Source organism: Flavobacterium degerlachei (assembly GCF_900106645.1).
Classification (GTDB): Bacteria; Bacteroidota; Bacteroidia; order Flavobacteriales; family Flavobacteriaceae; genus Flavobacterium; species Flavobacterium degerlachei.
Genome location: NZ_FNMV01000005.1, coordinates 115,344 through 230,686 on the forward strand (window position 1 = coordinate 115,344; position 115,343 = coordinate 230,686).

At 34.5% G+C, this 115,343-nt stretch carries 100 protein-coding genes (1 of these 100 only partly in view); 45 read left to right on the plus strand and 55 right to left on the minus strand.

The window, feature by feature from the left end; translation table 11 throughout:
• Window positions 1-209 carry the final stretch of a peptidoglycan-binding protein LysM gene (locus BLV91_RS06625; RefSeq protein WP_091431005.1) on the plus strand. 433 nt of this gene lie to the left of the window's left edge, so 209 of the gene's 642 nt are visible here — the last part of the coding sequence; the start codon falls outside the window, past its left edge; it ends in the stop codon at window positions 207-209.
• A gap of 59 nt (window positions 210-268) precedes the next feature.
• Here the strand turns inward: BLV91_RS06625 and BLV91_RS06630 are convergent, their stop codons facing one another.
• The 14 genes from BLV91_RS06630 to dnaA all read right to left on the minus strand — a co-directional run bounded on the left by BLV91_RS06630 (window position 269) and on the right by dnaA (window position 13,260).
• A complete protein-coding gene (locus tag BLV91_RS06630; RefSeq protein WP_091431008.1) occupies window positions 269-805 on the minus strand; it encodes a hypothetical protein in 537 nt (178 codons plus the stop codon).
• 405 nt (window positions 806-1,210) lie between these two features.
• Window positions 1,211-1,747: a phage tail protein gene (locus tag BLV91_RS06635; protein WP_091431011.1), complete on the minus strand. Its 537-nt coding sequence runs from the start codon at window positions 1,745-1,747 to the stop codon at window positions 1,211-1,213.
• Between the two features lie 429 nt (window positions 1,748-2,176).
• On the minus strand, window positions 2,177-4,309 hold the full coding sequence (gene scpA / locus BLV91_RS06640; RefSeq protein ID WP_175513965.1) for a methylmalonyl-CoA mutase: 2,133 nt from the start codon (window positions 4,307-4,309) through the stop codon (window positions 2,177-2,179).
• Window positions 4,310-4,357: 48 nt separating this feature from the next.
• Window positions 4,358-5,722, minus strand: coding sequence for a methylmalonyl-CoA mutase subunit beta (locus tag BLV91_RS06645; RefSeq protein WP_091431237.1), 1,365 nt, complete (start codon window positions 5,720-5,722; stop codon window positions 4,358-4,360).
• 22 nt (window positions 5,723-5,744) lie between these two features.
• A complete protein-coding gene (locus BLV91_RS06650) occupies window positions 5,745-6,077 on the minus strand; it encodes an FtsB family cell division protein (RefSeq protein ID WP_091431013.1) in 333 nt (110 codons plus the stop codon).
• 138 nt (window positions 6,078-6,215) lie between these two features.
• Window positions 6,216-6,824, minus strand: coding sequence for a uridine kinase (udk, locus tag BLV91_RS06655; RefSeq protein ID WP_091431015.1), 609 nt, complete (start codon window positions 6,822-6,824; stop codon window positions 6,216-6,218).
• 329 nt (window positions 6,825-7,153) lie between these two features.
• Complete coding sequence (locus BLV91_RS06660; protein WP_175513966.1) at window positions 7,154-8,035, minus strand: SDR family oxidoreductase; 882 nt, start codon at window positions 8,033-8,035, stop codon at window positions 7,154-7,156.
• A gap of 76 nt (window positions 8,036-8,111) precedes the next feature.
• Entirely contained in the window at window positions 8,112-9,239 is a 1,128-nt protein-coding gene (locus BLV91_RS06665) for a methionine aminotransferase (protein WP_091431017.1), read from the minus strand.
• Between the two features lie 181 nt (window positions 9,240-9,420).
• Window positions 9,421-9,915, minus strand: coding sequence for a YybH family protein (locus tag BLV91_RS06670; protein ID WP_091431019.1), 495 nt, complete (start codon window positions 9,913-9,915; stop codon window positions 9,421-9,423).
• 209 nt (window positions 9,916-10,124) lie between these two features.
• Window positions 10,125-10,280: a hypothetical protein gene (locus tag BLV91_RS16970; RefSeq protein ID WP_175513962.1), complete on the minus strand. Its 156-nt coding sequence runs from the start codon at window positions 10,278-10,280 to the stop codon at window positions 10,125-10,127.
• A 33-nt stretch (window positions 10,281-10,313) separates the two neighbouring features.
• Window positions 10,314-10,529 (minus strand): hypothetical protein, encoded by a 216-nt coding sequence (locus BLV91_RS06675; protein WP_091431020.1) that lies wholly within the window; start codon window positions 10,527-10,529, stop codon window positions 10,314-10,316.
• A 4-nt stretch (window positions 10,530-10,533) separates the two neighbouring features.
• Window positions 10,534-11,256 (minus strand): SAM-dependent methyltransferase, encoded by a 723-nt coding sequence (locus tag BLV91_RS06680; protein WP_091431022.1) that lies wholly within the window; start codon window positions 11,254-11,256, stop codon window positions 10,534-10,536.
• A gap of 101 nt (window positions 11,257-11,357) precedes the next feature.
• Window positions 11,358-11,825 carry a low molecular weight protein-tyrosine-phosphatase gene (locus BLV91_RS06685; protein ID WP_091431024.1) on the minus strand — a complete coding sequence of 156 codons (468 nt, stop codon included), beginning with the start codon at window positions 11,823-11,825 and terminating at the stop codon, window positions 11,358-11,360.
• A gap of 7 nt (window positions 11,826-11,832) precedes the next feature.
• On the minus strand, window positions 11,833-13,260 hold the full coding sequence (dnaA, locus tag BLV91_RS06690) for a chromosomal replication initiator protein DnaA (RefSeq protein WP_007137863.1): 1,428 nt from the start codon (window positions 13,258-13,260) through the stop codon (window positions 11,833-11,835).
• Window positions 13,261-13,455: 195 nt separating this feature from the next.
• Here dnaA and BLV91_RS06695 point away from each other — a divergent pair, with 195 nt between their 5' ends.
• Entirely contained in the window at window positions 13,456-13,857 is a 402-nt protein-coding gene (locus BLV91_RS06695) for an acyl-CoA thioesterase (protein WP_091431026.1), read from the plus strand.
• 21 nt (window positions 13,858-13,878) lie between these two features.
• Here the strand turns inward: BLV91_RS06695 and BLV91_RS06700 are convergent, their stop codons facing one another.
• The 3 genes from BLV91_RS06700 to ribD are packed head-to-tail and all read right to left on the minus strand — an operon-like array spanning window position 13,879 to window position 16,160.
• On the minus strand, window positions 13,879-14,511 hold the full coding sequence (locus tag BLV91_RS06700) for an IMPACT family protein (RefSeq protein WP_091431027.1): 633 nt from the start codon (window positions 14,509-14,511) through the stop codon (window positions 13,879-13,881).
• Between the two features lie 10 nt (window positions 14,512-14,521).
• Window positions 14,522-15,124 carry an HAD family hydrolase gene (locus tag BLV91_RS06705; protein WP_091431029.1) on the minus strand — a complete coding sequence of 201 codons (603 nt, stop codon included), beginning with the start codon at window positions 15,122-15,124 and terminating at the stop codon, window positions 14,522-14,524.
• A complete protein-coding gene (ribD, locus tag BLV91_RS06710; protein WP_091431031.1) occupies window positions 15,117-16,160 on the minus strand; it encodes a bifunctional diaminohydroxyphosphoribosylaminopyrimidine deaminase/5-amino-6-(5-phosphoribosylamino)uracil reductase RibD in 1,044 nt (347 codons plus the stop codon). Before ribD ends, BLV91_RS06705 begins: the two co-directional genes overlap by 8 nt.
• Before the next feature lie 119 nt (window positions 16,161-16,279).
• Between ribD and BLV91_RS06715 the strand changes: the two genes are divergently transcribed.
• Together BLV91_RS06715 and prmC are read left to right on the plus strand one after the other, a co-directional pair.
• Window positions 16,280-16,765 (plus strand): GNAT family N-acetyltransferase, encoded by a 486-nt coding sequence (locus BLV91_RS06715; RefSeq protein WP_091431033.1) that lies wholly within the window; start codon window positions 16,280-16,282, stop codon window positions 16,763-16,765.
• A gap of 37 nt (window positions 16,766-16,802) precedes the next feature.
• Window positions 16,803-17,657 carry a peptide chain release factor N(5)-glutamine methyltransferase gene (gene prmC / locus BLV91_RS06720; protein WP_091431035.1) on the plus strand — a complete coding sequence of 285 codons (855 nt, stop codon included), beginning with the start codon at window positions 16,803-16,805 and terminating at the stop codon, window positions 17,655-17,657.
• Window positions 17,658-17,707: 50 nt separating this feature from the next.
• Here the strand turns inward: prmC and BLV91_RS06725 are convergent, their stop codons facing one another.
• The gene (locus BLV91_RS06725; protein ID WP_175513967.1) at window positions 17,708-18,952 is read right to left on the minus strand and encodes an ABC transporter permease; all 1,245 of its coding nucleotides are present in this window, start codon (window positions 18,950-18,952) and stop codon (window positions 17,708-17,710) included.
• Window positions 18,953-19,154: 202 nt separating this feature from the next.
• Here BLV91_RS06725 and hisS point away from each other — a divergent pair, with 202 nt between their 5' ends.
• The 9 genes from hisS to BLV91_RS06770 all read left to right on the plus strand — a co-directional run bounded on the left by hisS (window position 19,155) and on the right by BLV91_RS06770 (window position 28,229).
• Window positions 19,155-20,525: a histidine--tRNA ligase gene (gene hisS / locus BLV91_RS06730; protein WP_091431245.1), complete on the plus strand. Its 1,371-nt coding sequence runs from the start codon at window positions 19,155-19,157 to the stop codon at window positions 20,523-20,525.
• Window positions 20,526-20,820: 295 nt separating this feature from the next.
• The gene (locus BLV91_RS06735) at window positions 20,821-21,396 is read left to right on the plus strand and encodes a nucleotide exchange factor GrpE (protein ID WP_175513968.1); all 576 of its coding nucleotides are present in this window, start codon (window positions 20,821-20,823) and stop codon (window positions 21,394-21,396) included.
• Window positions 21,397-21,499: 103 nt separating this feature from the next.
• Window positions 21,500-22,621 (plus strand): molecular chaperone DnaJ, encoded by a 1,122-nt coding sequence (gene dnaJ, locus BLV91_RS06740; RefSeq protein WP_091431039.1) that lies wholly within the window; start codon window positions 21,500-21,502, stop codon window positions 22,619-22,621.
• A 129-nt stretch (window positions 22,622-22,750) separates the two neighbouring features.
• Window positions 22,751-23,674, plus strand: a complete 924-nt coding sequence (locus BLV91_RS06745) for an ABC transporter ATP-binding protein (protein WP_091431041.1) — start codon at window positions 22,751-22,753, stop codon at window positions 23,672-23,674.
• A 19-nt stretch (window positions 23,675-23,693) separates the two neighbouring features.
• Window positions 23,694-25,010, plus strand: a complete 1,317-nt coding sequence (locus tag BLV91_RS06750; RefSeq protein ID WP_091431043.1) for an ABC transporter permease — start codon at window positions 23,694-23,696, stop codon at window positions 25,008-25,010.
• Window positions 25,011-25,192: 182 nt separating this feature from the next.
• On the plus strand, window positions 25,193-26,356 hold the full coding sequence (locus BLV91_RS06755; RefSeq protein ID WP_091431045.1) for a sigma-54-dependent transcriptional regulator: 1,164 nt from the start codon (window positions 25,193-25,195) through the stop codon (window positions 26,354-26,356).
• A gap of 86 nt (window positions 26,357-26,442) precedes the next feature.
• Window positions 26,443-27,096 carry a DEAD/DEAH box helicase gene (locus BLV91_RS06760; RefSeq protein WP_091431047.1) on the plus strand — a complete coding sequence of 218 codons (654 nt, stop codon included), beginning with the start codon at window positions 26,443-26,445 and terminating at the stop codon, window positions 27,094-27,096.
• 17 nt (window positions 27,097-27,113) lie between these two features.
• Window positions 27,114-27,332 (plus strand): DUF2007 domain-containing protein, encoded by a 219-nt coding sequence (locus BLV91_RS06765; protein ID WP_091431049.1) that lies wholly within the window; start codon window positions 27,114-27,116, stop codon window positions 27,330-27,332.
• Between the two features lie 99 nt (window positions 27,333-27,431).
• Complete coding sequence (locus BLV91_RS06770) at window positions 27,432-28,229, plus strand: Cof-type HAD-IIB family hydrolase (RefSeq protein ID WP_091431051.1); 798 nt, start codon at window positions 27,432-27,434, stop codon at window positions 28,227-28,229.
• Window positions 28,230-28,485: 256 nt separating this feature from the next.
• On the opposite strand, the gene BLV91_RS06775 is transcribed toward BLV91_RS06770, so the two are convergent.
• The 3 genes from BLV91_RS06775 to BLV91_RS06785 form a co-directional block, all read right to left on the minus strand.
• Complete coding sequence (locus tag BLV91_RS06775; RefSeq protein ID WP_091431053.1) at window positions 28,486-28,782, minus strand: type II toxin-antitoxin system RelE/ParE family toxin; 297 nt, start codon at window positions 28,780-28,782, stop codon at window positions 28,486-28,488.
• On the minus strand, window positions 28,769-29,017 hold the full coding sequence (locus BLV91_RS06780; protein ID WP_091431055.1) for a hypothetical protein: 249 nt from the start codon (window positions 29,015-29,017) through the stop codon (window positions 28,769-28,771). Before BLV91_RS06780 ends, BLV91_RS06775 begins: the two co-directional genes overlap by 14 nt.
• A gap of 113 nt (window positions 29,018-29,130) precedes the next feature.
• Window positions 29,131-30,735, minus strand: a complete 1,605-nt coding sequence (locus BLV91_RS06785; protein WP_091431057.1) for an ABC transporter substrate-binding protein — start codon at window positions 30,733-30,735, stop codon at window positions 29,131-29,133.
• An 87-nt stretch (window positions 30,736-30,822) separates the two neighbouring features.
• Between BLV91_RS06785 and mtaB the strand changes: the two genes are divergently transcribed.
• Window positions 30,823-32,151 (plus strand): tRNA (N(6)-L-threonylcarbamoyladenosine(37)-C(2))-methylthiotransferase MtaB, encoded by a 1,329-nt coding sequence (gene mtaB, locus BLV91_RS06790; protein ID WP_091431059.1) that lies wholly within the window; start codon window positions 30,823-30,825, stop codon window positions 32,149-32,151.
• 227 nt (window positions 32,152-32,378) lie between these two features.
• Here the strand turns inward: mtaB and BLV91_RS06795 are convergent, their stop codons facing one another.
• The 3 genes from BLV91_RS06795 to BLV91_RS06805 all read right to left on the minus strand — a co-directional run bounded on the left by BLV91_RS06795 (window position 32,379) and on the right by BLV91_RS06805 (window position 34,707).
• Window positions 32,379-33,095, minus strand: coding sequence for a 3-ketoacyl-ACP reductase (locus tag BLV91_RS06795; RefSeq protein ID WP_091431062.1), 717 nt, complete (start codon window positions 33,093-33,095; stop codon window positions 32,379-32,381).
• Window positions 33,096-33,178: 83 nt separating this feature from the next.
• A complete protein-coding gene (locus tag BLV91_RS06800) occupies window positions 33,179-33,868 on the minus strand; it encodes a CPBP family intramembrane glutamic endopeptidase (RefSeq protein WP_091431065.1) in 690 nt (229 codons plus the stop codon).
• 2 nt (window positions 33,869-33,870) lie between these two features.
• On the minus strand, window positions 33,871-34,707 hold the full coding sequence (locus BLV91_RS06805) for a DUF6929 family protein (RefSeq protein WP_091431067.1): 837 nt from the start codon (window positions 34,705-34,707) through the stop codon (window positions 33,871-33,873).
• Window positions 34,708-34,903: 196 nt separating this feature from the next.
• Here BLV91_RS06805 and BLV91_RS06810 point away from each other — a divergent pair, with 196 nt between their 5' ends.
• The gene (locus BLV91_RS06810; RefSeq protein ID WP_091431069.1) at window positions 34,904-35,785 is read left to right on the plus strand and encodes a PPK2 family polyphosphate kinase; all 882 of its coding nucleotides are present in this window, start codon (window positions 34,904-34,906) and stop codon (window positions 35,783-35,785) included.
• Between the two features lie 100 nt (window positions 35,786-35,885).
• On the opposite strand, the gene BLV91_RS06815 is transcribed toward BLV91_RS06810, so the two are convergent.
• Window positions 35,886-36,455, minus strand: coding sequence for a hypothetical protein (locus BLV91_RS06815; RefSeq protein WP_091431071.1), 570 nt, complete (start codon window positions 36,453-36,455; stop codon window positions 35,886-35,888).
• A gap of 232 nt (window positions 36,456-36,687) precedes the next feature.
• Between BLV91_RS06815 and BLV91_RS06820 the strand changes: the two genes are divergently transcribed.
• The 3 genes from BLV91_RS06820 to BLV91_RS06830 all read left to right on the plus strand — a co-directional run bounded on the left by BLV91_RS06820 (window position 36,688) and on the right by BLV91_RS06830 (window position 39,365).
• Window positions 36,688-38,070: an MATE family efflux transporter gene (locus tag BLV91_RS06820; RefSeq protein ID WP_091431247.1), complete on the plus strand. Its 1,383-nt coding sequence runs from the start codon at window positions 36,688-36,690 to the stop codon at window positions 38,068-38,070.
• Between the two features lie 72 nt (window positions 38,071-38,142).
• A complete protein-coding gene (locus BLV91_RS06825) occupies window positions 38,143-39,048 on the plus strand; it encodes a prohibitin family protein (RefSeq protein ID WP_091431073.1) in 906 nt (301 codons plus the stop codon).
• Between the two features lie 86 nt (window positions 39,049-39,134).
• Complete coding sequence (locus BLV91_RS06830; RefSeq protein WP_091431075.1) at window positions 39,135-39,365, plus strand: hypothetical protein; 231 nt, start codon at window positions 39,135-39,137, stop codon at window positions 39,363-39,365.
• A gap of 4 nt (window positions 39,366-39,369) precedes the next feature.
• Here BLV91_RS06830 and meaB read toward each other — a convergent pair whose 3' ends face one another.
• Window positions 39,370-40,470 (minus strand): methylmalonyl Co-A mutase-associated GTPase MeaB, encoded by a 1,101-nt coding sequence (gene meaB / locus BLV91_RS06835; protein ID WP_091431077.1) that lies wholly within the window; start codon window positions 40,468-40,470, stop codon window positions 39,370-39,372.
• Between the two features lie 174 nt (window positions 40,471-40,644).
• Here meaB and BLV91_RS06840 point away from each other — a divergent pair, with 174 nt between their 5' ends.
• The 6 genes from BLV91_RS06840 (at window position 40,645) to BLV91_RS06865 (ending at window position 45,667) form a co-directional block, all read left to right on the plus strand.
• The gene (locus BLV91_RS06840; protein WP_091431080.1) at window positions 40,645-41,556 is read left to right on the plus strand and encodes an AEC family transporter; all 912 of its coding nucleotides are present in this window, start codon (window positions 40,645-40,647) and stop codon (window positions 41,554-41,556) included.
• A 31-nt stretch (window positions 41,557-41,587) separates the two neighbouring features.
• Complete coding sequence (locus BLV91_RS06845) at window positions 41,588-42,817, plus strand: MFS transporter (RefSeq protein WP_091431082.1); 1,230 nt, start codon at window positions 41,588-41,590, stop codon at window positions 42,815-42,817.
• A gap of 80 nt (window positions 42,818-42,897) precedes the next feature.
• Window positions 42,898-43,536, plus strand: a complete 639-nt coding sequence (locus BLV91_RS06850) for a peroxiredoxin (protein WP_091431085.1) — start codon at window positions 42,898-42,900, stop codon at window positions 43,534-43,536.
• A 350-nt stretch (window positions 43,537-43,886) separates the two neighbouring features.
• Window positions 43,887-44,525, plus strand: a complete 639-nt coding sequence (locus BLV91_RS06855) for an ATP-binding protein (RefSeq protein WP_091431088.1) — start codon at window positions 43,887-43,889, stop codon at window positions 44,523-44,525.
• Window positions 44,526-44,756: 231 nt separating this feature from the next.
• Window positions 44,757-45,149: a hypothetical protein gene (locus BLV91_RS06860; protein WP_091431090.1), complete on the plus strand. Its 393-nt coding sequence runs from the start codon at window positions 44,757-44,759 to the stop codon at window positions 45,147-45,149.
• A 131-nt stretch (window positions 45,150-45,280) separates the two neighbouring features.
• Complete coding sequence (locus tag BLV91_RS06865) at window positions 45,281-45,667, plus strand: hypothetical protein (protein WP_091431093.1); 387 nt, start codon at window positions 45,281-45,283, stop codon at window positions 45,665-45,667.
• Between the two features lie 289 nt (window positions 45,668-45,956).
• Here the strand turns inward: BLV91_RS06865 and BLV91_RS06870 are convergent, their stop codons facing one another.
• The 8 genes from BLV91_RS06870 to BLV91_RS06905 form a co-directional block, all read right to left on the minus strand.
• Window positions 45,957-46,721, minus strand: a complete 765-nt coding sequence (locus BLV91_RS06870) for a DMT family transporter (RefSeq protein WP_245709623.1) — start codon at window positions 46,719-46,721, stop codon at window positions 45,957-45,959.
• A 26-nt stretch (window positions 46,722-46,747) separates the two neighbouring features.
• Window positions 46,748-47,329, minus strand: a complete 582-nt coding sequence (locus BLV91_RS06875; protein ID WP_091431095.1) for an NUDIX domain-containing protein — start codon at window positions 47,327-47,329, stop codon at window positions 46,748-46,750.
• Window positions 47,330-47,358: 29 nt separating this feature from the next.
• Entirely contained in the window at window positions 47,359-48,387 is a 1,029-nt protein-coding gene (locus BLV91_RS06880; RefSeq protein ID WP_091431098.1) for a cellulase family glycosylhydrolase, read from the minus strand.
• 94 nt (window positions 48,388-48,481) lie between these two features.
• Window positions 48,482-49,753: an adenylosuccinate synthase gene (locus tag BLV91_RS06885; RefSeq protein ID WP_091431100.1), complete on the minus strand. Its 1,272-nt coding sequence runs from the start codon at window positions 49,751-49,753 to the stop codon at window positions 48,482-48,484.
• Window positions 49,754-49,824: 71 nt separating this feature from the next.
• The gene (locus BLV91_RS06890; RefSeq protein WP_091431102.1) at window positions 49,825-50,298 is read right to left on the minus strand and encodes a Fur family transcriptional regulator; all 474 of its coding nucleotides are present in this window, start codon (window positions 50,296-50,298) and stop codon (window positions 49,825-49,827) included.
• Between the two features lie 126 nt (window positions 50,299-50,424).
• Entirely contained in the window at window positions 50,425-52,644 is a 2,220-nt protein-coding gene (locus tag BLV91_RS06895) for a RelA/SpoT family protein (protein ID WP_091431104.1), read from the minus strand.
• 108 nt (window positions 52,645-52,752) lie between these two features.
• A complete protein-coding gene (locus tag BLV91_RS06900) occupies window positions 52,753-54,306 on the minus strand; it encodes a serine hydrolase (protein ID WP_091431106.1) in 1,554 nt (517 codons plus the stop codon).
• Between the two features lie 136 nt (window positions 54,307-54,442).
• Window positions 54,443-55,228 carry a TrmH family RNA methyltransferase gene (locus BLV91_RS06905; RefSeq protein WP_091431107.1) on the minus strand — a complete coding sequence of 262 codons (786 nt, stop codon included), beginning with the start codon at window positions 55,226-55,228 and terminating at the stop codon, window positions 54,443-54,445.
• A gap of 213 nt (window positions 55,229-55,441) precedes the next feature.
• On the opposite strand from BLV91_RS06905, the gene BLV91_RS06910 reads away from it, so the two are divergent.
• From BLV91_RS06910 to BLV91_RS06925, 4 genes are read left to right on the plus strand one after another with little or no spacing between them, the layout of a single operon-like run.
• Window positions 55,442-56,044, plus strand: coding sequence for a trimeric intracellular cation channel family protein (locus tag BLV91_RS06910; RefSeq protein WP_091431109.1), 603 nt, complete (start codon window positions 55,442-55,444; stop codon window positions 56,042-56,044).
• Window positions 56,045-56,080: 36 nt separating this feature from the next.
• Window positions 56,081-57,055: a hypothetical protein gene (locus tag BLV91_RS06915; RefSeq protein ID WP_091431110.1), complete on the plus strand. Its 975-nt coding sequence runs from the start codon at window positions 56,081-56,083 to the stop codon at window positions 57,053-57,055.
• A complete protein-coding gene (locus BLV91_RS06920) occupies window positions 57,052-58,170 on the plus strand; it encodes a DegT/DnrJ/EryC1/StrS family aminotransferase (RefSeq protein WP_091431112.1) in 1,119 nt (372 codons plus the stop codon). Before BLV91_RS06915 ends, BLV91_RS06920 begins: the two co-directional genes overlap by 4 nt.
• Window positions 58,171-58,180: 10 nt before the next feature.
• Window positions 58,181-59,446 carry an O-antigen translocase gene (locus BLV91_RS06925; protein ID WP_245709624.1) on the plus strand — a complete coding sequence of 422 codons (1,266 nt, stop codon included), beginning with the start codon at window positions 58,181-58,183 and terminating at the stop codon, window positions 59,444-59,446.
• Here BLV91_RS06925 and BLV91_RS06930 read toward each other — a convergent pair.
• Window positions 59,443-60,579 carry a glycosyltransferase gene (locus BLV91_RS06930; RefSeq protein WP_091431114.1) on the minus strand — a complete coding sequence of 379 codons (1,137 nt, stop codon included), beginning with the start codon at window positions 60,577-60,579 and terminating at the stop codon, window positions 59,443-59,445. The genes BLV91_RS06925 and BLV91_RS06930 overlap by 4 nt on opposite strands.
• A 41-nt stretch (window positions 60,580-60,620) precedes the next feature.
• Between BLV91_RS06930 and BLV91_RS06935 the strand changes: the two genes are divergently transcribed.
• Both BLV91_RS06935 and BLV91_RS06940 read left to right on the plus strand, forming a co-directional pair.
• Window positions 60,621-61,703, plus strand: a complete 1,083-nt coding sequence (locus BLV91_RS06935) for a glycosyltransferase (RefSeq protein WP_091431117.1) — start codon at window positions 60,621-60,623, stop codon at window positions 61,701-61,703.
• Between the two features lie 4 nt (window positions 61,704-61,707).
• On the plus strand, window positions 61,708-62,115 hold the full coding sequence (locus BLV91_RS06940; RefSeq protein WP_091431120.1) for a sugar 3,4-ketoisomerase: 408 nt from the start codon (window positions 61,708-61,710) through the stop codon (window positions 62,113-62,115).
• On the opposite strand, the gene BLV91_RS06945 is transcribed toward BLV91_RS06940, so the two are convergent.
• From BLV91_RS06945 to BLV91_RS06955, 3 genes are read right to left on the minus strand one after another with little or no spacing between them, the layout of a single operon-like run.
• Window positions 62,098-63,024 (minus strand): glycosyltransferase family 2 protein, encoded by a 927-nt coding sequence (locus BLV91_RS06945; RefSeq protein ID WP_091431122.1) that lies wholly within the window; start codon window positions 63,022-63,024, stop codon window positions 62,098-62,100. The two genes, BLV91_RS06940 and BLV91_RS06945, sit on opposite strands and share 18 nt — an antisense overlap.
• A gap of 13 nt (window positions 63,025-63,037) precedes the next feature.
• Window positions 63,038-63,910, minus strand: coding sequence for a glycosyltransferase family 2 protein (locus BLV91_RS06950; protein WP_091431125.1), 873 nt, complete (start codon window positions 63,908-63,910; stop codon window positions 63,038-63,040).
• Entirely contained in the window at window positions 63,910-64,593 is a 684-nt protein-coding gene (locus BLV91_RS06955) for a cell division ATP-binding protein FtsE (RefSeq protein ID WP_091431127.1), read from the minus strand. Before BLV91_RS06955 ends, BLV91_RS06950 begins: the two co-directional genes overlap by 1 nt.
• A gap of 167 nt (window positions 64,594-64,760) precedes the next feature.
• Between BLV91_RS06955 and BLV91_RS06960 the strand changes: the two genes are divergently transcribed.
• The 3 genes from BLV91_RS06960 (at window position 64,761) to BLV91_RS06970 (ending at window position 70,549) form a co-directional block, all read left to right on the plus strand.
• Entirely contained in the window at window positions 64,761-67,775 is a 3,015-nt protein-coding gene (locus BLV91_RS06960) for a tetratricopeptide repeat protein (RefSeq protein ID WP_091431129.1), read from the plus strand.
• 56 nt (window positions 67,776-67,831) lie between these two features.
• Window positions 67,832-68,698 (plus strand): PhzF family phenazine biosynthesis protein, encoded by an 867-nt coding sequence (locus tag BLV91_RS06965; protein ID WP_091431130.1) that lies wholly within the window; start codon window positions 67,832-67,834, stop codon window positions 68,696-68,698.
• Between the two features lie 96 nt (window positions 68,699-68,794).
• Window positions 68,795-70,549: a TonB-dependent receptor gene (locus BLV91_RS06970; RefSeq protein WP_091431132.1), complete on the plus strand. Its 1,755-nt coding sequence runs from the start codon at window positions 68,795-68,797 to the stop codon at window positions 70,547-70,549.
• 91 nt (window positions 70,550-70,640) lie between these two features.
• Here the strand turns inward: BLV91_RS06970 and BLV91_RS06975 are convergent, their stop codons facing one another.
• Complete coding sequence (locus BLV91_RS06975) at window positions 70,641-71,186, minus strand: DUF2911 domain-containing protein (protein WP_091431135.1); 546 nt, start codon at window positions 71,184-71,186, stop codon at window positions 70,641-70,643.
• A gap of 205 nt (window positions 71,187-71,391) precedes the next feature.
• Between BLV91_RS06975 and BLV91_RS06980 the strand changes: the two genes are divergently transcribed.
• The 9 genes from BLV91_RS06980 to BLV91_RS07020 all read left to right on the plus strand — a co-directional run bounded on the left by BLV91_RS06980 (window position 71,392) and on the right by BLV91_RS07020 (window position 86,878).
• Entirely contained in the window at window positions 71,392-71,841 is a 450-nt protein-coding gene (locus BLV91_RS06980) for a hypothetical protein (protein WP_091431251.1), read from the plus strand.
• Window positions 71,842-72,075: 234 nt separating this feature from the next.
• Window positions 72,076-73,752 (plus strand): asparagine synthase B, encoded by a 1,677-nt coding sequence (asnB, locus tag BLV91_RS06985; protein WP_091431137.1) that lies wholly within the window; start codon window positions 72,076-72,078, stop codon window positions 73,750-73,752.
• A 174-nt stretch (window positions 73,753-73,926) separates the two neighbouring features.
• Window positions 73,927-75,552: an amidohydrolase gene (locus tag BLV91_RS06990; protein ID WP_091431139.1), complete on the plus strand. Its 1,626-nt coding sequence runs from the start codon at window positions 73,927-73,929 to the stop codon at window positions 75,550-75,552.
• A gap of 193 nt (window positions 75,553-75,745) precedes the next feature.
• Window positions 75,746-77,362, plus strand: coding sequence for an asparagine synthase B (gene asnB, locus BLV91_RS06995; protein ID WP_091431141.1), 1,617 nt, complete (start codon window positions 75,746-75,748; stop codon window positions 77,360-77,362).
• A gap of 168 nt (window positions 77,363-77,530) precedes the next feature.
• Window positions 77,531-79,474: a DNA topoisomerase (ATP-hydrolyzing) subunit B gene (gene gyrB, locus BLV91_RS07000; protein WP_091431144.1), complete on the plus strand. Its 1,944-nt coding sequence runs from the start codon at window positions 77,531-77,533 to the stop codon at window positions 79,472-79,474.
• Window positions 79,475-79,523: 49 nt separating this feature from the next.
• Window positions 79,524-80,459 (plus strand): malate dehydrogenase, encoded by a 936-nt coding sequence (gene mdh, locus BLV91_RS07005; RefSeq protein WP_091431146.1) that lies wholly within the window; start codon window positions 79,524-79,526, stop codon window positions 80,457-80,459.
• Window positions 80,460-80,679: 220 nt separating this feature from the next.
• Window positions 80,680-83,649: a protein translocase subunit SecDF gene (gene secDF / locus BLV91_RS07010; protein ID WP_091431148.1), complete on the plus strand. Its 2,970-nt coding sequence runs from the start codon at window positions 80,680-80,682 to the stop codon at window positions 83,647-83,649.
• Window positions 83,650-83,788: 139 nt separating this feature from the next.
• Complete coding sequence (locus BLV91_RS07015) at window positions 83,789-84,403, plus strand: acyloxyacyl hydrolase (protein ID WP_091431151.1); 615 nt, start codon at window positions 83,789-83,791, stop codon at window positions 84,401-84,403.
• 231 nt (window positions 84,404-84,634) lie between these two features.
• Window positions 84,635-86,878 (plus strand): T9SS type B sorting domain-containing protein, encoded by a 2,244-nt coding sequence (locus BLV91_RS07020; protein WP_091431154.1) that lies wholly within the window; start codon window positions 84,635-84,637, stop codon window positions 86,876-86,878.
• Between the two features lie 59 nt (window positions 86,879-86,937).
• On the opposite strand, the gene lgt is transcribed toward BLV91_RS07020, so the two are convergent.
• The 5 genes from lgt to BLV91_RS07045 form a co-directional block, all read right to left on the minus strand.
• On the minus strand, window positions 86,938-87,891 hold the full coding sequence (gene lgt, locus BLV91_RS07025; protein ID WP_091431157.1) for a prolipoprotein diacylglyceryl transferase: 954 nt from the start codon (window positions 87,889-87,891) through the stop codon (window positions 86,938-86,940).
• 100 nt (window positions 87,892-87,991) lie between these two features.
• The gene (gene yidD / locus BLV91_RS07030; RefSeq protein ID WP_091431159.1) at window positions 87,992-88,237 is read right to left on the minus strand and encodes a membrane protein insertion efficiency factor YidD; all 246 of its coding nucleotides are present in this window, start codon (window positions 88,235-88,237) and stop codon (window positions 87,992-87,994) included.
• 33 nt (window positions 88,238-88,270) lie between these two features.
• On the minus strand, window positions 88,271-89,749 hold the full coding sequence (cysS, locus tag BLV91_RS07035) for a cysteine--tRNA ligase (protein WP_091431162.1): 1,479 nt from the start codon (window positions 89,747-89,749) through the stop codon (window positions 88,271-88,273).
• Window positions 89,750-89,869: 120 nt separating this feature from the next.
• A complete protein-coding gene (folE, locus tag BLV91_RS07040; RefSeq protein WP_091431164.1) occupies window positions 89,870-90,541 on the minus strand; it encodes a GTP cyclohydrolase I FolE in 672 nt (223 codons plus the stop codon).
• Window positions 90,542-90,804: 263 nt separating this feature from the next.
• Entirely contained in the window at window positions 90,805-91,998 is a 1,194-nt protein-coding gene (locus tag BLV91_RS07045; RefSeq protein ID WP_091431167.1) for a pyridoxal phosphate-dependent aminotransferase, read from the minus strand.
• Window positions 91,999-92,126: 128 nt separating this feature from the next.
• Between BLV91_RS07045 and BLV91_RS07050 the strand changes: the two genes are divergently transcribed.
• On the plus strand, window positions 92,127-93,455 hold the full coding sequence (locus BLV91_RS07050) for an aspartyl protease family protein (RefSeq protein WP_091431168.1): 1,329 nt from the start codon (window positions 92,127-92,129) through the stop codon (window positions 93,453-93,455).
• A 62-nt stretch (window positions 93,456-93,517) separates the two neighbouring features.
• On the opposite strand, the gene BLV91_RS07055 is transcribed toward BLV91_RS07050, so the two are convergent.
• Window positions 93,518-93,907 (minus strand): DUF1573 domain-containing protein, encoded by a 390-nt coding sequence (locus BLV91_RS07055; RefSeq protein WP_091431170.1) that lies wholly within the window; start codon window positions 93,905-93,907, stop codon window positions 93,518-93,520.
• Window positions 93,908-94,125: 218 nt separating this feature from the next.
• On the opposite strand from BLV91_RS07055, the gene BLV91_RS07060 reads away from it, so the two are divergent.
• A complete protein-coding gene (locus tag BLV91_RS07060; RefSeq protein ID WP_091431172.1) occupies window positions 94,126-96,759 on the plus strand; it encodes a valine--tRNA ligase in 2,634 nt (877 codons plus the stop codon).
• Window positions 96,760-96,830: 71 nt separating this feature from the next.
• Here the strand turns inward: BLV91_RS07060 and BLV91_RS07065 are convergent, their stop codons facing one another.
• The 4 genes from BLV91_RS07065 to BLV91_RS07080 form a co-directional block, all read right to left on the minus strand.
• Window positions 96,831-97,379, minus strand: a complete 549-nt coding sequence (locus tag BLV91_RS07065) for a PepSY-associated TM helix domain-containing protein (protein ID WP_091431174.1) — start codon at window positions 97,377-97,379, stop codon at window positions 96,831-96,833.
• 118 nt (window positions 97,380-97,497) lie between these two features.
• Window positions 97,498-99,900, minus strand: coding sequence for a TonB-dependent siderophore receptor (locus tag BLV91_RS07070; RefSeq protein ID WP_091431176.1), 2,403 nt, complete (start codon window positions 99,898-99,900; stop codon window positions 97,498-97,500).
• A gap of 151 nt (window positions 99,901-100,051) precedes the next feature.
• Window positions 100,052-101,179, minus strand: coding sequence for a PepSY-associated TM helix domain-containing protein (locus BLV91_RS07075; protein ID WP_245709625.1), 1,128 nt, complete (start codon window positions 101,177-101,179; stop codon window positions 100,052-100,054).
• Between the two features lie 74 nt (window positions 101,180-101,253).
• Entirely contained in the window at window positions 101,254-103,629 is a 2,376-nt protein-coding gene (locus BLV91_RS07080; RefSeq protein WP_091431180.1) for a TonB-dependent receptor, read from the minus strand.
• Between the two features lie 397 nt (window positions 103,630-104,026).
• Between BLV91_RS07080 and BLV91_RS07085 the strand changes: the two genes are divergently transcribed.
• Window positions 104,027-105,187 (plus strand): MFS transporter, encoded by a 1,161-nt coding sequence (locus tag BLV91_RS07085; RefSeq protein WP_091431182.1) that lies wholly within the window; start codon window positions 104,027-104,029, stop codon window positions 105,185-105,187.
• Window positions 105,188-105,216: 29 nt separating this feature from the next.
• Here the strand turns inward: BLV91_RS07085 and BLV91_RS07090 are convergent, their stop codons facing one another.
• The 6 genes from BLV91_RS07090 to katG all read right to left on the minus strand — a co-directional run bounded on the left by BLV91_RS07090 (window position 105,217) and on the right by katG (window position 114,871).
• Window positions 105,217-105,711, minus strand: a complete 495-nt coding sequence (locus tag BLV91_RS07090) for a DUF6265 family protein (protein WP_091431184.1) — start codon at window positions 105,709-105,711, stop codon at window positions 105,217-105,219.
• Window positions 105,712-105,914: 203 nt separating this feature from the next.
• Entirely contained in the window at window positions 105,915-108,227 is a 2,313-nt protein-coding gene (locus BLV91_RS07095; protein ID WP_091431186.1) for a type IA DNA topoisomerase, read from the minus strand.
• A 292-nt stretch (window positions 108,228-108,519) separates the two neighbouring features.
• Window positions 108,520-109,341: a hypothetical protein gene (locus BLV91_RS07100; protein ID WP_139262290.1), complete on the minus strand. Its 822-nt coding sequence runs from the start codon at window positions 109,339-109,341 to the stop codon at window positions 108,520-108,522.
• 236 nt (window positions 109,342-109,577) lie between these two features.
• Complete coding sequence (locus tag BLV91_RS07105; protein WP_091431190.1) at window positions 109,578-110,993, minus strand: carbon starvation CstA family protein; 1,416 nt, start codon at window positions 110,991-110,993, stop codon at window positions 109,578-109,580.
• A gap of 623 nt (window positions 110,994-111,616) precedes the next feature.
• On the minus strand, window positions 111,617-112,201 hold the full coding sequence (locus BLV91_RS07110; RefSeq protein WP_175513969.1) for a fasciclin domain-containing protein: 585 nt from the start codon (window positions 112,199-112,201) through the stop codon (window positions 111,617-111,619).
• A gap of 402 nt (window positions 112,202-112,603) precedes the next feature.
• Window positions 112,604-114,871 carry a catalase/peroxidase HPI gene (gene katG, locus BLV91_RS07115; protein ID WP_091431255.1) on the minus strand — a complete coding sequence of 756 codons (2,268 nt, stop codon included), beginning with the start codon at window positions 114,869-114,871 and terminating at the stop codon, window positions 112,604-112,606.
• Window positions 114,872-115,343 lie beyond the last annotated feature (472 nt).

Consider the following 115,343-nt stretch of genomic DNA (forward strand, 5'->3'; position numbering starts at 1 on the left):
TTAACGGTATTTTAGTGACTGAATCTGGAATTTTGGCCGCAGCACATTTGGGTGGTGCAGGATCTGTAAAAAGGTATTTTAAGCACAACGGTAAGGTATTCATCAAAGATGCTTATGGTGCTTCTATAAGAAGTTATATGAAAGCATTTGGAGGTTATGACACTTCACTTATTGTCGCAAATGTAAATGCAGTTGCAAACGTGAATTAGAGGTTAATAGCTAAAAAAATAAAGGCAGTCTAAACATATTTGTTTGACTGCCTTTTTTATTATCTTACTTTTAATATATCGCCATTGGGACGAACTGTCAATCTAAGGGTTTGTTTATCTTTTTTAATTTTAAGATTGTACTGTTTTTTTAAGATATCACCTTCCTCTTGAGTATACAGATATTTGTCGTTTACAATGGTCCAGTCAGGATATGTCCTATAGATGGAATAAATTACCTCATTGGGTAATCTGACATTTTTATAGTTTTCCACAACTCGAATCAGTTTTCCGTTTTCATTGTATGTAGCGGACAAAGAACCATCTTTTGTTTGCATTAGCAATAAGTAGTTCTCAGAACCTTCATAATCTTTTCCAATGTCATACGCGATGAATTTCTCTTCCAATCTTCTGACGTCTTGATCTGGATTGTTGTCTGGAAGATAAATTGAAAAATCAGTTCCAACTCTTTTAATTACAACGGCTGGTAATTCTTCCATTTTAATGATTCCCTCTTCCACATCCTTCTTCGTTTTATCTTGAGAATAAGATGTTGTGGTTAACCCTAATAACAATAAAGCAATAATAAATGATTTCATAATATTTGGTTTTTAATTAATATTCAGTTTTCAATTGACAGAATTCGAATAATTTAATTTGGGGACTTTAAATATATGTATAATAAATTGTAAATCAGAGTGTTGTGTGTTTGTTTAACGAAAATTAATTATCGTAATTTGATTGTTAAATTTCCCTTCTATTGTAAAGTTAGTTTTTTAAATACATTATATCTGTTAATTTTATCTATATATTATGTTAATAAAAGAGGAGTTTCAGTCCGTTTTTTTTATTAAGAAAAGTGCTCATTATTTAATTAATTAAAAACTTTTTATAAATGAAATGATAGATTTAACAGTATGATTTTTGACAAAAATAAAAGCAATAAAAAAGCTGCCCATTGTAATGGACAGCTCAAGATAAAGTACTCATTTCGCATCGTTTTTTTATAATCCAGCTATAATTTCGCCATCTGGATGAACGGTTAATTTTTTGGTCTCTTTTCCTTTTTTAATTTTAAGGTTATATTGTTTTTTTAAAACATCTCCCTCTTTTTGAGTGTACAAGTACTTGTCATTTACGATCTCCCATCCAGGAAATTTTTTATAGATGGAGAAAACGACATCGCCAGGTAGCTTTACATTTTTGTAGTTTTCCACAACAGAAAGCAATTTTCCGTTTTCATTGTATGTAGCTGAAAGAGACCCCCCTTTTATTTCCATAAATACTAAATAGGTTTCAAAACCCTCATAGTTTTTACCAAGGTCATACGCTATGAAACTATCTTCTAGTTTTCTTACCTTTGGATCTGCATTTCTGTCAGGCAAATAGACTGAGAAGTCTGTTCCAGCACTTTTGATGACAACAGCAGGTAAATTTTCCATACTAATATTTCCGTTTTTCGAATCAGTATCCTTTATGTCTTGCGAATAGGATATATTTGTCAGCCCTAGAGCCAGCAAAAAAATTACATAATATTTCATAATAGTGAATTTAAATTAATAGTTAATTAAAATAATTCTAACATATAATAAATTATAAGGCATATTATTTACTTCCCCTTTTCATCATTCAAACCTATTTCATATCAAAATTATTTAACGTAATGTTCATTTGTATATATTTTTTGGGGTCTAACACATTAATTAGTAGTCAAGTAAATTTACAAAATATTATTCCCTTTAACAGTTAACTGTGTTGGAAGGTTTTGTTAATTAACAAAGCAATAGTAGGAATTTTGCATAGCCAGATTAAGAGATGTTGCTGGTGATTCTTTATGCTTCTAATGGAAAATAGGATTGTCATAATTGTTTTTCCGCTTTGGCGCTGTTTGTAAAATAAATAAGATTAAATAAAAAAACATCAACTTTTCAGTTGATGTTTTTCTAGCTTAAAACGATGTGAATTATATATTATTGACCAATTAAAATCTCTAATATTTTTATGGCAGCATCACTGATTTTCGTTCCTGGACCAAAAACAGCAACGGCGCCGGCGTCAAATAAATATTGATAATCTTGTGAGGGAATCACACCGCCCACAACGACCATAATGTCTTCTCGGCCATACTTTTTTAATTCTTCAATTACTTGGGGAACCAATGTTTTGTGACCTGCAGCCAATGAGGAAACTCCTAGAATATGAACGTCATTCTCGATTGCTTGTTTGGCGGCTTCAGCTGGAGTTTGAAAAAGAGGACCTATGTCTACATCAAAACCTACATCAGCATAACCAGTAGCCACTACTTTGGCTCCGCGATCATGTCCGTCTTGCCCCATTTTGGCAATCATAATTCTAGGTCTACGGCCTTCTTGTTTGGCAAAGGCATCCGCTAGTTGTTTCGCTTTCTCAAAACTTTTGTCGTCTTTTATTTCTTTACTATACACACCGCTAAAGGATTTAATTTGTGCTTTATACCTTCCAAAAACTGTTTCCAGAGCGTCGCTGATTTCACCTAACGTAGTTCGGTTTCTTGCTGCGTCTACGGCCAGTTCTAATAAATTTCCTTCTCCAGTTTGGGCACAAAGGATTAGTTTTTTGAGTGATTCTTGTACTTTTTCTGAGTCTCTAGTTGCCTTGATGCGGTCTAGTTGTTCTAGTTGCTGCTTGCGCACCATCTGATTGTCTACATCCAGAATTTGCAAAGGGTCTTCCTTTTCTAATCTATATTTGTTGACTCCTACAATTATATCTTGTGAGCTGTCAATACGTGCTTGTTTTCTGGCAGCTGCTTCTTCAATTCTTAGTTTTGGGATTCCGGCTTCAATGGCTTTCGTCATTCCGCCAAGTTCTTCTACTTCTTCGATCAGCTTCCATGCACTTTCTGCAATTTCATGTGTCAAACTTTCTACATAATAGCTTCCGGCCCAAGGATCAACTGTTTTTGTGATTTTAGTTTCTTCCTGCAGATATATTTGTGTATTTCTTGCAATTCTTGCAGAGAAGTCAGTTGGTAAGGCGATGGCTTCGTCAAGGGCATTAGTATGAAGAGATTGTGTTCCTCCAAATGCTGCTGCTGCCGCTTCAATACAAGTTCGAGCTACATTATTAAACGGGTCTTGCTCTGTTAAACTCCATCCGCTGGTTTGGCAATGGGTTCTTAAAGCCAATGATTTATCGTCTTTCGGGTTAAACTGTTTTACTAATTTGGCCCAAATCATTCTGCCGGCTCTCATTTTGGCAATCTCCATAAAATGGTTCATTCCTATAGCCCAGAAAAAGGAAAGACGTGGCGCAAAATCATCTATTTTCATACCGGTTGATAAACCAGTTTTAATGTATTCTAATCCATCGGCAAGGGTATAGGCCAATTCGATGTCAGCCGTTGCACCTGCTTCTTGCATGTGGTAACCTGATATTGAAATGGAATTGAATTTCGGCATTTTTTTGCTCGTATATTCAAATATATCGGCAATAATCTTCATTGAGGGAGTAGGCGGGTAGATGTAAGTGTTACGCACCATGAATTCCTTAAGGATGTCATTTTGTATGGTTCCTGAAAGCTTTTCTGGTTTAACTCCTTGCTCTTCAGCTGCCACGATATAAAATGCCATTATAGGCAAAACTGCACCGTTCATGGTCATAGATACCGACATTTCGTCTAAGGGAATCTGGTCAAACAATACTTTCATATCCTCTACAGAATCGATTGCTACACCCGCTTTTCCCACATCTCCTACTACACGTTCGTGGTCTGAGTCGTAGCCACGGTGAGTGGGCAAATCAAATGCTATCGAGAGGCCTTTTTGTCCTGCGGCAAGATTGCGTCTGTAAAAGGCATTGCTTTCTTCTGCGGTTGAAAATCCAGCATATTGGCGAATGGTCCAAGGACGGCGAACATACATTGTTGTGTATGGACCACGTAAATTGGGCGCAAAACCAGCGGCAAAATCAAGATGTTTGAGATTCTCAACATCTTTTTCTGAATAGGTTTCTTTGAGTTCAATTCCTTCAGCGGTCAAGTAGTTATCGGCCGATGAATTTGGAGTATCAGTATTGGGCTTTTGAGCTTCTAATTGAATATGTTTAAGGTCGTTTCTTATCATTTCTGACTCTAATTTACAAGATTTGTAATTGATTACTGCGGTTGAAACTTATTCTAAATCGAGACGTTCCTGCTCTATTTTCTCGGCCAGACGTTTTTCGATAATAGGGGTAATCAGGGTTTTTCTTGGTTTTATTTTTACAAAAGGGAACAGTTCTAAATCGTGTTTCATCTTGTCGTCTTTGTTTGGATATTTATTGGTTCCTAACAAAACTTCTTTCCCTGAATCAAAAAGCTCCTGCTCTTTGTCAGCACTTTCCTGTAATTTTCTTTTGATGATTCCTTCGTTCAATTGCTTTAGGAAACCACCAGTCGCCTCAATATCTTTAAACAAGACCAATGCCTTTTCAGCAAGCTGGCTCGTTAGTGTTTCTATATAATAACTTCCGTCAGCCGGGTTATTTACTTTGTCAAAATAACTTTCGTTTTTAAGAACTAACAATTGGTTTCGGGCAATTCTGTCCCCAAACTCATTGTCTTTATGGTATAAGGAATCATAAGGTAAATTAGCAATGGCATCCGCTCCACCTAAAATTGCCGACATGCATTCAGTGGTAGTACGCAACATATTTACGTTGTAATCGTATAATGTTTTGTTACGTTTTGTAGGCGAAACCAACAGATGACATTCTAGATTATGATTGTACTCTTTGGCTATTAAATTAAAAAGTAATCGGAACGCACGCAATTTGGCAATCTCAAAAAAGTAATTGGTTCCTACTGATACTTCAAAGACGATTGGTTTATTGATAATGGGAATTCGATTGAAATATTCATTGGCGTGAGCCATAGCATAGGCAATTTGCTGTACCATATTTGCTCCAGCATTTTGGTATAATCCAGCATCTATACTAATTATAGAATTATCCGGAATTGCAGTAGCTAGGAGGTTAAGCGTATCAAAATTAGTCTTGTCTTCGGTCTTAAACCAATTGCCTTCTTTGGCTAATTGTCCTATGGGATCGAGGTTGTAAAAAGCAATTGCCTTTTTTTGTAAGACTATAACATCAATTTTTTTAACGAAATCGATTGAGATAAAATTAAAGTTAAAATAAACGGCAACGTTTTCCAGAGGTAATTTCTCCAATAGTTTTACCACGTCAACCGTGTCATCCTCAATGGTGAAGCGAAGACTTTCGGCACCACGGGATAATGTATCTAAAGCTCTTTCTACCGATTTCTCGATATCGAAAACAAAAATATTTTGACAAATCTTACATTCCGATGCTTTTGTGGTAACAGGAAAAGATTTAGTGAACTCGTCCTTATGATAAAAAGGCTTTACCTTAATGTCTTCAGGGGAATTCCAAATCAGGGTTTCATTGTAATCCGCGCCCTTGAGTTCAAATTGTATTTTTTGTTTCCATTGCTTGGAGCTAACCGGATCGAAATCTTCGAATAAATTAGTAGCCATTTTAATTGTTGTTTTTAATAATTCAAGATTTAGTGCTGTTTTCAATGCTGTCACCTTCTAATTCTATGATATAAATATCCTCGTTTTCCTTTTTCATATAGTACTTTTCACGAGCGTATTTTTCTATTTGTTCTGGATTTTTTAGTTGTTTTATTTGCTCCTCGTCCTTTTTTATTTCTTCCTTGTAATATTCTTTGTTGTCTTCGAGCTCACTGACTTGGTCGTCTAAAAACCGATGGTCAAAATAAGAATAGTTGTCCAGAAATAGCATCCAAGCCGAAAAAAACAACAATACCCATACATATTTATTGCTCAGAAATTTAAACCAAGGTTTCTCTTTATGTGGATTTGTCATTTGTTTTTTTTAGCCCCGATAGAGCCGATATCCCACGTTTTTTAACGTGGATAAAGGTGAAAGCGGGAAATAGCTCCTTATTCTTACTGTTTTTAGAAAGAGGTCAAGGAGTTTTATTAGGTTAAAATTACAATAAAATTATAGAATTCTTTGATTTATTACGGCTCTAACTACATCTATGGCTACAGTATTGTATTTGTCGTTGGGTATAATAATGTCAGCAAATGCTTTTGTAGGTTCAATAAACTGCTGATGCATTGGTTTTAGTGTGTTTTGATAGCGATTTAACACTTCGTCCATGTCGCGTCCTCGATCTGCAATATCTCGTTTTAATCGACGTATCAATCGTTCATCAGAGTCTGCATGTACGTATATTTTTACATCAAACAAATCCCTTAGTTCTGGATTAGCGAGAATTAAAATTCCTTCTACAATCATTACTTTTCTAGGATGAGTCGTAATTGTATCTTCTGTTCTGTTGTGAGTTACAAAAGAATAAACTGGTTGATGGATTGTTTTTTCGGCTTTAAGTTCCTTGAGGTGAGCGACCAATAATTCAAAATCGATAGCACGAGGGTGATCAAAATTGATAAGGGCCCGTTCGTCAAAACTTAAGTTGTTATTTTCCTTGTAATAGGAATCTTGAGAAATTATTCCTACTTCCTTTTCAGGTAATTCATTCATAATTTGATGAACTACGGTTGTTTTACCGCTTCCTGTTCCGCCTGCAATCCCTATAATGAGCATAAATCGTGGTGTTATTTATTGATAGTGCAAAAATAGCGATTTTATTGGGAGTGAATTTTGTTTTTCGAAATCTTTTAATGAATTAGGGAGTTTTAATTGGGAGCTGATCCAACTGTCCGTTTCAAGTTCTTGCTTGAATTACTTTTTTCTAAAGTCCTGCAAGGAGCTTCCGCTGGTCGCTCTTTCAGGCCTAGAAAAAAATGCAATTCAATCTACGAAGCTTTCCACTTCCATTTGGGCTAATTTTCGCCGTTTCGCATTCGATTTTAGACAAAAAAAGAGTGAACTGAAAAACAGTCCACTCTTTTTAAAAAGAATTCAGATCTTAATTATTTATTCTTTTTTGCTTTTATCATCATTTCTAGTTGGTCCCAAAGCTCTTCAGGAATTGCCTCTAGAATATTAAATTGTCCAGCGCCTTTCAGCCATTCACCACCGTCGATTACCACTACTTCACCATTTATATAGGCTGAGAAATCAGAAACCATATAGGCCGCTAGATTAGCTAGTTCTTGATGATCTCCCACTCGTTTCAAAGGTACTTTTTTAGACATGTCAAATTTTTCGGCAAGGTCTCCAGGTAACAATCTGTCCCAAGCACCTTTTGTAGGGAATGGTCCGGGAGCAATCGCATTAGAGCGGATACCGTATTTAGCCCATTCTACAGCTAGACTTCTTGTCATAGCTAGAACTCCAGCTTTGGCGGTAGCACTTGGCACTACATAGGCTGAACCTGTCCAGGCATAAGTAGTTACAATATTCAAAATTGTGGAAGAAGCTTGCTTAGAATCGATCCAGTGCTTTCCAAAAGCCAGTGTACAGTTTTTTGTTCCTTTTAAAACAATATCAATTACAGTGTCAAATGCATTGGCTGATAACCTTTCTGTTGGCGAGATGAAATTTCCTGCGGCATTGTTTAGCAATACATCTACTTTTCCAAAAGCTTTCAATACTTGTTCTAGCATGTTTTCGACTTGTTCATAATGACGAACGTCACATTGTAAAGGCAAACAAGTACCGCCAGTTTCTGACTCCATTTCTGATGCAGTATTCTTTAGTTTGTCTAAATCTCTCGACGTTATTGCTACTTTAGCTCCAAGTTCTAAGAAATACTTCGTCATCGCTTTTCCTAATCCGCTGCCTCCGCCAGTTACTACTATTACTTTGCCTTTTAAAGCATCGTCACGTAACATTTTATCTGTATAATTCATATCGTATTAATTTTATTGAATTGTAAATATAATAAATAAATAGTATGCATGCATAATAAAATAAATATTGCTGTAATTATATGCTACACAATTTTTTAGCGGCTTGCTCTAAAGTCGAATTGTCTTTTGCAAAACAAAAACGAATCAAGCGCAGGTCTTTTCCATCTGCATAAAAAGTGGAGATTGGGATAGCAGCTACGCCATGTTTAGTAATTAATTTTTTGCAAAAATCGACATCATTTTCATTGGAGATAGCAGAATAGGAGGCTACCTGAAAATAAGTTCCCTCGCAAGGCATAAGCTTGAATCTGCTATTCTTAAGTAAATGACTGAAATAGTCTCTTTTTTCCTGATACATACCGCTGATTTCCTGAACAGAAACAATGTCTAAATATTCGCTTATGGCTACCTGAGATAGACTATTGACGCTAAAAACTAAAAACTGATGTACTTTTTTAATTTCCTTCATTAAATGTTCTGGAGCAACGAGATAGCCCACTTTCCAACCTGTTATATGGAATGTTTTACCAAAAGAAGAAACTACTATACAACGATTTAAAAGCTGGCTGCGTGTGTGGGCCGAAATGTGTTTTTCTTCAAATGTGATGTATTCATACACTTCATCCGAAAGCAAAATTATTTCGGGGAATTTAAGTAATATCTTTTGAAGAGCCTCAAAATCCATTTCGGTTAAAATTTTCCCCGTTGGATTATGTGGATTATTGATGATAATCATTTTAGTTTTTGAAGTACAGACTTTTTCTATCGTTTCCCAATTAGGAGTATAGTCATCATTAAGGGCAATATGAATTGGCTTTGCATTAGATAATAGAACTGGAGCCTCGTAACAATCATAGCTAGGGTCTAGAATAATCACTTCGTCATCAGTATCAACCAAAGCTTGAATTGTTGCAAAGATGGCTTGGGTGGCTCCAGCTGTTACAAGTATTTCTGACTCTGGCTTAAGAATTCTACCATAAGAATCTTGGACTAAAACAGCGATTTTTGATAGCAGAGGAGCGTAACCCGCCATAGGAAGGTATTGATGTACCTCCTTTTTTGCAAGTGTAGCAACAATATCTGTTAGTCTTTCGTCAACTGGGAAGTTAGGGAATCCTTGAGATAGATTTATTGCATTGTATTCGGCTGCCATCTTTGACATGATTGTAAAGATACTAGTACCTATATTTGGAAGCTTTGACATACTTTTCTTTTTAGTGATTTAAAAGTAGGCAAATGGTTTGAGTTGGTAAAGTGTTATTTTTAGATTTATTTGCTCTATGAATTTAAAAACTAAAATTATCATTCTGTTTCGGCAATATTTTTTTTTCAAAAAAGAAAGCACTCCAATTGAAGTGCTTTACTGATAGATTTTTTCTTAAATTTTATTTTTCAGTTTTTGGCATATCGGAGTTTGCCATGTCTCTAATACAGATGTATTTTCCATCTCTTTTTTCAAAAAGACTCATGAAATTTCCACTCATCATTTTTGTGTTTGTAGAATCTACGACAGTATAACCGCCTATCTCCACAACCTGATTTCTGTCATTTGCAACATGGACTTCTTTGGTTTCAAAACTAATTGTTGCGGACTTTGGAAAAGTCATCAAATCTTCTCTCATCGATTCATGAATCGCCGCCTTCCCTTGTAACGGCTTTTTTTCGTTAGAGAAACTAATGGCATCATCCGCATAATAATTTATACCGTCTGCATTTCTTGCGTTGTAGGCAACCGCATAGGCATCCTCCATTGCTTGAATTTCGGTTTTAATGGCGTCTTTATCGACTGTTACTATAGGAACTTCTTTTTTTTCATTGCAGCCTAGGAACATTGACATCATAAGAAGCACTAATCCTTCCTTTAAAATCTTGTTTTTCATAATTAAATTTTTTAAAATTTATAATTGTGATTTTTTTAGATCAGGGGGATGTTAAATTTAGTCATAAAATACTGATTATCAAGCTTAATTGATGTTTATTTTTTAGAGGAAGATTTCTAAAATCATTAAAAGAGTAGTGCAAAAAAAATTGACTATTAAAAAACGAGTTCATTTTTTAATAGTCAATTTTATATTCAGGTTAAGCGAAATTATTTTTTCTCAGTATTGTAATCAGAATTACGACCGTTATGATAAGCTTGCATAAAGGCAGTTTTTGATTCTTTCCAGTTGTAAACACTTTCTATGATGAATATCGCAACCATCGTTAATAGTACTCCTGTGAAGAAATTTTTTATTGTTTTCATTATTTAATCTATAAATGCTTTTTAAAATATTTTTTAGTTGGTTTTAGTTGCAGCTGGATAGTCGTTACCATCATTCCAGCCTCTTAAAAATTCACTTTTGGTTTCTTTCCAACTATAAATGGATTCAATCGCAAAAAAGGCTATCATACCTAATATAAATATCCTAACGTCTCTTTTGGTTATTTTTATTTTGATTAGTTTAAAGGTTTTGTTTAAACTAAGATATGAAAATATTTCTTTTGTAATCAAAAAATTACATTTTATGAATTATAAAGATAGTGGGGCGTTTATGTAAATCGATAGTTTCTTTTTTCCAAGCTGCAATTTTCTTGGTCTTGATATACTCTGTTGGAAGCGTAATATCAGTGGCTATACACAGATGCGTTTCCGGATTTAGAGTCTGTAGCAAATCTTCCAGTAGTTTATTGTTGCGATATGGAGTTTCAATGAAAATTTGAGATTGATTTTGTTCGAATGAAATCCTTTCTAGACTTTTAAAACTGGCTTTCTTTTCGTCTTTTTCAATGGGTAAATAACCATGGAACGTAAAACTTTGGCCGTTCATTCCAGATGCCATCATTGCCAAAAGAATTGACGAAGGACCAACTAATGGAATCACTTGAATTCCCTTTTCATGTGCCAGCTTTACTATAACTGCGCCAGGATCAGCTACACCAGGGCAGCCTGCTTCACTCATTAACCCCATATTTTTACCTTCCAATAAAGGTTTGATGAAATCGAGATGCTCTTTTACTTCAGTTCGTTTGTTTAAAGTAAAGAGAACCAATTCAGATTGTTTTTTATCTGGATTAACCTCTTTTATAGATTTACGAGCTGTTTTGTCGTTTTCAACAATGTAATGGTCAATGAAATCAATGGTTCTTTTTACAGTTTGAGGCAAAACATCCATAGGGTCACAATCGCCCATAGTGGTTGGGATTAGATAGAGTTTTCCTAACAAGGTATTTGGTTTCATTGAAATCGATTTATGTTTGTAATCTAATTTAGAAATGCAAAGAACGGCATTAATAAAGAAATAGATAAGAATTTAGAGTTGAAAAAAACTACCGAAGAAATTTATAGGTGAGTTTTTTTTAATTTGTCGGCTATGATGTCACAAACCTCGTTTAGCATATTGTAAACAATGTCAAATCCATTTGGCATACCAAAATAAGGGTCAGGAACATCCACATTTTCATTTGGATATAGTTCATTCAAAATAATTTGAACTTTGTTTTTTTGCTCCTGCGTTTGGGCTAATTCGATTACATCATCATAATTGGACTTATCCATTACATAGATGTAATCATAAGTGTCAAAATCACTAGTGCTAAATTGTCTGCCTTTTTGTTTAGAAATATCTAGTTTGTTTTTTTTAGCGGTAGCAATAGAACGTGCGTCAGGTGCATGACCAATATGCCATGAACCAGTTCCCGCTGAATCAACGCTGAATTTATCTTTAGGAAGTTTGGTCGCCATAATACCTTCTGCCAAAGGTGATCGACAAATATTACCCAAACAAACCATTAAAATTTTTACGGACATGATGCTATTATAGCGTTAATTTTTTATGGATATCTTCAACAAATTTCTTGAACTGTTTGTCAGTGGCTACTAGGTTATCAACTGTTTTACAAGCGTGCAATACAGTCGCGTGATCACGGTCACCAATTTGTGAACCGATGTTAGCCAAGGATGCTTTCGTGAATTTTTTCGCGAAGAACATAGCCAATTGTCTTGCTTGAACTACGTGTCTTTTTCTTGTTTTTGATTGCAATGTTTCAAGATCCAACTGGAAATAATCAGAAACTGTTTTTTGAATGTAATCGATAGAAATTTCACGTTTTACATTTTTTACAAATTTCTCGACAACACTTTTTGCCAATTCAATTGTAACTTCTTTTTTGTTGAATGAAGATTGTGCAATCAATGAAATAATAGCGCCTTCTAATTCACGGACATTTGATTTGATGTTGCGTGCAACGTATTCAATAATTTCTTCTGGAATTTCAACACCATCACGATACAGAATGTTTTTCAAGATAGAAATTCTAGTTTCATAATCCGGTTGGTGCAATTCAGCTGACAATCCCCATTTGAAACGAGATAACAAGCGTTGCTCAATATCTTGCATATCAACTGGCGCTTTATCTGAAGTCAGAATAACTTGCTTACCATTTTGGTGCAAATAATTGAATATATGGAAAAACACGTCTTGAGTTCCTGATTTACCCGAAAGGAATTGAACATCGTCAATGATGAGGACGTCAATTAATTGGTAAAAATGGATGAAATCATTTCTGTTATTTTTCTTAACCGAATCAATATATTGTTGAGTAAATATTTCGGCAGATATATATAAAACTGTTTTTTCAGGATATTTGTCTTTGATCTCAACTCCAATAGCGTGAGCAAGATGCGTTTTACCTAATCCTACACCTCCAAAAATTAATAAAGGGTTGAAGGACGTTCCACCTGGTTTATTGGCTACAGCCATACCTGCTGAACGTGCTAATCTATTTGAATCTCCTTCTAGGAAATTGTCAAAACTATAGTTGGCATTCAGTTGTGATTCAATTTTTAAATTTCTGATTCCAGGAATTACAAAAGGATTTTTTAATTCCGGATCTAAATTTTTAAAAGGAGCATCAACATTTTGAGGTTTCATAGGGGCGCGGTTCGCACTTGGCAATTGTTCCGTAAACGGTTGTTTATTGCCATAAGTGTTTTCCATTTTGATTTTATAAAGTAACTTTGCGTTTTTACCAAGTTCTTTAGTCAAGGCCACTTTTAAAAGTTTTACATAGTGTTCTTCTAACCATTCGTAGAAGAATTTGCTAGGAACTTGAATGTACAATGCGTTATCGGTAAGCTCAACTGATTTGATCGGTTCAAACCAAGTTTTGAATGCTTGGTCCTGAATATTGTCTTTAATAAAAGACAGGCAGTTTTCCCATACTGATTGAGCAGTTTTGTTCATAAATTCTATGTAAATTATTTTATTTAGTAATCATTGTCTTATTAAAAAATACCAAAAGTACTGGTGTTTTTCGGGGTAACAAATATGTGAACAAATTTCTGTAAAAAAAAATTTATACGGGTTGAATATGTAGAAATATTGTTGTAAGTACTATTTGGAGAGTAAAAAAAAATAAAAAATAACATAAATAAAAGTATGAAAGAACACGAATTTAATGTACGGGTAAGATATTCAGAAACAGACCAAATGGGAGTCGTTTATCATGGTAATTATGCGCAGTATTTTGAGATGGGACGCGTGGAATGGCTTAGAAACCTTGGGATTTCTTATAAATGGATGGAAGAGAATGGAGTTATGCTTCCTGTGGTATCATTGAACATAAATTATAAAAAACCAGCTAGATATGATGATCTATTAACGGTTAAAACTATTTTTAAAAGCCAAACTTCGGTTAAGATTGAATTTGACTACGAGATCTACAATGAGAAAATGGAGTTATTAACAATTGCCAGCTCAACCTTGGTTTTTGTGGACATGAAAACGTCTCGACCAACTGCTCCTCCAGAATACGTCAAAGAGAAATTAGCAAAAATTTAAAATAAGTGGCTTTGAATAAAATTATTCTTTAATTTTAATGTCAATTTCAAATATTGAATTAAAAATGTCGAAGATCATTTCGGCATTTTTTTTTCTAGTTTTCACCTCAATTAAACCAATTGGTAATGCTGTATCTTCATTAATTTCCATTTCTTGAGATACAATATCTAGCTTTTTTTCTTTAATTACTCTCATGACTTTGTTCATGTTTTTGTAATCAAATGATATTTGATAATGAACGTCTATTGTTTTTTCTACTATTTCGCAATTTTCTAGGCTAAGCTGTGCGGCTGTTTTGTAAGCTGATATTAATCCACCGACACCTAGTTTAGTTCCTCCAAAAATACGAACGACAACCACAAGGATATTTGTGACTCCAAAAGATTGGATTTGTCCATAAATTGGCATTCCTGCACTGTTACTAGGCTCTCCATCATCATTAGCTCTATAGGCTATTATATCTGTCCCTATTTGATAGGCATAACAGAAATGGCCTGCATGGGGATGTTTTTTTCTTAAATCGTCAATAATGGGTTTTAGTTCCTCTTCGGATTGTATTGGAAAAGCATAACTAAAAAATTTGCTGCTTTTTTCTTTAAATAAGATCCCTTCCGGAGCGGTTTCAATGGTGTTGTAAGTGTCTTTAATTTTCAATAGTATTCTTCTAAATTATATTTTTGTTAAATAGGTCTACGACGTCTTCTTTTCCTACTTGAAGATTCCATACATGAAGACCAAGTTCAGCTGCGGCATCTGTATTTTCTTTTTTGTCGTCAATGAACAAAGTTCGTTTTGCCTGCAATTCATGCTTGTTTAAAACATAATTATATATTACGGGATTAGGTTTGCGCATTTCTATTTCAAACGAAAAGTAAACTTGTTCGAAACATTGGTAAAAATCACTATAAAAAGTAGTTCCAGATTTTTGTTCAAATCTCTCGATGTGAATTGCATCAGTATTGCTCAATAAGAACAAGCGGTATTTTTTGGAAAGCATTTGAAGAAACTCCAAACGATAAAGAGGGAAGTCTAGTAAAATAGAATTCCAGGCCTCTGAGATTTCTAAGGTGCTTGCCTTGGGAATGTGTTTTTGAATGCCCTGAAGAAAATCATCTCTTGTAATTTTACCAGTTTCAAACTGAATGTTTAGATTGTTGAGGTCTTCATCCCATTCTGTCAATCCTAAATTTTTTAGTCCATCAACAGTGGCTTGTTTGTCTAAATTGATAAAGACATCGCCAAAATCAAAAATAATTGCATTAATCATGGTTCCTTGATATTATAAGTTCATCTTGGCCAATCAATTGCTTTTTACAATTGCTTTTGGGCAGTGCTGGTGCCCTGGTGCCTTTGGCGAAAAGCGTGTTTCCTGAAAAAACGCGCGCTTCATCCCAAAGATTTGCGTCAATAAAAGTTTGTAGTGTTTGTCGGCCGCCTTCAATAATTACGGATTGTATCTGGTGTTTAAACATTAATTCTGTCAGCTGCTGTGCCTTATTTTTATCGAAAGTCACAATTTCAAAGATAAGGTTTTCTTGGTCAACATCCCTTGTGGTTTTTGAAAGAACAATAGTTTTATATTGGTTATCAAATACATGGCTATTGTTTGGGATACGATTATTTAGATCTAATACTACTCTGGTGGGGTTGTTTCCTGTCCAATCGCGAACATCTAATTTGGGGTTGTCGTCTATGACGGTTTGTGTGCCTACTAGGATAGCTTGTTCTTCACTTCGCCATTTATGGACTAATTGTCTTGAATAAGTATTGGTGATCCAAACTGGTTTTTGCTCAGTTTTGCTTTGAGGAGCTATAAATCCATCTTGACTTTCTGCCCATTTCAAAATAATATAGGGTCTCTTCTTTTGATGAAAAGTAAAAAAACGTTTGTTCAGTTCGTTACATTCATCTTCAAGAACACCTACGGTTATCTTTGCGCCGGCTTCAATGAGTTTTTTTATTCCGTTTCCGGCAACTTTTACGTTTGGGTCAACGGTTCCAATTACAACATTCGGAATCTTGTTTTTTATGATTAAGTCACAGCAAGGAGGTGTTTTTCCAAAATGACTGCAAGGTTCTAAGCTGACATAAATAGTTGCTTTTTGTAATAGTGATTTGTCTTTTACTGAATTTATGGCATTCACTTCCGCATGAGGTTCTCCTGCTTTTTTGTGCCAACCTTCGCCAATTATTTTGTTGTCATAAACAATGACACTACCTACCAAAGGATTTGGGTAAGTTGTCCCTAGTCCGTTTTTGGCTAATTGTATGCAACGCTCTATGTATTTCTCATGTATTTTCACAATGCAAAAGTAGGTATTTTTGAGTTTAGGCCCGAAACATTGGGATTAGTTTTGAAACTTTCGAAAATAACAACAAACAATTTCTATTTTTGTGTCATAATAAATAAGCAACTATAATAATGGAAAATTGGGTTATTAGAGAGATTGAAAAAAAAGACAATCCAGCTGTCGCAGAATTGATACGTGCAGTTTTTGATGAAATGAATATTCCAAAGGTGGGAACGGCTTATGAAGACCCTTATTTAGATTTAATGTTTGAGGAATACAGCAAACCCAGATCCGTTTATTACGTTGTTGAAAGCAACGGAAAAATAATGGGAGTGGCCGGTGTGGCGCAGCTTGAAAATGAAGCGGAATCTATTTGTGAATTACAAAAGATGTATTTTCGACCAGAAACCCGTGGTTTGGGTATAGGAGCTCAAATGATGGCCAAATGTTTGCAGAGTGCTAAGGAACTTGGTTTTGAAAAGTGTTATTTGGAAACGATGCCTTTTATGCATGGTGCCCAAAAACTATATAAAAGATCAGGTTTTGTAAATATTGACTCGCCTATGGGATCTACAGGTCATACATCTTGTCCCGTTTGGATGTTGAAGGAACTATAAATTAGGAGTTTCTAAATTGAAACGGAAAATGAATACAATGAAAATTAAACAATACCGAGACTTATTTATTGAAATGCTATCTCCAATTCATGGCGAAGGCGAAGCCGAAAGTTTCTTCTACTTAATATTAGAAGCAAAACATCAGTTGAAGAGAATTGATTTGGCTTTGCGTCCTGATCTGGACTTCTCTGATGCAGAGATTTTGGTTTGGAATACTCTCGTGGATCAGTTGAAATTAGAAATTCCAGTTCAATACCTATTGGGAACAACTAGTTTTTATGGTTTAGATTTCAAAGTAAATTCATCTGTTTTAATTCCAAGGCCAGAAACGGAGGAATTAGTAGAATGGATTATAGAAAGTCAAAAATCAATAGCTGAAAGTCAAAAACTAAGAATTCTGGATATTGGGACTGGAAGTGGTTGTATCGCAATTTCATTGGCAAAAAACATTCCTGACGCAAGTGTTCACGCAATTGATGTTTCTGAAAAAGCTTTGGCTACAGCCAAAAAAAATGCAGAAACAAACAAAGTGGATGTGAATTTTATAATTCAAAACATCCTTCAAACCGAAGATTTGGGCCAGCAATTTGACGTTATCGTTTCAAATCCTCCTTATGTTCGAAATTTAGAAAAACAAGAAATCAAGAAAAACGTTTTGGATAACGAACCACATTTGGCTCTTTTTGTGGAAGACAATGACGCTTTGATTTTTTACAGAAAAATAGCCGAATTGGCTCATAAAAACCTGGTGCCAAACGGACAGTTGTTTTTTGAAATCAATCAGTATTTAGGAAAAGAGACAGTTGCTCTGCTAGCTGAAATGAATTTCAAAAACATCGAATTGCGCAAAGATATTTATGGGAATGACCGAATGATTAAAGCAACGGTTTAGTAGCTAATATTGAGTTTGTATTAGTTTAAGCTAACGCTGCTTGTCGAAAATTATTCATAACGCAAGGCTTCGATTGGATCTAGAAATGCGGCTTTTATCGCTGGATATAAACCAGAAACTATTGCCACAATAAAACTAGTCAGAAAAGCGGCAAAAATAGCAACCCACGGGATAACGAAGTCGAAACTAAAGGCTGTGGCGATTCCAAATCCTATCAATATCCCTAAAATAATACCCACAATACCTCCCAGTTGACCAATTAGTAAGGTTTCTATAAAAAACTGGATGGCAACGGTGGAACGTTTTGCGCCCAAGGCTTTTCTAACTCCTATTTCTCTGGTGCGTTCTGTGACTGAAACGATCATAATATTCATCAAAGCAATGGAAGAGCCCAGGACGGTGATGATTCCTATTAACCAGGATGCGAGACCAAGGTATTTTGTGATTCCAAGGATTCTGTTAATAAGGTCGTCACTTCGCACAACGCCAAAATTATTGTCTTTTACTGGGCTCAATTTACGTACATTACGCATGGTAATGGTAGCATTATCAATGGCTTGGTCTAACAATTCTTTTTTGGTAACCATTACGCTCATGGTATAATTAATATTGGGTGCTGTAAATAAAGATCGAGCCAATTGAATTGGAATTAGAACCCTTAAATCTTGTTTATTGCCAAAAGTAGAGCCTTTTTCTTTCAGTACGCCAATCACTTTAAATCGTGCCCCGCGTATAGAAATGGTTTTACCAATAGGATTAATATCTTTTAGGAGTCCTTTTTCAAAATCAGAACCCACAACGCAAACATAGTTATTGTTGTCTATGTCAAAGCCTGTAAAGTTTCTCCCTAGGCTCGTTTCTAAACCAGAATTAGACATAAACTGTTCATCGACACCCAGAACAGCTATTTCTGGATCGGTTTTGTTAGCTTCATATTTCACTTCTGCAGTAGAAGTTGCTGTAAACGACAGCGAAGTTTCAGAAAAGGGAAAGTTGTATTTGTTTTTGAAAGCCACTGCTTCAGAGTAGGAAATAATAGGGTTTATGATTTCGCGTTCCTCACCGCGTTGTCTTCCTATGATGTTTTCGTATTGTTTGATATTGAATGTGTTAGATCCCATCGATGCGAAATCAGAGGAGATAGTATTTTCTAAGGCAGAAACCACGGTTAGTATTCCAACTAAGGCGGTAATCCCTATGGCGATAATTAAAACGGTAAGAGTGGTTCGTAATAATTGTGTTCTGATCGAACCAACGGCAATCCGTACGTTTTCTTTGAATAAATTTAGCATCATAGTAGTTTGACACGAAAATACAATTTTTGTTACAAGTTTGTTTTGGAAGGAGCATTATTTATTTTAAAAATAAGATATTTGCAGCATGAAATTTAAGATTTAATTCCAGATAGCTATCGGGATGGGTTTTAGATTTTATTAATGAAATATGATTTTAGACATAATAAATCTAAAATCTACAATCTATAATCTACAATTAATAATGGCATCAAAACCGAGTATACCTAAAGGAACAAGAGATTTTTCACCTGCTGAGGTGGCAAAACGACAATATATCATGCAAATTATCAAGAGTAATTTTGAGAAATTTGGTTTCCAACCTATAGAAACACCTTCATTTGAAAACTCTGAAACTCTTATGGGGAAATATGGAGAGGAAGGCGACCGTTTAATTTTCAAGATATTAAATTCAGGTGATTATTTGGCGAAAGCCAATGCAGCCCATTTGGAATCTAAGGATAGTACTAAATTAACTTCTAGTATTTCTGAGAAAGCTTTGCGTTACGATCTGACTGTACCATTTGCAAGATATGTGGTGCAACACCAGAACGATATTGAATTTCCTTTTAAAAGATACCAAATTCAACCAGTTTGGCGTGCTGACAGACCGCAAAAAGGCCGTTTTAGAGAGTTTTTTCAATGTGATGCCGATGTTGTAGGTTCAAAGTCCTTGTGGCAAGAAGTAGAATTGGTTCAGCTTTACGACATGGTTTTTACAGATTTGGGACTGAAAGGGGCTACTATTAAAATCAATAACAGAAAAATTTTATCTGGAATTGCTGAGGTAATTGGCGCATCAGATAAATTGATTGATTTTACTGTAGCTCTTGATAAACTAGACAAAATAGGAGAGGATGGCGTAAAAAAGGAAATGATCGAAAAAGGAATTTCAGAGGAAGCTATAACTAAAGTACAGCCTCTATTTAATTTCACGGGATCTATTTCAGAGAAAATCGAAAAACTATCGCAACTATTAGCTTCTTCAGAGGAAGGAATGAAAGGCGTTGAAGAGTTGCGTTTTATTTGTGATAACACAATGAATTTAGGATTGTCAACAGCAGTTCTGGACCTTGATGTTACTTTGGCTCGAGGCTTGAATTATTATACCGGAGCAATCTTTGAAGTGGCACCGCCAAAAGAAGTAGCTATGGGATCCATAGGTGGTGGTGGACGATATGATGATTTGACAGGTATTTTTGGCTTAAAAAATATGAGTGGTGTCGGGATTTCTTTCGGACTAGACCGTATTTATCTAGTGGTCGAAGAATTGAATCTATTTCCAAAAACAGTTACCGCAACTACAAAAGCATTGTTTATTAATTACGGAGATAACGAAGCTTTTTATGCAATGAAAGCAATCCAGCAATTAAGGACTTCAGGTATAAAAGTAGAATTGTATCCAGACAATGCAAAAGTAGCAAAGCAATTTCAGCATGCTGATAGACGTAATATTCCTTATGCGGTGATTATAGGAGAAAATGAAATGGCATCTGGCAGTTTTGCTCTGAAAAACTTGGAGACTGGAGACCAACTTTCACTTGATTTTGAAGGATTAAAAAAGGCACTTTTGTAAATAAATTTCAGGCATAAAAAAAAGCTTTGTTTAAATAAACGAAGCTTTTTTTAATATGGGGTAATCACGAATTAATAATTATACAGTAACTAACCATATTTTAGATCAGAACCGGTAACAAACTTATAGAAACTAAACCGTAATACTCTTAAAATAATCTTAAAATTTAGGTTCTGTTTAGGGATGGATGTTTAAAGATTAAAATTCAGTAGATAAAGGATAATCAAAAAAGAATGACAATTTGACATTTAGGTAGAATTGGCAGTACTTTTGCAATCCATAGAAAAGTGCAAAAATGATGTTTAAAAATATTTTTAAAAATAAAGGTAATATGACTACTGAAAATACAGAAATCGATAAAGAGATGGATGATGTAACATTAGAAAACAACACGAACGAAGAGGTTGTTGCTGATGAGTTAAGTGTAGAAGAGCAATTGACGCAAGACTTAGCGAAAGAGAAAGATAAATATTTACGATTATTTGCTGAATTTGAAAATTATAAAAGAAGAACTTCAAAAGAGCGTATAGAGTTGTTTAAAACTGCTAACCAAGAAGTTTTGTTGGTTATGCTACCTGTTTTGGACGATTTTGACAGAGCAATGGTCGAAATAAGTAAGTCTGATGATAAATTACTTTTAAAAGGAGTGGAGTTAATCCATGAAAAATTAAAAGGTACTTTAGTTTCAAAAGGGCTAGAGCAAGTTGAGATTAAGAATGGTGACACATTTGATGCTGATTTTGCTGAGGCAATCACGCAAATTCCAGCTCCATCTCCAAAGATGAAAGGGAAAATTGTTGATGTGATTGAAAAAGGATACAAATTAGGCGATAAAATTATTCGTTTTCCAAAAGTTGTTATTGGGCAATAGTGGAGTTGCGATTCGTCGCATCCAATTAATATAAAAGGCGCAATAAGTAACGTCTGTACCAGTAATGCGATTGGTCGCAGTTGTGCCATTCAAAAATATAAAAATGAAAAAAGATTTTTACGAGATATTAGGTATTTCAAAAAGTGCAGATGCTGCAGCAATAAAGAAAGCCTACAGAAAAAAAGCATTAGAGCATCATCCTGACAAGAACCCTGACGACAAATCGGCAGAAGAAAAGTTTAAATTAGCTGCTGAGGCTTATGAGGTTTTAAGTGACCCAAACAAAAAAGCGAAATACGATCAATATGGTCATCAAGCTTTTGACGGTTCCGGCGGTTTTGGCGGAGGCGGTCACGGCGGAATGAATATGGATGACATTTTCAGCCAGTTTGGAGATATTTTCGGTAGTGCCTTTGGTGGTGGTGGCGGATTTGGTGGCGGTGGCGGAGGTCAACGTAGAACCAAAGGAAGCAATCTTCGCATCAAAGTGAAATTGACGCTTGAGGAAATTGCAAATGGAGTTGAGAAGAAAGTAAAAGTAAAACGTAAAGTGCAAGCACCAGGCGTTTCTTATAGAACTTGTTCTACCTGTAATGGGCAAGGTCAAGTAATGAGAGTAACTAATACGATATTGGGAAGAATGCAATCAGCTTCTACTTGTCCTACTTGTGCAGGTTCAGGCCAGATTTTGGACAAAAAACCAGCTGAAGCAGACTCACAAGGGATGATTACTGAGGACGATACCGTTTCTATAAAAATTCCTGCAGGTGTAGTTGACGGAATGCAATTGAAAGTTTCTAATAAAGGGAACGATGCTCCAGGGAACAGTGTTCCAGGAGATTTAATTGTAGCTATTGAAGAGTTGGAGCACCAATTCTTGAAACGCGAAGGTGAGAATTTACATTATGATTTATATATCAGTTTTTCTGAAGCGGTTCTTGGTATATCAAAAGATATCGAAGCTATAAACGGAAAAGTGAGAATTAAACTGGAAGAAGGAATTCAATCAGGTAAAATTCTGAGATTAAAAGGAAAAGGAATTCCTAGTATCAACGGTTACGGAAATGGTGATTTGTTAGTACATGTGAATGTATGGACGCCAAAAACCTTAAACAAGGACCAAAAACAATTTTTCGAGAAGAATTTGACAGATGAAAATTTCATCCCAAATCCTGAAAAATCAGATAAATCATTTTTTGAGAAAGTAAAAGATATGTTTTCGTAATTTTTAGAAAGCTTAAAAATTCAAAATAAGTTTCCCCACCCTTGTGAAAATAAGGGTGGGTTTTTTTATGTAACAATTAGACCTATTTCGATACTAATTATTTACTTTTACACAAATTCAAAATTCAGCATGAGTACCTTACTTGAAGTTAATAAAGTAGTGAAGCAATACGGTGATTACGTGGCGCTTAACGAAGTTTCGTTATCCGTTCCTAAGGGCAGTATTTATGGACTGTTAGGTCCAAATGGTGCCGGAAAAACATCACTGATCCGAATAATAAATCAAATTACTTTACCAGATAGCGGCGAAATCATCCTTGACGGTGAAAAGTTGCAGCCCAAGCATGTTCAATATATTGGATATCTTCCTGAAGAAAGAGGATTGTACAATAGTATGAAAGTGGGAGAGCAATGTTTGTATTTGGCTCAAATGAAAGGCTTGTCTAAAGCCGAAGCTAAAAAACAATTGAACTATTGGTTTGAAAGATTAGAAATTCAAGGCTGGTGGAACAAGAAAGTACAAGAGCTATCTAAAGGAATGGCCCAAAAAATCCAGTTTGTCGTTTGTGTGCTGCACAAGCCTAAATTGTTGATTTTTGATGAGCCTTTTTCTGGTTTTGATCCCGTGAATGCCAACATTATAAAAGATGAAATACTTGCTTTGAGAGAAGAGGGAGCTACTATAATTTTCTCTACACACCGTATGGAAAGTGTGGAAGAGTTATGTGACCATATCGCTTTAATTCATAAATCGAATAAGCTCATAGAGGGGAAGTTAGATGACGTTAAAAGAAACTTTAAGACAAATAGTTTCGAAGTTGGAATTTTATCTGACAATGTAGAAGGTCTAATGTATGATATTACGCAAAAATTTACTGTTGGTCCCGCAAATTTCAAATCGCTTAGCAATGAGTTGAAACTCGAAATTCAACTAGGAAATGCCATGCCAAATGAATTACTGAATGTCTTGACACAACGCGGACAGGTAACCCATTTTGTGGAGAAAATACCTAGCGTAAATGATATTTTTATCCAAACTGTAAGCGAAAAGTAAATTATAATTTAGAACTCCTATGAGTATTATTTCATTAATCATAAAAAGAGAATTTGTTGCCAAAGTGCGTAATAAATCTTTTATTGTTATGACCTTTTTAAGTCCGTTACTTTTTGTTGGAATTGCCGCATTTGTGGGCTATTTAAGTTCTATGAAAGCGGAAACTAAACGGATCGCGATTCATGACGAATCAGGTTTATTTGTCAATGAGTTTGTTTCTAAAAACAGTGATAAAAGCGGATATAAATATGTTGATTTATCGCTGATTGATGCAAAGTTTCTCAAGGATAGCATTACAAATGAAAGCTACGAGGGATTACTTTTGATTCCTAAAACGACTAATGTAGCTGATCTAGAAAGCAAGATCCAATTCATATCAAATGATAGTCCCAGCATTTCATTTATTGAAAATGTACAAAGTATCGTTGCTAATAAAATAACCAATATTAACCTTTTAGAGGCAAAATTGGATACAGAAGCAATTAAAAATGCACAGTCAAAAGTAAATATTAGTCTTGCCAAAGCCTCAGGAGAACAAAGTGTAAAAGGACTCAACGAAATTAAAATTGCCATTGGTGGCGGATTTGGTTATTTGATTATGATGTTCATCATTATCTACGGAAACATGGTGATGCGTTCAGTGATTGAAGAAAAAACCAATCGAATTATAGAGATAATTATTTCTTCGGTAAAACCATTCCAATTAATGATTGGTAAAATCATAGGGACATCGTTAGCCGGAATCCTACAGTTCTTTATTTGGGCTGTAATAGGACTTTCCTTGATGTTTGCCGCTTCAGTGTTTTTTGGTGTAAACGTTGGGCCAACTGCTAAAGTTTCACCAGAAATGATGCAGCAAGCGCAGAATGAATTTGCTGGTCCTGCCCAAATGTATATCAAAGAGTTGTGGAACTTGCCTATCGCAAGCATTCTCATCGGTTTTGTCGTTTATTTCATAGGTGGTTATTTCTTATACAGTTCGTTTTACGCAGCAATTGGTGCAGCTGTAGATAATCAAACAGACTCTCAGCAATTTTTGTTGCCTATCATTATGCCATTAATGTTGAGTGTTTATGTTGGTTTTTTCAGCGTAATGAGTGATCCGCATGGAACTTTAGCAGTCGTTTTTTCAATGATTCCGCTTACATCACCCATTGTGATGTTGATGCGAATCCCGTTTGGTGTACCTTTGTGGCAAATTGCAATATCGGTAACGCTATTATTTGCTACTTTCTTTTCAGTGGTTTGGTTTGCTGCTAAAATATACCGCGTTGGAATATTGATGTACGGTAAAAAGCCCACATGGAAAGAGTTGTATAAATGGTTAAAATATTAAAATAATTTGGAGCTATTTCCCGCTTTTCGCTGCAATCTTTTTACTTCGCCAAAAAGGCGAATCTAAAAAGGATTTTCACTACAATCGGGGCTACAAAATCAGGTTAAAAATAATCAAGTGAACTTCAGTGATCACGATAGCTATCGGGATTGCGAACTTTGCGGTAAAACCACAAAATAATTATGCCAAAAATATTAATTATAGAAGACGAAGCTGCTATTAGAAGAGTACTTTCCAAAATACTTTCTGAAGAAAGTGATACCTATCAGGTGGAAGATGCAGAAGATGGTGTTGCAGGTTATGAAAAAATAAAAAACAACGACTACGATTTAGTTTTGTGCGATATAAAAATGCCAAAAATGGATGGTGTTGAATTGCTTGAAGCAGTCAAAAAAATAAAACCTGAAATTCCTATCGTTATGATTTCTGGTCATGGGGATATGGAAACGGCTATAAATACGATGCGTATGGGCGCTTTCGATTATATTTCGAAACCACCAGATTTAAACCGTTTATTGAATACGGTCAGAAACGCATTGGACAAAAAACAATTGGTTTTAGAAAATAAGATTTTAAAGAAAAAAGTCAGTAAAAACTACGAGATGATCGGGGAAAGCGACGCGATTAATCACATTAAAGTGATGATCGACAAAGTAGCCCAAACTGAAGCTCGAGTTCTGATCACAGGACCTAATGGAACCGGAAAAGAATTGGTCGCGCATCAATTGCATGAAAGAAGTGAACGCGCTAGTTTCCCTTTAATCGAAGTGAACTGTGCTGCAATTCCAAGCGAATTGATAGAAAGCGAATTATTTGGTCACGTTAAAGGAGCATTTACCTCTGCGGTGAAAGACCGAGCAGGTAAATTTGAAGCTGCAGATAAAGGAACTATTTTTCTGGACGAAATTGGCGATATGAGTCTTTCGGCTCAAGCCAAAGTGTTGCGTGCGCTACAAGAGAGTATGATCACCAGAGTAGGAGCAGATAAAGATATAAAAGTGGATGTTCGTGTAGTTGCGGCTACCAATAAAGATTTGAAAACGGAGATTGCCGAAGGGCGTTTCCGTGAGGATTTGTACCATCGTTTGGCTGTTATATTGATTAAAGTTCCTTCATTAAATGAAAGACGAGACGATATACCATTATTGATTTCTCATTTCACAAATAAAATTGCTTCAGAGCAAGGAAATGCAGTGAAGAAATTTTCTAAAGATGCTGTCAAATTATTACAAGAATACGATTGGACAGGAAATATTCGTGAATTACGAAATGTAGTGGAGCGTTTGATTATCCTTGGCGGAAGCGAAATTTCCGAGAATGATGTGAAGTTATTTGCATCAAAATGATTAAATAATTTAAAGATTAAATAATTTAAAAATTGAGAGTGTAATCTTTTAATTTTTTAATGTTTAAATCTTTCAATCTAAAGTAAATGAAATTAAAAAAATTAAACGAAAAGCTACAAGAAGCATTAATTGAAAACGGCTTAACGGAAGCTAATCAAATGCAAAAAGAAACTTTTTCGACTTTAAAAAGCGGTGCAGATTGTATTATTGTAGCGCCAAAAGGAAGTGGAAAAACAACTACTATCGTAATCAACGTGATTCAGCAACTAGTTTGTGAAGGAGAGCAATCTCCACGTGCTTTGATTATTGTGGAAGACAAAGCCAAGGTATTGGAGATGGAAGCGCTTTTTGAAAAGTATGGTAGATACACTAATATGACTGTTTATGGAGTACATGACAGAGGGGATATGGAATACGATAAAAATTTCATTTCAGGTGGAATTGATGTTTTGATTGGAACTCCTAATAAGTTAAACGAGATGTTTACTATGGCCGGTTTTAACGTGAACCGACTTAAAATGTTTATTCTTGATGATGCTGATCCAATATTGAGATTGCGCCATGAAACTAAAATCATGCGTATTTCGAACAGTATTACTAGAACGCAACGCATCATTTTCTCGGAGCAAATGACAGACCGAATTGATATACTTGCTGAAAAAATGTTGGTAGAGCCTTTCTTGTTTGAAATTGACGAAGACGAAGACGAAGAAGAGGATAGTGAAGAAGATGAAAAATAACATAAAATAAAATAAAGATGGGATTAATGAAAGTATTTTCGGGAAGCGAAATTTTAGCATTGGCTTTAAAAGAAAAAATTGAAGCAATTGGCGTAGATGTAGTGAAGAAAGACAATATCCAGTCGGCAAGATTGGCAGGTTTTGGAAGTTCAGGATCAGCTGTTGAACTTTTTGTTCAGGAAACGGAGTATGGCAAGGTTAGCCCTGTGATTGAAGAATTTAGACTTAGTATTTAATATGCTGCCGTCACTTTAGATATAGAACCCTTGATGCTTTTCTTTGCATCAGGGTTTTCTTTTTAAAACCGGATTTGAATAATAATTTAAATAGAAGACATGAAATACAAAATGTTGGTTTTAGACATGGATGATACCTTGTTGAATGATGACCATGAAGTTTCGATTGAGAATAAGGAAATGCTTGCAAGAGCTCAGGAAATGGGTGTTCATGTAGTTTTGGCGTCTGGTAGGCCAACGCCGGCAATGACAGAATATGCCAAAGAGTTAAACTTGCATAATTCCTATATGATATCTTATAACGGAGCTGTGATTTCTGATTTAAAAGAGGATAAAATCATTTTTGAGCAGACTTTAACTCAAGAACAAATTCATGAATTATATGACTATAGCCTAAAAAGTAAAACGCATATTATTACCTATTTAGACGGAAAAGTGGTCAGTGAAACGAGTTCTGAATATATAGATATTGAGCTAAATATTACAGGCTTGATTCATAATAAAGTATTGGATTTTAAAGCTGCCGTTCAGTCGCCTGCTGTGAAATGTATTTTGCTGGAAGAACCAAGTTATTTGAAAGAAGTGGAAAAAGACCTGAAAAAAGCGATGCCTCATCTGAGTGTAAGTATGTCAAAACCTTTCTTTTTAGAAGTAGCTCAAAACGGGATTGATAAAGGAGCTAGTATTAAAATTTTGGCAGAAAAATTAGGCATTCTTCAATCAGAAATCATTTCTGTTGGTAACGCAGGGAATGATTTAACGATGATTGAATATGCAGGTTTAGGTGTTTGGGTTGATAATGTAACACCGGAACTTCGCGATAAAGGAGATGTAATTGTTGCATCTAATAATAACCATGGCGTTGCTGAGGTAGTGAAAAGGTTTATCTTGAATTAGATTTTTGAAAATTATATTGAACCATTAAGAAATTAAGGTAATTTAAGATCAGTTCTTAATAAACTTAATTTTTCAATGGTTTTTTAGTTTTTGATTAATATAATGAGGAGCCATTTTCCAAGATTTTACGGTGTCTAAAAAGTCGGATGCTTCTAATAGAAGGCTTTTTATCATTTCAAATAATTAGCTTAGAGTTGCTGAAGTGCTACCAATTAATATTGGACCTTACCGTAAGTAACTTTTCGGAAAAAAGTGACTATCTTAATTTTTTACTTGGATCTCTGCTGGTATGAAAAACAGATAAAATAATAATAGTATTTTTATTTTCGATTGAATAAATTACTAAGTAGGGGTATTTTTTAATAGGTACTTGTCGAAAATGTGTCTTAAATACTTGAAAAATAGTTGGGTTTTTATTTATAGAGTTGAAACAATTATATAATTGAATTAAAAAATTGTCAGCTACTTTATCAGAGATTAAATTATAGTTTAAAAAAACTTCTTCAATTTGATTTTCAGCTTTTCTAGAAATAATTAATTTAAATTCTTTCATCTCTTTTTTTAAGCAAGCTGCTTTTTACCTCATCCCAGGTTTTTCCTTTATCCTCTCCTGATAAGTATTTTGAACGACTTTCTTGAATAATATTAATTTGTTCTTCTGAAAGTTGGTATTCATTTTTATCTTCCAATAAAATAGCATTCAAATATTTAATTAGATTTTCATCTTCTATATGAATTATTTTTTCAATCAAGTTTAGTTTTTCTATTTGTAATTGAGTTGATTGCATGATATTAGTATAAATTATAGGTACTACAAATATAAATAATTATCAGCTTTAAATTACAGAATACTGATTGTGAATTTACGCAACCAATTTAATCGACAGCGATTCCTTTTAAATTAATTCTTTTTCACCTTTTTTAAACTCAATAAGTTCAAGGGGTTCATGCCTAAACCGCTTACGCTTTTTCTGGTAAAACGGGCTACTTTGTCATAAAATAAAGCAATTACAGGCGCTTCGTTTATGATGATTTTATCCATCTTTTGATACAAAACATAGCGTTTTTGATCATCAGTTTCCTTAAAAGCCTGTTCGTATAATTTATCGAATTCGACACTTTTAAAATGGGTGTAGTTTGGACCGTTTGGTGAAAAATTACCACTATAAAACAGTGATAAATAGTTCTCGGCATCAGGATAGTCAGCAATCCAACTCGCTCTAAAAAAGGACACTTTACCGGTAGATATTGATTGTCGCAAAGTAGAAGGCGGACTAATATCAACTTGCACATCTAAACCTATTTTTTGCCATTCCCTTTGCAAAAACTCCCCAATATCAACATAAGATGCATTCGTGCTCAATTGAATAACTGGGTTTTTATCTCCTGTTGTTTTTTTGTAGTCGTTAACTAATTCTTTTGCTTTTTCAATATCGTAATCATAGCCTTTTGCATTGTTGAAACTTGGTAAACCCATTGGGATCATTCCGTTTACGGCTGGTGTACCCATGTTGTTTCGCAAATAGGTAACTAGTTTTTGTCGGTCAAAGCCATAATTCATTGCTTTTCGGATGCGTGAGTCCAAAACAGTTTTGTTATCACCGTCCATTCGAAACCCCAAATATTCAGTATTAAGGTACGGACCTGTTATCAGGTTTACGTCATTTACGTAATTAGGTTGTAGTTCTCCCTTTTGGGTAAGAATTTCGTCTTTATAGGAAGGATCCAATCCAGAAGTAAAATCTAATTTTCCTTGTATGAATTGCAGAAAACCACTTTGCTTGTCGGGCAAAAAAGTAATTGCAACAGCTTCAAGATAAGGAAGAGCGTTTCCTTTTTCGTCTTTTTCATGATACAGCGGGTTTTTTCGCAAAACCAGTTTTACATTTTCTTCCCATAATTTGAATTGGAAGGGTCCTGTGCCTATTGGATGTGAACGAAAATCACTTCCGTAATGTTCTACAACTTCTTTGGGTACAACAGAGGCATATTTCATGGTCATTAGGCCAAGGAAAGCAGGGAATGGTTTGATCAATTTAATCTCAAAAACACTGTCATTTTTGGCTTTGAAACTTTCTACATTTTGCAATACCCATCCACCAGGTGATGCTACTTTTTCATCCAATAAACGACCTAAACTGTATTCGAAATCTTGGGCTTTTACCGTTCGGGTACTATCCTTACCAAAAAGGATATGTTTCTGGAAAAGGACATCATTGCGTAAGGTAAATGTGTAGGTTTTTGCATCTGGCGCAATAGTCCAGGATTTCGCAATATCAGGCTTTATATGCAGGCTGTCATCCAATTGTAGCAAACCATTGAAAATGTGGTTACAAGCCCAAATATTTGACTGTACTTTTGAAAAGGCCGGATCCAAAGAGGTGATATTAGAACTTTCATTGTATCTAAAAACAAGCTGGTCTTTGTTTTCTTTGCTCTCTTTTCCGCAAGAAACAAATGTTAATACAATACAAATTACTGATATATAAGGGATTATTGATTTCATTTTAAAGAATATTGTACGTAAATTTGCAAACTCTTTTTACAAAGATGTAAATATAATAAGTTACTACTTAAAACGTAGTTTATCCCTATGGAAAACAGAAAAAAAGTTGCCTTTTATACGCTTGGATGCAAACTGAATTTTTCAGAAACATCAACAATTGCTCGAAATTTTCAAGATGAAGGTTTTGATCGTGTTGATTTTGAAGAAGTCGCTGATATGTATGTTATTAATACCTGTTCAGTGACGGAGAACGCAGATAAGCAGTTCAAGCAGGTCGTAAAGAAAGCGATGAAACTCAATGACAAAGCTTTTGTTGCAGCGGTGGGTTGTTATGCTCAATTGAAACCAGAAGAACTAGCAGCTGTTGATGGTGTAGATTTGGTACTTGGTGCTACGGAAAAATTCAAAATCTTGGATTACATCAATGATTTGAGTAAAAATGATATGGGAGAAGTGCACTCTTGTGAGATATCAGAAGCTGATTTCTATGTAGGAAGTTATTCTATTGGTGACAGAACCCGTGCTTTCTTGAAAGTGCAGGATGGTTGTGATTACAAATGTACTTATTGTACTATTCCACTAGCAAGAGGGATTTCTAGAAGTGATGAATTGGAAAATGTGTTGAAAAACGCAAAAGACATTTCAGCTCAAGACATCAAGGAAATTGTATTGACTGGAGTAAATATTGGAGATTACGGAAAGGGAGAATTTGGAAATAAAAAACACGAACATACATTCTTGGAATTGGTTCAAGAACTTGATAAAGTAGAAGGAATCGAAAGATTGCGAATCTCATCTATTGAGCCGAATTTATTGAAAAACGAGACAATAGAATTTGTATCGAAAAGTAGGACTTTTGTACCGCACTTTCATATTCCTTTACAATCAGGAAGTAATGATATATTGAAATTAATGAAGCGTCGTTACCAACGGGAAGTATATACGGAACGTGTAAACAAAATTCGTGAAGTAATGCCACACGCTTGTATTGGTGTGGATGTGATTGTAGGTTTTCCAGGAGAAACAGATGAGCACTTTTTAGAAACCTATCATTTCTTGAATGATATGGATATCTCGTATTTACATGTTTTTACTTATTCAGAACGTGATAATACGGAAGCTGCTGATATGCCTGGAGTTGTTGCTGCTAATGTTCGTTCGAAACGTAGTAAAATGATGCGTGGATTGTCAGTTAAAAAACGTCGTGCGTTTTACGAAAGCCAGTTGGGAACCAATAGAACGGTACTGTTTGAAAGTGAAAATAAAGAAGGATATATTCATGGGTTTACGGAGAACTACGTAAAAGTAAAAACACCTTGGAATCCTGAGTTAGTAAACACTTTACATGAAATCAACCTGACTAAAATTGATGATGACGGAAGCGTAAGAATGGAATTTGTTTCTGCTCTCGTTTAGTTTTTTTTACCATATAAGTCATGTAAGTTTTTTTAATTATTGGTAAACTAAGTTATAAGACTTCTTATACATATAAGTTTTTTAAGCCATTAAGGGATTAAGTTCATTAAGTTTTACGCTTAATTTCCTTAATCCCTTAATGGTTTTTATTAGTTAAGAGTGGCCGTTCGACTTTAAGACTTTCGACCTTTGACTAATTTTTATTTTTACTTACATGTTTTAAATAACTACGGGTTAGTAGACCAGATACTACTGTTCTTAATGAAAACGCGTCGGTTTAGTTTTAACTGTGCGATTATCAATTCAGCCATATCTTCTGCTTGCATCACTTTATCAGGATTTCCGTCAGTCAGATTTAAGTCTTTAGCCATTTCTGTGGCAACAGTACTTGGAGTCAACGCAGTCACACGGATGTTGTGCTTACGAACTTCTTGCATTAAAGAATCAGTCAATCCCAAAACGGCAAATTTAGAAGCACTATATGCACTTGTTAAAGCGTTTCCAGCTAATCCTGCAGTTGAAGAAATATTGATAATATCGCCAGTTTGTCTTTCGATCATATTAGGCAAAATGGCGCGGGTCATATAATAAGTTCCCATTAAGTTTACTTGGATGATGCGTTCCCACGCTGCAGGTTCCAATTCTAAGAATTTACCAAAAGCGGCAATTCCGGCATTATTGATTAATATATCGATGGTTCCAAATTCAGCTAATGCTTTTTCAGCAGCTGCGTTTACCGAGTTGATATCAGCAACATCAGCAGTGATTGCAAGTGCTTTTACTCTCAAAGAGCGAGCTTTTGCCGCTACGTTGTCAATTTCTTCTTGTGTTCTGGCAACCAAAATCACATTCACTCCTTCTTTGGCTAATGCCAAAGCAATCGCTTTTCCTATTCCTTTTCCGGCACCAGTGATAAGTGCATTTTTATTTTTTAAGTCAGTCATTTCATTCAATTTTAGATGTTGTTAGCAAAGTTAAACCATTCCCTTTTTTTAAATGGAAGTACAATGTGAAAAAATCCTTAAAGTTATACCATGTTGGAAGTCTTGTTAAGTAGTACGATTAAATCCCATAAGAAATGGCAGATTATGATAATCGTAATGGATCTGTATTTTTGATAGTGTAAGGCCAAAACAAGTCCTATAATAAACGGAGCTATTATTTGTATTAAAGTTCCATAACTATAATGGATAAGCCCAAAAATAATACTTGATATAAGGATTGCCCAATGTGTGTTTTTAAGCAATATTTCTAGTCTGGGAATTAGATAACCTCTAAAGAAAAACTCTTCAGTAACTCCTGCGGTTATTGATGTAAATAGTATTAAAGGCAGGTTGTTGTTGAAGTATTTCAGGACTTCTTCCATCTTTTTGCTTTCGATATTGGAGCCGGTTAATTTAAATAAAAGTCCAACTACAAACATTGCTAATAGTAGCGTTCCCATTACTTTAAAAATAGATTTGATATAAAACGAAATAGAATATTTTTTCTCCTTCCAAAGCAGGAAGTTTTGTTTTTCTATATAAACGGAATACATATAAACTAATAACAGGCAGAACCAAATAATTAATCGGGAGATATAGAATGTAGTTTCGTATTTAAAATTAAGTTGTTTTAAAGACGGAAATGCTAATGCAGTAGCAATCAAAAGCAATAATAAAAATGTAATTCCGCCAATGAGGGTTGACTTCTTTGTTGTTTTTAAATAGTTGGTCATTTTTATTTTAAGTCTAAGGTCAGTTTGTAAATTTGGGTTTCCAGAACGTCGGTGTCCTTATCTTCGCAAAGCAAGAATTCGATTTTATTAGTTGAATTTTTGAAAACCGTTATCCCTTCAAATTTATGACTGTCACTAATTTTTTTAGTAAACTCAATTTTCATGGTCTCGAGATTGATACAGCCAATGTGACTTCCTAGAATCTCGCCATCTGTGTAGGTTGATTTTGTGTTTTCGGCTGTGGCCAAAAAATAAATTTTCCCATCGACCAAAACAGCATCTGTAAAAGTAGAGCGGACTCCTTTTATTTTAGGGAGTTTGTAGTCGTTTGACATTAGACTGAATTCGTCGCTTAGTTTTTTTGCATGAAGGCTAAAGAGGACATTTCTTTGTGAAATTCCGTTGCCACGGTTAAATAGATACCAGTTCTCACCATCATAAATAGCGCCTTCGAGATTGAAATCTTCGGGTTTGAGGTTTCCAAAACTTTGCATAACGGTGTATAAATCGACCATATTGTTAGTGGCGATTTTCTTTTTTTGGTTTAAATCAAATTCGACCAGAGAGTTTCTTTTGGCGGTAGAACCTGAGCCAAATACATATACGGTGTCTTGGTATTGAGTTAAGGATTCAAAGTCGGGTTTATTGCTTTTTGCGATGTTTTCGGTTGGGTTTTCAATAAGCGGATAGCTTTTTAAATTGCTGCTGTCTATATTGTATTCATAAAGGAAGCCGCTGTTGTCGCCAATCAAAAGCAAGGTATTGTCATTGTATAAGAGTCCTGAGGCGGAACCTATTCCGATAATTTTAAATAGTAATTCGAGTGTAAATTTTTTCATTAATGTTATGGTGAAAATGGGTTCCCTAGCCCGGATAGCAGCGAAAATCCTTTCTAGCCCTGAACTTGTTTCAGGATCCTGAAACAAGTTCAGGACTAGAAAGATTGTAGCGAATAGCCGGAAATAGCTCCTGAAATTGATCAGGAATCACCCAATTATTTGTTATATTTGAGATTATAAAGATAAAATATTTCTTATGAAGTCTATTAATCCCGATGATTTTAAAGTGACAGGCAAAATTGATTTGTCTCAAATTCCTACCAACTTGTTTAATAAAGCCAGTGATGATGATAAGGAGGAGAAATTAGATAAGGTTCAAGAGAAGTTGAGTGCATTGCAGGATGTGATGTATGCGCATAATCGCTATGGCGTTTTGATTTGTTTGCAAGGAATGGATACTTCAGGAAAGGATAGTTTGATTCGGGAAGTTTTTAAGGAATTCAATCCGCGTGGGGTTGAGGTTTATAGTTTTAAAACACCAAATTCGACAGAGCTGGAACACGATTATTTGTGGAGACATTATCTGGCTTTACCTGAAAAAGGGAAATTTGCCGTTTTTAACAGAACGCATTATGAGAATGTTTTGGTTACTCGTGTGCATCCTGAATATATATTGAGTGAAAATTTGCCAGGTATTGAGAAGGTAGAAGATATTACGCCTCAGTTTTGGGAAAACAGAATGGAGCAAATCAATAATTTTGAAAAGCATATTACTCAAAACGGAACAATTGTGATGAAATTTTATTTTCATATGAGTAAAGAAGAGCAGCGCCAACGCTTGTTGCGAAGACTAGAAGAAGAGGAGCACCACTGGAAATTTTCGCCAGGGGATTTGAAAGAGCGTGAACACTGGGATGAATATATGCAATATTATCAGGAGGCAATTAATAAAACGGCTACTGAAAATGCGCCTTGGTATATAATTCCTTCTGACGATAAGGATATGGCTCGCTATATAGTTGCCAAAATTATCTGGGAAGAAATGCAGAAACATACCGATATAAAAGAACCGGAATTAGATGATAAGGTAAAAGCTAATTTCCAGATTTATAAAGATATGCTGAAAAAAGAAAAGTGATTTGGTAGTTTGTTTTATCGTTGGATTATACATCAAAATCTAAAACAAAAAAAATGCGCTGAAATTCAGCGCATTTTTTTTACTAATCGAAATAATGGTTTTATAGTTCAAACCCGTAAGCTAAACGTACACCAATTTGTCCAACACCTTTTCCTGTAGTTCCATTGTTATTCACTTTTCTAAAGTCAGAATAGTGCTCGTAACGTAATGAAACGTCAATGTATTTAGATGCATAACCAATACTTGGCGCTAAGATTAAAGATGTTTGGTCAAAACCGTTAGTAACTGCAAATGCAGCACCAGCTTCTCCCATTACATAAAATTCGTCATTCCAAACGAATGCTTTGAAACCTGCTTTAGCTGGAATGAATCCTAAATCTTTTCCAGTAGCTTCACCTGGAAATGCATCAGCTTCACTTACAAAAAGATTTGTAAATCCAGTAGTTAAAGTTAAAGAGTATCTTTTTGTTAAATCATATTGTAATCTTGCATCAGCACCCAAAGCTAATTTATATGGGTCTTGAGTAGCATATCCGCCACTAACACCAAATCCTAATTTGAAACCTTGATCGTAATTTTTTACTGCTGTGTCTTGTGCTTGTGCATTATTTGCAAACATCATTGATACTGCAAATACAAATAACATTTTAATTTTTCCTGTAACTTTCATAATCGTATTAATTGGGTTATATAATTTGTCTTTTTTGAGATGCTTAATTACACTCCTTTCGACAGGTACAAATGTATATATGCACATAGGCTGAAATGTTATAGAATTATTTGATTTTGTTACATAATAATATAAAATGCAAAAAAACACCATAAATTGTAGTGTATATTAATTGAATATTGCAGGAACATTAAAATGGTTCTAATTATATTTGCCATCAAAAAAAGAGAAATTGAATTTAGCTACCTACACAAAAGAGTTTTCGTATAATTTAAGATTAGCCTATCCTATAATTTTAGGTATGTTAGGACATACCGTTGTTGGTATTGTAGATAATATTATGGTGGGTAAGTTAGGCCCGACAGAGTTAGCCGCGGTTTCTCTTGGAAATAGCTTTGTTTTTATTGCAATGTCACTGGGAATTGGGTTCTCAACAGCAATTACGCCATTGGCTGCACAAGCTGACGGACGAAAAAACATTGAAGAAGGGCGAAGTGCCTTTCATCATGGATTGTATTTATGCACCATTTTAGGAGCGATCCTTTTTGGTTTGATTTTTTTCTCAAAACCAATAATAGGTTTTATGGGGCAGCCAGATAATGTGGTTGAACTAGCTAAACCTTATTTAGACATTGTAGCTTTTTCATTGATTCCGTTAATCATTTTTCAAGGTTATAAACAATTTGCCGATGGAATGAGTGAGACCAAGTATTCTATGTGGGCAACCATTTTAGGAAACGTAGTAAATGTCGTTTTAAATTATTTGTTTATTTATGGTATTTGGATTTTTCCAGAGTTAGGAATTATAGGTGCAGGAATAGGAACTATTGTATCCCGTTTTGTAATGCTAGGTTATATGCATTATATGATGCAAAAAAAGGAAAAATTTCATCCTTTTTTCGAGAAGTTTTCTCTGAAAAACATCAAAAAAGAGATGAATATGAAAATTATTCATATAGGTGCACCTTCTGCCATGCAAATGTTTTTTGAAGTGGGTTTATTCACTGGAGCAATTTGGCTTTCGGGTCTTTTAGGAATAGTGAACCAGGCAGCAAATCAAATTGCATTAAGTTTGGCTAGTTTTACGTTTATGTTCGCCATGGGTTTAAGTGTTGCAGCTTCCATTAGAGTGGGGAATCAAAAAGGCTTAGGTGATTACAAGCAGCTGCGTATCGTTGCCTTTTCTATATTTTTATTGGTTATCGTAGTAGAAACTTTTTTTGCACTAATATTTGTACTGTTCCATACACAGTTACCCGCTTTGTTTGTTGATATGAATAATGCACACGATTTAGCTGTAAATACGGAGGTAGTTACTATCGCGGCACAATTGTTATTAGTTGCAGCGGTTTTTCAAATTTCAGATGGGATTCAGGTAGTTTTCTTAGGTGCGTTAAGAGGATTACAAGACGTAAAAGTGCCAATGTACATCACTTTTGTAGCCTATTGGGTAGTTGGTTTTCCAATATCAATTTATTTAGGTCTTTATACTGAGCTAAAAGGGGCAGGGATTTGGATAGGTCTCCTTGCAGGATTATCTATTGCCGCTTTATTTTTGTATATTCGCTTTGTGAGATTGACAAATAGGTTGCTTGTAGAAAAAACCTCAAAATAAGTTTGTCCTCACGTATTCTTCTAATTTGTTTTTCTGTTCACTTGACAGATATAACATTCTAAAATAAAATACATGATATTACTTATTATTCTAGGCATAATCTTATTGGTTATGAGCTTTACTTTGAAACAAGATCAAAATCCATTCTCAAAATTCTCCAGTTTAGCTCGGATTATTGGGATATTATTAATCATAGTTGGTATTTTTTCTGCAGCGTTTAAACAGATAGATGCCGGAAAAGTGGGAGTCAAATCGTTATACGGAAATGTTGAATCAGGGGTTTTAGACCCGGGATTGCATGTTATCAACCCTCTTTTAGATGTAACTATTTTTGATATTCAAACTCAAAATTATACGATGTCGTCTGCTCCAACTGAAGGGGATCAACAAGGAGATGATGCTATTAGGGTATTGTCAAATGACGGACTTGAGGTAGTGATTGACTTGACGGTATTATATCGTGTGTCTTCTACGGATGCTCCAACAATTTTTAAAGAAATTGGAGTGAACTATATTGATAAAATTGTTCGTCCAGTTACAAGAACACGTATCCGTGATAATGCTGTTTTTTATGACGCTGTTGCTTTGTATTCAACCAAAAGGAATGAATTCCAAGATGGTATTTTTAAGAGCATTGAAGCCGATTTTAAATCAAGAGGACTAGTACTCGAGTCATTGCTGATTAGAAACATCAATCTTCCAACGTCTGTGAAAAAGACAATTGAGAGTAAAATTAATGCCGAGCAAGATGCTCAAAAGATGGTTTTTGTTCTACAAAAAGAGAAACAAGAAGCAGAACGTAAAAGAGTGGAAGCACAAGGTATTGCTGATTATCAAAAAATCATCTCTACTGGTCTGACGGACAAACAACTGCAGTACGAAACAATTAAAGCACAAAAAGAATTAGCTGCATCACCAAACACCAAGATCATTTTCATGGGAAAAGCTGGAGCTCCAATAATTCTTTCCGATAAATAGATTTTTTAAAACTTTATTCGGTTATTTGTCTAGTCGTTGGGTCAATAAGCCAGTGATACTATAAAAACATTAAATATAAATTACAAATGGAATTACCAAAGTTTTTACTGGGTGACAATACTGATTTTCCTGAAGATATTTTCATCATACATTTAGATTATCCAAGATTTATAATCAATCTTAAAGATGATGAGGTTGAGTTTATGGAAGAAGCAGAAGACCTTGATGAAGGAGAGTTAAATGCTGAAATGGAAGGCTTAGTCGAGCAAGCAAATGCTTTTTACGACAAAGAAATGGAACGTTACGAGAAAGAGTAAATAGTTACTTAAAATACTCTTTCAACAATAATTGAGCGGCTGCAAATGGTGAAATTTCATCATTATGCACCGCTTTTTTTGTGGAATCTAATATGCTTTGAATTGTAGGATGGTTATAAAAACGCAGTTTTATTTGTTCATTGATGGTTTCCATTAACCAATATTCATTTTGCTCTGATCGTTTTTGATAAAAATAGTCGTTGCCTTTAGTAAGTTCTATAAACTTTTTGATAGTTTCCCATACTTCTGGGATTCCATCTTGATTAATGGCACTACAGGTTGCAGTAGTAGGTATCCAGCCCGATTTTTTAGCTGGAAAAAGATGTAGAGCTCTGTTGAATTCGCTTTTTGCCAGTTTTGCTTTTCTGATATTATCTCCATCTGCTTTGTTAATGACAATAGCATCCGCCATTTCCATAATTCCGCGTTTGATTCCTTGCAGTTCATCTCCTGCTCCCGCAATTTTCAATAGCAGAAAGAAATCGACCATACTATGCACAGCAGTTTCGCTTTGGCCTACGCCAACGGTTTCTATAATAATGGTGTCGAAACCACAGGCTTCACATAAACTGATTGATTCTCTGGTTTTTCTAGCCACACCACCTAATGTTTCTCCTGAAGCTGATGGACGGATGTAAGCATTCTTGTCCTTCACTAATTCTTCCATACGGGTTTTGTCTCCTAAGATACTTCCATGTGAAATGGTGCTACTGGGATCAACTGCCAATACGGCCACTTTTTTGCCTAAGCCAGTTAAGTGTTTTCCAAAAGCTTCTATAAAAGTACTTTTTCCTACTCCGGGAACACCGGTGATTCCTATTCTTACTGATTTATTGGCATGAGGTAAACAAGCTTTTATTACCTCGTTGGCTTTCGCCAAATGATCAGGATTGGTGCTTTCGACCAAAGTAATAGCACGGCTTAAAGCGGTTATGCTACCAGATAAAATTCCATTAACTAACTCTTCGGGAGAGGGTTGTATTCTCCTGAATTTCTGAATAGTTTTTACTACCGAAGGGCTGAATATTTCTGGTGCAGGAATACCCGCTTTCTCTTGAAGGGCAGAAGAATGTTTTATTTTATCGTTTTCCAAAATTGAAATCATTTTTAGTAAAATTAGCACTTAAACATGAATTATTGTGATTAAATGACATTTTTATGATAAAATAGGCGGCAAAAGCATCTTAGATATGACAGCTTTAAAATTATAGGAACTTCTTTAATATTTTTGTTCTTTTATCCTATGTGCTATTAATTTAGTGGATATATTTGTTGTGCTATGATCAATATTATTCTAATTTTTCTTTATCTTTTTGTCGGACTGGCTTTCCAGAAAATTAAATGGTTTCCTACAGATAGCTATAAGTTATTAAACAAGATTGTAATTTACATTTGCCTTCCCGCTTTGGCATTGTATTTTATTCCAAAAGTGCATTGGAACAACCAATTGCTATTTCCTATTGGAGTAACCTGGATTGGTTTTATACTCGCTTATTTTTTCTTTGGATTTTTAGGAAGAAAGTTCAATTGGTCTAAAAAGCTCACGGGTTGTTTAATTTTAACAGCTGGTCTTGGTAACACTTCCTTTTTAGGATTCCCAATAATTCAAGCTTTATATGGCGCTGATGGTATGAAAACGGCTATTTTAGTCGATCAGCCGGGTACTTTTGTGGTATTGTCCACATTGGGAATTCTTGTAGCAACATTATATTCTAGTGGAGAGCAAAACGGAGTTCAAATTGTGAAGAAAATCATGTTTTTCCCGCCGTTTGTCACTTTTGTTTTGGCTTGTGTCATGAATGTACTTGGTTTCGATTTTCACGAGTGGATTCAATTTGTATTACAAAAAATAGGAAGTGGAGTTACTCCCTTAGCATTGGTTTCAGTAGGATTGCAATTGCGCTTTGAAAGTAGAAGTCAGCATTGGAAATTCTTAGGACTGGGTCTTTTGTATAAATTGATATTGACTCCAGCCGTAATTTATTTCTTGTACGTTATCGTTTTGAATCAACATTCAAAAATGATTGAAGTTTCTATAATGGAAGCAGCAATGGCCCCCATGATTACAGCAAGTATTTTGGCAAGCACACATGGATTAAAACCTAGACTGAGCAGCATGATGATAGGATATGGAATTCCTCTTTCTTTTATCACATTAACTGTTTGGTATTTTATCCTTCGATTTATTTAATTTCTTTGACACCTCTTTTCAACCTTAGATTATGCAGACTCTTTCCAATACAGAAAAAACAATATCCAATCCAGTATTAGCCCAAAAAACGGTTTATTCCATTTTATTCTCCATTGCATTTGCTCATTTGTTGAACGATTTAATGCAGTCCGTTATTCCGGCGACTTATCCCATATTAAAAGATAATTTTCAGCTTAATTTCACCCAAATTGGACTGATTACTTTTGTGTACCAACTGACAGCTTCTTTATTGCAACCATTTATAGGTTTTTATACGGACAAAAAACCAAAGCCGTATTCATTAGTTATAGGAATGCTTTTTACAATATCTGGCTTGGCATTATTATCGTTTGCTACTGAGTTTTGGATGATTTTGGCAGCAGTGTCATTAGTAGGGGTTGGTTCATCTATATTTCACCCGGAAGCTTCCAGAGTCGCCTTTTTAGGTTCTGGCGGAAAAAGAGGATTGGCGCAATCTATTTTCCAGTTAGGAGGAAATACAGGGAGTGCAATAGGTCCGCTTATGGTAGCTGTTATTGTTGCGCCTTATGGACAATTTTATATCATTTGGTTTATTCTTGCCGGTTTCATCGGAATCTGGGTATTATCTAGAATTGCTGTTTGGTATCAAAATCATTTGTCGTTACGCGCTTCTAAAAAGGTAGTAATTGAAGAGGATTTTGTTCCATTGTCAAAAAAGAAAATCAAAATTTCTATTGCGATTTTATTGTTGCTGATATTTTCTAAGTTCTTCTACATGACAAGTATGTCAAGCTATTTTACCTTTTATTTGATGCATAAATTCGGACTTTCTATTCAAGACTCCCAGTTTCATTTGTTTGTGTTTCTAGCTTCAGTAGCTGCAGGAACTTTAATTGGAGGGCCTTTAGGAGATCGTTTTGGAAGAAAATATATTATTTGGATATCCATTTTAGGGGCAGCGCCTTTTACTTTGCTATTGCCTTATGCTAATTTGTTTTGGACAGGTGTTTTATCAGTAATTATTGGGGTTGTAATTGCTTCAGCTTTTTCAGCAATTTTAGTTTTTGCCCAGGAATTGATGCCTGGAAAAGTAGGAATGATTTCGGGATTATTCTTTGGTTTTGCTTTTGGAATGGGTGGTTTAGGCTCAGCGTTCTTGGGTTATCTTGCAGATCAAACTAGTATTGAATATGTTTATCAAATAAGTTCCTATCTTCCTCTTATTGGTATATTTACTTACTTTTTGCCCAATATTAAAAAGAAAGTTGTTGCTAGTTAAATTTGGTTTTATTTATGAGTATTAGTGATTCATTTCGTGATTTTTTGATTAATTTTAGATGAATTTAAAAACAAAAAGTCATGGCAACATTGCGATTAGGAGATACAGCTCCAGATTTTGAAGCGGAAACTACATTAGGGAAAATAAAATTTCATGAATGGTTAGGAGATTCTTGGGGCGTTTTGTTTTCACATCCTGCTGATTTTACACCTGTTTGTACTACAGAGTTAGGAACCGTTGCTAATTATTACCCTGAATTTGTTAAACGCAATACAAAAGTCATTGCACTAAGTGTTGATGGGCTTGAGTCGCACTTGAAGTGGATAAAAGACATTGAAGAAGTTCAAAATGTGACTTTACAATACCCTATTATAGCTGATGAAAGTAAAGAAGTAGCTAATTTGTATGATATGATTCATCCTAATGCAAATGAAACCTTCACTGTTCGTTCCGTTTTTATAATCGGGCCTGATAAAAAGATAAAATTGACACTTACTTATCCTGCTTCTACAGGAAGAAATTTTGATGAAATCCTTCGTGTTATTGACAGTCTGCAATTAACGGCAGATTATAAAGTGGCAACTCCGGCAAACTGGAAAGATGGTGATGATGTGGTTATTTCGCCATCTATAAAAGACGAAGACATTCCAGCTAAATTCCCAAAAGGCTTTAAAAAAATAAAATATTATTTAAGGATGACACCGCAACCTAATAAATAGGAATAAATAAGATTTATAAAGAAGGGAATTCAACGCTAGTTGAGTTTCCTTTTTTTTATGCTTTGTGTTTTTAGGAGCAGTAGGATTTGTTTTCAAAATAACTTTCAGTCCTGCTGTACATTACAATCCTCGCTCTTTAGCAAGAGCTCGGGATTTTCATTTCCATCAGGGCTATTGAGAACGTTTTTGTTTCTATAATATCGTTATAAGTTTTGTGAAGAATTAGTTCTATATTTGAGAGTGTATACTATGAGTTCTAGTAGCGACAATCTATCCAGTTTTTGGTGTATAGGCGCTATTTTGTAGCGGGTGTACTTTTTGGTGGCAATAGAAACATAAAACCTTTAAAAATGACAGAAATACTAACTGATGAATGGTTAAATGAGTTCTTTGCAGTTGCTGATGTAGACAATATCATTAAAAGAAGAGAATCATATTGTATTGAATTTAAAAGCAATTTTGATTGGCAAACTGAGTCATCCCGAGCTACTTATTGTAAATCTTTAGCAGCTTTTGCAAATAATAACGGTGGTGCATTATTTTTCGGAATTGAAAACAAACCTCATAAAATCATCGGAATAAGTAATTTTGAAGATATTGACGATGCAGACATTACAAATTATATTAATGAAGTTTTCACACCTCACATTCAATTCGAAAGAAGAACGTTCGAATATAAAAGTTTAACTATTGGGATACTTTATTCTGTAAAAAGTAAAGCGAGACCTATTATTTGTACTAAAGACACTTCGAAAACAAACTCTTCAGATATCTATTTCCGTTACAGTGCGAAATCTACTAAAATAAAAGCTGGAGATTTAATAAAACTAATTCAAGACGTAAAAGATGATGAGTCAAATAAGTGGTTAAAATTACTTGGCAATATTGGGAAAATTGGTATAGAAAATACGCATTTATTAAATTCACAAAATGGCGAAATTATAAGTGATAATAATACTTTTCTATTAGATGAAGAGTTATTAAAATAAATTAAAATTATCGATAGATACTCTATTCAAGAAGATGGACAACCAGCTGTAAAAATAATTGGTCATATTCCAGAATTAGCTAGAGTTATAAAAAAGTCAACTGTTCTATACGAAGAAGATTTATATAAAGAATTTTTACTAAACAAACAGGATTTTAGAGCTGAAGAACTATTGAGATTTGCTTGTCAAAGAAATACTTCTTCATATCCGTTTTATTTCTTATTCAAACGAATGAATTTTAATTATGAACAAAGCAAGCATTTTTTAGAAAACACAAAAATTGCTGGAGCAGTAAGAAAGTCATATATTGAGAGAATCGTTAATGACGTGAAACAAATTAAAAATAAAAATAAATTTTCATTAGGTAGTTTAAGCAAAAATGGACCATCAAGAGCTCAATCTTTAAATTTTTTACAAAACAAAATACCTTTCGAAATTGGCGATGAAGAAAATGCTAAAAGAATATTAGAATCTGTGTTTTCACTTGAAAAAGGACAATATGATAAAGATTATGTTAAACAAAAACAGTTCGAAATTTTTGAAAAGTATTATCCATTTGGAAAAGGAAATGGTAATTACTTATTTAGAGATTCTATTGCATATATAGATTATATTGAACGATAAACGCGATGACTATGACTTTTTATTTGTCTGATTCATAGTAGTCTGGAAAGCATTAGAACGTTTTATGCCACTTTTAGGAAAGGAAAACCAGTCAACAAATCAAGAAATAAAACTAATATTTATTTGAGAGAATGAAAAAATTTACTCTAGGCATATTGATAATTTTTGTTCTAACCATTGGGATTTATTTTATATGGTGGAAATTACCTTTGACAATCAATAGAAGTTCAGACATAAAACTTGGTGAAAAAATAATCAAGAATATTGAAAATTATAAGACAACGAACGAGCTTCCTGATAATGACGATTGGAAAACATTAAGAGGATTTGGCTTTAGAGACAAAATCGACTTTCTTCAACCAGAATACAGAAGAGTTGACAAAGAAACATTTGAGTTGATTTACATTGAAGGTTTTGATGGGCCATATTTAATGTGGAATTCAATTGAAAGAAAATGGAAAGAAGGCTATCCAACATTTCCTAAAACAACAGAAAAACAACAGAAAAGCGACATATAACAGATAAGGATTTGTTGGCCTCGAAAAGCCATCAACGAAACCTATGTTGAACTAACCGCTCTACATCTTCTCGTGCTTGATGACAACGAGTACTTACTTAAATAAGAAGAATAAGCGTAGTGTTTATAATAAGACTACTAGAAATAAATTAGTTTCTCTAAACCTAAAAATCAGTCCTTTTTATTAGTCAACAACAAACCCGTAATAATAATTCCCATGCTTATAATTTGAGTTAAAACAATGTCTTGGTTTAAAAAAAAGTAGGCTAATATTCCGCTGAAAATCGGAATTAATAATAGATCAATGCCGTTTTATTAGTTCCTATTAGACTAATTGCTTCATTCCATAAATAGTATGAAATTAGTGATGCACATATTCCAACATATGTTGTGGCATAAATTGTTGTGGAGTCAAAAATGACTTGTTTGTAATACAAGTGCTCTAAAATATAAAAAGGCATCAGCAGAATCGTTCCTATAATAAAGAGGGCAAACAAAAATACATTTGATGGAATTTCTTTAGGCTTAAGCCGTACCAAAATGGTATAGCCCGCAAAGAAAAGACAAGCAATCAGCATTAATAGGTCGCCAATTGCAAACTGTATTTGAAGCAAAGACTGTAAAGAGCCTTTGGTAATTAGTATTAGAACGCCTAGTATGATTGTTAGGATGCCAACAATTTTGAAGTTACTTATTTTTTCCTTAAAAGCAATTCGGGATAGCGCCACAATAAATAAAGGAATGGAAATAGCAATTAAAGACAAGTTCACTGCAGAGGTTGTTTTGCCAGCAAAATAAATCAACGTGTTAAATATGGTGATTCCAAGCACTGCTGTGATGGCAAGAAAACGAATATTTTTCTTTACGTCACCCCAACTTTTAATAGTGCTTTTTATTGCAAAAGGAGCTAAGACTACACAAGCGATTGTCCACCTCCAAAATGCTAACCCTACTGGCGGAATATGGCCTTTTATACCGCTTGCAATCACGAAATTCACTGACCAAAGTAAGGTAGCAAACAATGCGAATAAAACACCTTTTGTCTGGTTATTCATATTCTAAATTCTCAAGAGGTAGTTTTTTAAACGAGCTGATTAATTTTAGCATGCTGCAATAAGAGGATTGTCTTCGCATCTTTAATTTTCCCAGACGCAATCATCGCATAAGCTTCGTCATAAGACATTTCCATCACATCAATGTTTTCCTCTTCATGTGCTACTCCGCCGCCTTCATTTACCTTCATAGATTCGTCATATTCACCTACGAATAAGTATAAAATTTCAGTTACAGCACCAGGAGACATATAAGTTTCCATAACCTTGTGAACTGTTGTAAGGCGATATCCAGTTTCTTCTTCAGTTTCTCTTATGATGCATTGTTCTGGATTGTCTTGGTCTAACATACCCGCGCAAACCTCAATCATCATCCCTGTTTTGTTTCCGTTGAGATAAGTTGGTAAACGAAACTGACGAGTTAAAATGACTGTTTTTTGTTTTGTGTTGTAAAGCAGTATAGCAGATCCATTTCCTCTGTCATAGACTTCTCTTTTTTGGGTAATCCAAGAATTGTCATTTTTTTGATAATCGAAAGTTACTTTGTTTAAAACGTACCAGTTATCAGAAAGTAGTTCGGTTTGCTTAATCTTTATTTCAGGGTTTTGCATTCGTTTTATTTTGATTTGTTAGCGTAAAATTAAGGGTTTCTAGGACTTAAACTAAGGTTTTTAAATGTAGTTCCCCAATTATTATTGTTATTGTCATTTGGAAGACCTGAAGTGGTTAGTAATGCATCTTGATCAGTCGCGTCTTTTTTCCATACCCAAGCACAAACTGAAAGTCCACGGGTAGAAAGAATATCCAAAAACGGTTTTGGATTCATTAGAAGCCCCGCATTCATTGGGGCGGTTTCTCCAAAAATAATTGGTATTTTTTTATTTTGTAATTGGCTTAATCGGGAGTCAATTGATGATGGCTTATCCAAAAGCCATTTTTCATACCCATGAATATCAAATAAAATATTTGATTTGTTAGCTAAGAATTCATTTGCTTTATTTAATAGAACACTCTCGTCTTGGCCTTGTTCTGCACAAGGAATTAGGATGATGTTTTTATTGCCTGTGCCTCGTATAATTGTAGATAGTTCAGTCATATCGTTGATCCATTGCGCATCGGTATATCCATCAGCTCTATCGTATCGATAAGGTTCATTCCAGACTTCAATCCAAACATCTGGTTGGTTTTTGAATTGGACGGCCCATTGTGCTAGGATTACTTTATAAGCATTCCACCAAGAAGTTTGTGTTGGACTTTTACCAGTAAATTCGGTTTCGCTGTTACCATCCCAGCCAAAGGCGCATAGAATAGTTATTCTGTTGTTTCTTCGATTGTCATCAACGATGCTTTGCAAGGAATAGAGATAGGAACCACTTGAAGATTGGATTGGACCATCTGTGAGTGGCGTTTCTTTACTATTTCCAATGAATTCTCTTGCAATATCAAGGTTCCAACCATTCATGTCGCTACTACCAACGCTAAATACATGAAAAGCATTTGCTCCGATCAGTTGAATGGGTTTATCCTTGTACATAATAGCCGAACCTGAAATCATATATTCTAAATCATTCTCATTGGCAATTGGTAAATCTTCTTTTTTACAAGATGAAAAAAGTACCAAATATAAAAAGAGGAATAGGAAAAGGCTATATTTTTTAGGCAGATTCATTGAGGTTATACTTTTTACAAATTGAATTTGTGAATTGTAAAAATACTATTTTTATAAAAAAAAACGTCCCGATTCATCGGGACGTTAGTTAACCTTATTTAAGGATAGTTTGTTTTCTATCTGGTCCTACAGAAACAATTTTTATAGGAACTTCAATTTCTTGCTCGATATATTCGATATACTCTTTTAGTTCGATAGGTAATTCCTCGTATGTTGTCATACCAGTTAAATCAGCTTTCCAACCTTTGAATTCTTTGTAAACTGGAGTTACATTTTCTGGCTCAATGTTGTAAGGGAAATGAGCGATTTTTTCACCTTTATAGTTGTAATCGGTACACACTTTCAAAGTTTCGAATCCAGAAAGTACATCACCTTTCATCATCATCAATTGTGTCACACCATTTACTTGTACAGCATATTTTAATGCTACTAAGTCTAACCATCCACAACGTCTTTGTCTTCCTGTAACAGATCCAAATTCATTTCCTACGCGCGCCATTGTAGTTCCATCTTCGTCAAAAAGTTCAGTAGGGAATGGTCCGCTACCTACACGAGTTACGTATGCTTTGAAAATCCCGTATACTTCTTTGATTTTGTTAGGAGCAATTCCTAATCCTGTACAGGCACCTGCAGCAGTAGTGTTAGATGAAGTTACAAATGGATATGTTCCAAAATCAACATCAAGTAATGAACCTTGAGCTCCTTCACATAAAATTGATTTACCTGCTTTTTGAGCTTGGTGTAAATATTCTTCACTATCAATAAAATCTAATTTTTTCAAATCTTCAATAGATTCAAAAAATTCTTTTTCAAGTTCGTCTAGATTGTATTGAATGTTTACGTCATAAAACGCAATCATTGCTTCATGCTTGTCAGCAAGAGCTCTATATCTTTCTTTGAAATCTTCTAATTCGATATCTCCAACACGAATTCCGTTTCTACCCGTTTTGTCCATGTAAGTTGGCCCAATACCTTTAAGAGTAGAACCAATTTTTGCTTTCCCTTTTGATGCTTCCGAAGCAGCATCTAATAAACGGTGAGTTGGTAAAATTAAATGTGCTTTTCTTGAAATGATTAATTTACTTTTAATGTCTAAATTAAATTTCTCAAGACCTTCGATTTCTTTTTGAAAAACTACAGGATCGATAACTACCCCGTTACCAATTACATTTACAGCTGTTTTATGAAAAATTCCAGAAGGAATGGTTCTAAGTACATGTTTTATTCCGTCAAATTCTAAAGTATGTCCAGCATTTGGCCCACCTTGAAAACGAGCAATAATATCATAATTTGAGGTAAGTACATCAACGATTTTTCCTTTTCCTTCATCTCCCCATTGTAATCCTAGTAATAAATCTACGGCCATTCTGTTTATTGTTTGTAGTTAAGTTTTTATTCGATGAACACTTTGCAAGTTGTTCGTGTATTTATTATTTCCTAAATATCAGTTTCTGATTTCGGAACTTTTTTAACTCCATAAAAATATAAGGAGTGATTAGTTATTTCAATATCGAATATTTCTTCGATTGTACTTTTGATTGATTGTATCCTTGGATCACAAAATTCGATTACCTCTCCAGTATCGGTCATGATAATATGATCGTGCTGTTTGTCGAAATACGATTTTTCGTAATGCGCTTGATTTTGGCCAAACTGATGTTTACGAACTAAAGCACAGTCCAATAATAATTCGATTGTATTGTATAATGTAGCTCTACTGACACGATAGTTTTTGTTTTTCATTTTGATATAAAGATTTTCTATATCAAAATGTTCTTCACTTTCATAAATTTCCTGAAGGATAGAGTAACGTTCAGGAGTTTTTCGATGCCCTTTTTTTTCAAGATACATTGTAAAAACATTTTTTACAATTTCTTGGTTTTTGTTGTTATCTGTGGAAATGAGTGTCATATCTGGCAAAGATAATAAAAAATTTTAGCCACTTGACTCCCAAAGTGGGAATAAAAGGTGGATTAAATATTTTTTTGATTAATTAATTTGTTTTGCATGTAGTATTGCTCGCTGTGGGTCATGCTGCTAATTTTTATAGATCCGTGTCACTTTATCAACTCCATCAATTTTCTTGATGTTATCTATCAGTTTTTTCAAAATAGTGATGTTTTGGACAACAACAACCACTTGTCCCTTAAAGAGACCTGCTTCACCATTAAGTGCAATGCTTTGGATGTTGACGTGCATGTTATTCGAAATCACTTTGGTCAACTCATTCGTAAGTCCTAAAGTATCCATTCCCGTAATATTAAGAATAGCTTTAAACTCTTGTTGTGAAGAGTCGATCCATTTTGCCTGCATTATGCGATAGGCATAATTAGACTGCATGGAAATGGCATTCGGGCAATCTCTTTTATGTACCTTGATTCCTTCGTTGATAGTTACAAATCCAAAAACGGGATCTCCAGGAATGGGATTGCAACAGGCAGATAATTTATAATCTAATTTATCCTGTGCTTTACCAAATACTAGCATATCGTAATTGCTGTTCAACACCTGTTTGTGGATGTCGACATCTGCAGTTTGCTCCGTACGTTTGATCTTGCTTTTAAAGAAATTCATTAAAGTATTGCTTCTCTGAGCAGCAAAATCTTTAAGTTGTTGATTTTCAATCGAGCCTACACCAACTCTGTAAAATAAATCCAAACTGGTTTTTAACTTGAAGAAATTAACCAAGTCATTAACAACTGACTCGTTTAGCGTGACTTTAAGATGTTTAAGTTTACGTGTAAGTACTTCTTTTCCATCTTCGGCAATCTTTTTGGTATTTTCGTTCAGTACGTTTCTAATCTTATTTTTGGCACGCGAGGTGGTAACATAATCAAGCCAGTTCATTGTTGGCTTTTGATTTGCAGAGGTAATTATTTCAACCTGGTCACCATTTTTTAATTCATAATTAAGCGGCACCAGTTTTCCGTTAACTCTTGTTCCGCGAGTTTTAATTCCTATTTCGGAGTGTATGCTAAAAGCAAAATCAAGTGATGTTGCGCCCTTTGGTAACGATTTTATATCTCCTTTTGGAGTAAAAACATAGATTTCCTTAGAGTAAAGATTCATTTTGAAATCCTCGACAAAATCTACCGCACTAGTTTCTGAGTTTTCAAGTGCTTCTTTTAATAGGTTTAACCAATTATCTAAACCACCTTCTTCAGACACTCCATTTTTGTATTTGTAGTGTGCTGCATAGCCTTTCTCAGCAATTTCATCCATTCGTTCACTTCGAACTTGTACTTCAACCCATCTTCCTTTTGGCCCCATAACGGTTATGTGCAAGGCTTCATATCCGGTGGATTTTGGTGATGAAATCCAATCGCGCAAACGACTCGGACTTGGTCTGTAATGATCAGTTACTATAGAATAGATTTTCCACGCTAGAAATTTTTCCTCAGGTGGAGCTGATCTGTAAACAATACGAAGGGCAAATTTGTCATAAACTTCATCAAAGCTTACGTTTTGAGCCTTCATTTTTCGTCGAATTGAATAGATGGATTTTGGGCGTCCTTTTATTACATATTCTATTCCTTCAGCATCTAATGATGTTTTAATGATATCTGAAATATCCTTAATATAAGCATCTTGTTGCTCTTTCGTTTCTTTTATTTTACTTACAATTTCATTGTAAACGGTGGGTTCTGTATATTTTAAACCTAAGTCTTCTAGTTTGTTTTTGATATTATATAAACCCAAACGATGTGCTAAGGGAGCATAAATATATAATGTTTCTGATGCAATTTTAACTTGCTTATGGTCATCCATTGACTCCATAGTTTGCATATTATGCAATCTATCGGCGATCTTGATAAGGATTACACGTACATCATCATTAAGTGTCAAAAGCATTTTACGGAAATTTTCCGCTTGCATAGACACATTCATGTCTTTTTGAACTAATGATATTTTAGTCAAACCTTCAACAAGTTGTGCCACTTTTGGATTAAAAATACGCTCTATGTCTTTTACGGTAGTGGGTGTATCTTCAACAACATCGTGAAGTAATGCAGCAGCAATGGATGTAGCTCCCAAACCTATTTCAGAAGCGACAATTTTTGCCACAGCAATAGGATGGAAGATATAGGCTTCACCTGATTTTCTTCTCTGTTCTTTATGGGCTTCTACCGCAACATCAAAAGCTTTACGGATCAATTTCTTGTCTTCGGGAGTCAAGGTTTGGTAACTGATACGTAGTAATTCTTTGTATTCTTGAGCGATTGCTTTATTTTCTTTTTCTATATCAATTTCTGTCATAACGGCATGGTTCATTTTCTAAAAATAACTATAAGTTTACATATATGCAAGAGATAAATCAATGCTGAAAAATAAAACACTAAATTCTATTTTAAAGTTGGTTTTCGTCTAATTAGTAACTGCCTTTGTGAAGTCCAAATCCTGAAAATCATAACTAAAATCAGTTAAATCAGAAATGGGTTTCATTTTTAAAGCGGTTGCTTTTCCGGCTTTGTCATATTGAAAAAATAAATGAGCGTCAGCATGTAAATAGGCATTGTCCCATTTTACAACATAATTACCTTCTTTATAGAAAAACACTTCCCCTTTTAGTTGAGAAGAACGTTTAGATTCAAAGTATAATTTTCCTTTTTTCTCAGTGATTATGACATCTCCAAACCAACTGTCAGTGTAAGTTCCTGTAATAGTTTTGTAGTCAGTTTTGATTTTGGCAGCCTTGTTCTTTGCTACAGTAGCCCAAACTTCATCCGTAACTTTATCGGCAGAATCTTCGTTAGCTTTGATGCGACTGCTGTAAAGTGCAACATAGTCCTCCGATTTTATATCAAGATAGCTGTCTTTTATAGTATTTGTGATTGCACGAAATGCAGCACCTGATTGTTGGTTCGTCAGTACAATAATTCCCAATTGCAATTCAGGGAAATAAGTAGTTTGCGTTACAATTCCTTCTAGTCCACCAGTATGTGTTACCTCTTTGTATCCTTTTACATCACTCAAAAACCAACCTAATCCGTAGGCTTTAAAATGAGAGTTATATGGCGCTACAGTGCTAATTGGTATTATAGTTTGTGGTGTCCACATTTCAGCATGTTCTTTTTCAGAGAATAACTGTTTGTTGTCAGCTCCGTATTTTCCATTATTCATTTGCATAATGGCCCATTTGCTCAAATCATTGACGCTAGAATATATTCCGGCTGCAGCATCAAAAAGTTGATTTTTATACCTTGTTATCACCTTCAGTTTTCCATCGATAGGCACATGAGGAGCAATTATATTAGTGCTGTCTTTCAATCGTACAAAAGAAGCTGCGCTATTATTCATTTCTAATGGCTTCATGATACGATCTTCGACAAAATCGGCCCAGCTTTTTCCACTTACCACATGAACAACCTCTCCAGCTACTATATATAATAAATTGTCATAATCATATTTTGTTCTGAAAGCAGAAACAGGCTTTAAATATTGCAAGTTTTGAATGATGTCTTGGGCAGTAAAATTACTTCCGTCAGGCCAAATCATTAAATCTCCTGCACCTAGACCAAGTCCGCTTCTATGACTTAATAAATCACGGATTGTAAATTCCTGGGTCACGTAGTCATTATACATTCTAAAATTCGGAAGGTATTTGATAACTTTATCGTCCCATTTTATTTTTCCTTCATCAACAAGTATTGCTAGAGCAGCACTTGTAAACGCTTTACTATTAGATGCAATTCCAAAAAGAGTGTTTGCATCTACCCTTTCTTTTGTGTCAATTGATTTTACACCATAACCTTCAGCCAAAACTACTTTTCCATCTTTAACGATTGCCACTGCAATTCCCGGAACATTAAAAGTTTTGATAGTACGATTGACTAATTCGTCCACTTGAGTTGGACTGATTTGAGCCAAAGAAAGCGTAGTTGAAATTAACGTTATTGCTACAAATAAGTTGTTTTTCATATTTTTAATGTAAGATATGTTATTTTTTTAGCTAGAGATTTTCTTTTATCGAAATGATAGAATCACAGCAACTTTTTATTTTTAAATCTAAAATCTAAAATCTAAAATCTAAAATCTAAAATCTGCAATCTAAAACTTAAAAACCTCTTTGTCTTTTAGCTTCAAAGATTAAAATTGCAGCTGCTACCGAAACGTTCATGCTATCAATTTCGCCTTGCATCGGGATAATGATATTTTTAGTAGCGGCATCACGCCATTCCTGTGTTAAACCAGTTGCTTCTGTACCTACTACCAAAGCTGATGGAGTGGTGTAATCTTGAGTATGGTAGGATGTCGAGTTTTGTAAAGTGGCACAATAGAAATTGATTTTTCGTTCTTTCAAAAAAGCAATGATTTCATCCGTTGTCCCAGTGGCAATTTGGTTGGTAAAAAGACAGCCAACGCTTGAGCGCACTATATTTGGATTGTATAAATCACTTTTTGGATTGGCAATTATCACGGCGTCCAGATTAGCGGCATCAGCAGTTCGCAATAAAGCACCAATGTTTCCTGGTTTTTCGGGCGCTTCTGCAACTAAAATTAACGGGTTGTCTGATAATTTTAAGTCGGCTAACTGCATGGATTTTGTTTTGGCAATAGCCAAAATACCTTCAGTAGTTTCTCGATATGCCAGTTTTTGAAAAACATCCTTGTTGATTTCTATCAGCTCAGCAGTTTTATCTATTTTTTTTGCTTCAATTTCAGTACAAATTTCAGGATAAAACAATATTGTTTCCACTTCATAACCACCTTTGATAGCTATTTCAATTTCTCTTTTGCCCTCAATTATAAAAGTACCCGTTTGCTTGCGGTTTTTTGCTTTTTCCTGCAATAATACCAATGATTTTATGAATGGATTTTGAACTGAAGTGATTTGTTTCAAGATATTCTAAAATTTAATTATTATTTTTTAACAAAGATACATAGAGAACATGCAGTTTTATAAATTTAGAATGGAATATTTATGAATCTGAAATGAGATTGAATAGATAAGTTTGTCAGAACACTTTTACGCAACTATTTTTCTTTAATTTTGCCACAATTGTCGTTTTATTACAATAAAAATTAAGGTCTCAATCTTAACTCACCAAAATTCATGTTTCATTTATTAGATATCATAGGAACAATTGCTTTTGCAATGTCAGGCGCATTGACTGCCATGAGCAAAAAAATGGATGCCTTTGGGGTATTTATAATTGCTTTTGTGACTGCTGTGGGAGGAGGAACTTTGCGAGATGTTATGATTGGGCGAACACCAGTGGGATGGATGCTTGACTTAGAGTATGTATATGTAATATGTATCGCTTGTGTTTTTGCCGTGTTGTTCAGAAAGAAATTTGATCGATTGCGAACTTCACTGTTTCTATTTGATACTATCGGATTAGGGGTTTTTACTTTAATTGGTCTTGAAAAAGGAATTAATATTGGTTTGCATCCTATTGTATGTATCGCATTGGGTACTATGACAGCCTGTTTTGGAGGTGTGATCCGTGATATTTTATGTGCCGAAATCCCAGTGATTTTCAGAAAGGAAATATATGCCACGATCTGTATACTTGGAGGTGTCGTGTTTTTTATCTTAAAAAGTTTTGATTTTGATGATGACCTATTATACTTAACAACCTCTTTAGTGATTATTTCTGTTCGTTTAATGGCAGTCAAATTCAAATGGTATTTGCCAACTTTCGAAAATAAATAAAAAAAAGGTTACTTTCACGAGGTCTAAAATTAAACAGTGAAAAATTATTCCGTCCAAAAATATCAGGAAAGTGATTATGCTAATTGGAATGCCTTTATTGGTCAAGCCAAAAATTCTACGTTTCTATTCCATCGTGATTTTATGGAATACCATAAGGACCGATTTGAGGATTTTTCTTTAATGGTTTTTGAGGGAAAAGAATTAGTTGCTGTTTTACCAGCGAACAAAGTGGGGAATGAACTTTATTCTCATCAAGGATTGAGTTATGGTACGATTGTTATCCAGAATAATATTAGAATAAAAAATTATTTGAACATTGTTAGGGAATTGATGTTCTATTTATCTCAATTAAATATCGAATTCCTTTATTTGAAATTGCCACCTAAGATTTACAATAGAGTTTTATCGGATGAATTAGATTATGTTTCTTTCTTGATGCAGGCTGTAGTGTATCGCTCAGATATATATATGGTTGTTGATAATAGTGAGAGTTATATTCCCAATAGAAATAGGAAAAGGGCTTTAAAAATGGCCAGTCAAATCGAGATTGAAGTCCGAGAAGACCATAATTATGTGGGTTTTTGGGAAGAGGTTTTGGTTCCTAATTTAAAAACAAGATTTGGAGTATTGCCGGTTCATTCTTTAGAAGAAATAAAGCAGTTAGCGAAATGTTTTCCTGACCAAATTAAATTGTTTAGTGCGTACATTAATGGTGTTTTGAATGCAGGGGCTGTTCTTTTTGTTATGGATAATCTGGTTCATTTTCAGTACAGTTCTGGTATTGAAGATAGAAATAGCACAGCGGCTTTGGACGTGCTTTTTGATTTCGTGATGCGAAAATATTTAGATAAAAAGTACATAAGTTTAGGAAGTTCATCTGATAAAAATGGACTTGTTATAAATGAAGGTTTGGCCTATTGGAAAGAAAGTTTTGGAGCCAAAGCGTCTGTTCAGAATTATATCAAATTAAAAACGGAGAATTATAGCAATTTAGAAAACGTTGTACTATGATACCATTTCTAAATTTAAAAAAAATAAATGAACCTTACGAAACTGCTTTTCAAGAAAAATTGAAAGTAGTTTTAGATTCTGGTTGGTATATTTTGGGTAATGAAGTTAAGGAGTTTGAAACTCGTTTTGCCAGTTATTGTGGGACAAAATATTGCATAGGAACGGGAAACGGTTTTGACGCGATGGTTTTAATTTTTAAGGGCTACATTCAGTTAGGGAAATTGCAAAAAGGCGATGAAGTTATCGTTCCCGCCAATACCTATATTGCCAGTATTCTGGCTATTTTACAAGCTGATTTAGTTCCTGTTTTGGCTGAGCCAAAGTTGGAAACCTACAATATAGATGCTGATTTAATAACAGAAAAAATCACCTCAAAAACCAAAGCAATTCTCGCAGTTCATTTGTATGGTCAATTAGCCGAAATGGATGCAATAAATGAAATTGCTGTTGAAAATAATTTATTGGTAATTGAAGATGCAGCCCAATCTCATGGCGCAGAGATTGATTTTAGATTGCAGAATTCAGGAAGAATTAAAGCAGGGAATTTATCAGATGCTGCGGCCTACAGTTTTTATCCAGGTAAGAATCTTGGTGCTTTAGGTGATGGAGGAGCTGTTGTTACAAATGATGAAGAACTTTCAAAAGTAGTTTCAGCTCTTAGAAATTATGGTTCAGAAACCAAATACCATAATAATCACAAAGGAATGAATTCAAGGCTGGATGAACTCCAAGCGGCTTTTTTGAATGTAAAACTGGGTCATTTGGACTCAGATAATGAACTCAGAAGGGTAATTGCGCAACGATATTTGGCTGAAATAAATAATGATAAAATAGTGTTGCCGCACTGGGATTTATCTAATAATCATGTTTTTCATTTGTTTGTTATTCGAACAAAAAACCGAACAGAACTGCAAGAATATTTGCATCAAAACGGAATACAAACGGTAATCCATTATCCGATTCCGCCACATAAGCAAAAAGCCTTATTTGAATGGAATGATTTGTCTTTTCCAATTACAGAAAAAATTCATGACGAGGTTTTGAGTCTACCTATAAGTCCAGTTTTAACTGCGGAAGAAGTTGATTACATTATTTCTGTTTTAAATAAATACTGATTTGGAAGTTTTGAAAAAAATATACAAATCACAACTGTTTAAAATTAGTTCTTTAAACAGTTTGAGTATAATCCTGAAAATAGGGATAGGACTAGTGACCTCTAAATTATTGGCCGTTTTTGTTGGGCCAAGCGGAATGGCATTGGTAGGAAACCTTAGAAACTTCATGTCTTCATTAGAAACGGTATCAACATTGGGATTTCAAAACGGAATCGTCAAGTATGTGGCCGAAATCGAGAAGGACAAGCTACAGCTGCAGAAATTTATTTCAACTGTTTTTATGAGTTTGCTACTTGTCGCTTTACTCTTAAGTGGATTTCTATATTTCTTTGCTGCTTTTTGGAACTACAGGATTTTCGGAAGTCATTTTGAATATGATTTTGTTTTCAAGGCTTTGTCTCTGGCATTACCTTGGTATGCAGTTTCCATTTTATTGGTTTCCGTACTGAATGGTTTGGGGAATTTCAAAAAGGTAATTTGGATTAATAGTATAGGGAATGCTATAGGGTTGTTAGTTTCAGTTGTTTTGATTTTGGAGTATAGAACTTTTGGGGCTTTATTGTCCATCGTTATTTCACCGGCTTTATTGTTCTTTGTCGCATTCTATTTTGTCAACAAGGAAATTGCGGTTTTTAAAATAATCAGCAGTGCGGCTTTTGATTTTAGTTTTATCAAGAAATTGTCGTCTTATTCGTTGATGGCATTGGTTTCCTCTGTTTTGGGGCCTCTGGTTTTTTTAATGGTACGTAATAATATCATTCAAACGCTTGACATCGATCAAGCAGGTTATTGGGAAACGATGACAAGAATATCTACTTATTATATGTTGTTTGTAAGTACTATTTTGACTGTTTATTTTTTGCCTAAACTCTCTGCTTCAAAGGATAGTCAGGAAACAAAAAGTATATTTTGGAGCTTCTACAAAGGAATTTTACCAGTCTTTATTTTTGGAGTAACAATAATTTATTTTGCCCGTTTTTTTATCATCAAGTTGCTGTTTACTAATGAGTTTTTGCAAGTTGAATCTTTGTTTTTCTGGCAATTGTTTGGTGATGTTTTAAAAGCAGCTTCTCTGATTTTAGGGTATCAATTTTTTGCCAAAAGACTTACTATCGCATTTATTGTATCAGAATTAGTATCGCTTGGTTTGTTCTACTTTTTAAGTGATTATTTGATGGGATTATTCGGGATTCAAGGGGTAGTGATGGCTCAAGCGCTAGATAACTTTGTTTATTTGCTTATTTTGCTACTCTATTTCAGAAAGAGTTTGTTTTAGTATCTGTTCCAAATTTCTAAATATTTACTCGCTATTTTTATATAATCGTGTTCTCTTTCTATAAAGTCTCCCGCACGTTTTCCAATGGTTATTATTTCAGCAGGATTTTCAATCAGGTGAGATAATTCTGTCACCAAATAATCGACATCTGCAATTGCATTTATTGCCACTCGTTCCGGTAGATTATACAGTTCCGAAAACTCTTTTTCAGCACCTGTAAACACCACTTTTCCTTTTGCCATGGCTTCAAGTGCATTATAACCTTGGTCATTGGCGTAAGCTTGATCGAGTAAAATATGCGCTTTGTTATACGAGTTAATATAGATCGAGTAAGGAACATTTCGAGTTGTAATTATTTCAACTTTGTCTCCGTATTTTTGTGCGATACAATCCAATGCTTTTTCAAAATAGTCGTTTCCTTTTTTATAATAATTAGCCTCATTTATTCCGTGAAATATCACAATCTTGTCTGAAATAGTCGTTGGTTGAAAGTCAATTTTAGCGCTATTAATTGGATTTGGAATAAGTCCTAAATATTTAGGGTTATTATGTAGCGGAATATGGTAGTCGAGATCAGTAGCAATAATTCCCTTTATGTTTGAATAAATAAATTGATGCAGTTTTTCAAACGATTTGGTTTTGAATTTCAATACGTTCTCGAAGTTTTTGGTGCTTATTCTTCCTGATAAATAAGGCTGAATCGCCGATTTGAAATCCGGATTGTCAAAACCGTATTTTACATTCAAAAAATCGTAACCGGAAGATAATAAGAATACTTTAGTGTTATTTTTAAACAGAAACTCAAGGATTTTTCTTTCGTAATAGTATTGACAGTAAAAACTGTTTTCATTGATGAGTTGCACTACATCAAAATTGGTAAAATGAATCTTGTTTTTCTTGAATTGGCGATAAGTTAAATAAGAGCTAATGTCAAAGCGGAAGAGCGAGTGAATACCTACTTTTAGTTTTTTTAAAATACCATTATCCCATTTTTTTACAATGGGAAAGTCAATAGGGTAGTTTTTAAATCCATCCTGATGGCCTACAATATAAACGTCATGCCCCAATTCCTGTAAGCCTTCTTTGAGCGAGTTATGTAAACGGCTGAATTCGCCAACAAGTAAAACTTTCATTTATGTGTATATTTGGTAAATATATTTACTTTTAGACAAGAATGATAAAAAACAGAAACAAAGTAGCGATAATTTCGACATCCTTAGGACGCGGTGGAGCCGAAAAATTTGCTTCGATGTTGAGTTATATACTGGATAATTGCGATGTTGAAATTCATAACATCATTGTGAACGACGATATTAATTATAAATATGCTGGCGAGTTGCTTAATTTGGGAAGCCATAGTCTAGGCTATAATTCAGTATTCAAAAAAATTAAAAAGGGTTTTTTATTACATCAGTATTTAAAGGAAAAGGAAATAGATTTAATCATTGATAACCGACCTAGAAATAATTTGACACGGGAATTATTGACGCATTGGATTTATGGAAAAAGAAGATTATGGTTTGTAGTTCATAGTTCTAAGCTGGATAATTACTTTCCAAAATCTATTTTTTGGTCTAAATTTCTTTATCAGAAAACGGAAAAAATTATTTGTGTTTCGAAGGCTATCGAGCTGGAATTAAAACAAAAATTTGATTTCGAAAATACGACAACCATCTACAATCCGTATGATTTATCGAAAACTGAAATAAAAAATGATGAAGTCTTTGACGGTAAATACATCTTGTATTTTGGTAGGTTTGATGAAAAAGTAAAGAACTTTAGTTTAATGCTTGAAGCCTTTTCAATTTCTAAAATTTTTATGAAAGGGTATAAGCTTTACCTTATGGGTGAAGGACCTGATTTAACCTTTATTCAGGATAAAATCAAAGAATTAAAATTGGATTCTTTTGTTGAAACTCTACCTTTTAATAATAATCCATTTCCTTATGTGCAACAAGCTAAATTCACCATTTTAACGAGCCGACATGAAGGGTTTCCTCTATCAATAGTCGAATCATTAGCTTTGGGAATTCCTGTAATTTCAGTAGACTGCAAGTCAGGACCTAATGAAATAATAAAAAACGAATACAATGGTTTGTTGGTCGAGAATAACAATCCAAATAGTTTGGCATCGGCCATGAATCGATTTATTGACGATTCAGATTTATATGATTTTTGTAAAAAAAATGCTTCAAGCAGTGTACAACATTTATCTTTAAAATCTATTTCAAAACAATGGGAATCCATTTTATTCTAAGAACATGATAAGCAGTAACGAAGTGCGGTTAATTGAAATTCCTAAAGTTCAGGATAGGCGAGGCAATCTTTCTGTAATAGAAGGCGAGACCATTCCGTTTGTGTCTAAAAGAGTGTACTATTTATATGATGTTCCTGGAGGAAGTAAAAGGGGAGGACATGCACATAAAGAACAAAAAGAGTTTTTAATTGCCTTGAGCGGTAGTTTTGATGTTGTCGTTAAAGACGGAAATTCTGAAAAAACAATCACGCTGAATAAACCTAATTATGGCTTATTGATTGAAAAAGAAATTTGGAGAGAACTAGAGAATTTTTCTTCAGGATCCGTTTGTTTGGTGTTGGCTTCGGATGAGTTTGATGAAGAAGATTACATTCGAAACTTTAAAGATTTTACGTTATTTAAAAACCGATGAACCAAAGCCAGAATCGGCTAAAACAGTTTTAAATCGGATTAATTCATGTAGTAAAGTAGCGGGCAGCAAAAGTAGCGTCCGTTTTTTTATACCCAAATTATTTAACTCGATAGCTGCATAATAGTTATCAAAAGCGACTTTGTTTCCTGATAATTTGAATTTTATAGCCATTGAAAATCGGTTCAAGTCCAAGAATTTTTTCAACTGAGGATTGGTTTTCTCTAATTCTTTAAATTTACTAAAATCCACTTTTGAGTTGAGATGGCTTATGTTTTTTGAAAGACTATTTTCATCATAAACATACCTAGTCAAAATTTCCCACGAAAATACAACGGGATGTACTAATCCTATTCGGATCCAAAGATCAGTGTCTTGTCCGCTTTTTATTTGAGTATCGAAATTGCCTATTTCTTCAAAAATACTTTTATTAAAAACAGCACAGGAAGTGCATATAACAGTCTCTTTTGAACTGGCTGAAAAATAATTCACTATCTCACAATCACTCGTTTTGGTAATAGAATATTGTGCAGGGAAAACACTTTTTGAAGTTTCTATTTCAATTGCTGCCGAAAACACTTTTTGTTCGGGGTATTTTTTAATGTTTTGAAACATTTCTTCTAAAAAACCAGGATACCAGTAATCATCAGCATCTATGAAAGCAATGAATTCGCCTTGTACTTTATCTATTCCAAAATTTCTGGCCGCAGATACTCCCTCGTTTTCTTTTGAAAAATAACGGATTCTGGGGTCATTGAATTTTTTGATTATTTCAGCACTTGAGTCCGTCGATCCATCATTGATAATCAGAATTTCAAAGTCAGTAAAAGACTGCTCAAGGACGCTTCGTAGCGTGGCTTCAATAAATTTTTCTTTGTTATACAGTGGAATTATTACTGAAAAATAGATCATGTCATTATGGTTTTTATTTACAGATGTAGCCCACTCTGAAAATATTAAAGATAAATAGACTTGGGTTTTTTCCTTTAAGATTTTTTAATATTAGTTTTTCAAAAAGGGGAAATAATTTCGAAATGGGAATACTTAATTTCGTTTTGCTTAAAAAATGATAAAGTTGAACCATTCGTATAAATTTAATGTCAATTTGGTTCAATCGGTACAAATTCATAAGGTTCTCTAGAGCATCTTTTGTTTTTTGTAAAAAGACCTCGTTCGTGTCTATATCCGTATGTTCGACAGGGTTTTCGATATGATTTACTTTTAAATTAAATTTACTTAATTTATAGGATAGAAAAGAATCTTCATGACCATAGGTAGTAATTTCTTCTTTAAATTTCACTTTGTCAAAACAGTTCTTTTTAATCAAAGTGTTATTAAAAAGTAACGATTTATAAGGGCTTTGTTTTCTGTTTAATGCTATTTGATCTTCAACAATTCGTCCGTATTTCCATCGTAGCTGTTGACTGTTTGAGGGACATTCTTTTGGATGCAATCGTCCTCCATAAAGAATGTCAAATCCTTCCAGATTAAGGATGTATTTGCTAATATAATTTTGGGTGAGGATTATGGAATCGCAATCTAGAAACAAAAGCCAGTCATAATTAGACCTTGAAGCCAGTAAATTTCTGATTTTGCTTCTGCCAATGTTTTTAGGTAATTCGGTTAGCGAACAATTACTTAGCAACAAAATCGAATTATTCTGTGACTTAAACTGGGTAGAGGCATCATCCATACAGATGATTTCAAAATCAATTTTAGATTCCAAGCATTGTTTGTGCAATTCCTGAACTAATGGATATGCATTGTAATTGTATATTGGAAGGAGGACAGAAAGCATTACACTGTTCTCTGAACCACCTCGAAGATTTTAGAGTCTTCACATTTCAATGTTTTTGAAGGGAATTTCATCAATAAAGCATAATCGTGCGTTGCCATTATTATCGTTTTTCCATTGGCGTTGATGGTTCTTAAAACTTCAAGAACTTCAGCACTTGTCTGTGGGTCTAGATTTCCAGTTGGCTCATCGGCAAGGATAAGTTCAGGATCATTTAGCAAAGCTCTAGCAATAGCAACACGCTGCTGTTCACCACCAGAGATTTGATGTGGCATTTTGTGTGCATATTCTTTCATGCCCACTTTGTCCAAAACTTCATCAATCTTACGATCCATTTCATTTTTGTCTACCCAGCCTGTCGCTTTTAGCACAAATAACATATTGTCTTTTATCGTACGGTCTGGCAATAGTTTGAAATCTTGGAATACAATACCAATTTTTCTTCTCAAAAACGGAATGTCATCTTCTTTCAAACCTACTAAGTCAAAATCAACAATGTGTCCTTCGCCTTCTGTTAAAGGCAAATCAGCATAAAGCGTCTTCATTAAGCTACTTTTTCCTGATCCTGTTTTTCCAATGATGTATAAGAATTCACCATGGTTTACTTCCAAATTTATGTTTGATAAAATAACATTCTTTTCTTGATAAATGGATGCGTTTTTTAAAGACAGTACTGCTTGAGACATAATTGGCGTTTGTTTATTGGGTAAAAGTAATTATCAATTATCAATTTTCAATTATCAATTATGATTTTTTTTATTTTTTGTTAAAACATTTGTTCATAATAAAACCGAATTACAATTCGTTATAGTGGTTAGTTATAATACATTTGAATATTAAAAAAAAAATCAAAATGCGTATATTTTCCTGGCTCTTCTTTTTATTGACTTTTGCTGCACCTTTTACGGTTTCAGCGCAAAAATCAACAATCTACACCCATGATTTAGCAGATTTCAATAAAGCGCTTTCGTTGTTCAACGATATGCAATATGCCTCTGCACAAATTATTTTCGAAAAAGTAAAATTAGAAACGACTGACGAAGAATTAAAATCAGATTGTGCTTACTATGATGCCAATTGTGCTATTCGTTTGAATCGTGCCAATGCTGATGTTTTGATGGAAAATTTCGTTGCAGACTATCCTACCAGTGCTAAGAGCAATCAGGCATTTATAGAAGTAGCACATTTTTACTTTGAGCAAGGTAATTATCCACAAGCACTTCAATGGTTTGAAAGAGTTGACGAAAGCCAATTGAATAATAGAGACAGAGATAAATTTAATTTCCAAAAAGGCTATGCTTTTTTTAGTTCCAAGAATAAAAAGGAAGCTACAAGCTATTTTAACAAAGTGGTGAACTCAGAGGAATACGGTTCGCAAGCTAAGTATTATTTAGGGTTTATTGCCTATGAAGGGGATGACTACAAGGAGGCTACGAAATATTTTGATGAAGTTTCAGGGGAAGAGAAATACAAAGAAAAATTGTCATACTATCAAGCTGACATGAATTTTAAGCTTGGTAATTTTCAAAAAGCAATTGAGCTAGGCGAAAAAGCAATGGCTAAGTCAAACGCTATTGAAAAATCAGAATTGAGTAAAATAATTGGTGAAAGCTATTTTAATTTAAAACAATATGACAAAGCAGTTCCTTATTTAGCTGCTTATAAAGGGAAAAAAGGAAGATGGAATAATACTGACTTTTACCAATTGGGATATGCCTATTACAAACAAAACGATTTTGAAAATGCTATTTCGCAATTCAATAAAATCATAAACGGAAAAGATTTTGTAGCTCAAAATGCCTATTACCATTTGGGCGAAAGTTATTTAAAATTAGATAAAAAACAAGAGGCTTTGAATGCATTCAAGAATGCTTCTGAAATGGCATTTGACACATCTATACAAGAAGATGCTAGTTTGAATTATGCTAAATTAAGTTATGAAATTGGGAATTCGTACCAAAGTGTGCCTGCAGTTTTATTGGATTTCATGAAAAAATATCCAAATAACGCCAACCGTTCCGTAATTGAAAAATTATTGATTGATTCTTATATCTCTTCTAAGAATTATAAAGAAGCATTGGTTTTATTGGAAAAAAACAAAAGCCCAGGAAACAAGTTAGCATATCAAAAAGTTACTTTTTATAGAGGTATGGAGTTATATGCTGATAGAAACTACTCTGAGGCTGCAACTATGTTCAAGAAATCTATTGATGGACAAATAGATGCTGATTTTACGGCCAGAGCTACTTTTTGGAAAGGAGAAACAGAATATGTTTTAGATGATTATAAAAATGCTTTGTTGAGTTATAAGCAATTCGCAAGTTCAGCGCGTGCTCATAGTACTGTGGAGTATAAAAATATCAATTACAATATAGCATATGCTTATTTCAAATTGAAGGAATATGATCAAGCTGGAGAATATTTTCAAAATCAGATTGAAGCAGTAAAAGACGACAAAGTAAGATTAAATGATAGCTATTTAAGATTAGGTGATTGCCGATTTGTAACTTCGAAATATTGGCCAGCAATGGAAGCTTACAATAAAGTAATCGAATCTAGAGGTGTCGATGCTGATTACGCTTATTATCAAAAAGCATTGTGTTACGGTTTTATTGCTAAAAACGATAAGAAAATTGAGGAGCTGAATTTATTCTTGCAATTGTACCCCAAATCAAGTTACCGTGACGATGCGATGTATGAATTGGCTAATACTTATGTAGCCAGTAAGCAGCAAGATCTTGCCTTGAAAACTTTTGATCGATTAATAGGGGAGTATAAAAGCGGTTCTTACACGGCAAAATCTATTTTAAGACAAGGATTAATTTATTACAATTCAGATAGAAATAATGAGGCTTTAAGCAAATTTAAAAAAGTAGCAGCTGATTTTCCTAAAACCCCAGAAGCCCTAGAAGCAGTATCGACAGCAAGGTTGATTTATGTTGACGGAGGTAGGGTAAATGAATATGCGACTTGGGTACGAACGTTAGATTTCGTTACTGTTACAGATGTAGAATTAGATAATGATTCTTATGAATCTGCAGCAAAGCAATTCGAACAAAATAATAATAAGCAAGCGATTTCAGGATTCAATGCTTACATATCGAGTTTTCCAAGAGGAATGCATTCACTGCAGGCTAATTTTTATTTGGCGCAAGCCTATTATTCTGAAGGACAAAAAGACAAGTCAATTTCGAATTACCAATATGTTATTGACCAACCGAGAAGTGAATTCACGGAGCAATCTCTAGCTAGATTGTCACAAGTACTTTTAGATAATAACGAAAAAGAGAAAGCAATTCCCGTATTAATTCGTTTAGAAAGCGAAGCTGATTTTCCTCAAAATAAGGTGTTCGCACAGTCTAATTTGATGAAATGTTATTATGATAAAAAAGACTATTCTAATTCAATTGTCTATGCTGATAAGGTGCTAAATAATGCCAAAACGGATGATAATGTAAGAAGTGATGCTCAGATTATCATTGCTCGTTCAGCAATGCAAACTGGGGATGAAGCAAAAGCCAGATCAGGATATGCTAAATTGCTAACCATTGCAAAGGGAGAATTAGCAGCCGAGGCTTTGTATTATGACGCTTATTTCAAAAATAAAGACGGGAAATTTGAATCTTCAAATGTAGCGGTTCAAAAGCTTGCGAAAAATTATTCCAGTTACCGCTATTTTGGTGCAAAGGGATTGATTCTTATGGCTAAAAATTTCTATGGACTAAAAGATGGTTTTCAAGCGACTTATATTCTAGATAATGTCATTCAAAATTTTACTGATTTTCCAGATGTTATTTCTGAAGCGCAAAAAGAATTAAATATGATCAAAGCCGAGGAGTCAAAAACAAATTCATCGATAACGAATTAGGAATATTTAAAACAACTGGAATAATCCGGTTGTTGTGAATTTAAAATTAATTAAAAATGACTATTCCTTTTTATATAATAGATGTATTTACAGAAAAAAAATATGCTGGAAATCAGCTGGCTGTTTTTTTAAATGCGGCTGACTTAACGACGGATCAGATGCAGCAAATAGCACGAGAAATTAATTTTGCCGAAAGTACTTTTGTTACCGATAGCGCTGCTGAAGATAACAAGGCAACGATTAGAATTTTTACTCCTGCACACGAAATGCAATTTGCAGGACATCCTATAATAGGGACATCCTGGGTTCTGATGAATAAAGTATTCAAACATCAGCCTAATGAAATTGAATTAAAAGTTCCAATAGGAGAAATTCAGGTTCGTCAATCCAAGGATTTAGTTTGGTTAAAAGCGGCGCAACCAGATTTTCTGGATGTTTTTATGAAGGAAGACTTTGCTTCTTTTAGTAATTTGAGTGTGACTGATTTTGATAATCGTTTTGAAGTTCAGGAAGTAACTACAGGAAGTGCTTTTGTCATTGTACCACTAAAAAATAGAGAGACCTTAAATGCGGTCAAACTGGATAAAGATAAAACAGCAGAATGGCTAAAAGCAAAATGTAAAACAGAACACAAAGCTTTATATTTTTTTAGTTTAGAAAATGAAATTCTTAACACTAGAATGTTGTGCATTGAAAATAATCAGCTTATAGAAGATGCAGCAACAGGAAGTGCTAGTACATGTTTACAAGCTTTTTTATTGAAATATCACTCAACTGAAATAAAAATGGTGAATAATCAGGGAGAATACATTAATAGAAAGTCTCAAATATTTTTTGAAGGGAAAAGAGAAGAGAACCTGTTTGATATAAATATAGGTGGCGAATCTCAGTTTGTGGCCCAAGGAGAATGGGAAGTAGGTTAAAATAATAGACTAAAATAAAAAAATAAGAAATGTATAAAATGCAGGAAGCAAGAAAACAGTCTTGTAAATGCCTTTTTTATAATAAAACAAAAAAATATGAAATTCAATTTCCAAAATAAAGTTACCATTGGCTTATTCCTAGTTGCCTTCCAGTTTTCGTTTGCTCAGAAGAAGGAAGAAAATATTGGGTCTGAAGTCGTTAATGTGGTTAAGCCTTATACGCCGACACTATCTGACGCATTTAAAGTGCAGGAAACGCCTGTGCTTGATGATGAAGGAAATGCCAAAAAAGAAAAGATTAATTATTCTATTTTTTCTTTTCCTGTTGCTTCTACTTTTACACCTTCTAAAGGAAAGGCGGAAGGAGTTGACAAAACGAAACAAGCGCATTTGTATGATAACTATGCGACCTTAGGATTTGGGAATTACAGAACATTAAATGCTGAATTGTTTGTGAACCAAGATTTGGGGAATAACGATTATGTGGGCGGAATGTTTCGTCATCTTTCTTCACAAGGAGGAATAAAAGATGTTGAACTTGATGATCGTTTTTATAATTCATCGATAGATTTAACTTATGGAGCAAATACTAATGCTTTGTCTTGGAACTTGGACTTGGGTTATAGAAACCAGATATACAATTGGTACGGTTTACCTTCAGAGTTTGGTAGCAACTTATCTTCAAATGACCGCGTTTTTATAGTAGACGGAATTAATGCTCAACATGTGTATAATACTTATTCTATTGGAGGGAAAATTGATTTTAATGATGGGATTTTGAATGATGCCAACATGAAGTTTAGTCATTTTACCGATACTTATGGATCGGCTGAAAATAGATTTTATGTCAAGCCGTCTTTGCAATTTGACATAATGGATGAGTCTATTAAAACTAATATAATTGTAGATTATGTAGCTGGAAGTTTCGAGAATAATTATTTAAAAACAAATTCAGAACCTTTAAAATATGGTTATACTAATTTTGGAATCACACCTACTTTTGTAATGCAAGAGGATGATTGGACCATAAATATTGGTGCTGCCGTTTTTTATAGTATGGACAACGAAAACAGCAATAACAAGTTTTTTGTTTATCCGCAAGTGAATGCAAGCTACAAAGTGGTTGGGGATTTAATGATTTTTTATGCTGGAGCAGAAGGAAGTTTAGAACAAAATTCTTATTTGGATTTTGTTAATGAAAATCCGTTTTTATCGCCAACCTTAAACATTACTCCAACGGACAAACAATATGATGTTTTTGCTGGTTTGAAAGGGAAATTGAGTAATAGTGTGAGTTATAACATTAAAGGTTCGTATGTAAACGAAAGAAATAAAGCTTTGTTTAGAAGCAATGACTACAATGAAAATACTTCCAATGAAAATTATGCTTTTGGAAATTCAATGCAGGTTGTTTACGACGACATGAAAACATTGAGTTTTTCAGGAGATTTAAAAGCTAATTTTTCAGATTTTGTGACTTTTGGAATCAGCGGAACTTTTAATAATTACTCTAATTATATTGAGCAAGAAGCATGGAATTTGCCAGAATTAAAATTGAATTCGAATATTGATTTTAATATTACCCAAAAATGGTTTGCAGGAGCTGCTGTTTACTTTGTTGGCGAACGTAAGGATATGAAATTGAACACCAATTTCACCGTTGATGCTACGCCAATGACTTTAGATAGTTATTTTGATGTAAATGCACATCTAGGATATAAATACAACGATCGTTTGACTGGTTTTATAAGAGCTAACAATATTACGAACCAAGCCTATGAGAAATGGTTGGACTACCAAGTTCAAGGTTTTCAGGTTATTGTAGGTGCAAATTATAAATTTGATTTCTAATTTGGCGCAAGCAATTGAATGTTTGTCAAAACAAGATGAAAAAAAAGGCTTCCACAATGTGGAAGCCTTTTTTTTTATGTTTGTAAAAATATTATTCAGTAAAAGGAACAGCAATTCTCATTTTGTCCCAACCCATATTCAGCATAATGCCATTGTCAGCCTTGGTGAAAACCATTGAAAAGTTTTCAAGTGATTCGGTTCCTTCAGTTACAGGAACGCTTAGTCTTGCTACATCATTTTCTTGTTTATAAAAATATGATCCCCAAACGTTCAGGTCTTTGTTTATAATTACTGTGTAAGAAGCTTTTTCAGGAATGGTATATATAGTGTATGTGCCAGCCTTAACGTTGTTTTGACCTAGCTTCATATCCTTGTAGAAAGTGATTTCAGCTGCTTCATTAGCACCAGTTCTCCAAACTTTTCCAGATGGCGCCAATTCATCAATACTACGGCCTTTCAGCTGAGGTCTGCTATAAGTTACCTTTGCAATCTTAGCTGCATCTTTATAATCGTTAGGATATGCTGCTACATCCATTGGGCTTTTGTCAAGATCAGGAAATTTTTGAGCATTTGCATTCGAAGATAAAAGCATTGTAAAAGCAAAAGCTACTGTGGCTACTACTGTTGATTTTTTCATAGTGTATATTAAATGATTAGAATGTTAAAATTATCAATTGTGTTTTTATAAAGATAATAATTCATGTTAAAATTTTGAAAACAAATTGAAATAGGTTTAAAAAAAGACATGGCATTTTTAGAATATTACTCTAACTTTGGTGGCGTAGAGCAAGCTTTAATAGTTTATTGATTTTTGCCTGTTGTCTTCCAAAATGAAAAAAAATATGACTTTTAAACAAAAAATATATCAATACTATTTGCAGCTCGTTCAGGACAGAATTGATGTTTTTAGAGATATGATAGCGGCACTGACCGAAGATTCAAAAAATGATGCCAAAGGATCAGCTGGTGATAAACACGAAACGGCTTTGTCTATGATGCATCTAGAACAAGAAAAACTCAATACTAAATTGAGAGAGGTGGTAACCCAAAAAGCGATTTTGGATAAAATTGACGCCAGTAAAATAGCCCAAACAATAATTGTGGGGAGCTTAGTAAAAGCCAATGGAATCTTTCTGTACATGAGTTTGGCGCTGCCAAAAATAAATATTGAAGGAACTAATATTATCGCATTGTCACCGCAGTCGCCTTTGGGAAACAAATTAATGGGGAACGTAGTGGGCTTTACTTTTGAGATTAATGGAACGACTTACATAATAGAAGAGATTTTATAGTCTGTGATTTTAAAAAAGCTGTTTTGTTGGGATCTACACTATAGATCTGTAAGGAATAATATTACTATTCTTAAGTATAAAACTGTTTTTTTTAATTTTTCAATTACTTATTTTGTGTAAAAAAGCAATTTGTGTTATAAATTATAACCATATGTGTTGTATGTGTTTTTCAATTGTAACTACAATCGCATCTTTGCCTTATCAAATTAAATAAACAAATAAAAATATATAGTTATGTGTGGAATAGTATGTGCCTTTGACCTAAAACAAAAAGCAGAAGTTTTAAGACCACAAGTGTTGGAAATGTCAAAAATCATCCGTCACCGTGGACCAGACTGGAGCGGAATTTACAGTGATGAAAAAGTGATTATGTCTCATGAGCGTTTGGCAATTGTTGATCCAGCTTCGGGTAAACAACCATTGTTAAGTGAAGACGGAAAATTGATTTTGGCTGCTAATGGTGAAATCTACAACCACAGAGAATTACGTAAACAATTTGAAGGGAAATATAACTTTCAAACTGAAAGTGACTGTGAAGTTATTCTAGCACTTTACAAAGAGAAAGGACCTCATTTTGTTGATGAAATGAACGGAATTTTTGGATTTGCGATTTATGATGTTGATAAAGATGAATATTTTGTCGCTCGTGATCACATGGGAATTATTCCATTGTACATAGGTTGGGACCAACATGGAACTTTTTATGTAGCTTCTGAATTGAAAGCTTTAGAAGGATATTGTACAAAAATTCAATTGTTTCCTCCAGGACATTATATGACAAGTAAAGACGGTGAATTTGTACAATGGTACAAAAGAGACTGGACTGAATTTGATGCGGTAAAAGACAACGAAACAAACATTCAAGATATTAAAGTAGCTTTAGAAGCTGCGGTTCACAGACAATTGATGAGTGATGTGCCTTACGGAGTATTACTTTCAGGAGGATTAGATTCTTCTATTACTTCGGCTGTCGCCAAAAAGTATGCACAAAAACGTATTGAGTCAGGAGATACTGCTGATGCTTGGTACCCACAATTGCACTCGTTCTCTGTAGGACTAGAAGGTTCTCCAGATTTAGCTGCAGCTCAAATTGTAGCAGATCATATCGGAACGATTCACCACGAAATTAAATTTACAATTCAAGAAGGATTAGATGCCGTTAAAGATGTGATCTATAACTTAGAAACGTATGACGTGACCACCATTAGAGCGTCGACTCCAATGTGGTTAATGGCGAGAGTTATTAAGTCAATGGGAATCAAAATGGTACTATCTGGTGAAGGTGCTGATGAGTTATTTGGAGGATACTTATATTTCCACAAAGCGCCAAATGCACAAGAATTTCATGAAGAAAACGTACGTAAATTAGGAAAACTACACATGTACGATTGTTTAAGAGCTAACAAAAGTTTAGCTGCATGGGGAATTGAAGGTCGTGTGCCATTCTTAGATAAAGAGTTTATGGATGTGGCTATGAGAATCAACCCACAAGATAAAATGATCAACAAAGAACACCCAATGGAGAAATGGGTAGTTCGTAAAGCTTTTGAAGACATGTTGCCACCAAGTGTTGCTTGGAGACAAAAAGAACAATTTAGCGATGGAGTTGGATATGGTTGGATTGATAAGTTAAAAGAAGTTGTAGCTGTTGAAGTATCTGATGAGCAATTAGCAAATGCTAAATACAAGTTCCCTTTGCAAACACCAACATCTAAAGAGGAATATTATTACCGTTCTATATTTACAGAACATTTCCCAAGTGATGCAGCCGCTTTATGTGTGCCACAAGAAGCAAGTGTTGCTTGTAGTACTAAAATTGCTCTAGAATGGGATGAGGCTTTCAAAAACATGAACGATCCATCAGGAAGAGCAGTGGCTAATGTCCATTCAGATTCTTATGTGAAAGGATAAAATAATTGCTTTGCATTTTAAAAATAATAAGGCGCTTTCCATCTCGGAGGCGCCTTTTTTGTGTTAACCAAAATATAGATTTGTAATAATATTCAGCTATTTTATTAAATAATTAGGTCTAGCTTCTTTTATATTAGGCTTCTTTTTTATATTAGCGTATCTAAACACCACATTATGAAACGCTGTATTTTAATTTTCAGTTTACTGGCACTTACTTCTTGCTTAAAAAAGAACAAGACTGCCGTAGATACCATTGTTACGAATGCCACTATTTACACTGTAGATAAAGATTTCGGAACGGCAACTGCGATGGCTGTCAGTGACGGTAAAATTGTAGCTGTGGGCAGCGATGATGAAATTAGAAACAACTTTGAATCAAGTAATGTAATAGAAGGAAAAGGGAAGTTTATTTACCCAGGACTAATAGATGCACATTGTCATTTTTATGGTTTTGGACTTAGTCTTCAGGAAGTCGATTTGCGAGGGACTAAAAGTATGGCGGAAGTAGTAAAGCGGATTCAAGCTTTTCAAAAAGAAAAAAAATCAAATTTTATTGTTGGAAACGGATGGGATCAAAACGATTGGAATGTAAAAGAATTTCCTTCCAAAGCTATTTTGGATAAATATTTTCCAAATATACCCGTGGTGCTGAATAGAGTAGATGGTCACGCCATTGTTGTCAATAGTAAAGCATTGGCGTTAGCGGGAATTACTAAAGATACAAAGGCAGATGGTGGTCAGATCGAAATTAAAAATGGAGAGCCAACGGGGATTTTAATAGATAATCCTATGGGATTGGTTTTTAATATAATTCCAAAACCAAGCCGAAAAACGCAAATAGCCGCGTTATTAGATGCTGAAAAAGTAATGTTTGATTACGGTTTGACAACGGTAAATGATGCGGGACTAGATCCAGATGTTATTGACTTGATAGATAGTTTGCAAAAAGCGAAAGCGATGAAGTTAAATGTTTACGCGATGGTCTCAGCCAGCCCAAAGAACATCGATATGTACCTTAAAAAAGGAATTTATAAAACGGATAATTTAAATGTGCGTTCTTTTAAAATGTATGGTGACGGAGCCTTAGGTTCTCGTGGGGCCTGCATGCATAAGCCATATTCAGATAGTCCTGAACATCATGGTGCATTAATTACTCCTGTTATTGATATGAAAGTGACTGCAAATAGAATTGCGGCTTCTTCTTTTCAGCTAAATACACATGCAATTGGAGATTCTGCAAATACAGTAATATTGAAAGTGTATAAAGAAGCCTTGACTGGAAAGAAAGACAGAAGGTGGAAAATTGAGCATGCACAAGTTTTACGTGAGCAAGATTTTGATTATTTTAAGTTTGGAATAATTCCTTCCGTACAGCCTACACATGCTACCTCAGATATGTATTGGGCCGGAGATCGATTAGGAAAAGACCGTTTGAAAAATGCTTATGCTTATAAAAAATTACTTCAGAAAGCAGGTGTCATTGCTTTAGGAACTGATTTTCCAGTAGAGGAAGTGAATCCAATGTTGACTTTTCATGCTGCAGTAGCCAGAAAAGATAGCAAAGGTTATCCAAGAGGTGGTTTCCAAATTGAAAATGCATTGTCTAGAGAGGAAACTTTAAAAGGAATGACTATCTGGGCTGCCTATTCTAATTTTGAAGAAGAAGAAAAAGGAAGTCTTGAAGTTGGAAAATGGGCAGATTTTGTAATCTACGATAAAGATATCATGAAAATAATGGAAAGTGAAATTCTTGAAATGAAGCCCGCTAATGTCTATTTAAAAGGGGCTAAGGTTAAATAAGTAGAGTTGTTCACAAAGAAAAATTTACAATTTATTACATAACACTTTCGTCTTTTGATGTGTGAGTTACACTTTTTACGTAAATAGCATTTTTTGGTTGTTAATTTAAACTAAAATATTTATTTGTGTTTTGTGTTTGTAACTGTTGACGCATCTTTGTGCTGTTAAATTAGAAAAAATACAATTATTAATTATGTGTGGAATATTAGCCATTATTGGGAAGGGGAAAGACAGAGAACTTGTAAAAGAGCTTTCAAAAAGAATGTCACATCGTGGTCCAGACGAAAGCGATTTGCATGTAACTGAAAATGGACATATTTTGAGTCATGAACGCTTGTCAATTATTGATTTGCATTCAGGGAAGCAACCGATACAAGGTACAAAATCGGCTTATATGATTCATAATGGAGAAATATACAATCACCAGGAATTAAGAGATGGAATTTTAAAAAATCATACTTTTAGAACTAAATCTGACTCGGAAGTTATCGTTCATTTGTATGAAGAGTTTGGTTTTGACTTTTGCAATATGCTTGATGGAGATTGGGCTTTTGTAATTGTTGATGGTGATAATTATATGGCTGGTAGAGATCCAATGGGTGTAAAGCCATTATATTACGGTTTAGACGAAAGAGGAAGAATTTATTTTTCATCTGAAATGAAATCTATTGCAGATCAATGTAGAACATTTGCGACATTTCCTCCCGGACATTATTATACTGCAAAAACGGGGTTTGTGAAATACTACCAACCAGAATATGAGGACTATTTAAAAGCCGACCAAGACCTAGATTTAGATGCAATACGGGAAACTTTGACAGAGGCAACTCGTAAGCGATTGATGAGCGATGTGCCTATTGGTGTGTTGCTTTCTGGTGGACTGGATTCATCATTAACTTCGGCAATAGCTGCAAGACTGTTGGCAGAAAAAGGTGAAAAGTTACATTCATTTTCGATAGGATTGGATATTGATGCTCCAGATGCAATTGCAGCAAGAAAAGTGGCAGCATTCATCGGGACGAACCATCACGAAGTGTATTTCACTGTTGAAGAAGGAATAGAAATAATAGAAAAGTTAATCTGGAATCTAGAAACCTATGACTTGACTTCAATTAGAGCGAGTGTTCCAATGTATTTCTTGTCGAAAGCAATAACTGATTTAGGTGTAAAGGTGGTTCTTTCGGGAGAAGGAGCTGATGAGGTTTTTGGTGGGTATTTGTATTTTAGAAATGCTCCGTCAAGCGAAGATTTTCAAAAAGAGACAATTGAAAGAGTTCAGAAATTATTTACAGCTGATTTACTAAGAGCTGATAAATCAACAATGGCGCATGGATTAGAGACTAGGGTTCCTTTTTTGGATAAAGCATTTTTAGATGTTGCTATTCGAATTAAAGCCAAAGAAAAAATGCCGAAATCATATGATGAAAAAGAAAAATATGTTTTAAGAAAAGCATTTGATACTCCCGATGATCCATATCTTCCAGACGAAGTTTTATGGAGGCAAAAAGAGCAGTTCTCTGATGGTGTGGGTTATAGTTGGATTGATGGCCTAATCAAATATTGTTCTTCTCAAGTTACTGATGAACAGTTGGCAGGAGCGATTGCTGAATTTCCTTTTAATTCTCCAACCACGAAAGAAGCTTATTTTTACAGATCAATATTTCATAAGTATTATCCTCAAGTAAGTGCCGCTCAAACGGTTAGAAAGTGGATTCCAAAATGGCAAGAAAATGAGGACCCAAGTGGAAGGGCAAATGCAGCTCACGTTAAGGCGGATACAGAAATGGCTAAAACAAGAATAGTTGTATAGCATGGCTTAGGATAATGAAACGTTCTCGATTTTGAGAGCGTTTTTTTATGCTTTAAATCGATAAAATGTTAATAACTTAACACCTTAAAAAGGTATTTTAACGGTTAAATAGGTTACGTTTTTATATATTTGCGTGTTAGACGAAATTACATTTTTAGAATAAATCATATGAGCGAAGAAATCAAGAAGGACAATTATTCAGCAGATAGTATTCAGGCATTAGAAGGAATGGAGCATGTAAGAATGCGTCCGTCAATGTATATTGGAGATGTGGGGGTTCGAGGACTTCATCATTTAGTTTATGAAGTAGTAGATAACTCTATCGATGAGGCAATGGGAGGCCATTGTGATACGATAATAGTTGATATAAATGAAGACGGATCTATTTCTGTTGAGGACAATGGACGTGGTATTCCTGTTGGTATCCATAAAAAAGAAGGTGTTTCAGCGCTAGAGGTTGTAATGACTAAAATTGGTGCTGGAGGTAAATTCGATAAAGATTCTTATAAAGTTTCTGGGGGACTTCACGGTGTTGGGGTTTCTGTTGTAAATGCATTGTCAAATCATCTTAGAGCTACGGTTCATAGTAGTGATGGAAAAGTGTATGAGCAGGAATATGAAAAAGGGAAAGCATTATATCCAGTAAAACAAATTGGGGAAACAACAAAAAGAGGTACTATCGTAACTTTTTATCCTGACCCTAGTATTTTTACTCAAACTATCGAGTTTTCATATGATACTTTGTCGGCACGTATGCGTGAATTGTCTTACCTGAATAAGGGAATTACAATCACTTTTACTGATAAAAGAGAATTAGATAAAGATGGAAAATTTGTATCTGAAGTTTTTCATTCTGATGAAGGTTTAAAAGAGTATATCCGTTACTTAGATGGAAATCGCGAACCAATCATTGCCCACGTTATTTCGATGGATAATGATAAAGGGGAAATTCCAGTTGAAGTTGCCTTGATTTATAATACAAGTTACACAGAGAATATTTTTTCTTACGTAAATAATATCAATACACACGAAGGAGGAACGCACTTGCAAGGTTTCAGAACTGGTCTAACAAGATCACTAAAGAAATATGCAGATGCATCTGGGATGTTAGACAAATTGAAGTTTGATATTTCAGGGGATGATTTCCGTGAAGGTTTAACTGCAATTATTTCTGTAAAAGTTGCTGAACCACAATTTGAGGGACAAACTAAAACTAAACTTGGAAACAGGGAAGTAGTTTCACCAGTAAGTCAGGCAGTGAGTGAAATGATTGAGAACTATTTGGAAGAAAATCCAAATGATGCTCGTATCATTGTTCAAAAGGTAATTTTGGCAGCACAGGCACGTCATGCTGCTAAGAAAGCGCGTGAAATGGTACAACGCAAAACCGTAATGGGTGGTGGTGGATTACCAGGGAAATTGTCTGATTGTTCAGAACAGGATCCTGCAAAATGTGAAGTATATCTTGTCGAGGGAGATTCGGCAGGGGGAACGGCAAAACAAGGTCGTGACCGTGCTTTTCAAGCGATTTTACCATTACGTGGTAAGATTTTGAACGTAGAGAAAGCAATGCATCATAAAGTTTTTGAAAACGAAGAGATTAGAAATATTTTTACAGCACTTGGAGTTACTGTTGGTACTGAAGAGGATAGTAAAGCATTGAATATTTCTAAGTTGCGTTACCATAAAGTAATTATTATGTGTGATGCCGATGTCGATGGTAGTCATATTTCTACTTTGATCTTGACATTTTTCTTTAGATTTATGAAAGAACTAATTGAAGAAGGGCACGTATATATTGCTGCTCCGCCTTTATATTTAGTTAAAAAAGGGAATAAAAAAGAATATGCTTGGAATGATTTACAGAGAGATCAGGCTAATGAAAGAATGGGTGGAAGCGCAGGAATTCAAAGGTATAAAGGTCTTGGGGAGATGAATGCGGAACAATTATGGGAAACCACAATGGATCCGAGTTTTAGAACCTTGCGTCAGGTAAATATTGACAGTCTTGCAGAAGCGGATAGAGTTTTCTCGATGTTAATGGGTGACGAAGTTCCTCCAAGAAGAGAATTTATCGAAAAAAATGCAGTTTATGCTAATATAGATGCCTAATAGGGTGTCTAAACACTGATTAACTAACCAAAAAATACACACATATAATATGAAAGTTACTATTGTAGGAGCAGGAAATGTAGGAGCAACATGCGCAGACGTAATTTCTTATAGAGGAATTGCAAGTGAAGTTGTGTTGTTAGATATTAAAGAAGGATTTGCTGAGGGTAAAGCGTTGGATATAATGCAATGTGCTACCAATACAGGATTTAATACGAAGGTGTCAGGTGTTACTAATGATTATTCAAAAACTGCAAATAGTAGTGTTGTGGTAATTACATCTGGAATTCCAAGAAAACCAGGAATGACTCGTGAAGAATTAATTGGAATCAATGCGGGAATTGTAAAAACTGTTGTTGAAAGCGTTTTGGTACATTCGCCAGAAGCAATTATCGTAGTAGTTTCAAATCCAATGGATACAATGACTTATTTAGCATTGAAATCTACAGGATTGCCAAAAAACAGAATAATAGGAATGGGTGGAGCTCTTGATAGTTCTCGTTTTAGAACGTACTTGTCAATGGCTTTAGATAAACCAGCAAATGATATCTCTGCGATGGTTATTGGAGGACATGGTGATACGACAATGATTCCTTTGACGCGTTTAGCATCATACAATGGTATTCCAGTATCGCAATTTCTATCTGAAGAAGCTTTACAGAAAGTGGCTGCCGATACTATGGTAGGAGGAGCAACACTAACAGGGCTTTTAGGAACTTCAGCTTGGTATGCGCCAGGAGCATCAGTTGCTTATTTGGTAGATAGTATTTTGAATGACCAAAAGAAAATGATTGCTTGTTCTGTTTTTGTTGAAGGCGAATATGAGCAAAATGACATCTGTATAGGTGTACCTTGTATAATAGGTAAAAATGGAGTGGAAGAAATTATAGAAATTGAGTTAAACGATAGTGAAAAAGCTAAGTTTGCTAAAAGTGCTGAAGCAGTTAGGCAAATGAATGATGCCTTGAAATCAATTTTAGCTTAATCCAATTGTTATATATTAATGAAGACTGCAGTTATGCAGTCTTTTTTTTGAGATTAATCAATAAATAAATTGGTTAATGTTAACGTTAATTATATATTTGCTCGGTTAAAAAAAAATAATATAATGCCTACTTTTGGTTTTTTAGATTTAAATCATTGTCAGGTTGAATGTTACGGGTTGGAAAAATAAATAAATATTAAATAATTAATTTTTAGTAATAATGCAGAATAAAGGACTTATTAAATTTTTCGCAATTCTATTTGCATTGGTAAGTATTTACCAGCTTTCTTTCACATTTGTGTCAAGCAAAATAAAAGATGACGCTAAATCTTTCTCCGGAGGAAATCCAGAAAAAGAAGCGAGATATTTAGATTCTATTGGTAAAGAAAAAGTGTATAACTTAGGATTTACAGATTTTACTTTTGATGAAGTAACAGACAAGCAAATTAATAAAGGTCTTGACTTGGAAGGTGGTATCAATGTGATATTACAAATTTCAGTAAAGGACATATTAAAAGGATTATCTAATAATTCTAAAAACCCTGTTTTTAATAAGTCTTTAGCGGATGCAACTGCAAATCAAAAAGGAAATCAAACTTATATAGATGCTTTCTTTGAAGCTTTTGAAGCTAATTCTAAAGGAACCGTTAAATTGGCATCTCCTGATATTTTTGCTAACAGAAGTTTGCAAGGCGAAGGTGGAGTTGATTTTCAAATGACTGACTCGCAAGTTCAAAAAGTTATCAAAAGAAAAGTTGATGAATCTGTGGAAAGTGCATTTGGCGTTTTGAGAAAACGTATTGACAAATTTGGTGTAGCTCAACCTAATATTCAAAAACTAGGGGAATCTGGACAAATCCTTGTTGAACTTCCTGGTGCTAAAGATGTAGATAGAATAAAAAAATTATTACAAAGTACTGCTCAGTTAGAGTTTTGGGAAACGTATAAGATTGATGAAATGGGTAGCTTTTTAGTAGCCGCAAATGAATCATTGAAAAAAACTGTAGTAAATACAGTAGAATCTAAGCCAGTAGTGAAAGACTCATTGAGTGCTTTATTAACTGACGGAAAGGATTCTTCTGCAACTAAAAAAGGTAATAATCCTTTATTTGACAAAATTCTTGCTCAAGGTGGTGGACCAGTTCTAGGACTTTTCTCTCCAAAAGATACAGCTACAATAAATGGATACCTAAAAAGATCTGATATTAGAGTTTTATTGCCTGCAGAGCAGCGTTATGCTAAATTTGTTTGGGGTAAACTAACCACAATACAAGATGATAAAGCAAAAGATATTGAAGCTGTTGAATTATATGCTTTAAAAGGGAATAGAGATAATGTACCTGCAATGGGTGGTGGTGTAGTTAGTGATGCTAAAGATACTTTTGACCAATTAGGTAAGCCAGCCGTTTCTATGCAAATGGATGGACAAGGTGCAAAAGCTTGGGAAGAATTGACTGGAAAAGCATATACTCAAAAAAGTAACATTGCTATCGTTCTTGATAATATTGTTTACTCTGCTCCAGGAGTTTCAACTGGGCCCATTTCAGGAGGAAGATCTGAAATTTCAGGATCGTTTGACGTAACAGAAACTAAAGATTTAGCTAACGTTTTAAGAGCTGGTAAACTTCCTGCTTCTGCTGATATTATTCAGTCTGAAGTTGTAGGACCATCCTTAGGTCAAGAAGCGATTGACAATGGTACAACTTCTGCAATTGTTGGAATGCTATTAGTATCTCTTTGGATGATGGTTTACTACGGTAAAGCGGGTTGGTATGCTAACGTAGCTTTAGCGGTTAACTTATTATTCTTATTTGGTATTTTAGCAAGTTTAGGTGCTGTTCTTACTTTGCCTGGTATTGCCGGTATTGTGTTAACAATGGGTACTGCGGTCGATGCGAATATTATTATCTATGAAAGAGCAAAGGAAGAATTGCGTGAAGGTAAAACGCTAGAAGAAGCTGTTAAAGCATCTTATAGTTGGACTGGAGCTATGCGTTCAATCGTAGATGCTAACGTTACACACATATTGACTGGAGCTGTATTGTTCATTTTTGGTTCTGGACCAATTAAAGGATTTGCTACTACTTTATTAATTGGTATCATAACCTCTTTATTTACTTCTATTTTTATCGCAAGAATATTTATTGATTGGAGTATAAGAAAAAATAGTAATATGTCATTTGTGACAGGATTTTCTAAAAACTTCTTTACAAACTTTAATTTTGATTTCTTACGTTTTAAAAAATGGGCATATTTATTCTCTGCAATTGTAGTTGTAATAAGTATTGTGTCATTGGCAACTAATAAACTAGATCAAGGTGTTGATTTTGTTGGAGGAAGAACTTTTCAAGTTCGTTTTGAAAAACCAGTTGAAGCAGAAGTAGTGAAAGAAGAATTGACAAAAGTCTTTGGAAGCGCAGAAGCTAAAATATTTGGTGATGATAATCAACTTAAGATTACTACTAAATATAAAGTAGAAGAACACGGAATTGAAGCTGATCAAGAAGTGAATAAGTTGATGTTCGAAAGTTTAAAAAATCATTTTTCTGCTGGATTGACATATGAAAAATTTGTAAATCCTTATGAAGGTAAGAAATTCGGAATTGTGCAAGCCTCAAAAGTAGGACCTACAGTTGCTGAAGATATCAAAACTAACGCTTACTGGGCTGTACTTGGAGCTATGGCGATTGTATTTTTATACCTAATGATTAGTTTTAGAAAATGGCAATATAGTTTAGGTGCGATTGCTGCGGTAGCGCATGACGTAATATTTGTTTTGGGAATTTATTCTTTATGTTACAAGTTTATGCCATTCGGAATGGAAATCGATCAACATTTTATTGCTGCAATTCTTACTGTAATAGGTTATTCTATGAATGATACAGTAATTGTATTTGATAGAGTTCGTGAATTCTTAGATGGTAAAACAAAAGGTACATTTTCTGAAATTGTAAATAAATCGATTAATTCAACTATGTCAAGAACAATTAATACTTCAGCGACAATGATCGTTGTGTTATTGATCATGTTCATTTTTGGAGGGGAGTCAATTAGAGGATTTATATTTGCGATGCTTATAGGTATTATTGTTGGAACTTACTCTTCATTATTTATTGCTACACCAGTATTGGTTGACACAATTTCTAGAGAAGATAAAAAGTTAATCGAGAAGCAACATCAAGAAAGCTAAGATATACTTAACATATTTTAAAAGGCCCGACGTAAGTTGGGCCTTTTTTTTGTTTTGGCTTTTTGTTTCTATCAATTTTAAATTGACTAATTTTAATAGAAGTATTTGGTTACCTACTTTTTCTAAAATAAGTCTAATCATGAGTACAAATACACGCTTTACTTTATTCTTATTGCTTATCATTTCTGCTGTTCATGCGCAGGATGTAGAGCATAGTAATTCGGTTGGTGTGTATTATGGCTTTGGGAATGATATCAAAAACAAAGATTACAGCTATAATAGTCATTATTTTAAATTACAATTTTGTACAGTACTAAAAGAATCTAAAAAAATGAAATATGAATTGCTGGTCCAGCCGCAAGTTGACTTTGTGGAGCATCAGCTTTTAAATTTGTATTATATTAAGGAAGATGTTGCAAATTACCAGGAAAAAAGGTTAGAATATGGCAGGTTGAAAAACATTAAAAATTATAGTTTAAATTTCGGATTGGTTGCTTCTAGGTCTTTGAGTGAAAGATTTAGTGTTTTTATGTTGGCGAGCATAGGACCTATGGTGACTGATACGGAGACGGAAAGACTTTCTAAAGGATTTGCCTTTTCGACTGTGTTGTCTTTAGGATTTTCGTTTAAAATTCACACTTCAATTTTCGAATTTAGACCTAATTTTGGGCATTTATCGAATGCTGGACTGCAACAGTTGAATAATGGGTTTAATTCGGTAAACTTAGAACTTGGTTTGAATGTGCCGTTGTAGTTATTTCTTTTAGGTAATTTTGGTCGTTAGTTTTTGGCATTAATGTAACGAGAAGTTTATTGTAAGGAGCGCAGTTTTAGGAAGTGTATGGCTTTTTTTTTGGGATATATAATTCTTGAATAGTTCAACAATATCTAATTTTTTAGTTTATAAAGTTGTGTAATTTTATATATTTACTGGAATTGATTTAATGAGCTTTTTATGTTTGCTCAAATTTAAAATTAACGAATAATGAAAAAAAGAATCAGGTCATTAGCTTATTTGTTTTTAATTGCGTTTTTATCCCATATTTCTATCTTCGCGCATACGACAATCGGTAGATTAAGGCTTGAATCAAATATTAAAGATAAGGATTGTTTGATGTTGCTTTCTACAGATAAATCTGCTACTGAGAATAAAGATTTTGCTCCGCTAGCACCTACTGTCATTTCTCCAATCTATTTATGTCAAAATAGTGTCGCAACTGCATTAACTGCTACGGCGTCAACTGGTGCCACTTTAATTTGGTATGGAATTGCTGCAACTGTGGGTACTGGAAGCCCAATAGCGCCTATTCCGTCAACAACTAATATTGGTCAAACGAAATACTATGTAAGTCAGTCTGACGGCACTGGCGAGAGTGCTAGAGCTGAAATCGTGGTTAATGTGGTTGCTGATAATGGAAGTGCTATTCTTAATTTGAGATGTGATCCCACTCAAATTGCTGCTGCAGATAAAAATAGTAGTGTTTTTTTTGATTGGTCAAATACTCCTGGTTTGCCTAATCAATATACCTATAGTTATTCTGTTGAAGGTGGACCCGCAGTAACCGGTACAACTGGCCCTACTAATTTACAGGTTTTTAGTTTATTACCAGGTCAATCAGTTACCTTGACGGTTTGGCATACGACATATCCTTGTGATCGTTCTGAATTTACTTGTGTTGTTCCTTGTGGGACTGCTACTGTAACGCCTAATTTTGCTGCTATAGCTGCAATTTGTGCTGGTTCAATTCCTCCAGTATTAGGTCCAATGTCTCCCAATAATATTTCTGGAACTTGGTCACCTGCAATAGTAAGTAATACAGCGACTGGAAATTATATTTTTACGCCAAATTCTGTTTTGTTTCCTTGTGCTACGACACAAACATTAACAGTTACTGTGATGCCGTTAGCAACTCCTGTTTTTGCGACTGTTCCATCAACTATATGTCAGAATGCAACAGCACCCATTTTACCAATAAGTTCTACGAATGCTACTCCTATAAGTGGTACTTGGAGTCCAGCCACGGTTAATACTAGTACTTCAGGACCTGCAAATTATGTTTTTACTGCTAATCCTGGCCAATGTGTGGCAAGTCCAACTACAACATTTACTATAACTGTTAATCAAAATGTAATACCAACTTTTACCGCTGTGCCTGCTATTTGTTCTGGAGCTACTTTGTCACCTTTGCCAACAACATCTACCAATGGTATTACGGGTAACTGGAGTCCTTCATTAAACAATACCGCCACTACAACTTATACTTTTAGCCCTACTGTAGGACAATGTGCAACGACGACAACGATGACTATTACGGTTAGACCAAATGGTACGCCAACATTTACAGCGGTTGCTGCAATTTGTACAGGTGCTCCTTTGTTGCCTTTACCTACGACTTCTAATAATGGATATACAGGTACTTGGTCACCAGCGTTAGATAATACGAACACAACAACTTATACTTTTACACCTGATTCAGGTCAATGTGCAGCAACATCTGTATTAACAATTACAGTTAATCAATTAAGGACACCGATTTTTTCGAGTATTCCCACAACCGTTTGTGAGAATTCAGTAGCTCCAACCTTACCTTTAAGTTCCTCAAATACGTCGGCGATTACTGGAACTTGGAGTCCCGCAATTGTAAACACTGCTGTTGTAGGTACAGCTGATTATATTTTTACTCCGGACAACGGACAATGTAGTGATGAATTAACAGTGTCCATTAGGGTTGATCCATCCAATACTTTAGTTGATTTTTCTTGGACGGTTACCGAAGCTTTTTCCGAAAATCAAGTGATTACTGTTGCGGCAACGGGAGCTGGAGATTATTTATATCAACTAGATGATGGCCCTTTTCAGCAGAGTCCTATTTTTGAGTATTTGTCTCCGGGCTATCATTCAGTTACTGTGCAAGATATAACAGGCTGTAGTGCTTCGATAACCAAAAATGATGTTCTAGTAATAGGTTACCCTAAATTTTTTACCCCAAATAATGATGGATATAATGATTATTGGAATGTCTCTACTTTAGTTGATAAATTAGGTTCCAAGATTCAAATATTTGATCGTTACGGTAAGCTTTTAAAAGAGATTGACCCAAACAGTAATGGTTGGAACGGAACTTATAATGGACGACCTCTACCCGCAACTGATTATTGGTTTGTGGTTGACTATCCTGAAGATGGTATAATTAAAAAGTTTAGATCGCACTTTTCATTAAAAAGATAACACAAAAAAAGCTCCCGTCATTACGGGAGCTTTTTTGTGTGTAATAAAATCTAAAATACTTATATTTTAACTGGTTTTTCGGCTGTAAAAACAAAATAAAGACCAATTAATATGAAAGGGATACTAAGCCATTGTCCTGTGGAAAGTAGACCGAGTGCGCTTTCAAAACCACCTTGGCTTTCTTTGACAAATTCTACAACGATACGCACAGAGAATAACATTACTAGAAAAAGTCCAAATAAGAATCCTGATTTTTGTCTTGCTTCTGTTTTCCAATACAAGAAAAATAATATGGTAAACACAAAAACATAACAAAATGCCTCATACAATTGAGCGGGATGTTTTGCAGGGACCTGTGCTAATAAGTTAGCAAACTGTGGATTGGTAGCAATGGCATTGTAGGCCTCTTGTGGGTTAGGTATTTGGGTAGCGTTTACAGCGTCATTAGGACTAAAATGATCGCGAATGAATTTTATTCCGAAAGCTGAACTAGTCTCTTTTCCTACTATTTCGGAATTAAAAAAGTTACCTAATCTTACAAAGATAGCACCACTTGCTACAGCGATTACTACGCGATCCAAAATCCATAACAACGGTCTTTTTAATACTTTTTTACTGTAGTAGTACATGGCTATTATGATCGAAATTGCAGCGCCATGACTTGCTAATCCTTGAAATCCAGTAAACTCCCAACCTGAAATAAATCCAAATAAAGTACCGTTAATATTTTCTCTGATTGGTAAGAATATTTCTAATAAGTGATTGCGAAAGTATTCCCAGTCATAAAAAAGAACATGTCCCAAGCGGGCTCCAAGCAATGTAGCAAGGACGGTCCAGATAAATAGTGAATCTAACTTTTCGATAGATTCATTTTCGCGTTCATATATGTTTTTCATTATATACCAACCCAATCCAAAAGAAACTACAAACATAAGGCTGTAGAATCTAATTATAAAAAAACCTAAATCAAATCCTTCTGAAGGGTTCCAAACTATATTTAAAGCGTGTGTCATTATTTTTTATTTGATGTAAAAATACATTTTTTGTTAAGAATTTCGGTATGAAATTTCTGTTAAAGAATAGTAACAGCATCTAACACTATTGTGAATGTCACTAATTATGGCTGCATTTCTTTTTAGGAACAGGATCGTAGCCTGTTTTTCCCCAAGGATTACAACTCACTATTCTTTTTAAACCTAAAAATCCGCCATAAAATAAACCGTGAACTTTTAGTGCTTCGACCATATAGGAAGAGCAAGTAGGTTCAAATCGGCAAGAGGCGGGTGTCAATGGCGATATAATAAGCTGATAGATACGAACCAGTACTAAAAAAGGAAATATCAGTATTTTATTCAGCATTTAATCTTTTTTTTAATTTGTCCTAAAGAGTAGTTATACACTAAAAGTGGTTCCCTCTTTACCGTCTTTCAATTGTATTCCAAAAGAGATTAATTGGTCTCTGATTTGGTCAGAAAGAGCAAAATTCTTGTCGGCTCTCGCTTGATTTCGCATACTAATAAGCATATTTACCACACCTTCTAACTTATCATTCGAGCTATCTGAAGTCTTTTCGTCTTCCAGTCCTAATACATCAAACGCAAAAGCATTCATTGCTTGAGAGAAAATTTCCAAATCCTCAGAAGTCAAGTTTTCCTTTCCGTCATTTATTAAGTTGATATAACGAACACCTTCAAATAGTTGTGCTATTAAAATGGGTGTGTTGAAATCGTCGTTCATAGCATCATAGCAAGATTGTTTCCAAGCTGCGATATCAAGCGTGCTCTTTGAAGCTGTAGGTAGTTGTTTAAGAACTTCCAGTGCTTCCATCAATCGTTTGTATCCTTTTTCTGCTGCAACAATTGCATCATCTGAGAAGTCAAGAATACTTCTGTAATGTGCCTGAAGCATGAAAAATCGAGCTACAGAAGCTGAAAATGCTTTGCTTAATATTGAATTTTCACCTGTTAAGATTTCTCTAGGTAAAATGTTGTTCCCAGTAGATTTAGCCATTTTCTTGCCATTCAATGTCAGCATGTTGGCATGCATCCAGTAATTAACTGGTGTTTGCCCGGTACAAGCTTCATTTTGTGCAATTTCACATTCGTGATGAGGAAATTTTAAATCCATTCCGCCACCATGAATATCAAAATGGTTGCCCAAATATTTTGTGCTCATTGCCGTACATTCTAAATGCCAACCAGGGAAACCGTCGCTCCAAGGCGAAGGCCAACGCATAATATGCTGTGGCTCTGCCTTTTTCCACAGGGCAAAATCTTGCGGGTTTCTTTTGTCAGATTGACCGTCAAGATCTCGAGTATTGGCAAGCATGTCTTCGATGTTTCGACCGCTTAATCTTCCGTAATGGTTTGTTTCATTAAATTTAACCACATCAAAATAGATAGAGCCGTTGGCTTCGTACCCAATTCCGCTTGCAATTATTTTTTTTATAATCTCAATTTGCTCAATAATGTGTCCTGTGGCTGTAGGTTCAATACTTGGAGGCAAAAAATTAAAAGCTTTCAAAATTTCGTGAAAATCAACGGTGTACCTTTGTACAACTTCCATTGGTTCCAATTGTTCTAAACGTGCTTTTTTGGCAATTTTATCCTCACCATCCTCAGCATCATCCACAATATGTCCCACATCAGTAATATTCCTTACATAACGTACTTTATATTCTAAGTGCAGGAGATATCTGAAAATAATATCAAAAGACATGAAAGTCCTAACATTTCCAAGGTGTACATTGCTGTAAACTGTAGGTCCACAAACATACATACCAATATTCCCTTCATGAATAGGTTTAAATGTTTCTTTTTCTCCTGAAAGAGAGTTGTATATTTTTAGAGTCTGAGTATTATATAGAGGCATTTAATTTTTTTTTTAGGAGCTAGTTCCTGCTTTTCGCTGCAATCTTTTTGTTTAAAAAAAACAAAAAGGATTTTTACTTCAATCAGGGCTATGGAGTTGTTTATTAGTAAAACAACCTTTCTAGAATTTTGTTTCTAATTTGATGTAATCCAAAAATTCTCTACGAGCTTGAGGGTCTTTAAATTTTCCGCCAAATTCAGAGGTTACCGTACTGCTTTCTATATCGCTAATTCCTCTTGAATTTACGCAAAGGTGTTTTGCATCAATTACACAAGCCACATCTTCTGTACCTAATGCTTCTTGTAATTCTTGAACTATTTGCATTGTCAGTCTCTCTTGAACCTGAGGTCTTTTAGAATAGTATTCTACGATACGATTCATTTTTGAAAGACCAATTACTCTACCATTAGAGATATAAGCTACATGAGCTCTTCCTATAATAGGTAAAAGGTGGTGCTCGCAAGTAGAGTAAACGATGATGTTTTTTTCAACTAACATTTCGCCATACTTATAGTTATTGTCGAACGTTGAAGCTTTTGGCTTTCTAGCTGGGTTTAACCCTCCAAAAATTTCTTTTACAAACATTTTGGCGACACGATTTGGTGTGCCTTTCATGCTGTCATCTGTCAAGTCCATTCCTAATGTCAATAGGATGTTCTCAACATCTTTTTTTATTTTTTCAATTTTTTCGTCATCACTAATTGCAAAAGCATCGTCTCTTACAGGGTTTGTTGCACATGAACCAATATGATTTTCTCCTATTTCGTCATGAATTTCTTCATTGTGTTTCATTAAAAGCTACTATTATATAAGTGTATATTTTTAGGCTGTAAAGATAATTAATAAAAACTAAAGATTTTCTATACCTTTTAATAATTAATCAAGGTCATTTTTGGCGTGACCATCAATATAAAACGTGTACGACCAAATAAAAAAAAGGCAATAACAAATAGTGTTATTACCTTTTCTATTATTGTCATTTAACCTTATAACTGTAAGTCGACTTGTGTTAATACGAGTGCCACTGACTGTTTGTTATATTTTGACTGGTTAAATTATTTAGCGTTATAAGTTGTAATCGCTGCTTTAAGAATGTATACTGCCTGAACTAAATCTTCTTTCTTTAAGACATACGCTATTCTAACTTGATTCATTCCTACTCCTGGAGTAGAATAAAATCCAGCTGCAGGAGCTACCATTACTGTTTCTCCATCAAGATCATAGCTTTCTAATAACCAACGTGCAAAATCATCTGCATTTTCAATAGGTAGTTCTGCGATGCAGTAAAATGCCCCTTTTGGAGTAGCAACTTTTACACCTTCGATCTTATTTAATTCAGTTATCAAGGTGTCTCTACGCTCTCTGTATTCAGAGATTACGTCATCAAAATAACTTTGAGGCGTGTCAAGCGCTGCTTCACTTGCTACTTGTGCAAATGTAGGAGGACTTAATCGGGCTTGAGCAAATTTCATTGCTGTAGCCATTAGCTCTTTGTTTTTTGAAACAATACATCCAATTCTAGCACCACACATACTGTATCTTTTAGATACAGAGTCAATCATGATTGCATTTTCTTCTAATCCAGGGATATTCATTACTGAATAATGAACGTCTCCATCATAGGTGAACTCTCTGTAAACCTCATCAGCAATTAAGAACAAATCATGTTTCTTTACTAATTCAGCAAGTTGCATGATTTCCTCTTTTGAATACAAATAACCTGTTGGGTTTCCTGGATTACAAATAAGTATTGCTTTCGTTTTTGGAGTAATTAATTTCTCGAAATCTGCTATTGGAGGCAATGCAAATCCAGTATCTATAGAGGAGATAACAGGAACAACTGTAACTCCAGATGCAGTAGAGAAGCCATTGTAATTAGCATAAAATGGTTCAGGAATGATAATTTCATCTTCATGATCCATTGTACTTCCCATGGCAAAAAGCAATGCTTCAGATCCACCGGTGCTAATGATTATGTCTTCAACCTCAATAGGTAATCCTTGATTTTTATAAAATTGGGATAATTTTGTTCTGTAACTCTCGAAACCGGCTGAATGGCTGTATTCCAATACTTCAATATCGAAATTTTTTACTGCATTCATTGCGACTTCAGGTGTTTTTATATCCGGTTGACCAATGTTTAGATGGTACACTTTATTGCCTTTTTTCTTGGCTATTTCAGAGTAGGGAACTAATTTACGTATTGGAGATTCAGGCATCTTTTGACCTTTGTTCGATATTTTTGGCATGATAGTTTTATTGTTGAATTGCAAATTTGCGATTTTTTTTTCGAATTTAATACCGCTTAGGTCCCTATTTATTGTTAAATGTGCAATGTTCTTTGATATTTTTAGTAAATTTATGCAAATGATTTCCTATGAGTAAAGTCGCTTTTTTCCTTTTTCTACTCATTTATAGCTTTCCCACTTTTGCACAGGACGGGTTTCAATTTAAAAATGGGGCTAACAAAGTGAGTATTCCATTTCAGCTTATTAATAATTTGGTGTTCATCCCCTTAAATGTTAATGGAGTTGAGCTGACATTTCTATTGGATTCCGGTGTCGAAGAGACTGTGTTGTTCAGTCTGGAAGATAAAAAGGAAGTCAGTCTTAAAAATATTGAAAAAGTACGTTTAATGGGTTTGGGAAGTGAGGAAGCTATTGAAGGACTCAAATCTGAAGGTAACATACTAGATGTAAAAGGAATGAGGTCAATTAAGCATCTGTTATATATTATTTTAGACCAAGATTTTAATATGTCATCTCATGTAGGGATTCCTGTAAACGGAATTATTGGCTATCCTTTTTTTAAAGATAATTTGGTTGAAATTAATTACGATAAAAAAAAGGTGTTTTTTTATAAAGACACTAAGAAAAACAGAAAAAGGATAGAAAGAAAATATAATAAAGTTGCCATTTCTATCGAAAGAGCAAAACCTTATTTAACGAGCATGGTTGTTATAGACTCTGTAAAAGTTGCTGCTAAGTTATTAGTTGACGTAGGAAATAGTGATGCGATATGGCTTTTTGAGAATACCTCTAAGCATATATATGTACCCGAAAAGAATTTTGAGGATTATCTAGGTAAAGGATTTAGTGGTGATGTGATGGGAAACAGGGCACGAATTAATGAATTTGGAATTTCTGAGTTTAAGTTTTCTAATCCTATTGCTGCCTTTCCGGATTCCAGTTCATTGAGGCATGTCAAAATGGTTTCGGATAGAGTAGGATCTGTAGGGGGTGATATTTTAAAGCGATTTTCTGTTGTTTTCGACTATAGAAATGAGAATATGTTTTTAAGGAAAAATAAAAATTTTGATGATCCTTTTCATTATAATAGAAGTGGAATCGAAATTAGTCATATAGGGGAGGAGTGGGTACAGGAAACAGTACATCTTCAAGCTATTCCTGTTGTAGTTGATCATATGATGACAAGAAAGGATAAAACAGTTTCCAACCTTAAGTATAAATTTCAGTTAAAACCCATCTATGAAATAGCGCATCTTAGGAAAAATTCACCAGCAAAAAATAGTGGTTTGCAAAAAGGAGATATAATTAAAACAGTTAATGGTATGCAAGCCTATAAATATACATTGCAAAAATTAAATTCTCTTTTACGCTCAGAGTATGAAAAATGGATTACTATCGAGGTGGAAAGAAAAAGCCAAATTCTTAAATTTAAATTTCAACTGAAAGACATATTATGATAAAAAAAAACGCTCCTTGAAATAATTATCAAGGAGCGTCTTATATTTTACATTTTTTTAATCTAATTAGCAATTACCTCACCTTTAATTTTCAAAGGGACTCTACCATAATCATAATTAACTGCATTTGATTCTACAGTAATTGTTTTTCTAATAGGACCTGGAACTAAATTATACTTAACTTCAATCTTAGCTGTTTTACCAGGTAGAACGGAATCTTTAGGTTTAGAGATAATTGTGACGTTGCTAGTAGACTGAATCGAGAATATAACTAAGGGAGCGTCACCAGTATTTGTGAATTCAAATACACGAATGCCATTATCTTTTCCTTTTGTTATGGTCCCGAAATCAATGGTGTTGTTTTCAGCCTTGAAATCTATTTTTGCTCCGTTTTGGGCAAATCCAATACTGCTAAACAATACGACCACTATTAATGTTACGATTTTTTTCATCAGAATTTTTTTATGTTTATAAAAGTAAAGTTACTTTCTTTTAATTAAGGCACAAATTTTTATTTCGCTTTTTATAGTGTACTTAATTATTTACTTTTGTTCCCAGTATGAATTACAAAAATCAGACCAAAGTTTAAAATGGTTATTTGTGGTTTGACTATTCATATAACTGACACAACAAACAATCGAATTTAAAGATTAATTGAATCCACTATAACATGACAATTCCAGCACAATTTGACGCTAAGACTATTGAGAATAAATGGTATGAATACTGGATGGAAAATAATTACTTCCATTCTGAACCAGACCATAGAACACCATATACTATTGTAATACCTCCGCCTAATGTCACAGGAGTATTGCATATGGGGCATATGCTGAACAATACGATTCAAGATGTCTTGATTAGAAGAGCACGTCTAAAAGGATTTAATGCTTGCTGGGTTCCTGGTACAGATCACGCGTCTATTGCTACGGAAGCCAAAGTCGTAGCTAAATTAAAGGCCGAAGGAATCAATAAAAACGACTTGTCTCGAGAGGAGTTTCTTTCTCATGCTTGGGACTGGACGGATAAGTATGGAGGTGTTATCCTTGAACAGCTTAAAAAACTAGGTGCTTCTTGCGACTGGGAACGAACTAAATTTACTATGGATCCAGATATGTCTGCTTCTGTAATTCGTTCTTTTGTTGATTTATACAACAAAGGATTGATTTACCGTGGATATCGAATGGTAAACTGGGATCCAGAAGCTAAAACTACTTTGTCAGATGAAGAAGTGATTTTTGAAGAGAGACAAGGGAAATTATATTTCATTCAATATAAAATAGAAGGAAGTGAAGACTTCCTGACAATTGCAACGACACGTCCAGAAACTATTTTTGGTGATTCGGCTATTTGTATTAATCCAAATGATGAACGTTTTGCTCATTTGAAAGGTAAAAAAGCGATTGTACCTATTTGCGGAAGAGTAATTCCTATTATTGAAGACGAATATGTAGATATCGAATTTGGTACAGGATGTTTGAAAGTGACTCCTGCGCATGATATGAATGATAAAACTCTTGGAGAGAAACACAATCTTGAAATTATTGACATCTTCAATGAAGATGCAACAATGAATAGTTTTGGTTTACATTACCAAGGGAAAGACCGTTTTGTAGTTCGTGAAGAAATTGCAAAAGAACTAGAGACTATTGGCGCTTTATCTAAAACAGAAACACACTTGAATAAAGTAGGAACTTCTGAAAGAACTAAGGCAGTTATCGAACCAAGGTTATCAGATCAATGGTTCTTGAAAATGGAAGATTTGGTTAAACCAGCAATCCAATCGGTATTGGTTGATGGTGATATTAAATTACATCCAAAACGTTTTGAAAACACATACGCGCATTGGTTAAACAATATTCGTGACTGGAATATCTCTCGTCAATTGTGGTGGGGACAACAAATTCCTGCTTATTTCTACGGAGATGGTAAGGAAGATTTCGTTGTAGCTGAATCTATCGAAGAAGCATTAGTTTTAGCTAAAGTAAGAACTAATAACCAAAACCTAACAACCCAAAACCTAACTCAAGATGTTGATGCCTTAGATACTTGGTTTTCTTCTTGGCTATGGCCAATGTCCGTTTTTGGAGGTATTATGGATCCAGAAAGCGAAGATTTTAAATACTATTATCCAACTAATGATTTAGTAACGGGTCCAGATATTTTGTTTTTCTGGGTGGCGAGAATGATTATTGCAGGATATGAATACACAGGAAAAAAACCATTTACAAATGTATATTTGACTGGTTTAGTTCGTGACAAACAAAGACGTAAAATGTCTAAATCACTGGGGAATTCACCAGATCCTTTGGATTTGATAGAAAAATTCGGTGCTGATGGTGTTCGTGTAGGCTTACTTTTGAGTGCTTCTGCAGGAAATGATATTATGTTTGACGAAGAATTATGTAACCAAGGAAAAGGCTTTACTAACAAAATTTGGAATGCCTTCAAATTGATTAAAGGATGGGAAGTTTCAGATACAATTCCACAACCAGAATCTTCTAAAGTGGCGATTGAGTGGTACGAAGCGAAGTTGCAACAAACACTTTTGGAAATCGAAGATAACTTTGAAAAATATAGAATTTCAGAAGCTTTAATGGGAACTTACAAACTAGTTTGGGATGATTTCTGTTCTTGGTTCCTTGAAATGATAAAACCGGCATACCAACAGCCAATTGACAGTGTAACTTTTGCGAAAGCGATAGAAATGCTAGAAAATAATCTAAAAGTATTGCACCCGTTTATGCCGTTCTTAACAGAAGAGATTTGGCAAATATTGGCTCCAAGAACGAAAGAAGAAGCTTTAATCGTTGCAACATGGCCAGAGATGAAACCATTTAGTGCTAGTTTAATTTCTGATTTCGAAAGCACAATGGAAGTGATTTCTGGAATTCGTACCATCCGTAAGGACAAGAATATTCCTTTTAAAGATGCAATCGAATTAAAAGCCATTAATAACGACAATACTTCAACTTATTTTGACTCAGTGCTGACTAAATTAGGTAACCTGACATCACTAGAATATGTTACTGAAAAGGTGGATGGCGCATTGTCTTACCGTGTGAACTCGAATGAATATTTTATTCCAATTTCAGGAAATATAAATGTTGAAGAAGAAATTGCAAAACTGACAACGGAATTGAATTATACCAAAGGTTTCTTGAAATCAGTACAAGGGAAGCTGTCTAATGAGAAGTTTGTTAACGGAGCGCCAGAGAAAGTTTTGGCAAATGAAAGACAAAAAGAAGCAGATGCTTTAGCAAAAATTGAAACAATCGAGCAAAGTTTAGCTGGATTGAAATAAAATTAAAATTGCTTTTCAATAAAAAAATCCCATTCGCCGCGGCGAATGGGATTTTTTATGTTTATAAATTACTATGCAAATAAAAACAAGAAGATCAACGGAAATATAACTCCAGCGACTGCCAGTTTCCAACCTCGTTCTTTAAAACTGAATTTACCCGCCTTAACCATTATAGTTCCTGTTAATGCAATAACGATTAAGCTAATTGCAAAAATATCAGAATAGTAAATCCAAAAGTTAGAAGTGTTTTTGTGCAATGACATAGATTGACTAATAATGGGTGTTTTAAAGAAAGAAACAATTTCTCCTTTACCAGTTTTCATATCAATTTCGACATCATGTTTCTCAAATGAAATGGTAAATTGATTTTTCTTTATTCTTTGACGTCTAAATTTATCTTCAATTCCCAGTTTTTTACCTAAATCTTTGGCGAAATCTTCATTGATTTCACTTTCTTCAGGAAGTTGTACTTCAATGGCTTTTGTTTCGGAGGTGTACTTTTCCGGATGCCAGGCTTCTCTATGATTCATCATAAGGCCAGAAAAGGCGAAGGATACAATTAGTCCGATATAGAAATAGCCTAAGTCTCTATGTAAGTTGCGTAACGTTTTCTTCTTCATTGAATGTGTCGGTTTTGTGTTTGCAAAAATAATGTGTAATAGTATAAAAAAGAAAAAACTTTTTTCAGTTATTTATTAAGTCAGAAAAAACTTTTTGAATTTATTTTGACAGAGGACTTTAGAATTTATATTTCAATGAAGTCATCACTTGACGAGGTCCAATAGGATTCACACTATAGTTTTCATGTACTGTATAGGCCAGAACATTTGCAACATTCGATAATTTACATAAGATAGAAAACTTTTCCCATTCGTAACCTGCTGATACATCTAAAGTAGTGTAATCACCTAGTGGAATTTGTCGGTCTCTAAGAGTTTGTTCTTGGGTATCGGCATCAATAAGAATTTGGTTATTCCATCCACCAACGCGTTTACCAATATAATTTCCTATCGCTCCTATTGAAACGCCTTTTAATAATCCTGATTGTAAGGTATAGAAGAAGCTCATATTAGCGGTGTTAGCTGGTGTTCTTGCTAAACGATCTCCTTCAATAAAACTTCCGTTAAGTCCAGATGTTTTAGTATAACGCATGTCATTATAGCTGTAACCTGCATTGATATTAAGTCCGTCGGCTGGTCTTGCAGTAATATCTATTTCGATTCCTTTACTGGTTGTTTCACCGCTTAATACTTTTATAGTGGAATCTATATTTAATGAACCATCCGCTTTGAATTCAGCCGTTTGTGCTAAATTGCTATTGGTAATTTGATATACAGTTACATTAGTACTCAATAAACCTTTCCAAAAATCTTTTTTAATTCCCGCTTCATATTGATCAATCAAAGAGGGTTTTATTACTTTTCCATCAACGGTAGTTCCTGAATTAGGTGTGAATGAATTCGAATAGCTCGCAAATAAAGACATGTCTTTCGTTGGTTGAAATACTAAACCTAATTTTGGAGTAAAGGCTTGGTCAACACGTATTTGGTCCTCTGAAATAGTTATAGGTGTAGTAGTATAATCATGAGTGGTTGCTTGTGACTCTTGCCATGACCAACGCAGTCCTGCTAATACTTTGAATTTATCAGTAAGTGAAATTAAATCTTGTGCATAAACTCCAAAACTATTTGTGTTTGTTTTTACGATTCGTGTAATATCGGCATTAGGGATAGCACCACCTTGATCAAAATTTTCAAAATCAAAAATATTTCCAGATCCATAAGTAGATGGTGAGAAGCTAAAGCGATATGCTTGTGCAAATGAGTTTTCAAAATCAACTCCAGTAAATAGTTGATGTTTTACACTTCCCGTATTAAAATCACCTTGCAGATTGATTTGTTGACCAATATTTTGTTCTAGGTTTTTATTTTGTCCAAGAGGCCTGCTCCAATCTCCATTATCACTAGGTTGAATACGTTCTGTTCCTTTTGAAGTCCTATTATAATCTTGGAAAGAAGTATTGAAATTTAATTTCCAATCTTTGTTGAATTCATGTTTTACCAGTCCAGACACACTAGATTGTCTTGTTTGACCATTTGACCATGTTGCACCTAAATAAGTATTTCGTGCTACATCAGCAACTTCTTTTCCAATTATACCTGTACCAAAATCGGGCGTCCAATTGTCATGTAGATAATCTCCTTGTAATACTATTTCGGTTTTGTCGCTTACTTTAAAAAGGAAGGACGGGTTAATATAGTACCTTTCTTTTTTTACCACATCTCTAAAACTTTCTGAGTTTTCGTAAGAGCCTGTAAATCGGTAAGCAATATAGCTGTTTAAGGGACCGTAAATATCAATAGAAGGTTTATAGAATGCAAAACTACCTGCTTGCATGCTTAATTCTTCTCCTTTTTCAAATGATGGTTTTTTTGTAACCATATTTAAAACACCACCTGGAGCTACATTTCCAAATAATAATGCAGCACTTCCTTTTAAAACCTCTACTTTTTCTAGTGAAGATACTTCAGGAACGGATCCACCACTAAAACGGAACCCATTTTTAAACATATTGTTTGCCGTCATATCATATCCTCTGGACCAGATTGATTCTTGAGCACCACCTCGAGCCGAACCTACATAAGCTCCATTTACATTTTTTATTACCTCACTTAATCGGATGGCTTGTTGTTGAGTAATAATTTCTTTCCCTATTATCTGTATGCTTTGTGGGATATCTAACGGTTTTAATGATAAACCTGAAAGTACATTTTCTTTTTTCTTATTGGTACTCCCTTTAAAGACAATGACAATTTCTTGTAAAGATTCTATATTTTCATGTAATTTGAATTCTACATAGGATACTTTGTCTGCTGATACTTTTATTTCTTTGGATTGTTTTTTTAGTCCAATTCCCTCAATTATTAAGGTATGCATACCTACTGGGAAATTATCAAATCTAAATGTACCATCATTATTGGTCTCACTGGTATAAGTTCCTTTTGCTAGTTTTATTACAATTTCTTTCAATGGATATCCGTCAGCAGAAACTATTTTTCCTTGTATGCTTCCTTTTTCTTGTGCATTTACAAAAAGGCTTACAAATAATAATAACGCTACGATGCTAATCTGGGTTTTCATCTTATTTAGATTTAATTAAAATAACAGTGCAAATATATAATCTGATTTTGAACTAACAAAGCTTATTTAGATTAAATACTAATAATTATTTTAAGAGTTTGTTTATCAATTTTTTAGGTATTTTTTCGGGGTCTAAAACGGCTGTATTTTGTCAAATCCGAAGCTTTTTTTTCTTTTTTCTTCCCCACCAAATCATGAATCCACTGACTGGAAGGCTCGCTATAAGCAGACTAATTAGGAAAGCAAATATTTTTCCGGCTAAACCAAAGATGCCCCCTGTATGAATATCATAATTCATTTTCATAAGTTTATCGGCAATTTTAGCATCCTTATTTCTTCCCCACAAATGGTTGACTTTTATTTCTTCTAATGAATATTGGTCAAAATAGCGGTAGTCTATCTTACTATAGGTTTCTTTATCAACATTGGCATTTGCGGCTATAGTACAACTATCAGTTTCGGGAGGATGTACTTCAATAGATTCTGCTTCTGGATATTCCTTGACCATCTGTAGCCAGATTGCGTCCAAGGGCTCTATTTGGGTAGTTTGTAGGTCTATAGTAGACTTTGAATTTGGCTCTACATATACTAAGGATTTTTCTCCTCCCAATACTTTGTAGTAGGAAAAGGCAAACCATTGAAATCCCCATACTAATCCTGTGACAGCAAATATGAAGGCAATTAGTAGCACATAAAAACCAGTGATATTATGTAAGTCGTAGTTTTTTCTTTTCCATTTCATTCCCTTTTTCCATTTGAAAATGAAACGTTGTTTGGCGGCATTTTTATTTTTAGGATACCAAAGGATGAATCCTGAAATAATCAGAATCAGGAAAATTAAGGTTGCTAAGGCTACTACAATTTGGCCAATTTCATCAGGTAGCCATAAATAGAAATGCCCATCTAAAATGAAATGGAAAAAACCAGTTTCATTATCTACCGTTTTTAATACTTTGCCTGAATAAGGATTTAAGTAAGTAGTGTAATGATAAGTAGGTTTATAATGAAAGAAGATGGCCTCTGCTGCATCCGTTTTTTTATTGTATTGTAAAGCGTGAATCGATTTTCTAGGAAGTTGTTCTTGTGCAATTTTGAGCAATTGCGATGGAGGTAAAAAAGGGGCTTGTTGCTCTGGTACAAAACGGTAGTCTTCGGTCCAATTTTGGATTTCTGCCTGAAAAGCATACAAACAGCCCGTAATGGCAATGATAAAAACAATTATTCCTGAGGACAATCCTAACCATAAATGAAGTACTCCGATTGTTTTTTTAAAACTCATTTTCATGTGGTAAAAGAATTAAAATAACTCCGCTTATTTCAAGCGGAGTTATAGGTTATTGATACTACTACGTATTAGAACTTATAGGCAACAGTTACTCTTGCATTAGTACCTGCTTCTGCTTGCCAGTAATACATATCACTATAGGTATAATATCCTCCTGAATACAAATACTTGTTTAGGATATTGTTGACGACTAGATTTACTGAAACTTTGTTTTTTTGGTACGAAATCCCACCGTCTAATCTGAAATAGTCAGGAAGCATAGTTGTATTATCAGTAGATATAAACCATGGAGCTCTGTTTACCTGATATTGGTATCCTAATGAAAAACCTACACCGTTCAATGTTCCTCTGTCTATTTTGTAATTTAACCACGCATTTTGGATGTGTTTTGTTGTTCCGGCAACTTGCTTTCCTATTATTGACTCATCAGTATCTTTTGTTGTTTTTCCCTCTGTAAAGGCATAGTTTAATATAAGATCTAAGTTTTTGAAAATTTCACCTCTAATGTCAACTTCAAACCCTTTTGTTCTTTGTTGTCCACTTTCTCTGCTGTATTGCATTACTGATGTAGAATGTTCTGGATCTGCGGTAAGCACATTGTTTTTGGTAATTTGATATAGAGAAAAGACCGAATTCCATTTTCCGTTCAGCCAGTCTCTTTTTAGACCTAGTTCTATATTTCCTCCTGTTTCAGGTTTGAATGAGTTTCCTTGCCAGTCAGCTCCGTAGTTTTCATTGAACGATTGGTCGTTTACAAAATAGGCTGCCGTATTTTTATCAATTGAATAACTTAAACCAACTCTAGGTGTAAATCTTGAATTTTTAGTATCTCCTGAATAGTAGTTCCCTGACTTTAACACGGTATATCTTCCTGCTAGTGTTAGTCGCAGTTTGTAATCTAAAAATCCTAGCTCGTCTTGTACATACAATGCTTTGTAATTATTTTGGTATTTTACACCTCTGTCTTCCAGACTTTGACTTCTGTCAAAAGTAGGTGAGGCAGCAAGTGTCCCGTGTACTGGATTGTAGATGTCTAAATCAGGCATTGTAAAGTATTGCATCCAATCATGATAAAAAGTTTTATCGCTTAGGTCAATTCCTGATAAAATTTTATGAGATACAGCCCCAGTTTGAGCTTCACCATTTACATAAGCTTGACCTACATATATTTTTCCTAAAATATCCCAAATACCTCCAGCACGTTTAAGAATGGCGTCATTAGTAGTATCAAATCCAGAAGGCCATAAGGACATTCCTTCTTGCTGGTAGTTTAAGTAAGAAGACTGTGCTGTGAATTTCCAGTTATCATTAATTTTGTGTTCCACAATGGCAAGAATATTTCGTTCTGTCATTTTTGTAGGATCTAGATTCGCTTCAGATGTAGTAGCAGTTCGTGGTAAATCAGCGTAACCTCTGTGCGAAAATAAATAATTAGCACCTACAGCATTTACTTTAGAAAACTGTTGGGTGTATTCAAGTGTGACGGCTGTTTTATCACTAATAAGGTATTTTAAGACAGGTGCAAAGCTGTATCGATCATTGAAATCAAAGTCACGGTAACTGCCTTTCTTTTCTCCCATTACATTAATACGATATAGTAGTTTTCCATTATTAGTTAATTTACCATCAAAATCTAATGTACCTCGGTACATATCAAAACTTCCGAAAGTAAAAGTAGCTTCTCCTTTACTACGTCCACTAGGCTTTTTAGTAACAACATTATAAAAACCACTTGGATTCCCGTTAGCTAACATGAAGCCGGCAGGACCTTTAACAAATTCAATACGTTCTACCATACTCATATCTTCCGTAAGTGGACCCCAAGTAGAACTGATATTCATACCGTTTCTAAAAGCGGCAACTTGACTTCCCCTCATCGTGATATTAGCATAGTTATCCCAGTGTTCTACTCTAGTAGCGCCACTTACATTACGGGTAACTCCTTCCAACATGTTAAAAATTTGTTGATCGTTGATTAGTTTTCCTGTAATGACCTGTATGTTTTGCGGGATCTCAATAATAGGAGATTGCAAACGCAGAGAGGAGGAAACTCGGTTGGTTTTAAAAGCACTTTTATTACTTAGAATAACAACTTGGTTCAGTTCATTGTTTGATAAAGTAAGTGTAATGTCTACTATAGTAGTTTCATTATTTTTTATTGTCACTTCTTTTTGAACATCGTTATTACCAATAAGGCTTACTATTAAAGTAAAATTTCCGTCCATTATATTATTTAGTTCAAAGGCACCGTCATTATCCGTGATAGTGGTTTTGTTTTTTCCTTTTAAAGTAATGGTTACACCTTCCGCCGCTTTATTGCCACTGGTATAAACGGTTCCTTTTATTGCTGCCGTTTTTTGCTGACCAAAAGCAGGATTTACTGAAATTAATGCCAAACAGAGTATCAATAGGTATGCTGGCAATTTTTTATTAAAATGGTACATGGTAAAAATTATTAAGGTTATTAAATTATTCTTATTTAGAATTAATAAGAATAGTACAAATCTATATTTTAATTTTTATTTAACAATAACTATTTAGATTAAATAAAAATAAAATTTTTACAGAATTGGTTTACAGTACTCTAAGGAAGTGAAAGCAGTTATTTTTTTAGAAGTTATGTTAGAACGGCTATTCTATTTTCTGCAAAAGGTATTTTGGGAGATTATTTTTTTCGAAATAAATACTGGAAGTTTCAGCTTTTGATCTGACTTTTTAAATTTTAGCATAAAAGCAAAACAGGATATAAATTTGGTTTTGAAAACACCTAAATTTGCATCATCCAATTATTGCAGATCAATTTTTAGAAATTGTAATGATATTTGAAACCAATTATAATAAATGATTTTATCCTATTTAAAAAAAGTACAGAATTCACCTAAAGGATTTAGAATTGCAAATACCGTTTTCTTTTTTATTTCAGGATTTGGATATTCCTCTTGGGCATCTCGTATTCCCGCCATTAAAGCACAATTGCATTTAAATGAAGCTCAGTTTGGAGCTGTTTTATTTGCATTACCTATAGGTTTGATGGTAACGATGCCATTTACCGGAAGATTATTAAATAAGTACAGCAGTCGCTATTGTATGCTATTAGGTGCTGTTTTGTTTAATATTGTTTTGGCATTACCTGGTTTTTCTGCTTTTGTTTGGCAGCTAGTTATTATCCTTTTGCTATTTGGCTCCTCTCGGAACATTCTTAATTTGTCTATAAATACACAAGCATTAGAAGTTCAAAAATTGTATCCAAAATCGATAATGACAACTTTCCATGCCGTGTGGAGTTTGGCAGGATTTATTGGTGCAGGATTAGGGTACGTGATGGTTACTCAACACATAGCACCTTCTTATCATCTGCTTGGGATAAGTGTTGCTCTTATGGCAATTACAGTATGGTTCTATCCGCTAACCATTCTTACAGAGCCTCTAAAGGAAAAGAAGAAATTCTTTTCGATGCCCGATAAAACGCTGACAAAGTTTGCTGTAATTTGTTTTGTGTCGATGGCATGCGAAAACACCATGTACGACTGGAGTGGCATCTATTTCCAAAATATATTGCATGCATCCGCAAAATGGACTACTGCCGCTTTTGTTTTTTTTATGACTGCAGTTACCTTGGGACGATTCTTTGGGGACTATGCAGTAAGTAAATATGGGATAAAACAAATCTTATTTTATAGCGGTATTTTTATCAGTGTAGGTTTTTTGACTTGTTTTCTATTTCCTTTTATTTCAACCACCTTATTGGGTTATGTCTTGATAGGGATAGGGGTTTCTTGCGTAGTTCCGCTAGTGTTTAGCATCGCTGGAAAATCAAAAAATTTAAGTAATGGCAGTGCATTAACTTCTATTTCAACCATTGGATATCTTGGTTTCCTTGTTGTGCCACCAATGGTTGGCCTCATTTCTGAGCTGTTAAGCATGAAATGGGCCTTTTTAATAATGGCTTTACTAGGAGTCGTTATGATTTTTATGGTCAATAAAATTACAGCCGAAGATTGATTTTTTTAATCCAATAGTCGAAAATAATTCTATTTGACTTTTTTCATTAGGTATTTTTCCGAGCTTGGTTTTCCTGATTGAAGACCTGAAATTTCAGCTACTAAACTATCTTTAGAAACGTTTTTATAACTTATTTTTTGAGGGTAATCGTGCTTTGGATTTTCAAAAATTAATTCTTTGTCATTAACATTTGTCAATTGAAAAGCAACTGGTTTATCATCGTTTTGTCCTCTCACTGTTGGAGAATACGTTAGTTCTTCTCCTTTTTGTTGAAGTTGAATCTTTTCAAAGTGAATGGTGTCTTTTCCTTTAATGAAATATGATTGTCCTTCATAAGTACTGTCATTTACCTTATTCCAAATTTCCTTTAGATTTCCTTCTGCCGATTTGTTTTCCCAAGTTCCTATAAGCCAGCGTGCGGTTTTTATTTTCGCTTTTTCAGTATCTTCAGGTGAATTTGAATCTGATTTCTTGCAAGAAATGAAAGTAATAATTAGTAGTATAAAAAGTATTTTTTGGAACATATTGTTTGAGATTATTGTTTGTTTAACAGGTACAAAATTATGAAAAATATAAACAACTAACCGAGATAAAAGTGATATCGCCCGATTTTGAAAAGGAAGGCTTTTCGGCCATAGTTTTTCGGTATCTAAAATAGTATAGTTAGTTGCACATGGAACAATAGAACTCAGCTAGCGGATTAATCCTAAAAATGGTATGAACAGTATTAAATGTCTTCTTTTAAAATAGAATAAACCAGTTCTTTGGTAGGTTTCTGCTCTTTTAGTTTCGCTCGAACAACATCAAAAGACACTTTAAAATCACAGCCTGATTTGTAGTCGCTGCAACCGTAAGCAGTATTCCCTTTCATAACGGTTCCTTTTTGACATTTTGGGCAGGCTAATGCATCCGAAGCTGCTTTCTTTTCTACTGATGGGGTAGGAGTCGCTGTTTTTTTAGCTTCTAATTTTAGCTTGAAATTTTCATCAAAACGCAGCAAACCTTCCACGGTTCCAGCTTCGGTTTTAAAGTCTTTTAGGTTTACTGTAGACCCTTTTTGAAGCAATCGGAGGTATTGGTTCTCTGATATTTTTTTATCTGCAAAAGTAAAGGGTAAAACAAAGTCACAACCTGCTTTGTAATCAGCGCAACCATAGGCTGATTTCCCTTTTAGTAGCGTTGCTTTTTTACATTTCGGACAAGTTTCTGCTGAGATTCCTGCGGCTTTCTTTTTTACAACAGTAGCGACTTGTTTTTGTACAGTACCTTCATGCGAAATGTTCGCGCGTTTGGTTTCACTTCGCACTTCGTACACTAAAGCATCTACCATACGTTTCATGTTATTGATGAAAGCGGCGGCAGTAAAAGTTCCTTTTTCAATATCTTTCAACTGCTTTTCCCAGGAACCAGTCAATTCAGCCGACTTTACCATTTCATTTTGAATAGTGTCAATTAATTGAATTCCTGTAGGTGTTGGTAATACTTGCTTTTTGTTTCTTACGATGTATTGGCGCTTAAACAGCGTTTCTATAATATTGGCTCGTGTTGATGGACGTCCAATACCGTTTTCTTTCATTAATTCACGTAAATCTTCGTCATCGACCTGTTTACCAGCAGTTTCCATAGCACGCAATAAGGTTGCCTCAGTAAACTGATTGGGTGGTTTGGTTTCCTTTTCTAAAAAGGAGGGTTGATGAGGTCCTTTTTCGCCTTTAACAAAACTTGGTAATATATCGGCTTCTTTTTCCTTGGCGTTTGGGTTCTCAAAAACGATGCGCCATCCTTTTTTCAGGATTTCTTTTCCCGTAGTTTTAAAGGCGACATCAGCTGCTTTTCCTATTACTGTAGTATTGGCAACCAAACAATCATCATAAAATACTGCAATAAATCGCTTTGTAATGATGTCATAGACTTGCTGCTGATTGTGTTGTAAGTTACTTTGTATTCCTGTTGGGATAATAGCGTGGTGATCGGTTACTTTTTTATCATTAAAAACCTTAGTCGATTTTTTAATCTTTTTGCCTAAAAGCGGTTCAGTCAGCGTAGCATAATTGGTAAGATTTTGAAGAATCCCAGGTACTTTTGGATAAATGTCATTTGGTAAAAAAGTGGTATCTACTCTAGGGTAGGTCACTACTTTTTGTTCATATAAGGTTTGGACAATTTTAAGTGTTTCATCTGCTGAAAACCCAAACTTGGTATTGCAATATACTTGCAAGCCTGTTAAGTCAAACAACTTTGGAGCAAACTCATTGCCGTTTTTTCTTTCAATAGAAACAATTTCGAAATCACTTTCTTGGACTTTATTGGCCAAAAGTTCTCCGTCTTCTTTTTTCAAAAAGCGGCCTTCTTCATAGCTAAAAAGTGTTTCTCTATATAAAGTTTGCAGCTCCCAATAAGGCTGCGGTTTAAAATTTTCAATTTCTTTAAAACGATCGACCACCATCGCTAAAGTAGGTGTTTGCACGCGCCCGATAGACAATACTTGTTTGTAACCACCATGTTTTACGGTGTACAAACGGGTGGCATTCATACCCAATAACCAGTCACCAATGGCTCTGGAAAATCCGGCGTAGTATAAATTATCGTAGTTAGCAGATGGTTTTAAGTTATCAAAACCTTCTCTGATGGCTTCGGTGGTTAAGGAAGAAATCCATAATCGTTGTACCTCACCTTTATAGTTGGCTTCATTCATGACCCAGCGCTGAATGAGTTCTCCTTCTTGTCCAGCATCCCCGCAGTTGATGACCAAAGTGGCTTGGTCAAATAAACCTTTTATAATTTTGAACTGCTTTTGAATACCCGAATTCTCCACGACTTTAGTTTCAAATTTTTCGGGAAGCATAGGTAGATTGTTCAAATCCCAGCTTTTCCAGTAGGGTTTGTAATCGTTAGGTTCTTTTAAGGTACATAAATGCCCGAAGGTGTAGGTTACAGCATAGCCGTTGCCTTCATAATACCCATCCCGTTTGGTATTGGCTCCTAAAACGGATGCGATTTCACGTGCTACACTTGGTTTCTCGGCAATACAGACCTTCATTTTATGCTTTTGATTTGAAGCCGCAAATTAGGAATTTAGAAGTTGGTATTAAAAATAAATCTTCAGGAGTTATGAACGACCACCAGAAAGTGGAATAAGTCGTTGCAAGGAACTGGCTGGTCGAAGGGACGAAAGCAATTACATCGAGTTTGTTTATTTGTCATTTCGACGAAGGAGAAATCACATTAGTTACTTTCTTTACGTGATTTCTTCCCATGGTCGAAATGACAAAGTCAGTATTATTTAGCGCAAACATAATTACGTTGTACTCGCAACGGCTTGCAGTTATGCTTTAAAGTTCATAACTCCACTTATTTGTTTTTGTATCATAGTTGACCCATATACTCTTTAAGTAAGCAACATTTACTTTTGTCTGGTTATGTTTTTTAATTTCCCATTTTTTCACCTGACTTATTAGTTCAATTGCATCTTTTTCAAAGTCAGTGATAGGTATGTAATTTGTATATGTAAGCTCTTTTCTTAAACCATAAATGGAATCATATAATGACATTAATTCTTTAGTAATATTTACAGATTTTAGGTTTCCATCAGAGCCAATGTGAAGAATCAAACTTGTGAATGGTTTTATATAAACTTTTATTTTTCCTTTCTCTAAAACAGCGTTAATGTCTGTGATATTTTTACAATAATTGAAATCATTTTCAAATTGATAAATGTAATCTTCAATTTTAAATGAATTCCCATTGTCTAACATTTTCTGTTCTTGAAATTGAATTGGTAAATTAGTAATAGCTCTAGAATTAGAACACATACCACTAAAAGTTAGTTGCCCATTATTTTCATATGCATATACAATCCATCTTTCATTTTTTTTAGCTGTCCAATCGCAAGAAGACCAACGTTTACTAAATTCTGCTTCGGATTTTAAATCAAATGACAGTGTTTTAGGTGTATCTCCATTTTTATAATGTTTCGAAATGTCAAATGTTACTTTATACGTTAGGCTGTCTGCAGCATAAACTTTGGAAACTATTTTTCCTTCAAAAACATATTTCGAAGAATAAAATTCAAGGGCATTGTTAACCGTACTACAATCACAAGAAAAGCCTTTAAAACTAGTAAGCAACAATAATATTAATGTTATTCTTTTCAAGTGTTTTATCATTTGGAGAAAAATATATTTTGAGACTAAGTTAATGATTTTTTTAATTAGGGATTATTTAATATCGATTATGTATTTCCGCGAAAAACAAGATGCATTCCTTTTACCGAATTTATGTTTTTACACGTAACCAATGTCCTTTAAACTAAAAAACTACAACTTTTTTGGGGTTGTAGTTTCTTGATATTTATTTGGTCTGTCAACCATTTTCAATTTAAATCAATGGGCTATTCTATAATCTCTTTTCTCTTTTTCATTACAATAAAAAACAGGATTGTCAGCGCAATTGAAATTGCAATTCCAATCAAATTTGAAGTCATCACCTCTAAACCAAAACCAATGGTTGGATCATAAAAAAGGTAAGAACCCACTACAGATGTAATAAAGAAAGCCGGAGCCAATGCAATGATATAATGTGTTTTCTTTTGGAACAAATAAACCGCTCCAATCCATAGTGCGATTGCCGCAGTGATTTGATTTGCCCAAGAAAAATACCTCCATAACAATTGGAAATCCATATTGGTAAGAATATAAGAGATCACAAATAGTGGAATAGCAACCATAAAACGGTTTTTCAAAGCCTTTTGATCAATATTTAGATAATCAGCAATTATCATTCTAGCCGCTCTAAACGAAGTGTCACCAGAAGTAATAGGCAATACAATAACACCCAATACAGCGATAGTTCCACCAACAGTTCCTAAGAATACAATAGCAATTTTATTAACTACAGCAGCAGGGCCTCCGTTTTCCAAAAGCACACTAAGGTCGTCACCATTCATCAAACTCATGGCAGCAGCGGCCCAAATCATTGCAATAACTGCTTCTAGGATCATCATTCCGTAGAATATTTTTCGGCCATCTTTTTCATTATTGATGGTGCGGGAAATAATGGGTGATTGAGTGGCATGAAATCCAGATAGGGCTCCACAGGAAATGGTTAAGAATATTACTGGATAATAAGGAATTCCTTTTGGATGTAAATTTTCTAAAGTCAATTCAGGTATAGGGTTTCCATACATAAACATACCAATGCAAATTCCTACGGCACTCACTAAAAGTAAAAAACCTAGTACAGGGTATATTTTTCCAATTACTTTGTCAATAGGTAAAACGGTGGCGATGATATAATAGAGAAATATGCAAAATACAATTATGGTAAGCACACTTGTGTCATTGCCAATTAGTTCGTTAATCATTTTTGCTGGGGCGGAAACAAATACGGTTCCCACTAAAAGAAGTAGCAAAAGAGTGAAAAAGTTAACGACATGACTGAATGATTTTCCTAAAAACCGAGAAGCCAAAGCCGGTAAATGAGCACCGCCATATCGCAACGAAATCATACCAGTAAGATAATCATGAACTCCGCCGGCAAATATGGATCCGAAAACAATCCATAGAAAAGCAGAAGGACCGTAAAGTGCTCCCAAGATTGGACCAAAAATAGGGCCAACACCTGCTATGTTTAAAATTTGGATAAACGCATTTTTGTTACTGTTCATAGGAACGAAATCAACACCGTCGGTAAGGGTATTTGCGGGTGTTGGTTTATTAGGATCAGATTTGAAGGTTTTGTCAACAAATTTCCCGTAAGTTAGATATCCTAAAAGCAATAAAATCATTGCTACAATAAATGTAATCATATTTCCTTTATTTAAATAATGCTGTTAATTTTTACGAATAAGACTTTAACAACAAGTATATAATGGCTGTATTGCATTATTCATATTTTTTGGGAAGGTAGCAAAAATGTAGATGTGAATTATGTTTAAGTTGGCAGTCAGTAAGATAAATTTTTTAAAACAATAAGGTTTAAGGGTTTAATTTAATTATTATATAAAATTCGATATAATAATTGGTGCTAAGTAATCCTATCCAGTTGGTCAATATTTTTATTTGATTATCGTTTTGGGCAGGTTCACAGTTTACAAAATTGCACTAATAATTGTGCATTTCTGAACGATCTGGTAAATAAAACAATTGCTGTGATTTACTTCGTCCCGTTCGCTAACGCTCGGGTCTCCTTTGTCGAAATGACAATGTCATTTTGTATTAGCCTAATGATATTTAACGAGTGGATGGGTGTTTTTTAGTTTTTCAAAATCTATTTTTCATTCTCGTTTTATAGTAAAGGAAAATATGATTTAGGTGCAAAGTTAGTTAAGGACAATATTGTGTTGGGAGAAATGAAGTTGTAGGCATTAATCCATAAAAAAAAACCGTTGCAATTATGCAACGGTTCTTAAAATTAAGATGAATTAAAACCTTATTTAGGCATAACCACAGAGTCAATTGCATGAATAACTCCGTTAGAAGCCGCCACATCAGCAAGAACAACTGTTGAAGTCCCTCCGTTTGCGTCTGTCAAAATTACTTTCCCGTCTTTCAAGCTTAGCACGATAGTACCGCCTTGAACAGTTGTAACGCTGTACTTTCCGTTATTTTTGTTTATTGCATCGATCACTGTTGCAGCGTCAAATTTCCCTGATACCACATGATACGTCAAAATCGCTTTCAATTTGTCTAAATTTTCCGGTTTCAGTAAATCATCTAAAGCTCCTGCTGGAAGTTTTGCAAATGCTGCGTTATTTGGTGCGAAAACCGTAAAAGGTCCTTCGCTACTCAACGTTTCAACTAATCCCGCTGCTGTTACAGCAGTAACTAATGTTGAGAAATCTGCATTTCCTGCGGCTACACCTACAATGTTTGGTGTTTCCACTACAGCGATAGTATCCATTGCTACTGCAGTAGAGTCAATCATTTCTGTAGATTCAGCTTCTTTTTTTTGTCCACAAGAAATAGTTATCATTCCTAATAATACAAATGCGCTAATTTTTTTTACTAATTTCATAGTCAATGTTTTATGTTAAAATTGTTAAACCTAATCAAATATACATATTAAAAACAATTGTTTATCCTTTTTAACAAATAATTAAACAAAAAATAAAATCACTGTGGAATTACGGACAGTTGTCCATTGTTTTGGTTGCCCATCTTTGTGGGTAAAGTTTACAAAACTGCGCTAATAATTGTGTGTTTCTGAACGATCTGGTAAATAAAACAATTGCTGTGATTTTCTTCGTCTGTTCGCTAACGCTCGGGTTGTAATTGCTAATTACTATTTGGGAAAACTGTAGTAGTAGATTTTGAACGACTGTTTTCTCAATTAAGCAAAATAGCAATAAATAAAATAGCGGTTTCGATAAGAACCGAAACCGCTATTGCTTGTATTATTTTGCTGAAGTACTGTAACTTATTTTAAATCGAATCTATCAGCATTCATTACTTTTGCCCAAGCTTTTACAAAGTCGATTACAAACTTTTCTTTGTTGTCGTCTTGTGCGTAAACTTCGGAGTACGAGCGTAAAATAGAATTAGAACCAAATACTAAATCCATACGAGTTGCAGTCCATTTTACTACTCCCGTTTTTCGGTCACAAATATCGTAAAGTCCTTTTTCTGTAGGTTTCCAAGTATTCCCCATATCAGTTAGGTTGACAAAGAAATCGTTAGTCAAAGCACCTATTGTATTGGTGAATACACCATGTTTTGTATTACCATAATTTGTACCCAGCATTCTCATACCACCCACAAGAACCGTCATTTCTGGAGCTGTTAATCCCATTAATTGAGTGCGGTCAAGCATTAATTCTTCTGAACTTACAACATATTCTTTTTTGCTATAGTTACGGTAACCATCAGCTAAAGGCTCTAATGGTTCAAATGATTCTGCATCTGTCATTTCATCAGTTGCATCTCCACGACCTGCTGAAAACGGAACAGTAACACCAAATCCTGCAGCTTTAGCAGCCTGTTCTATACCAAGATTACCTGCTAAAACAATGGTATCAGCGATACTAATACCAAACTCAGCAGCAATAGGCTCAAGAACAGATAAAACATATGCCAAACGTTGTGGTTCATTTCCTTCCCAATCTTTTTGGGGAGCTAAACGAATACGAGCACCATTTGCTCCACCACGCATATCCGATCCACGGAAAGTACGTGCACTATCCCAAGCGGTATTTACCATTTCAGCAATAGATAATCCTGATGCAGCAATTTTGCTTTTTACTGCAGCTACGTCGTATCCTGTAGTTCCAGCTGGAATTGGATCTTGCCAAATTAAGTCTTCTTGAGGTACATCTGGACCAAAGTAATTTGCTTTTGGACCCATATCTCTATGCGTTAACTTAAACCAAGCGCGAGCAAATGTATCTGAAAAATATTCGTGGTCGTTCATGAATTTCAATGAAATTTCCTTGTAAATAGGATCTACTTTCATAGCCATATCAGCATCCGTCATCATTGGGTTTTGATGAATACTTGGATCCTCAACATCTACCGGTCTGTCTTCTTCTTTAATGCTTACGGGTTCCCATTGAAATGCACCTGCAGGACTTTTGACAGACTGCCATTCATGATTAAATAACATCTGAAAATATCCATTGTCCCATTTAGTAGGGTTTGTTGTCCATGCACCTTCAAGTCCACTTGTTACCGTATAGCGACCTTTACCTGATTTATTAGGGTTGTGCCATCCAAATCCTTGTTCTTCTACACCAGCTGATTCAGGTTCGGGTCCTAAAATACTGGCATCACCATTTCCGTGAGTTTTACCTACTGTATGTCCACCTGCAGTTAAAGCAACTGTTTCTTCATCATTCATAGCCATACGTTCAAAAGTTTCACGTACTTGAGCAGCTGTTTTTAAAGGATCTGGTTTTCCGTTAACTCCTTCTGGATTCACATAAATTAGCCCCATTTGTACGGCAGCTAAAGGGTTTTCCATAGTTTTAGGATCTTCTACATTAGCATAACGTTCGTCACTTGGTGCTAACCATTCTTTTTCAGCTCCCCAATACGTATCTATTTCTGGGTGCCAAATATCTTCACGTCCAAAAGCAAATCCAAAGGTTTTTAATCCCATGTCAGCATAAGCAATTGTTCCTGCTAGAACAATTAAATCAGCCCAACTCACTTTATTACCGTATTTTTTCTTGATAGGCCACAGCAATCTTCTTGCTTTGTCTAAACTAACATTGTCTGGCCAAGAATTTAAAGGTGCAAAACGCTGATTACCAGAACCACCACCACCACGACCATCAGAAAGACGGTACGATCCAGCAGAGTGCCATGACAATCGTATCATTAAACCTCCGTAATGACCCCAATCTGCGGGCCACCATTCTTGGCTATCCGTCATTAAAGCATGCATGTCTTTTTTTAATGCTTCAATGTCTAATTTCTTAAGTTCTTCGTGATAATTAAACGCTTCCCCTAAAGGATTTGTTTTAGTATCATGTTGACTCAATATATCTAAGTTAAGTGCATTAGGCCACCACTTCATAACATTTTCTTTGGTCGATGTATTTGCGCCATGCATCACTGGACATTTACCAGCTGATGGATCTTGGTTTGCTTCAACAATAGGAGCAGCTCCATTTAATGGAAGCTGATCGTGATTTACTGGGCATTTACCTTGACCGTTTGACGGATCTGCATTGTTATTATTTTCCATATTTAAATTTTTATAGATTACAGGTTTTGTTTTCATAGTAAAGTTAGCTAAATTCTATTCTACAAATTACAAAAATTAATCTTTATGGTTTATTTTGTTATAAGCGTAATCTATTGAGGCGAATATTTGTATAGTTTGTAGATATATAAAAAAGACTGTTTTTAAAATAAAAATCAATTGATTACTACTGCCTACAGTATCATATAAAGTAATAGCCGCTCTAAATTGAGTTAGCTTTTTTCACCTCTGTTTGTTGATTATGGGAATGGTTGGAAAGTCGGGAGATTTCGTAGAAAGATTGCGATTATATTTTGATGTCGCGACTTGTTTATAATATGTAGGGGGAGTTTGTACTGTTTTTTAGGAGCAGAACGAATTTTGTTTTCAAGGCCGTCCTGTCCTGCTGTCCGCTGTATTCCCGATAATAAAAACTACGGCTAAAAAAGCCTTGTTTTTCTAAATCGGGAGATGC

Bases quoted from the DNA above. Each gene is read 5' to 3' on its own strand.
- BLV91_RS06725 (WP_175513967.1), bottom strand. From the start codon at position 18,952: ATGATGCTAAATTTATTCAAAGAAAACGTACGGATTGCCGTTGGTTCG.
- yidD (WP_091431159.1), bottom strand. From the start codon at position 88,237: ATGCTGAATAAAATACTGATATTTCCTTTTTTAGTACTGGTTCGTATC.
- dnaJ (WP_091431039.1), top strand. From the start codon at position 21,500: ATGAAAAAAGATTTTTACGAGATATTAGGTATTTCAAAAAGTGCAGAT.
- mtaB (WP_091431059.1), top strand. From the start codon at position 30,823: ATGGAAAACAGAAAAAAAGTTGCCTTTTATACGCTTGGATGCAAACTG.
- BLV91_RS06825 (WP_091431073.1), top strand. From the start codon at position 38,143: ATGATATTACTTATTATTCTAGGCATAATCTTATTGGTTATGAGCTTT.
- BLV91_RS06715 (WP_091431033.1), top strand. From the start codon at position 16,280: ATGGAAAATTGGGTTATTAGAGAGATTGAAAAAAAAGACAATCCAGCT.
- BLV91_RS07055 (WP_091431170.1), bottom strand. From the start codon at position 93,907: ATGAAAAAAATCGTAACATTAATAGTGGTCGTATTGTTTAGCAGTATT.
- BLV91_RS06685 (WP_091431024.1), bottom strand. From the start codon at position 11,825: ATGTCCGTAAAAATTTTAATGGTTTGTTTGGGTAATATTTGTCGATCA.
- BLV91_RS06815 (WP_091431071.1), bottom strand. From the start codon at position 36,455: ATGAAAGTTACAGGAAAAATTAAAATGTTATTTGTATTTGCAGTATCA.
- folE (WP_091431164.1), bottom strand. From the start codon at position 90,541: ATGAAACACAATGAAGAAATTCATGACGAAATAGGAGAAAATCATATT.
- BLV91_RS07050 (WP_091431168.1), top strand. From the start codon at position 92,127: ATGAGTAAAGTCGCTTTTTTCCTTTTTCTACTCATTTATAGCTTTCCC.
- hisS (WP_091431245.1), top strand. From the start codon at position 19,155: ATGGCATCAAAACCGAGTATACCTAAAGGAACAAGAGATTTTTCACCT.
- BLV91_RS06800 (WP_091431065.1), bottom strand. From the start codon at position 33,868: ATGACCAACTATTTAAAAACAACAAAGAAGTCAACCCTCATTGGCGGA.
- BLV91_RS06990 (WP_091431139.1), top strand. From the start codon at position 73,927: ATGAAACGCTGTATTTTAATTTTCAGTTTACTGGCACTTACTTCTTGC.
- BLV91_RS06910 (WP_091431109.1), top strand. From the start codon at position 55,442: ATGTTTCATTTATTAGATATCATAGGAACAATTGCTTTTGCAATGTCA.
- BLV91_RS06960 (WP_091431129.1), top strand. From the start codon at position 64,761: ATGCGTATATTTTCCTGGCTCTTCTTTTTATTGACTTTTGCTGCACCT.
- BLV91_RS16970 (WP_175513962.1), bottom strand. From the start codon at position 10,280: ATGAAAACAATAAAAAATTTCTTCACAGGAGTACTATTAACGATGGTT.
- BLV91_RS06875 (WP_091431095.1), bottom strand. From the start codon at position 47,329: ATGCAAAACCCTGAAATAAAGATTAAGCAAACCGAACTACTTTCTGAT.
- BLV91_RS06745 (WP_091431041.1), top strand. From the start codon at position 22,751: ATGAGTACCTTACTTGAAGTTAATAAAGTAGTGAAGCAATACGGTGAT.
- BLV91_RS07080 (WP_091431180.1), bottom strand. From the start codon at position 103,629: ATGTACCATTTTAATAAAAAATTGCCAGCATACCTATTGATACTCTGT.
- BLV91_RS06975 (WP_091431135.1), bottom strand. From the start codon at position 71,186: ATGAAAAAATCAACAGTAGTAGCCACAGTAGCTTTTGCTTTTACAATG.
- BLV91_RS06980 (WP_091431251.1), top strand. From the start codon at position 71,392: ATGACTTTTAAACAAAAAATATATCAATACTATTTGCAGCTCGTTCAG.
- mdh (WP_091431146.1), top strand. From the start codon at position 79,524: ATGAAAGTTACTATTGTAGGAGCAGGAAATGTAGGAGCAACATGCGCA.
- BLV91_RS06795 (WP_091431062.1), bottom strand. From the start codon at position 33,095: ATGACTGACTTAAAAAATAAAAATGCACTTATCACTGGTGCCGGAAAA.
- BLV91_RS06970 (WP_091431132.1), top strand. From the start codon at position 68,795: ATGAAATTCAATTTCCAAAATAAAGTTACCATTGGCTTATTCCTAGTT.
- gyrB (WP_091431144.1), top strand. From the start codon at position 77,531: ATGAGCGAAGAAATCAAGAAGGACAATTATTCAGCAGATAGTATTCAG.
- BLV91_RS06955 (WP_091431127.1), bottom strand. From the start codon at position 64,593: ATGTCTCAAGCAGTACTGTCTTTAAAAAACGCATCCATTTATCAAGAA.
- BLV91_RS06930 (WP_091431114.1), bottom strand. From the start codon at position 60,579: ATGAAAGTTTTACTTGTTGGCGAATTCAGCCGTTTACATAACTCGCTC.
- asnB (WP_091431141.1), top strand. From the start codon at position 75,746: ATGTGTGGAATATTAGCCATTATTGGGAAGGGGAAAGACAGAGAACTT.
- BLV91_RS06895 (WP_091431104.1), bottom strand. From the start codon at position 52,644: ATGACAGAAATTGATATAGAAAAAGAAAATAAAGCAATCGCTCAAGAA.
- BLV91_RS06650 (WP_091431013.1), bottom strand. From the start codon at position 6,077: ATGACAAATCCACATAAAGAGAAACCTTGGTTTAAATTTCTGAGCAAT.
- BLV91_RS06805 (WP_091431067.1), bottom strand. From the start codon at position 34,707: ATGAAAAAATTTACACTCGAATTACTATTTAAAATTATCGGAATAGGT.
- cysS (WP_091431162.1), bottom strand. From the start codon at position 89,749: ATGCCTCTATATAATACTCAGACTCTAAAAATATACAACTCTCTTTCA.
- BLV91_RS06665 (WP_091431017.1), bottom strand. From the start codon at position 9,239: ATGTCAAAGCTTCCAAATATAGGTACTAGTATCTTTACAATCATGTCA.
- BLV91_RS06855 (WP_091431088.1), top strand. From the start codon at position 43,887: ATGACAGAAATACTAACTGATGAATGGTTAAATGAGTTCTTTGCAGTT.
- meaB (WP_091431077.1), bottom strand. From the start codon at position 40,470: ATGATTTCAATTTTGGAAAACGATAAAATAAAACATTCTTCTGCCCTT.
- BLV91_RS06945 (WP_091431122.1), bottom strand. From the start codon at position 63,024: ATGATCTATTTTTCAGTAATAATTCCACTGTATAACAAAGAAAAATTT.
- BLV91_RS07070 (WP_091431176.1), bottom strand. From the start codon at position 99,900: ATGAAAACCCAGATTAGCATCGTAGCGTTATTATTATTTGTAAGCCTT.
- BLV91_RS06900 (WP_091431106.1), bottom strand. From the start codon at position 54,306: ATGAAAAACAACTTATTTGTAGCAATAACGTTAATTTCAACTACGCTT.
- BLV91_RS06810 (WP_091431069.1), top strand. From the start codon at position 34,904: ATGAAGTCTATTAATCCCGATGATTTTAAAGTGACAGGCAAAATTGAT.
- BLV91_RS06680 (WP_091431022.1), bottom strand. From the start codon at position 11,256: ATGAAACCAAATACCTTGTTAGGAAAACTCTATCTAATCCCAACCACT.
- BLV91_RS06890 (WP_091431102.1), bottom strand. From the start codon at position 50,298: ATGACACTCATTTCCACAGATAACAACAAAAACCAAGAAATTGTAAAA.
- BLV91_RS07090 (WP_091431184.1), bottom strand. From the start codon at position 105,711: ATGTTCCAAAAAATACTTTTTATACTACTAATTATTACTTTCATTTCT.
- BLV91_RS07065 (WP_091431174.1), bottom strand. From the start codon at position 97,379: ATGAAGAAGAAAACGTTACGCAACTTACATAGAGACTTAGGCTATTTC.
- BLV91_RS06940 (WP_091431120.1), top strand. From the start codon at position 61,708: ATGATAAGCAGTAACGAAGTGCGGTTAATTGAAATTCCTAAAGTTCAG.
- BLV91_RS06775 (WP_091431053.1), bottom strand. From the start codon at position 28,782: ATGAAAGAATTTAAATTAATTATTTCTAGAAAAGCTGAAAATCAAATT.
- BLV91_RS06785 (WP_091431057.1), bottom strand. From the start codon at position 30,735: ATGAAATCAATAATCCCTTATATATCAGTAATTTGTATTGTATTAACA.
- BLV91_RS06750 (WP_091431043.1), top strand. From the start codon at position 23,694: ATGAGTATTATTTCATTAATCATAAAAAGAGAATTTGTTGCCAAAGTG.
- BLV91_RS06860 (WP_091431090.1), top strand. From the start codon at position 44,757: ATGAATTTTAATTATGAACAAAGCAAGCATTTTTTAGAAAACACAAAA.
- BLV91_RS06840 (WP_091431080.1), top strand. From the start codon at position 40,645: ATGATCAATATTATTCTAATTTTTCTTTATCTTTTTGTCGGACTGGCT.
- BLV91_RS06670 (WP_091431019.1), bottom strand. From the start codon at position 9,915: ATGAAAAACAAGATTTTAAAGGAAGGATTAGTGCTTCTTATGATGTCA.
- BLV91_RS07105 (WP_091431190.1), bottom strand. From the start codon at position 110,993: ATGATTACATTTATTGTAGCAATGATTTTATTGCTTTTAGGATATCTA.
- BLV91_RS06950 (WP_091431125.1), bottom strand. From the start codon at position 63,910: ATGCTTTCTGTCCTCCTTCCAATATACAATTACAATGCATATCCATTA.
- BLV91_RS06845 (WP_091431082.1), top strand. From the start codon at position 41,588: ATGCAGACTCTTTCCAATACAGAAAAAACAATATCCAATCCAGTATTA.
- BLV91_RS06935 (WP_091431117.1), top strand. From the start codon at position 60,621: ATGATAAAAAACAGAAACAAAGTAGCGATAATTTCGACATCCTTAGGA.
- BLV91_RS06760 (WP_091431047.1), top strand. From the start codon at position 26,443: ATGAAATTAAAAAAATTAAACGAAAAGCTACAAGAAGCATTAATTGAA.
- katG (WP_091431255.1), bottom strand. From the start codon at position 114,871: ATGGAAAATAATAACAATGCAGATCCGTCAAACGGTCAAGGTAAATGC.
- BLV91_RS06735 (WP_175513968.1), top strand. From the start codon at position 20,821: ATGATGTTTAAAAATATTTTTAAAAATAAAGGTAATATGACTACTGAA.
- BLV91_RS06765 (WP_091431049.1), top strand. From the start codon at position 27,114: ATGGGATTAATGAAAGTATTTTCGGGAAGCGAAATTTTAGCATTGGCT.
- BLV91_RS07085 (WP_091431182.1), top strand. From the start codon at position 104,027: ATGATTTTATCCTATTTAAAAAAAGTACAGAATTCACCTAAAGGATTT.
- BLV91_RS06850 (WP_091431085.1), top strand. From the start codon at position 42,898: ATGGCAACATTGCGATTAGGAGATACAGCTCCAGATTTTGAAGCGGAA.
- BLV91_RS06695 (WP_091431026.1), top strand. From the start codon at position 13,456: ATGAAAGAACACGAATTTAATGTACGGGTAAGATATTCAGAAACAGAC.
- BLV91_RS06780 (WP_091431055.1), bottom strand. From the start codon at position 29,017: ATGCAATCAACTCAATTACAAATAGAAAAACTAAACTTGATTGAAAAA.
- BLV91_RS06870 (WP_245709623.1), bottom strand. From the start codon at position 46,721: ATGAATAACCAGACAAAAGGTGTTTTATTCGCATTGTTTGCTACCTTA.
- BLV91_RS07110 (WP_175513969.1), bottom strand. From the start codon at position 112,201: ATGAAATTAGTAAAAAAAATTAGCGCATTTGTATTATTAGGAATGATA.
- BLV91_RS06865 (WP_091431093.1), top strand. From the start codon at position 45,281: ATGAAAAAATTTACTCTAGGCATATTGATAATTTTTGTTCTAACCATT.
- BLV91_RS07015 (WP_091431151.1), top strand. From the start codon at position 83,789: ATGAGTACAAATACACGCTTTACTTTATTCTTATTGCTTATCATTTCT.
- BLV91_RS06755 (WP_091431045.1), top strand. From the start codon at position 25,193: ATGCCAAAAATATTAATTATAGAAGACGAAGCTGCTATTAGAAGAGTA.
- BLV91_RS06635 (WP_091431011.1), bottom strand. From the start codon at position 1,747: ATGAAATATTATGTAATTTTTTTGCTGGCTCTAGGGCTGACAAATATA.
- BLV91_RS07020 (WP_091431154.1), top strand. From the start codon at position 84,635: ATGAAAAAAAGAATCAGGTCATTAGCTTATTTGTTTTTAATTGCGTTT.
- BLV91_RS06630 (WP_091431008.1), bottom strand. From the start codon at position 805: ATGAAATCATTTATTATTGCTTTATTGTTATTAGGGTTAACCACAACA.
- BLV91_RS06885 (WP_091431100.1), bottom strand. From the start codon at position 49,753: ATGGCCGTAGATTTATTACTAGGATTACAATGGGGAGATGAAGGAAAA.
- BLV91_RS06920 (WP_091431112.1), top strand. From the start codon at position 57,052: ATGATACCATTTCTAAATTTAAAAAAAATAAATGAACCTTACGAAACT.
- scpA (WP_175513965.1), bottom strand. From the start codon at position 4,309: ATGATAAGAAACGACCTTAAACATATTCAATTAGAAGCTCAAAAGCCC.
- BLV91_RS07060 (WP_091431172.1), top strand. From the start codon at position 94,126: ATGACAATTCCAGCACAATTTGACGCTAAGACTATTGAGAATAAATGG.
- udk (WP_091431015.1), bottom strand. From the start codon at position 6,824: ATGCTCATTATAGGGATTGCAGGCGGAACAGGAAGCGGTAAAACAACC.
- BLV91_RS06660 (WP_175513966.1), bottom strand. From the start codon at position 8,035: ATGAATTATACAGATAAAATGTTACGTGACGATGCTTTAAAAGGCAAA.
- BLV91_RS06830 (WP_091431075.1), top strand. From the start codon at position 39,135: ATGGAATTACCAAAGTTTTTACTGGGTGACAATACTGATTTTCCTGAA.
- BLV91_RS06880 (WP_091431098.1), bottom strand. From the start codon at position 48,387: ATGAATCTGCCTAAAAAATATAGCCTTTTCCTATTCCTCTTTTTATAT.
- BLV91_RS07075 (WP_245709625.1), bottom strand. From the start codon at position 101,179: ATGAGTTTTAAAAAAACAATCGGAGTACTTCATTTATGGTTAGGATTG.
- dnaA (WP_007137863.1), bottom strand. From the start codon at position 13,260: ATGAACAAAACTGCTCAATCAGTATGGGAAAACTGCCTGTCTTTTATT.
- BLV91_RS06705 (WP_091431029.1), bottom strand. From the start codon at position 15,124: ATGATTAATGCAATTATTTTTGATTTTGGCGATGTCTTTATCAATTTA.
- secDF (WP_091431148.1), top strand. From the start codon at position 80,680: ATGCAGAATAAAGGACTTATTAAATTTTTCGCAATTCTATTTGCATTG.
- BLV91_RS07045 (WP_091431167.1), bottom strand. From the start codon at position 91,998: ATGCCAAAAATATCGAACAAAGGTCAAAAGATGCCTGAATCTCCAATA.
- BLV91_RS06645 (WP_091431237.1), bottom strand. From the start codon at position 5,722: ATGGCTACTAATTTATTCGAAGATTTCGATCCGGTTAGCTCCAAGCAA.
- lgt (WP_091431157.1), bottom strand. From the start codon at position 87,891: ATGACACACGCTTTAAATATAGTTTGGAACCCTTCAGAAGGATTTGAT.
- prmC (WP_091431035.1), top strand. From the start codon at position 16,803: ATGAAAATTAAACAATACCGAGACTTATTTATTGAAATGCTATCTCCA.
- BLV91_RS06770 (WP_091431051.1), top strand. From the start codon at position 27,432: ATGAAATACAAAATGTTGGTTTTAGACATGGATGATACCTTGTTGAAT.
- BLV91_RS07095 (WP_091431186.1), bottom strand. From the start codon at position 108,227: ATGAAGGTCTGTATTGCCGAGAAACCAAGTGTAGCACGTGAAATCGCA.
- asnB (WP_091431137.1), top strand. From the start codon at position 72,076: ATGTGTGGAATAGTATGTGCCTTTGACCTAAAACAAAAAGCAGAAGTT.
- BLV91_RS06965 (WP_091431130.1), top strand. From the start codon at position 67,832: ATGACTATTCCTTTTTATATAATAGATGTATTTACAGAAAAAAAATAT.